The sequence below is a fragment of the Clostridia bacterium genome, assembly GCA_017554615.1.
Taxonomy (GTDB): Bacteria; Bacillota; Clostridia; order UMGS1840; family HGM11507; genus SIG450.
In genome coordinates, this window is the sequence record JAFZHY010000002.1 from 1 (window position 1) to 115,343 (window position 115,343).

General features: G+C 32.6%; 118 protein-coding genes, 1 tRNA gene, 1 other RNA gene, 1 pseudogene, 1 riboswitch and 2 other annotated features (1 of these 124 running past the window's edge). Of the genes and pseudogenes, 27 read left to right on the plus strand and 94 right to left on the minus strand.

Going from position 1 to position 115,343, the window contains the following annotated elements; genetic code table 11:
• The 5 genes from IKZ35_00065 to rsmA form a co-directional block, all read right to left on the minus strand.
• On the minus strand, positions 1-665 hold a 665-nt coding region (locus IKZ35_00065), incomplete at its 3' end, for a metallophosphoesterase (GenBank protein MBR4892360.1).
• A gap of 464 nt (positions 666-1,129) precedes the next feature.
• Positions 1,130-1,570, minus strand: coding sequence for a rhodanese-like domain-containing protein (locus IKZ35_00070; protein MBR4892361.1), 441 nt, complete (start codon positions 1,568-1,570; stop codon positions 1,130-1,132).
• Positions 1,571-1,583: 13 nt separating this feature from the next.
• Positions 1,584-2,630 carry a [FeFe] hydrogenase H-cluster radical SAM maturase HydE gene (hydE, locus tag IKZ35_00075; protein MBR4892362.1) on the minus strand — a complete coding sequence of 349 codons (1,047 nt, stop codon included), beginning with the start codon at positions 2,628-2,630 and terminating at the stop codon, positions 1,584-1,586.
• A 1-nt stretch (position 2,631) separates the two neighbouring features.
• Positions 2,632-3,690 carry a tRNA 2-thiouridine(34) synthase MnmA gene (gene mnmA, locus IKZ35_00080; GenBank protein MBR4892363.1) on the minus strand — a complete coding sequence of 353 codons (1,059 nt, stop codon included), beginning with the start codon at positions 3,688-3,690 and terminating at the stop codon, positions 2,632-2,634.
• Positions 3,691-3,702: 12 nt separating this feature from the next.
• Positions 3,703-4,548, minus strand: a complete 846-nt coding sequence (gene rsmA, locus IKZ35_00085; protein ID MBR4892364.1) for a 16S rRNA (adenine(1518)-N(6)/adenine(1519)-N(6))-dimethyltransferase RsmA — start codon at positions 4,546-4,548, stop codon at positions 3,703-3,705.
• Between the two features lie 177 nt (positions 4,549-4,725).
• Here rsmA and IKZ35_00090 point away from each other — a divergent pair.
• Positions 4,726-4,802: transfer RNA gene (locus IKZ35_00090), tRNA-Met, on the plus strand.
• 245 nt (positions 4,803-5,047) lie between these two features.
• Here IKZ35_00090 and IKZ35_00095 read toward each other — a convergent pair.
• Entirely contained in the window at positions 5,048-5,248 is a 201-nt protein-coding gene (locus IKZ35_00095; GenBank protein ID MBR4892365.1) for a DUF378 domain-containing protein, read from the minus strand.
• Positions 5,249-5,371: 123 nt separating this feature from the next.
• Between IKZ35_00095 and IKZ35_00100 the strand changes: the two genes are divergently transcribed.
• Positions 5,372-6,529 (plus strand): hypothetical protein, encoded by a 1,158-nt coding sequence (locus tag IKZ35_00100; protein ID MBR4892366.1) that lies wholly within the window; start codon positions 5,372-5,374, stop codon positions 6,527-6,529.
• Between the two features lie 48 nt (positions 6,530-6,577).
• Positions 6,578-7,297: a creatininase family protein gene (locus IKZ35_00105; GenBank protein MBR4892367.1), complete on the plus strand. Its 720-nt coding sequence runs from the start codon at positions 6,578-6,580 to the stop codon at positions 7,295-7,297.
• A gap of 466 nt (positions 7,298-7,763) precedes the next feature.
• Here IKZ35_00105 and IKZ35_00110 read toward each other — a convergent pair whose 3' ends face one another.
• From IKZ35_00110 to IKZ35_00280, 35 genes are all read right to left on the minus strand, one after another.
• Positions 7,764-8,489 (minus strand): sialate O-acetylesterase, encoded by a 726-nt coding sequence (locus IKZ35_00110; GenBank protein MBR4892368.1) that lies wholly within the window; start codon positions 8,487-8,489, stop codon positions 7,764-7,766.
• A gap of 115 nt (positions 8,490-8,604) precedes the next feature.
• Positions 8,605-9,609, minus strand: a complete 1,005-nt coding sequence (mglC, locus tag IKZ35_00115; GenBank protein ID MBR4892369.1) for a galactose/methyl galactoside ABC transporter permease MglC — start codon at positions 9,607-9,609, stop codon at positions 8,605-8,607.
• 12 nt (positions 9,610-9,621) lie between these two features.
• On the minus strand, positions 9,622-11,124 hold the full coding sequence (gene mglA, locus IKZ35_00120) for a galactose/methyl galactoside ABC transporter ATP-binding protein MglA (GenBank protein ID MBR4892370.1): 1,503 nt from the start codon (positions 11,122-11,124) through the stop codon (positions 9,622-9,624).
• A 1-nt stretch (position 11,125) separates the two neighbouring features.
• The gene (locus IKZ35_00125; GenBank protein MBR4892371.1) at positions 11,126-12,127 is read right to left on the minus strand and encodes a galactose ABC transporter substrate-binding protein; all 1,002 of its coding nucleotides are present in this window, start codon (positions 12,125-12,127) and stop codon (positions 11,126-11,128) included.
• Between the two features lie 111 nt (positions 12,128-12,238).
• Complete coding sequence (locus tag IKZ35_00130; protein ID MBR4892372.1) at positions 12,239-12,523, minus strand: DUF1292 domain-containing protein; 285 nt, start codon at positions 12,521-12,523, stop codon at positions 12,239-12,241.
• A gap of 12 nt (positions 12,524-12,535) precedes the next feature.
• Entirely contained in the window at positions 12,536-12,943 is a 408-nt protein-coding gene (ruvX, locus tag IKZ35_00135) for a Holliday junction resolvase RuvX (protein MBR4892373.1), read from the minus strand.
• 8 nt (positions 12,944-12,951) lie between these two features.
• The gene (locus IKZ35_00140) at positions 12,952-15,360 is read right to left on the minus strand and encodes a leucine--tRNA ligase (GenBank protein MBR4892374.1); all 2,409 of its coding nucleotides are present in this window, start codon (positions 15,358-15,360) and stop codon (positions 12,952-12,954) included.
• A 15-nt stretch (positions 15,361-15,375) separates the two neighbouring features.
• Positions 15,376-15,732, minus strand: coding sequence for a ribosome silencing factor (rsfS, locus tag IKZ35_00145; protein MBR4892375.1), 357 nt, complete (start codon positions 15,730-15,732; stop codon positions 15,376-15,378).
• Positions 15,733-16,872, minus strand: coding sequence for a nicotinate-nucleotide adenylyltransferase (locus IKZ35_00150; protein ID MBR4892376.1), 1,140 nt, complete (start codon positions 16,870-16,872; stop codon positions 15,733-15,735).
• A 13-nt stretch (positions 16,873-16,885) separates the two neighbouring features.
• Positions 16,886-18,310 (minus strand): N-acetylmuramoyl-L-alanine amidase, encoded by a 1,425-nt coding sequence (locus IKZ35_00155; GenBank protein ID MBR4892377.1) that lies wholly within the window; start codon positions 18,308-18,310, stop codon positions 16,886-16,888.
• A gap of 147 nt (positions 18,311-18,457) precedes the next feature.
• Positions 18,458-19,855 carry an oxaloacetate decarboxylase subunit alpha gene (locus IKZ35_00160; protein ID MBR4892378.1) on the minus strand — a complete coding sequence of 466 codons (1,398 nt, stop codon included), beginning with the start codon at positions 19,853-19,855 and terminating at the stop codon, positions 18,458-18,460.
• Between the two features lie 14 nt (positions 19,856-19,869).
• A complete protein-coding gene (locus IKZ35_00165) occupies positions 19,870-20,976 on the minus strand; it encodes a sodium ion-translocating decarboxylase subunit beta (protein ID MBR4892379.1) in 1,107 nt (368 codons plus the stop codon).
• 111 nt (positions 20,977-21,087) lie between these two features.
• The gene (locus IKZ35_00170) at positions 21,088-21,456 is read right to left on the minus strand and encodes a biotin/lipoyl-binding protein (protein MBR4892380.1); all 369 of its coding nucleotides are present in this window, start codon (positions 21,454-21,456) and stop codon (positions 21,088-21,090) included.
• Between the two features lie 12 nt (positions 21,457-21,468).
• Positions 21,469-21,777: an OadG family protein gene (locus IKZ35_00175; protein MBR4892381.1), complete on the minus strand. Its 309-nt coding sequence runs from the start codon at positions 21,775-21,777 to the stop codon at positions 21,469-21,471.
• Positions 21,778-21,792: 15 nt separating this feature from the next.
• Positions 21,793-23,304: a methylmalonyl-CoA carboxyltransferase gene (locus IKZ35_00180; protein ID MBR4892382.1), complete on the minus strand. Its 1,512-nt coding sequence runs from the start codon at positions 23,302-23,304 to the stop codon at positions 21,793-21,795.
• 106 nt (positions 23,305-23,410) lie between these two features.
• Positions 23,411-24,127, minus strand: coding sequence for an rRNA pseudouridine synthase (locus tag IKZ35_00185; GenBank protein MBR4892383.1), 717 nt, complete (start codon positions 24,125-24,127; stop codon positions 23,411-23,413).
• Complete coding sequence (locus IKZ35_00190; protein MBR4892384.1) at positions 24,121-25,224, minus strand: D-alanyl-D-alanine carboxypeptidase; 1,104 nt, start codon at positions 25,222-25,224, stop codon at positions 24,121-24,123. The genes IKZ35_00185 and IKZ35_00190 overlap by 7 nt, the downstream gene beginning before the upstream one ends.
• A gap of 56 nt (positions 25,225-25,280) precedes the next feature.
• Positions 25,281-25,718 (minus strand): GerW family sporulation protein, encoded by a 438-nt coding sequence (ytfJ, locus tag IKZ35_00195; GenBank protein ID MBR4892385.1) that lies wholly within the window; start codon positions 25,716-25,718, stop codon positions 25,281-25,283.
• Positions 25,719-25,740: 22 nt separating this feature from the next.
• Positions 25,741-26,376, minus strand: a complete 636-nt coding sequence (gene scpB, locus IKZ35_00200) for an SMC-Scp complex subunit ScpB (protein MBR4892386.1) — start codon at positions 26,374-26,376, stop codon at positions 25,741-25,743.
• Positions 26,376-27,107, minus strand: a complete 732-nt coding sequence (locus IKZ35_00205; protein ID MBR4892387.1) for a segregation/condensation protein A — start codon at positions 27,105-27,107, stop codon at positions 26,376-26,378. The genes scpB and IKZ35_00205 overlap by 1 nt, the downstream gene beginning before the upstream one ends.
• 2 nt (positions 27,108-27,109) lie before the next feature.
• The gene (locus tag IKZ35_00210; protein MBR4892388.1) at positions 27,110-27,775 is read right to left on the minus strand and encodes a site-2 protease family protein; all 666 of its coding nucleotides are present in this window, start codon (positions 27,773-27,775) and stop codon (positions 27,110-27,112) included.
• Positions 27,772-28,053: a hypothetical protein gene (locus IKZ35_00215; GenBank protein MBR4892389.1), complete on the minus strand. Its 282-nt coding sequence runs from the start codon at positions 28,051-28,053 to the stop codon at positions 27,772-27,774. The genes IKZ35_00210 and IKZ35_00215 overlap by 4 nt, the downstream gene beginning before the upstream one ends.
• A 1-nt stretch (position 28,054) precedes the next feature.
• Entirely contained in the window at positions 28,055-28,261 is a 207-nt protein-coding gene (locus IKZ35_00220; protein MBR4892390.1) for a DUF1858 domain-containing protein, read from the minus strand.
• 133 nt (positions 28,262-28,394) lie between these two features.
• Positions 28,395-28,670 (minus strand): zinc-ribbon domain containing protein, encoded by a 276-nt coding sequence (locus IKZ35_00225; GenBank protein ID MBR4892391.1) that lies wholly within the window; start codon positions 28,668-28,670, stop codon positions 28,395-28,397.
• A gap of 116 nt (positions 28,671-28,786) precedes the next feature.
• Positions 28,787-29,404 (minus strand): sigma-70 family RNA polymerase sigma factor, encoded by a 618-nt coding sequence (locus IKZ35_00230; protein ID MBR4892392.1) that lies wholly within the window; start codon positions 29,402-29,404, stop codon positions 28,787-28,789.
• Positions 29,405-29,585: 181 nt separating this feature from the next.
• Positions 29,586-30,221, minus strand: coding sequence for a TIGR03936 family radical SAM-associated protein (locus IKZ35_00235; protein ID MBR4892393.1), 636 nt, complete (start codon positions 30,219-30,221; stop codon positions 29,586-29,588).
• Entirely contained in the window at positions 30,205-32,052 is a 1,848-nt protein-coding gene (locus IKZ35_00240; protein ID MBR4892394.1) for a TIGR03960 family B12-binding radical SAM protein, read from the minus strand. The genes IKZ35_00235 and IKZ35_00240 overlap by 17 nt, the downstream gene beginning before the upstream one ends.
• Positions 32,045-32,539, minus strand: a complete 495-nt coding sequence (locus IKZ35_00245) for a QueT transporter family protein (GenBank protein ID MBR4892395.1) — start codon at positions 32,537-32,539, stop codon at positions 32,045-32,047. Before IKZ35_00245 ends, IKZ35_00240 begins: the two co-directional genes overlap by 8 nt.
• Positions 32,540-32,597: 58 nt before the next feature.
• On the minus strand, positions 32,598-33,908 hold the full coding sequence (trmFO, locus tag IKZ35_00250) for a methylenetetrahydrofolate--tRNA-(uracil(54)-C(5))-methyltransferase (FADH(2)-oxidizing) TrmFO (GenBank protein MBR4892396.1): 1,311 nt from the start codon (positions 33,906-33,908) through the stop codon (positions 32,598-32,600).
• Positions 33,895-36,009 (minus strand): type I DNA topoisomerase, encoded by a 2,115-nt coding sequence (gene topA, locus IKZ35_00255; GenBank protein ID MBR4892397.1) that lies wholly within the window; start codon positions 36,007-36,009, stop codon positions 33,895-33,897. Before topA ends, trmFO begins: the two co-directional genes overlap by 14 nt.
• 13 nt (positions 36,010-36,022) lie before the next feature.
• Positions 36,023-37,162: a DNA-processing protein DprA gene (gene dprA / locus IKZ35_00260; protein MBR4892398.1), complete on the minus strand. Its 1,140-nt coding sequence runs from the start codon at positions 37,160-37,162 to the stop codon at positions 36,023-36,025.
• Entirely contained in the window at positions 37,152-37,997 is an 846-nt protein-coding gene (locus IKZ35_00265) for a prolipoprotein diacylglyceryl transferase (GenBank protein MBR4892399.1), read from the minus strand. Before IKZ35_00265 ends, dprA begins: the two co-directional genes overlap by 11 nt.
• A gap of 27 nt (positions 37,998-38,024) precedes the next feature.
• Positions 38,025-39,314 carry an insulinase family protein gene (locus IKZ35_00270; protein MBR4892400.1) on the minus strand — a complete coding sequence of 430 codons (1,290 nt, stop codon included), beginning with the start codon at positions 39,312-39,314 and terminating at the stop codon, positions 38,025-38,027.
• A gap of 10 nt (positions 39,315-39,324) precedes the next feature.
• Complete coding sequence (locus IKZ35_00275; GenBank protein ID MBR4892401.1) at positions 39,325-40,566, minus strand: insulinase family protein; 1,242 nt, start codon at positions 40,564-40,566, stop codon at positions 39,325-39,327.
• Positions 40,544-41,383 (minus strand): phosphatase PAP2 family protein, encoded by an 840-nt coding sequence (locus IKZ35_00280; GenBank protein MBR4892402.1) that lies wholly within the window; start codon positions 41,381-41,383, stop codon positions 40,544-40,546. The genes IKZ35_00275 and IKZ35_00280 overlap by 23 nt, the downstream gene beginning before the upstream one ends.
• Positions 41,384-41,529: 146 nt before the next feature.
• On the opposite strand from IKZ35_00280, the gene IKZ35_00285 reads away from it, so the two are divergent.
• From IKZ35_00285 to IKZ35_00295, 3 genes are read left to right on the plus strand one after another with little or no spacing between them, the layout of a single operon-like run.
• Positions 41,530-43,014, plus strand: a complete 1,485-nt coding sequence (locus IKZ35_00285) for a DUF1846 domain-containing protein (protein MBR4892403.1) — start codon at positions 41,530-41,532, stop codon at positions 43,012-43,014.
• Between the two features lie 10 nt (positions 43,015-43,024).
• Positions 43,025-43,567, plus strand: coding sequence for a phosphodiesterase (gene yfcE, locus IKZ35_00290; GenBank protein MBR4892404.1), 543 nt, complete (start codon positions 43,025-43,027; stop codon positions 43,565-43,567).
• Between the two features lie 9 nt (positions 43,568-43,576).
• On the plus strand, positions 43,577-45,040 hold the full coding sequence (locus IKZ35_00295) for a 4Fe-4S dicluster domain-containing protein (GenBank protein ID MBR4892405.1): 1,464 nt from the start codon (positions 43,577-43,579) through the stop codon (positions 45,038-45,040).
• A 47-nt stretch (positions 45,041-45,087) separates the two neighbouring features.
• Here the strand turns inward: IKZ35_00295 and IKZ35_00300 are convergent, their stop codons facing one another.
• Together IKZ35_00300 and spoIVA are read right to left on the minus strand one after the other, a co-directional pair.
• The gene (locus IKZ35_00300) at positions 45,088-46,617 is read right to left on the minus strand and encodes an alanine:cation symporter family protein (GenBank protein MBR4892406.1); all 1,530 of its coding nucleotides are present in this window, start codon (positions 46,615-46,617) and stop codon (positions 45,088-45,090) included.
• Between the two features lie 124 nt (positions 46,618-46,741).
• Positions 46,742-46,850: riboswitch (glycine riboswitch) on the minus strand.
• Between the two features lie 151 nt (positions 46,851-47,001).
• Complete coding sequence (gene spoIVA / locus IKZ35_00305; GenBank protein ID MBR4892407.1) at positions 47,002-48,480, minus strand: stage IV sporulation protein A; 1,479 nt, start codon at positions 48,478-48,480, stop codon at positions 47,002-47,004.
• A gap of 162 nt (positions 48,481-48,642) precedes the next feature.
• Here spoIVA and IKZ35_00310 point away from each other — a divergent pair, with 162 nt between their 5' ends.
• A complete protein-coding gene (locus IKZ35_00310; protein ID MBR4892408.1) occupies positions 48,643-49,410 on the plus strand; it encodes a glucosamine-6-phosphate deaminase in 768 nt (255 codons plus the stop codon).
• A 112-nt stretch (positions 49,411-49,522) separates the two neighbouring features.
• On the opposite strand, the gene rplT is transcribed toward IKZ35_00310, so the two are convergent.
• The 7 genes from rplT to IKZ35_00345 all read right to left on the minus strand — a co-directional run bounded on the left by rplT (position 49,523) and on the right by IKZ35_00345 (position 56,180).
• Positions 49,523-49,876 (minus strand): 50S ribosomal protein L20, encoded by a 354-nt coding sequence (gene rplT, locus IKZ35_00315; protein ID MBR4892409.1) that lies wholly within the window; start codon positions 49,874-49,876, stop codon positions 49,523-49,525.
• A 29-nt stretch (positions 49,877-49,905) separates the two neighbouring features.
• Positions 49,906-50,103, minus strand: coding sequence for a 50S ribosomal protein L35 (gene rpmI / locus IKZ35_00320; GenBank protein ID MBR4892410.1), 198 nt, complete (start codon positions 50,101-50,103; stop codon positions 49,906-49,908).
• A gap of 50 nt (positions 50,104-50,153) precedes the next feature.
• Positions 50,154-50,666 (minus strand): translation initiation factor IF-3, encoded by a 513-nt coding sequence (gene infC, locus IKZ35_00325; protein ID MBR4892411.1) that lies wholly within the window; start codon positions 50,664-50,666, stop codon positions 50,154-50,156.
• 54 nt (positions 50,667-50,720) lie between these two features.
• Positions 50,721-50,834, minus strand: a sequence feature (ribosomal protein L20 leader region).
• Between the two features lie 46 nt (positions 50,835-50,880).
• A complete protein-coding gene (locus IKZ35_00330; GenBank protein ID MBR4892412.1) occupies positions 50,881-51,384 on the minus strand; it encodes a hypothetical protein in 504 nt (167 codons plus the stop codon).
• Between the two features lie 92 nt (positions 51,385-51,476).
• Positions 51,477-52,583, minus strand: a complete 1,107-nt coding sequence (csaB, locus tag IKZ35_00335) for a polysaccharide pyruvyl transferase CsaB (GenBank protein ID MBR4892413.1) — start codon at positions 52,581-52,583, stop codon at positions 51,477-51,479.
• Between the two features lie 27 nt (positions 52,584-52,610).
• Positions 52,611-54,656, minus strand: coding sequence for a hypothetical protein (locus tag IKZ35_00340; GenBank protein MBR4892414.1), 2,046 nt, complete (start codon positions 54,654-54,656; stop codon positions 52,611-52,613).
• 15 nt (positions 54,657-54,671) lie between these two features.
• Positions 54,672-56,180, minus strand: coding sequence for a hypothetical protein (locus tag IKZ35_00345; protein MBR4892415.1), 1,509 nt, complete (start codon positions 56,178-56,180; stop codon positions 54,672-54,674).
• A gap of 159 nt (positions 56,181-56,339) precedes the next feature.
• Between IKZ35_00345 and IKZ35_00350 the strand changes: the two genes are divergently transcribed.
• Positions 56,340-59,030, plus strand: coding sequence for a phosphodiester glycosidase family protein (locus tag IKZ35_00350; protein MBR4892416.1), 2,691 nt, complete (start codon positions 56,340-56,342; stop codon positions 59,028-59,030).
• A 69-nt stretch (positions 59,031-59,099) separates the two neighbouring features.
• On the opposite strand, the gene IKZ35_00355 is transcribed toward IKZ35_00350, so the two are convergent.
• The 5 genes from IKZ35_00355 to guaB form a co-directional block, all read right to left on the minus strand.
• Positions 59,100-59,825, minus strand: coding sequence for a hypothetical protein (locus IKZ35_00355; GenBank protein MBR4892417.1), 726 nt, complete (start codon positions 59,823-59,825; stop codon positions 59,100-59,102).
• A 215-nt stretch (positions 59,826-60,040) separates the two neighbouring features.
• Complete coding sequence (locus tag IKZ35_00360; GenBank protein ID MBR4892418.1) at positions 60,041-60,832, minus strand: hypothetical protein; 792 nt, start codon at positions 60,830-60,832, stop codon at positions 60,041-60,043.
• A 44-nt stretch (positions 60,833-60,876) separates the two neighbouring features.
• Positions 60,877-61,872: an S-layer homology domain-containing protein gene (locus IKZ35_00365; GenBank protein ID MBR4892419.1), complete on the minus strand. Its 996-nt coding sequence runs from the start codon at positions 61,870-61,872 to the stop codon at positions 60,877-60,879.
• A gap of 157 nt (positions 61,873-62,029) precedes the next feature.
• On the minus strand, positions 62,030-63,040 hold the full coding sequence (gene gap, locus IKZ35_00370; protein MBR4892420.1) for a type I glyceraldehyde-3-phosphate dehydrogenase: 1,011 nt from the start codon (positions 63,038-63,040) through the stop codon (positions 62,030-62,032).
• Between the two features lie 99 nt (positions 63,041-63,139).
• Complete coding sequence (guaB, locus tag IKZ35_00375; GenBank protein ID MBR4892421.1) at positions 63,140-64,600, minus strand: IMP dehydrogenase; 1,461 nt, start codon at positions 64,598-64,600, stop codon at positions 63,140-63,142.
• 113 nt (positions 64,601-64,713) lie between these two features.
• Here guaB and dusB point away from each other — a divergent pair, with 113 nt between their 5' ends.
• A complete protein-coding gene (gene dusB / locus IKZ35_00380; protein MBR4892422.1) occupies positions 64,714-65,682 on the plus strand; it encodes a tRNA dihydrouridine synthase DusB in 969 nt (322 codons plus the stop codon).
• Between the two features lie 144 nt (positions 65,683-65,826).
• Positions 65,827-66,891 carry a SpoIVB peptidase gene (spoIVB, locus tag IKZ35_00385; GenBank protein ID MBR4892423.1) on the plus strand — a complete coding sequence of 355 codons (1,065 nt, stop codon included), beginning with the start codon at positions 65,827-65,829 and terminating at the stop codon, positions 66,889-66,891.
• A 33-nt stretch (positions 66,892-66,924) separates the two neighbouring features.
• Here the strand turns inward: spoIVB and radC are convergent, their stop codons facing one another.
• From radC to IKZ35_00405, 4 genes are all read right to left on the minus strand, one after another.
• A complete protein-coding gene (radC, locus tag IKZ35_00390) occupies positions 66,925-67,605 on the minus strand; it encodes a DNA repair protein RadC (GenBank protein ID MBR4892424.1) in 681 nt (226 codons plus the stop codon).
• A gap of 110 nt (positions 67,606-67,715) precedes the next feature.
• Positions 67,716-67,859, minus strand: coding sequence for a FeoB-associated Cys-rich membrane protein (locus tag IKZ35_00395; GenBank protein ID MBR4892425.1), 144 nt, complete (start codon positions 67,857-67,859; stop codon positions 67,716-67,718).
• A 17-nt stretch (positions 67,860-67,876) separates the two neighbouring features.
• Positions 67,877-69,832, minus strand: a complete 1,956-nt coding sequence (locus IKZ35_00400; protein ID MBR4892426.1) for a ferrous iron transporter B — start codon at positions 69,830-69,832, stop codon at positions 67,877-67,879.
• Positions 69,833-69,890: 58 nt separating this feature from the next.
• A complete protein-coding gene (locus IKZ35_00405) occupies positions 69,891-70,103 on the minus strand; it encodes a ferrous iron transport protein A (GenBank protein MBR4892427.1) in 213 nt (70 codons plus the stop codon).
• A gap of 186 nt (positions 70,104-70,289) precedes the next feature.
• On the opposite strand from IKZ35_00405, the gene IKZ35_00410 reads away from it, so the two are divergent.
• Positions 70,290-70,652 carry a metal-dependent transcriptional regulator gene (locus tag IKZ35_00410; GenBank protein MBR4892428.1) on the plus strand — a complete coding sequence of 121 codons (363 nt, stop codon included), beginning with the start codon at positions 70,290-70,292 and terminating at the stop codon, positions 70,650-70,652.
• 338 nt (positions 70,653-70,990) lie between these two features.
• Here the strand turns inward: IKZ35_00410 and IKZ35_00415 are convergent, their stop codons facing one another.
• The 9 genes and pseudogenes from IKZ35_00415 to IKZ35_00455 all read right to left on the minus strand — a co-directional run bounded on the left by IKZ35_00415 (position 70,991) and on the right by IKZ35_00455 (position 82,306).
• Positions 70,991-71,587: a Fic family protein gene (locus IKZ35_00415; protein ID MBR4892429.1), complete on the minus strand. Its 597-nt coding sequence runs from the start codon at positions 71,585-71,587 to the stop codon at positions 70,991-70,993.
• 200 nt (positions 71,588-71,787) lie between these two features.
• Positions 71,788-71,961 (minus strand): annotated as a pseudogene (locus IKZ35_00420) (DNA-binding protein).
• A 316-nt stretch (positions 71,962-72,277) separates the two neighbouring features.
• Positions 72,278-76,627 (minus strand): leucine-rich repeat protein, encoded by a 4,350-nt coding sequence (locus IKZ35_00425; protein ID MBR4892430.1) that lies wholly within the window; start codon positions 76,625-76,627, stop codon positions 72,278-72,280.
• Between the two features lie 10 nt (positions 76,628-76,637).
• The gene (locus IKZ35_00430; GenBank protein ID MBR4892431.1) at positions 76,638-77,351 is read right to left on the minus strand and encodes a hypothetical protein; all 714 of its coding nucleotides are present in this window, start codon (positions 77,349-77,351) and stop codon (positions 76,638-76,640) included.
• A gap of 385 nt (positions 77,352-77,736) precedes the next feature.
• Positions 77,737-78,717 carry a glutamine-hydrolyzing GMP synthase gene (gene guaA, locus IKZ35_00435; GenBank protein MBR4892432.1) on the minus strand — a complete coding sequence of 327 codons (981 nt, stop codon included), beginning with the start codon at positions 78,715-78,717 and terminating at the stop codon, positions 77,737-77,739.
• A 172-nt stretch (positions 78,718-78,889) separates the two neighbouring features.
• On the minus strand, positions 78,890-79,816 hold the full coding sequence (gene cysK, locus IKZ35_00440; GenBank protein ID MBR4892433.1) for a cysteine synthase A: 927 nt from the start codon (positions 79,814-79,816) through the stop codon (positions 78,890-78,892).
• 118 nt (positions 79,817-79,934) lie between these two features.
• On the minus strand, positions 79,935-80,480 hold the full coding sequence (locus IKZ35_00445; GenBank protein ID MBR4892434.1) for a CDP-alcohol phosphatidyltransferase family protein: 546 nt from the start codon (positions 80,478-80,480) through the stop codon (positions 79,935-79,937).
• Positions 80,481-80,498: 18 nt separating this feature from the next.
• Complete coding sequence (gene pfkA, locus IKZ35_00450; protein MBR4892435.1) at positions 80,499-81,461, minus strand: 6-phosphofructokinase; 963 nt, start codon at positions 81,459-81,461, stop codon at positions 80,499-80,501.
• Between the two features lie 119 nt (positions 81,462-81,580).
• The gene (locus IKZ35_00455; protein ID MBR4892436.1) at positions 81,581-82,306 is read right to left on the minus strand and encodes a YebC/PmpR family DNA-binding transcriptional regulator; all 726 of its coding nucleotides are present in this window, start codon (positions 82,304-82,306) and stop codon (positions 81,581-81,583) included.
• A 195-nt stretch (positions 82,307-82,501) separates the two neighbouring features.
• On the opposite strand from IKZ35_00455, the gene asd reads away from it, so the two are divergent.
• From asd to nagA, 4 genes are all read left to right on the plus strand, one after another.
• Entirely contained in the window at positions 82,502-83,581 is a 1,080-nt protein-coding gene (gene asd, locus IKZ35_00460; GenBank protein MBR4892437.1) for an aspartate-semialdehyde dehydrogenase, read from the plus strand.
• Positions 83,582-83,614: 33 nt separating this feature from the next.
• Positions 83,615-84,505, plus strand: a complete 891-nt coding sequence (locus IKZ35_00465; protein MBR4892438.1) for a 4-hydroxy-tetrahydrodipicolinate synthase — start codon at positions 83,615-83,617, stop codon at positions 84,503-84,505.
• Positions 84,506-84,528: 23 nt separating this feature from the next.
• Positions 84,529-85,287: a 4-hydroxy-tetrahydrodipicolinate reductase gene (locus IKZ35_00470; GenBank protein MBR4892439.1), complete on the plus strand. Its 759-nt coding sequence runs from the start codon at positions 84,529-84,531 to the stop codon at positions 85,285-85,287.
• 165 nt (positions 85,288-85,452) lie between these two features.
• On the plus strand, positions 85,453-86,634 hold the full coding sequence (nagA, locus tag IKZ35_00475) for an N-acetylglucosamine-6-phosphate deacetylase (protein ID MBR4892440.1): 1,182 nt from the start codon (positions 85,453-85,455) through the stop codon (positions 86,632-86,634).
• A 29-nt stretch (positions 86,635-86,663) separates the two neighbouring features.
• On the opposite strand, the gene IKZ35_00480 is transcribed toward nagA, so the two are convergent.
• The 10 genes from IKZ35_00480 to asnS all read right to left on the minus strand — a co-directional run bounded on the left by IKZ35_00480 (position 86,664) and on the right by asnS (position 95,214).
• Positions 86,664-86,978, minus strand: a complete 315-nt coding sequence (locus IKZ35_00480) for a hypothetical protein (protein ID MBR4892441.1) — start codon at positions 86,976-86,978, stop codon at positions 86,664-86,666.
• A 102-nt stretch (positions 86,979-87,080) separates the two neighbouring features.
• Positions 87,081-87,629, minus strand: coding sequence for a 4'-phosphopantetheinyl transferase superfamily protein (locus IKZ35_00485; protein ID MBR4892442.1), 549 nt, complete (start codon positions 87,627-87,629; stop codon positions 87,081-87,083).
• Complete coding sequence (locus IKZ35_00490; protein MBR4892443.1) at positions 87,622-88,680, minus strand: peptidylprolyl isomerase; 1,059 nt, start codon at positions 88,678-88,680, stop codon at positions 87,622-87,624. Before IKZ35_00490 ends, IKZ35_00485 begins: the two co-directional genes overlap by 8 nt.
• A 28-nt stretch (positions 88,681-88,708) precedes the next feature.
• Positions 88,709-89,407: a hypothetical protein gene (locus tag IKZ35_00495; GenBank protein MBR4892444.1), complete on the minus strand. Its 699-nt coding sequence runs from the start codon at positions 89,405-89,407 to the stop codon at positions 88,709-88,711.
• A 14-nt stretch (positions 89,408-89,421) separates the two neighbouring features.
• Positions 89,422-90,174 (minus strand): amidohydrolase, encoded by a 753-nt coding sequence (locus IKZ35_00500; protein MBR4892445.1) that lies wholly within the window; start codon positions 90,172-90,174, stop codon positions 89,422-89,424.
• Positions 90,164-90,862 (minus strand): TVP38/TMEM64 family protein, encoded by a 699-nt coding sequence (locus IKZ35_00505; protein MBR4892446.1) that lies wholly within the window; start codon positions 90,860-90,862, stop codon positions 90,164-90,166. The genes IKZ35_00500 and IKZ35_00505 overlap by 11 nt, the downstream gene beginning before the upstream one ends.
• A gap of 2 nt (positions 90,863-90,864) precedes the next feature.
• Positions 90,865-91,902 (minus strand): hypothetical protein, encoded by a 1,038-nt coding sequence (locus IKZ35_00510; GenBank protein ID MBR4892447.1) that lies wholly within the window; start codon positions 91,900-91,902, stop codon positions 90,865-90,867.
• A gap of 10 nt (positions 91,903-91,912) precedes the next feature.
• Complete coding sequence (deoD, locus tag IKZ35_00515; GenBank protein MBR4892448.1) at positions 91,913-92,623, minus strand: purine-nucleoside phosphorylase; 711 nt, start codon at positions 92,621-92,623, stop codon at positions 91,913-91,915.
• Positions 92,624-92,823: 200 nt separating this feature from the next.
• A complete protein-coding gene (locus IKZ35_00520; protein MBR4892449.1) occupies positions 92,824-93,831 on the minus strand; it encodes an aspartate--ammonia ligase in 1,008 nt (335 codons plus the stop codon).
• A gap of 12 nt (positions 93,832-93,843) precedes the next feature.
• A complete protein-coding gene (gene asnS / locus IKZ35_00525; GenBank protein MBR4892450.1) occupies positions 93,844-95,214 on the minus strand; it encodes an asparagine--tRNA ligase in 1,371 nt (456 codons plus the stop codon).
• A 52-nt stretch (positions 95,215-95,266) separates the two neighbouring features.
• Positions 95,267-95,497: a binding site (T-box leader), on the minus strand.
• A gap of 114 nt (positions 95,498-95,611) precedes the next feature.
• Here asnS and IKZ35_00530 point away from each other — a divergent pair.
• From IKZ35_00530 to hslO, 3 genes are read left to right on the plus strand one after another with little or no spacing between them, the layout of a single operon-like run.
• Entirely contained in the window at positions 95,612-96,289 is a 678-nt protein-coding gene (locus IKZ35_00530) for a uracil-DNA glycosylase (protein ID MBR4892451.1), read from the plus strand.
• 9 nt (positions 96,290-96,298) lie between these two features.
• Positions 96,299-97,048 carry a methyltransferase domain-containing protein gene (locus IKZ35_00535; protein ID MBR4892452.1) on the plus strand — a complete coding sequence of 250 codons (750 nt, stop codon included), beginning with the start codon at positions 96,299-96,301 and terminating at the stop codon, positions 97,046-97,048.
• The gene (gene hslO / locus IKZ35_00540; protein ID MBR4892453.1) at positions 97,038-97,913 is read left to right on the plus strand and encodes an Hsp33 family molecular chaperone HslO; all 876 of its coding nucleotides are present in this window, start codon (positions 97,038-97,040) and stop codon (positions 97,911-97,913) included. Before IKZ35_00535 ends, hslO begins: the two co-directional genes overlap by 11 nt.
• Before the next feature lie 45 nt (positions 97,914-97,958).
• On the opposite strand, the gene IKZ35_00545 is transcribed toward hslO, so the two are convergent.
• The 6 genes from IKZ35_00545 to IKZ35_00570 form a co-directional block, all read right to left on the minus strand.
• Positions 97,959-98,987 (minus strand): Gfo/Idh/MocA family oxidoreductase, encoded by a 1,029-nt coding sequence (locus IKZ35_00545; protein ID MBR4892454.1) that lies wholly within the window; start codon positions 98,985-98,987, stop codon positions 97,959-97,961.
• A gap of 5 nt (positions 98,988-98,992) precedes the next feature.
• The gene (locus tag IKZ35_00550; GenBank protein MBR4892455.1) at positions 98,993-100,282 is read right to left on the minus strand and encodes an L-alanine-DL-glutamate epimerase; all 1,290 of its coding nucleotides are present in this window, start codon (positions 100,280-100,282) and stop codon (positions 98,993-98,995) included.
• A gap of 142 nt (positions 100,283-100,424) precedes the next feature.
• A complete protein-coding gene (locus tag IKZ35_00555; GenBank protein MBR4892456.1) occupies positions 100,425-101,672 on the minus strand; it encodes an HlyC/CorC family transporter in 1,248 nt (415 codons plus the stop codon).
• Between the two features lie 224 nt (positions 101,673-101,896).
• Positions 101,897-102,520 (minus strand): hypothetical protein, encoded by a 624-nt coding sequence (locus IKZ35_00560; GenBank protein ID MBR4892457.1) that lies wholly within the window; start codon positions 102,518-102,520, stop codon positions 101,897-101,899.
• Positions 102,510-103,133 carry a cytidylate kinase-like family protein gene (locus tag IKZ35_00565; protein ID MBR4892458.1) on the minus strand — a complete coding sequence of 208 codons (624 nt, stop codon included), beginning with the start codon at positions 103,131-103,133 and terminating at the stop codon, positions 102,510-102,512. The genes IKZ35_00560 and IKZ35_00565 overlap by 11 nt, the downstream gene beginning before the upstream one ends.
• A 45-nt stretch (positions 103,134-103,178) precedes the next feature.
• Entirely contained in the window at positions 103,179-103,976 is a 798-nt protein-coding gene (locus IKZ35_00570; GenBank protein MBR4892459.1) for a helix-turn-helix transcriptional regulator, read from the minus strand.
• A gap of 155 nt (positions 103,977-104,131) precedes the next feature.
• Between IKZ35_00570 and IKZ35_00575 the strand changes: the two genes are divergently transcribed.
• The gene (locus IKZ35_00575; GenBank protein ID MBR4892460.1) at positions 104,132-105,220 is read left to right on the plus strand and encodes an aminoglycoside phosphotransferase family protein; all 1,089 of its coding nucleotides are present in this window, start codon (positions 104,132-104,134) and stop codon (positions 105,218-105,220) included.
• Positions 105,221-105,330: 110 nt separating this feature from the next.
• On the opposite strand, the gene IKZ35_00580 is transcribed toward IKZ35_00575, so the two are convergent.
• From IKZ35_00580 to tadA, 8 genes are read right to left on the minus strand one after another with little or no spacing between them, the layout of a single operon-like run.
• Positions 105,331-105,864: a SpoIIIAH-like family protein gene (locus tag IKZ35_00580; protein MBR4892461.1), complete on the minus strand. Its 534-nt coding sequence runs from the start codon at positions 105,862-105,864 to the stop codon at positions 105,331-105,333.
• Between the two features lie 6 nt (positions 105,865-105,870).
• Positions 105,871-106,380, minus strand: coding sequence for a hypothetical protein (locus IKZ35_00585; protein MBR4892462.1), 510 nt, complete (start codon positions 106,378-106,380; stop codon positions 105,871-105,873).
• Positions 106,367-106,822, minus strand: a complete 456-nt coding sequence (locus tag IKZ35_00590; protein ID MBR4892463.1) for a stage III sporulation protein AF — start codon at positions 106,820-106,822, stop codon at positions 106,367-106,369. The genes IKZ35_00585 and IKZ35_00590 overlap by 14 nt, the downstream gene beginning before the upstream one ends.
• Before the next feature lies 1 nt (position 106,823).
• Positions 106,824-107,906, minus strand: a complete 1,083-nt coding sequence (locus IKZ35_00595) for a stage III sporulation protein AE (protein MBR4892464.1) — start codon at positions 107,904-107,906, stop codon at positions 106,824-106,826.
• An 18-nt stretch (positions 107,907-107,924) separates the two neighbouring features.
• Complete coding sequence (locus tag IKZ35_00600) at positions 107,925-108,311, minus strand: stage III sporulation protein AD (protein ID MBR4892465.1); 387 nt, start codon at positions 108,309-108,311, stop codon at positions 107,925-107,927.
• A complete protein-coding gene (spoIIIAC, locus tag IKZ35_00605; protein ID MBR4892466.1) occupies positions 108,308-108,502 on the minus strand; it encodes a stage III sporulation protein AC in 195 nt (64 codons plus the stop codon). The genes IKZ35_00600 and spoIIIAC overlap by 4 nt, the downstream gene beginning before the upstream one ends.
• An 11-nt stretch (positions 108,503-108,513) precedes the next feature.
• A complete protein-coding gene (locus IKZ35_00610; GenBank protein ID MBR4892467.1) occupies positions 108,514-109,008 on the minus strand; it encodes a stage III sporulation protein AB in 495 nt (164 codons plus the stop codon).
• Entirely contained in the window at positions 108,998-109,873 is an 876-nt protein-coding gene (gene tadA, locus IKZ35_00615; GenBank protein ID MBR4892468.1) for a Flp pilus assembly complex ATPase component TadA, read from the minus strand. Before tadA ends, IKZ35_00610 begins: the two co-directional genes overlap by 11 nt.
• Positions 109,874-110,076: 203 nt before the next feature.
• Here tadA and rlmH point away from each other — a divergent pair, with 203 nt between their 5' ends.
• The 4 genes from rlmH to IKZ35_00635 are packed head-to-tail and all read left to right on the plus strand — an operon-like array spanning position 110,077 to position 111,657.
• On the plus strand, positions 110,077-110,556 hold the full coding sequence (gene rlmH, locus IKZ35_00620; GenBank protein ID MBR4892469.1) for a 23S rRNA (pseudouridine(1915)-N(3))-methyltransferase RlmH: 480 nt from the start codon (positions 110,077-110,079) through the stop codon (positions 110,554-110,556).
• Between the two features lie 36 nt (positions 110,557-110,592).
• Positions 110,593-110,820: a YlmC/YmxH family sporulation protein gene (locus tag IKZ35_00625; GenBank protein MBR4892470.1), complete on the plus strand. Its 228-nt coding sequence runs from the start codon at positions 110,593-110,595 to the stop codon at positions 110,818-110,820.
• A 14-nt stretch (positions 110,821-110,834) separates the two neighbouring features.
• Positions 110,835-111,479, plus strand: a complete 645-nt coding sequence (locus IKZ35_00630; GenBank protein ID MBR4892471.1) for an HAD hydrolase-like protein — start codon at positions 110,835-110,837, stop codon at positions 111,477-111,479.
• Between the two features lie 4 nt (positions 111,480-111,483).
• Positions 111,484-111,657 carry a DUF951 domain-containing protein gene (locus IKZ35_00635; protein ID MBR4892472.1) on the plus strand — a complete coding sequence of 58 codons (174 nt, stop codon included), beginning with the start codon at positions 111,484-111,486 and terminating at the stop codon, positions 111,655-111,657.
• A 40-nt stretch (positions 111,658-111,697) separates the two neighbouring features.
• On the opposite strand, the gene ssrS is transcribed toward IKZ35_00635, so the two are convergent.
• A non-coding RNA gene (gene ssrS / locus IKZ35_00640) (6S RNA) lies at positions 111,698-111,895 on the minus strand.
• A 4-nt stretch (positions 111,896-111,899) separates the two neighbouring features.
• Positions 111,900-112,964, minus strand: a complete 1,065-nt coding sequence (locus IKZ35_00645) for an S-layer homology domain-containing protein (GenBank protein MBR4892473.1) — start codon at positions 112,962-112,964, stop codon at positions 111,900-111,902.
• A 134-nt stretch (positions 112,965-113,098) separates the two neighbouring features.
• Between IKZ35_00645 and IKZ35_00650 the strand changes: the two genes are divergently transcribed.
• The 4 genes from IKZ35_00650 to IKZ35_00665 all read left to right on the plus strand — a co-directional run.
• Complete coding sequence (locus IKZ35_00650; GenBank protein ID MBR4892474.1) at positions 113,099-113,776, plus strand: DUF421 domain-containing protein; 678 nt, start codon at positions 113,099-113,101, stop codon at positions 113,774-113,776.
• The gene (locus IKZ35_00655; protein ID MBR4892475.1) at positions 113,773-114,153 is read left to right on the plus strand and encodes a DUF4363 family protein; all 381 of its coding nucleotides are present in this window, start codon (positions 113,773-113,775) and stop codon (positions 114,151-114,153) included. The genes IKZ35_00650 and IKZ35_00655 overlap by 4 nt, the downstream gene beginning before the upstream one ends.
• A gap of 63 nt (positions 114,154-114,216) precedes the next feature.
• Positions 114,217-114,465 (plus strand): DUF3343 domain-containing protein, encoded by a 249-nt coding sequence (locus IKZ35_00660; protein ID MBR4892476.1) that lies wholly within the window; start codon positions 114,217-114,219, stop codon positions 114,463-114,465.
• Positions 114,462-115,343, plus strand: partial view of an aminotransferase class V-fold PLP-dependent enzyme gene (locus tag IKZ35_00665; GenBank protein MBR4892477.1) — the 5' portion only. The gene runs 246 nt beyond the window's last position; 882 of the gene's 1,128 nt are visible here — the first part of the coding sequence; the start codon lies at positions 114,462-114,464; the stop codon falls past the right edge of the window. Before IKZ35_00660 ends, IKZ35_00665 begins: the two co-directional genes overlap by 4 nt.

Sequence of the window (115,343 nt, forward strand, 5' to 3'; positions counted from 1 at the left end):
TAAATCTTGTCAAATACCGCAGTAAACTTTTCATCAACTTCAACATCTTTATGGTAATGACCAAAAAACCATTTTTTACATGCCACACTGTTTTTTATCTTTTCCAGAAAATCTGTAAGTTGATTGATTTCATATGTTGGAGCAATTTTATCTTGAACAGATGTCGGGGCAGAATGGGTTATCACATAATCAAATTCAGAATTATTCTTTTTAAGATTTTCTTCTGCAGTACTATACTCTTTTTCGCTTGGCATTTCATCTTTCCACCAGTTTTTGCCTTCGGTTCGGTGCTCTTTGTCGTGCGAACTTGCCCCGCCAAATACGAAGAACTTCTTTCCGTCAATATGATATACTTCGCCTCTGATTAAATGATATATGCCATCATCAACTTTGTGTGCAATACTACCACCAAAATCTACTGTTGGGAGATTATAAAGCATCTCAAAATTTTCGTGATTGCCATCGATAAAAAGTGTCGTGAAATTTTTACTTTTCAACCACTTTATCCAATATTTTTCTTCATTACTACCGTCCCACACGCCACCAAAATCACCACATATTATCACATAATCATTTTTGGTCATTTCTTTTTGCTCTGGAAAACGTTTAGTGGAAAGTTTCTGTATATCGACTGGTATGTGTGTATCTCCTGTAATATATATCATTTTATGTTCCCTCAATGTATAAAAGTATTATTTATATCAGACAATCTTTATTGCAAGATAATTATACTATATAATTACTAATAATTCAAGAATGCAGATATATTTATTATATTTCCTTTTCTAACATTTTTCTAGCACTTTTCTAGCGAAAACCCAAAAAAGCTATTTAAAAGTGGCAATACCAAATCTGCTAGAACAGCAAAGGCTTTGAAGGTTTTTAACCCCTCAAAGCCTTGATTTTATGCGGTTTTTATCGCTTTTTAACTTCTTCTAACTTCCGCTTATTTCGTCTATCTAAAAAGACTGTCTAACAGCTCGAAATCGTTTTGTCCGCAAGGGCACGTGGGTTCGAATCCCACCTTCTCCGCCATGGCAAGGTTTTGTATAGTCAAAACCTTGCTTTTTGTATAACGAAAACCACCTGTATATCAGGTGGTTTGTTGGTTGTTATTATTATAGATATATTACTTTTCTATTTCATACGGCCAGTCGATAATACCACCGAATTCTTTTACATTGGTATAACCAAGCTTTGCAAGGCTTTCGGCTGCAATTTTGCTTCTGCGACCTGATCTGCAATACACAAGAATCTGTACATCCTTGTCGGGGAGCATTTCTTCTGACCTTTCTTCGATTTCGGTATATGGGATAAGAATTGCGCCAGGGATATGACCGTTATCGTATTCATCTTGTTCTCTTACATCAAGAATTATATATTCTTCCCCTGAGGTCATTATATTTTTGGCATTTTGTTGTGTTATTACTTTATACATTGCTTTTTCTCCTTTTTTGGAAACTATAATCGAAGTTGGGCCATCTGCACCTCCGATAATTCCTATACTTGTATCATTTGCACAAGCACAGAGCAATATACAAATACATATAATACATAATAATTTCTTCATATCGTTACCTTTTTTACTCTTTATAGTCTCCTCTTTCAAATGAAATTTCATATCCTATTTTTTTCATTTCATCATTTAAGATTTTAAGGCTTTCGGCTCCTTCTGCGCCTGTTGAAAGTTTACCGTTATAGAGAGTATATTTATCTCTTTTATCATAAGGAGAGAGGTTTGGCATTATAACATTCGCTCCTGCTTTTATTCCCTCTTCTCTGCCATTTGGAGACACTGAATTTAGTGCTGTGGTGGCAGGGATAAGGGCTTTATTACATAAAAGCCTTAAAATTCCTATTATAAAAGTTGTAAGTTTATAACTACCGTTTTCAAAATTTAAAAACGGGGTATCTTTATGGCTGATATACGGGCCGACGCCTATCATATGAGGTTTAAACTCTTTTATAAACATAATATCTTCTGCTATATTTGTAAGAGTCTGATAAGGGGCGCCTACCATAAACCCACAGCCTACCTGATATCCGATTTTTTTAAGGTTATAAAGACATTCGACTCTGTTTTTAATACTCATATTTTCAGGATGAAGTTTTGAGTAATGCTCACTGTTTATACTCTCATGCCTTAAAAGATATCTATTAGCTCCACAGTCAAAAAACTTTTTATAAGAGTCATAAGATTTTTCGCCCATAGAAAGTGTTATTGCGCAATCTGGGTATTTATTTCTTATTTCAGATATAATCTCACAGGTTAAATCATCTGTAAAATATCCGTCTTCCCCACCCTGAAGTACAAAGGTGCGAAAGCCAAGATTATATCCTTTTTCACAACAGATAAGTATTTCTTCTTTTGAGAGCCTGTATCTTTCCAAATTAAGATTGCTTTTTCTTATTCCGCAATAGAAACAGTCATTCTTACAATAGTTTGAATACTCTATAAGACCTCTTATATATATTTTGTTTGAAAAATTATTTAAAGTTACTTCTTTTGATTTATCAAACAAATAATTTCTTACTGATTGGTCATTACTGCTTTTAAGAAGATTAAGACATTCATCAAACGAAATATTTTGTTTTTCATATAAATTATCAATAGTTTTAAAAACAGTCATACTATATTATAGTTCCTCCGCCGACAACGATATCGCCATTATAAAAGACTACTGCCTGACCTTTGGTTATTGCTCTTTGAGGTTTATCAAATTTAACAAGCACATCTCCGTTATCAAGCATAGTAAGTGTTGCCGGTTCTTCTTTTTGTTTATATCTTGTTTTGGCTGTTACTCTTAAGTTATCCTCTGGCTTATCAAAGGGAATAAAGTTAACATCGGTTGCTACCAAGGTATCGCTCATAAGGTCGTCCGAATAGCCTAAGACTACTTTGTTATTTAAAATATCTTTTTCGCATACAAACATAGAAGATTTTAAAGATAAGCCAAGACCTTTTCTCTGGCCTATGGTATAATTTATAATTCCTTTATGCTTACCCAAAACATTCCCTGACTTATCTACAAATTCCCCAGGGACACTTTTTACTCCCAGATATTCTTCAATAAATTCACCGTATTTTCCGTCTTTTATAAAACAGATATCCTGACTGTCAGGCTTATTGGCATTAACAAAATTTAGGGAATTTGCTATTTCTCTTATTTTATCCTTAGTTAAATTACCAAGAGGGAAAAGAATTTTGGATAGTTGTTTCTGAGTTAAGGAATAAAGAACATAACTTTGGTCTTTTGATTCATCCAGACCTTTTTTCAAAAGATATTTATTAAGCGTCTTATCATATTCCACTCTTGCGTAATGGCCTGTAACAACTTTTGAATATCCCTCATTATCTGCCAAGTCAAGAATTTTTTTAAACTTTATATAACGGTTACAATCTACACAGGGGTTAGGAGTTCCACCGTTAACATAGGTTGAAACAAATTTATCTATAACTTTTTTATTAAAATCTTCTGTGAAATTTATAACTTCATAAGGGATATCAAGGACATCACATACTTTTTTAGCATCCAAAATATCCTGATTAGTACAACAGGACGGATTTTCATCTTTAGTTGTATGAAGTTTAAGGGTAACCCCTTTTAACAGATACCCTTCTTCTTTTATTAAATATGCGGCAACGGAACTATCCACGCCACCACTCATTGCAATTACAGCACTTTTCATTATATCACCAAATTAAAATAGTCTATCGGAGATTTTTGCAAATTCTTCAACTGATAATGTTTCTCCTCTTAAGTTACAGTCATATCCCAAATCGGTTATAATCTGTTCAATTTCTGCTTTGCTTTTTTGTGTTATACCACTGTTTGAAATTCCGTTAAGAAATGTTTTTCTTCTTTGGTTAAAAGATGCTTTTATTAGTTTAAACATATTTTTTTCACTTAACGGTGTTACACTCGGAGTATCTAGTATATCAAGTTTTACCACTGCAGAATCTACATTAGGCGCAGGGATAAAACAATCTTTAGGTACATTGGTTACAATACTTGATTTACTGTAATAATCTATAAGACAGGTTATAGCACCGTAGTCTTTACTTCCCGGTTTTGCAACAAGTCGGTCTGCGACTTCTTTTTGCACCATTACAGTAATTGATTTTAAATTAAATCTTCCTTCCAGAAGATATGTTAAAATCGGTGTTGTTATATAATACGGAAGATTTGCAACCAGGATAGTATTATCACTCTTAATGATAGAATTTAAATCAAACTTTAAAACATCTTCGTTAATAAGGTTAAAGTTATCAAATTCCAAAAAGAGTTCATTTAACACAGGAATTAAAGAATTATCTATTTCAACAGATGTAACAGATTTTGCATATTTTAATAAAGACTGAGTAAGACTTCCAAACCCAGGCCCGATTTCAATAACATCGGTATCCTTTGTTATTTTAGAATTATAGATAATACTTTCTACTATACTCTCATCACATAAAAAATTTTGCCCGAAGCCTTTTTTAAATTTAAATCCGTATTTTGCACATATTTTTTTTATAACCGATATATCTGTTAAATTTTCCATATAAATCTCCTGATTTTTATTTAAGCTTAATTTTATTTAATTTATTATACATTAAATTATAAAAAAATTCAATAATATTATATAGGCAGATTATAGATATTTTAAAATAAAAAAGATTTTTTATTAAAACACCTTGACAAACTTAAAATTTTAAGGTATAATCTCATAGAATGATTTGGCGGTGTAGCTCAGTTGGCTAGAGCATACGGTTCATACCCGTACGGTCGGTGGTTCAAGTCCACTCGCCGCTACCAAAACAAAAATCCTGTCGAAAGATAGGATTTTTTGTTTTGTATTATTCATTTTTCACTATTCAATATTCATCATTCATTAAGTTCGAAGGGTATTGATTTCTTCAATAAATACTGCAAAAAAGAACAATAATTGAATGTCATCTAAACGCAGTTTAGATTTCATCGTGAGCATTGCAAACGATTTCATTTTAATAACTTTTCCTTAAAAAAGACTACTGCTTACATATAAACAGTAGTCTTCTTTTTTAATTATCTTTTTCTGAATTTCTAAAAAGTAAAGTAAGCGTCCACAGACCTGCGATACCTACTATGGTAAATATAATACGGCTTAAAAGTGCAAGTTGGCCACCAAAAAGCCATCCTACGATATCGAAGCCAAATATCCCTATACTTCCCCAGTTAAGCGCACCGATTATTACAAGTATCAACGCAATTTTATCAATCATTTTTATAAACTCCTTTTTTATTTTTATTATTATCATATATACTCGTAATATTCATAAATATTGACTTTTTATTTGAATTTTTATATAATTTTATTATAATTTTTTTAAAAGGAGCATCCTTTAATGACTATTAAATTATATGACTTTGACAGTTATTTAACTGAATTTGATGCGCAAGTTTTAGACTGTGAAAAGTGTGGAGAACAATATAAAACAGAACTTGATAAGACTTTATTTTTCCCCGAAGAAGGCGGACAAAGTGCAGACAGGGGCACACTTAACGGTATAGAAATTACCGATGTTAAACTAAAAGACGGTGTTATTTACCACTACTCAAACCATCCTTTTACAAAGGGTGAAATGGTGCATGGAAAGATTGATTTTGATTTTCGTTTCAGGAATATGCAAAACCACAGCGGAGAGCATATAATCTCAGGGATAGCACATAAACTATTTGGGTATGACAATGTTGGATTTCATCTTGGAATTGACAATGTTACAATGGACTTAAGCGGCTACATAGAAGATGAGGATATTAAAAAAATAGAATTGCTTGCGAACAAGGCAGTATATGAAAATCATCCTGTAACTGCATATTATCCACCAGATGATGAACTTAAAAACTTAGAATACAGGGCAAAAGGCGAAATAAAAGAAAATATAAGAATAGTTAAAATCGGTAATCTTGACTTATGTGCTTGTTGTGCTCCGCATGTTAAGAACACAGGAGAGATAGGAATTATAAAGATACTTTCCAAGACAAGATACAAAGGCGGAGTAAGGCTTAATATTCTTTGCGGATATGATGCACTAAATGATTATTATAAAAAACATTATACAAATTCTTTAATATCTTCCCTTTTATCTGTTAAAGAGGATGAAACTTATGACGGTGTTAAAAAACTTCTTGATAACATTACATCTTTAAACATAAAACTTAATGAAAGAACTAAAATTCTTGCAAAACATATTTCAGACTCTGTAAAATTTACAAAAGACAACATTTGCCTATTCTTTGACGGAATGGATAACGACCATTTAAGGCTTATTGCAAACGAGATTAAAGAAAAAACAGAATCTTTTGCGATTATTTTATCAGGCGATGATAACGACTGTTACAGATATATAATAATCTCAAATAAAAAAAGCGCTGAAGAATTTACCAAAAAGGCAAATTTATCACTTTCCGGCAGAGGCGGAGGAAGATTAAATATGGCAACAGGAACATTTAAGGCAACTAAAAAAGAAATTGAAAATTACTTCTTAAATGTTATTGAATAAATAAAAAAACCATAGTATAATTAAGAAAAAAATGCAGGAGAATTTCAAATGATTAGTTATTATAATACAATTAATGATATCAATACTGATACTGTAATAATACCTGTTGGAAGCATTGAGCAACACGGTTCACATCTTCCTACCGGTACAGATTATTTTATTATTAAAAAACTTTCCGAAGAAGTGGCAAAGAAAATTGATGCATATCTTCTTCCACCACTTCCTATAAGCACTTGCTACGAACATTTAGGCACAAAAGGATGCGCACGTATGCGTCCGTCCACTTTTCAGGCTATGCTTACAGACATTATTCTTGATTTAAAAGACCAGGGCTTTAAAAAAGTTATAGTTATGATAGGCCACGGAGGTATATTTATTGCAGGACCTACAATAAGAGAAATAAATGCACTTTATGATGATATTGAGGTAATTAAAGTTGAAGCACTTGTAAACGAAAAAATCAGGGCTGTGTTTGACGGTTCCCCACTAAACGAGATACACGGTGGAGAATCTGAGACATCTTTAATGCTTGCGATTGAAGAAGAAACAGTTAAAAAAGACGAAATGGTAAAGAATGATTTTATACCAGACTGCCCAAGAGAATATCTTAACTATGCTCCTTTGACAAAACTTTCTCCAACAGGCATCTGGGGGCTTCCTTCCCACTCTACAAAAGAAAAGGGCGAAAAACTAATTGAATTAAAAGTAGAAGAAGCATTAAGAATTATAGAAGATGCATTTAAATATACTTCATCCGATAAATGGTAAGAAATTAAAAAACATAATATAAAAACTAAAAATACGCCTGTAAGACTTCCCATAAAGTCGATACCAACATCTAAAATTTTACCTGCGCGTCCCGGAATAAAAAGTTGATGTATTTCATCTGATATTGCATAAATAAGGCAAATAATAAGCGCAGGTATAACTGCATTTTTACTCTCGCAGTAACATTTTAAAAGAAGAAAGACAAGTATCCCGAATATCATATATATTCCAAAATGGGCAAGTTTTCTTATTAAGTTATTTAATTTTTCTGCTATATTTATAATCTCTGTTTCTGCTATCTCGGGGTTATCAGAAAGGTCTATAACATCAATTTTATCAAAGAATATTATAATATTCTTAGTAAACCCAAGACTTGTATCGTTAGATTCTGTTGCCGGTTGATTAGAAAAACAAAATATTGATATTGCCCAGGCAATGCACAAAAACCAGAGAATTATCTTTTTTATCATACTAACTCCTTGTATTTTTCGAAATATCTTAAACCAAACTCTCTTAATGAGTGTGAATCAAAATGAATTTTATCTTCTTTTAAATTAAGATTTTTTGCAGAAACTACTTTGCAGTTATTTAGTTCTTTTTCAATTTCATAAAATGTTTTATTAAGTTCTTTGACTGCTCCCTCGTCTACCCACTCCAAAGATACATCTTCAGAAAGTTCGCCTATTAAAACAGGCAGGTTTTCGTTTCCTAATTCTTTTCTTAAGGTATTTATCATTAAAATAAAGTCTTTTTTATATTTTTGAGGGTCTAAATTAGTGCAGTCGCTTTCCCCCTGATGCCATAAAATTCCACCGATTTGCGATGTTCTTTTTGCAAGGCTGCACATCATAACAGCATGGTCAAAAAGAATTTCACCCGGCATCCACTGTGAGAGTTTTGTACCACCATCTGCACATGGAATAAGTCCACATGAATTTTTATACTCTTTGGTAAAACTATCAGCAAAACTTGCTGCAAGACTTATACCACTATGAAATCTTATTCCCCATATTGCACGGTCAGGGTTTATCGGCTCACTCATTTTCTGCCATCTTCCCATTCTTAACATAAAGCATTTATCGTTATCTATTATATCAACATCTAAAAACTCGCCTCGCCCTGCCATATTGGACTGACCAATCATTAAAAAAGAAATTATTTTATCTTGTGAATTTACTCCGTCTTTTAACACATCATTTACCCTCTCTTTTTATAATATAATATTATTGATATTGTATACATTTTATAGGTTCTTGTCAATTAAATTAAACTAAAAAACCCTGTAAGAGAAGTCTTACAGGGAAAGATTATTTTTTTACAAGATATTTTCTTACATCTATTGAAACCGCAAGAATTATGATTATACCTTTTATAATATACTGATAATATGGGCTAATACCCACGAAATTAAGGCCATAATTTATAAACTGCAAGATTATTGTACCGATTATTACCCCTGGAATAGTTCCTACTCCGCCTGAAAAGGATACTCCTCCTACCACACATGCACTTATTGCATCCAGTTCATAATTTATTCCTGTATTACTGGTGGCAGAACCGACTCTACCCGCTTCTAAAAACCCTGCAATACCGTATAAAACACCTGATATTATAAAGACTGCCATTATATTTTTAAATAGGTTTACGCCTGATACTGCTGCGGCTTCAGGGTTACCACCTATTGCAAACATATTTTTACCTAGAGTTGTTTTATTCCATATAAACCACATTATAACAGCGATAATGGCAAGATAGAATATAAGATACGGAAGTTCAAGATTACCTATTTTAAGATAGCCTGTTACAAATTCTACATATCTTTCGTCAAAATTTGCTATTGGCTGTGCACCAAGGGGCGGACGGTCTATATATATGGCAGAAAGACCATATGCTATAAGTTGTGTACCCAAAGTTACAATAAATGCGTGAAGATGAAGTTTACTCACTCCAAAACCGTTTACTGCGCCAAATATTGCACCTACTCCTACTGCAATAATCAAAGGCAGGATAAGAGGAAGCGCCGGAAGATTAGGATACATTCTTGAAGCATAATTTACAGATTGGAGCAAAGATGCAGAAATTATTGCAGTAAGCCCTAAAATTCTACCTGCAGAAAGGTCTGTACCCTGCAGGACAATAAGACCTGCTACACCTAATGCGAGTATCCCCCTTGTTGACGCCTGACTTAAGATATTGGTTATATTTTTAAAGGAAATGAATGACGGGTCATGTATTATAACTGCTATTATCATTATTCCAAGAACTATATATAACGAATAATCAAGAAGAAGGTCTGTAATTTTTCGTTTCATTCATATCACCTCCTATATATATTTTGAAGCAAGTTTTAATATTTCTTCCTGCGTAATATTTTCATCATTATCAAGTATTCCTGCTACTCTTCCCTCTGACATTACCATTATTCTGTCGCATATGCCTAAAAGTTCAGTCATTTCGGAAGACACCATTATTACTCCTTTGCCTTTTTTTGCAAGGTCTAAAATAAGTTGGTATATTTCATATTTTGCACCTACATCTATTCCCCTTGTCGGCTCGTCAAGCATCAGTATTTCAGGCTCGGTCAGAAGCCATCTTCCCAAAATTACCTTTTGCTGATTACCACCTGAGAGCGTTTTTATATGAGTTTTCTGACCCGGGGTTTTTACCTTCATACTTTCTATTACCCATTTGGTATCATCATTCATTTTTGAGTCGTTTAGGACTCCTATTTTTGAATATCTTTTAAGGTTGGAAATTACTGAATTAAACCTTATACTAAGACCACCAAAAATTCCTGTACTTCTTCTTTCTTCGGTTAAAAGGGCAAATCCGTTTTTTATGGAATGGCGAGGCGTTTTATTATAAATTTCTTTATTATGAAGAAAAATCTTTCCTTCTTTTTTTCGCTTTATTCCAAACAGAGTTTCTAATAGTTCTGTTCTTCCTGAACCTACAAGCCCTGCAACACCAAGAATTTCTCCTTTTTTTAATTTAAAATTTACATTAGTTATTCCCGGAAAATAGTAAGATGTTAAATCTTCTACGCTAAGCACAACTTCTTGGGGGTTATTACTCTTAGGCGGGAAACGATGTGTCATATCCCTTCCCACCATAAGTTTAATAATTTTATCTATATCAAGATTCTCTGCGCGTTCGGTGGTTATCCACTTTCCGTCTCTCATTATGGTTACATCGTCTGAAATTTTAAGAATTTCTTCCATTTTATGCGATATATAAATTATTCCGCAACCTTTTTTCTTTAACTTATCTATTATTTCAAAAAGCCTTTTAACTTCCTCTTCGGTTAAGGATGACGTCGGCTCGTCAAGAACAAATATTTTTGCATTGTACGAATAGGCTTTTGCTATTTCTATCATTTGTCTTTGGGATACAGAAAGTTTATAGATTTTTTCGTCAGGGTTTATATCCATATCAAGTTCGCTAAAAATTTTTTTAGTGTCTTCATACATTTTATTTCGGTTGATTATTCCTGACACGGTTGGAAATCTTCCTAACCACATATTATCCATTACAGTTTGCTTTAAAACCTGATTAAGTTCCTGATGAACCATTGCAACCCCGTTTTCAAGGGCTTGTTTTGAATTTTTAAAATTTACTTTTTCTCCATCAATATATATTTCCCCCTCGTCTTCTCTGTATACACCGAAAAGACATTTCATAAGGGTAGACTTCCCTGCTCCGTTTTCGCCCATAAGTGAGTGGACTGTACCGTGCCTTACATTAAGTTTTGCCCTATCGAGTGCCAAAACTCCCGGAAATCTTTTTGTTATATCTACCATCTGAAGAACAAATTCGCTTTTACTCAAATTATTCACCAACTCCGGTATATGATTTATATGGAATTCTTACAGAAACTCCTGTTTCGTCAAACTGATAATCTGTTCCCTCTGTTATTGGTTTTGAATCTTTCATATTTATTGCGCTTCTGAATAAAATTTTACCCATTGCATCTCCGTCCTGAACTACTGTTCCTGACATATATCCTTTGGATATTAGTTCTTTGGCTGCGTCTGTTGCATCAACACCTACAACAGGAATAAATCTGTTTGGATCTCCTTTATTATAGTTTGCAGCCTGAAGCGCTGATATTGCACCCTGAGCCATTCCGTCGTTATTGGCTATTACAAACTCTATTTTATCGCCGAATTTTGTTATCCATGCTTCCATTGCTCTGTTGGCAAGTTCGGTATCCCAGTTTGCTACCTGAAGACCTAACTCTTCCGTTTTAACACCTAATTCCTGCGCTCTTTTAACTGACCATTCTGTTCTTGCTACTGCTTCAGGATTATCAGGCTCACCTTTAAACATTACATATTGCATTATACCGTCATTATTTTTATCATATTTTTTATCTTTCCAGATATCTGCTACAATTTCGCCCTGAATAACACCTGCATCTTTTGCATTTGTGCCTATAAATCTTGCTTTATCGTATGATTTTAATACATCAAGACTTGGCTCGCGGTTAAAGAAAATTATCGGTATATCGGCATTTTTGGCTTTATTTACTACTGTTTGTGCTGCACCAACATCAACGATATTTACTAATAGAACATCAACGCCTTTTTGAATTAACAAATCTATCTGGTCATTCTGAGTTCCCTGGTCGCCTTTACCGTCATTTAGTAGAAGTTCTGCTCTACCATCTGCGGCATTTATAAGAGAATTTTTAACTGTGGAAATATAGGTATCGTCATATTTATAAATTGCTACCCCTATTTTAGGAAGGTCATCCTCTCCAGCACCACAACCAAAAAGTGTTACAGTCAATATAGTTATTATTAAAACTGATAAAATTTTCTTTTTCATTTTTTTGTTCCTTTCTTTATTAAACTTTTAGTTCTATTTTAATTCTTTACAGAAAATAAAAAAAAATACAACTAAAAAAATTTAGTTGTATTTTTTGTTTTCTAAAAATTATTAATCGTTATCAAATTCTTCTTCGCGTCTTAGAAGTTCGTTAAATGCTTCCTCTTCTTCCTCTTCGGTTTCGATAAATGAGAAGATTTCTTCGCCATCAACTTCGGTAACCTTAAGCATTGTAACATCAAGCGGAATATTCTCGTCATATTCATCCTGAAGAGGTGTAACTGCTGCATAAACGCTTTCGTTATATTCAAACACATCAACTATTTCAAAGTCCTGTGCGTTTTCGTTTTCGTCATACAGGGTAACAACATCTCTTTCTTCATTGTACTGAGTCATTTTAAATACCTCCTATAAACTATCTAAATAACATTGCAGTATAAACACAGCACTTACTGTATCAACCACTTTTTTTCTTTTTTTGCCTCTTACATTGGCTTCGGATAAAACTCTGTGAGCACTCACTGTTGTAAGCCTTTCGTCCCACATAACAGTTTTAATTCCAAATCGTTCTTTTAATTTTTCGGCAAAGTCTTTTGCCATTTCTCCTCTTTCGCCTATGGTGCCATTCATATTTTTAGGAAGACCTATAACCACTGTTTCAACATTATTTTCTTTAATTACAGGCTCTAACTGATTTAAAAGGTCTTCTTTATCTTTATTATAAATTGTTCCATAAGACTGAGCTAAAAATTTAAGTTCATCTGACAGGGCAACGCCTGTTCTTGCGTCGCCCAAGTCAAGCCCCATAACTTTCATAAAAACTCCTATTTAACAACAATATTAACAAGTTTGCCAGGAACTGAAATAACCTTAACAATAGTTTTGCCTTCAATATTAGTTTTAATATTATCAAGTTCTTTTGCTCTTACTTCATACTCTTCTTTCGGCAAATCGGCAGGGATGATAAGTTTATCTCTTGTTTTACCGTTTATCTGCACAACTATTTCTATTTCGTTATCTACTGTTTTTTCTTCGTCATAAACAGGCCATTTTGCCTCATTTAACATTCCGTCAAACCCGTTTAACTCCCACATTTCTTCTGTAACATGAGGTGCAAAAGGATTTATTAAAATAAGAAGTGATTTAAGTTCTTTCTTATTTATTTTGCCAACCTTGTAAACATCGTTTAAGAATGACATTATTGCTGCGATAGCAGTATTGAACTTAAGGTTTTCAATATCCATTGATACTTTTTTAATTGTTTTATGCATTGATTTTTCAAGTTTTTCAGAGTACTCGTCTCCGTCAACCACTGCATTATTTAAGTTCCATACTCTTTCGATAAATCTGGAGCAACCTTTAATACCTGTTGCAGACCATGGTGCTGATTTTTCAAAATCGCCTATAAACATTTCGTATAAACGCATTGTATCTGCACCAAATTCTGATACGATATCGTCAGGGTTTACAACATTACCTCTTGACTTACTCATCTTTTCTCCGTTTTCGCCAAGAATCATACCGTGAGAAGTTCTTTTTGCATATGGCTCTTTTGTAGGAACTACTCCTATATCATATAAGAACTTATGCCAGAATCTTGAGTAAAGAAGATGCAAGGTTGTATGCTCCATACCTCCGTTATACCAGTCAACAGGTGTCCAGTATTCCAATGCTTCTTTTGATGCTAATTCATCTTTATTATCAGGGTCAATATATCTTAAAAAATACCATGATGAACCTGCCCATTGAGGCATAGTATCAGTTTCTCTTTTGGCATCCTTACCACATACAGGACAAGTTGTATTAACAAAACTTTCCATTTTAGAAAGTGGAGAATCTCCTGTATCAGTAGGCTCATATGAATCTACTTCAGGAAGCATAAGAGGAAGTTCTGATTCAGGAACAGGAACATATCCGCAATGCTCACAATGAATTATCGGAATAGGCTCTCCCCAATATCTTTGACGGGAGAATACCCAGTCTCTTAATTTATAGTTTACTTTCTTTGTTCCTATGCCTTCTTTTTCAAGGAATTCTATAATTTTTTCTTTTGCTTCGCTAACTTCAAGACCGTTTAAGAAATCACTGTTACAAAGTTCTCCTGAAGATGTTTCACAATATGCTTCTTTTAAAACATCTTCGCCGCCTTTTACAACTTCTATAATCGGCAAGTCAAATTTCTTTGCAAATTCCCAGTCTCTTGTATCGTGAGCAGGAACTGCCATAATAGCACCTGTTCCATATGTCATAAGAACATAATCGGATACATAGATTGGAATTTCTTTTTTATTAACAGGGTTAATTGCTTTTATACCTTCAATTTTAACACCTGTTTTTTCTTTAACAAGTTCAGTTCTTTCAAAGTCTGATTTTTTATTTGCTTCTTCTTTATATACTACTATATCATCATAGTTTGAAATTACATCTTTATATTCTTCAATAAACGGATGTTCAGGGGATACTACCATATATGTAGCACCAAATAAGGTATCAGGACGGGTAGTATAAACTCTTAGTTTATTCCCCACAGTAGTTTCAAAATCAACTTCTGCACCTGTTGATTTTCCTATCCAGTTTATCTGCTGGGTTTTAACCCTGTCAACATAGTCAACTTCGTCTAAGTCCTGAATAAGTCTTTCTGCATATTCAGTAATCTTTAACATCCACTGGCTTTTAACTTTTCTTACAACTTCGCTCTGGCATCTTTCACAAACACCGTTAACCACTTCTTCATTTGCAAGAACAACTTTACATGAAGTACACCAGTTAACTGCCATTTCCTTTTTATATGCAAGGCCTTTTTCAAAAAGTTTTAAGAAAATCCACTGAGTCCATTTATAATATTCAGGGTCAGTTGTGTTTATTTCCTTTGACCAGTCAAAAGAAAAACCTAAAGATTTAAGTTGTTCTTTAAATCTTTCAACATTATTCTTAGTAACTATTTTAGGATGAATTTTATTCTTTATTGCAAAGTTTTCAGTAGGAAGACCGAATGCATCCCATCCCATAGGATATAAAACATTATATCCTTCAAGTCTTTTCTTTCTTGAAACTATATCAAGAGCAGTATATGACCTTGGATGACCAACATGAAGCCCCTGACCTGACGGATAAGGGAACTCTACCAATGCATAGAATTTTTCTTTTGTATAATCTGTGCTGGTTTTAAAAGTTTGTTTTTCATCCCATATTTTTTGCCATTTCTTTTCTATATCTTTAAAATTATATTCCATTTTGCCTTAATTCTCCTATTCTGTAATAATATCGCTTATATCTATTCTTTCTGCATCCTGCCATAATCTCTCAAGAGAATAAAATGCTCTTGATTCTTTATTGAATATATGGCATACAACATCATTATAGTCAAGAAGCACCCATCCTGCTGTCTGATATCCTTCAATATGAGTAGGGACAATTCCCTCCTCTTTTAATTTGAATTCTATTTCGTCTGCAACTGCTTTAACCTGAAGCTCAGAATTAGCTGTACATATTACGAAATAATCAGTTATTGATGATACACCTTCTATCTTTATAAGGTCGATATCGTGGGCTTTTTTAAGGTCTGCAAGTTCAACAATTTTCTTTGCTTTTTTTAATGCATCCATTTATAAATTCTCCTTAATATAATCTCTTAATTCTAATACATTAGTCTGTACTTTATCTTCGCCAAGATAAGAAACAGTATTTTCAATAGACATAAGTATTGCCTTATCTATATTATTATAAGCCATTTCTCTTAAAATTTCAACACCTTTATACAATCTGTCCGAACTTATTAAATCGGCTATATATATAATCTTACTAAGAAGTGTCATATTTTTGTTTCCCAAGGTGTGAAAACGAATTGCATCAAGTATTTCTCTATCCGATACATTAAATTCCCTTTTAGCAATTATACTGCCTGTAAGAGCGTGAAGTACCTTTGGATAGGACAGTTCATTTTCCATAAGAGGATAGGTGTTAAATTTATTTATTAAATCTAACTGCTCATCTAAATCTATTTTTTTTGCGCAGTCGTGAAGAAGACCTGCATAATATGCCTTTTCGCAGTCTTCGTTATATACTTTTGCTAACTTATACGCCTCAAAAGCCACATTTTTACTGTGGATAAATCTTTTATCGTCAAGTTTTTCTTTTAACTTATTTATTTTATCACAAGGATAAACTGCGTGTTCTGCAATATATGAAAACACACCTGATGGAAGTTTATCTTCTACCTTGATAAAATTTTCAAACGCTTCTCTTATACATGATGAAGAAATATCGATCCCGTAAAAATCTATTACGGATATATTTGCATTATAAGTTTCTTCTAAATTTTTTATAATATTTTTATCAAGTTCATATTCAGGGCGTTTAACAAACACAAAATTTGCATATTTAAATAACTCTTCGGGGTTTTTCCAGCCTGATATTTTATCAATATTATCCGACCCTGCAATAAAATAAAGTTCGTCAAAAGGATATTTTTTTCTAAGATATTCCAATGTTAAATAAAGATAGGAAGTGTCATTTTTATCAATTTCAAAAGTATCCACAAAAAACTGAGGGTAATTTAATAAACTTATATTTAACATATTAAGTTTATCTTCATTTGAAATTGAACTTGATTTTTTATGCGGAGGAATTCCGTTCGGTATAAAAATAACTTTACCAAGCCCTAAATTTTCACAGGCTGTTTTTGCTATTTCAATATGGCCTTTATGAATGGGATTAAAGGTGCCTCCCAATATTCCTATTTTCATAATTAAACTTCCTTTATATATCTAAAACTTCAATAATACCGTTTGCTATTGCTTTTGCTATATCATTTATATATTTATTATCCATAAGTTTTTCCCTGTCTTCTTCATTGGTTATAAAAAGCGACTCGGTTATAACAGCAGGCATAGTAGTATTTTTTACAACATATAAAGATGCATTTTTTCTTGGGCCGAAATCTTTTGCATCGGTTGCTTTTACAAGATGTTTTTGCATAATTTTTGCAAACTCTTCACCCGATATATCATATCCTTCTTTTTTAGTATCATATGCATACATTACCATAGTACCACTTGTTTCTGGGTTTTCAGTAGCGTTATTATGCACACTTACAAATAAGTCGGCATTTTTTTTGTTTGCATACTCACATCTTTCTAATAAGGACAGATACACATCTTTTCCCCTTGTCATATACACATTTATTTTTTCTTCTTTTAAAATTTTATAAACCTTTAAGGCAATTTTTAAATTAACATCTTTTTCTTTTAATATAATTTCGCCATCTACTTCCCCTAACGCTCCAGGGTCAGAACCACCATGGCCAGGGTCTAATACAACGGTAGGATATTTTTTATTATAGACTGGCTCTTTATATATTATTTCTTCATCTTCTATATCTTCTTCATCTTCATCATCGGACGGTTTTTCGCCTTTTTCGTAGAATTTAACTGTAAGTTTATTGTCTTTTACCTTAAAATCATATTCAACCTTTTCATTAAGTTCTGCAACTAAACGGACAACGATAGGATCGTTAGAAAACTGAGCATATCTTAAAGTTTTATAAAAATCGCTATCAATTTCAGGCTCTTTTTTTGTATCTCTTATACAGTTATCTATATCTACTACAAGTCTTAAAGGCTCTGATAAAGAAAAAGAATTAAATGTTATATCTTCATTTTTAAAGGTTAAAGTAATTTCATCATCTTTTACAGATATATCTAAAAGATAATTTTTCTTAACTTCTTCTTTTTCTTCATCTTCTTTATCTTTAAGATAAACTGTTCTTTCCTTATCTGACCAGTCAACTTGAAGACCACTGTTTTCTGCTATAAATCTTAGAGGAACAAAAGTTCTGTCTGAAATAATTTTTGCAACAGTGTCAAGTTTATGCTTTGTTTTATTTACATATGCAATATCGCTGTCAATAGTAAATTTAATAGTATCTTCGCCGTTTATTATAGTAACTACTCTTGTTTTAGCGTTCCACTCGATATCTGCCTCTATGGCTTCAAATATCATTCTTACAGGAACTAAAACCCTGTCATTATGTATTATAGGTGCTACATCAGATTTTATAATTTTATTATTATATTTAACTTTAATGTTATCCTCTGCTCTTACAAAAACAGGAATTATTATTGCAATTATATTTACTAAAAAAAATACAAATAAAATAAGGGCTATAATATTTTTCTTTTTCATAATGCCTCCTTCATTTTCGATAGATATAAGGGTATAAAAACCCATTTACATTATAACCCAAAATACGACAAAGTTCAAATACAAATATATTACAAAATTGTGAATAATTTAATACAAAAAAGATGGTGCATTGCACCATCTTTTTAATTATACTGTATGAATTTTATTTTCGTTATCCATATGAGCAACATCCATTTTATATTTGGCTGCTTTTCTCTGCTCAAAGAATTTAACTGCTACTTTATCAAACAATGCATATGATAAAACGTCTTCATCCTGTTCCATATACTGTTTTGCTTCTTCTCTTAGTTTATCAAGTTCAGGAGCGATTTTATCTGCAGGTCTGCAAGTAATTCTTTCTTCGCCGCCTATAATTTTTTCAATTATTTCAGGCTTGATTTCTACAGGAGTTTTACCGTATTCGCCTTTTACAAGACCTTTTGTTTCATTGGAAATCATTTTATATCTTTCTCCACTGATTACATTTAAAACTGCCTGTGTACCAACTATCTGGCTGGTAGGTGTAACTAAAGGCGGATATCCTAATTCTTCTCTTACTCTTGGAACTTCTTTTAACACTTCATCAAACTTATCTTCTTTACCTGCCTGTTTAAGCTGAGAAACAAGGTTTGATAACATTCCGCCAGGAACCTGATATTTTAGTGTGTTAATATCAACTTTTAATACTTTAGGGTCAAGAAGACCTGATGCTAATGCTTTTTCTCTTAATGCACTGAAGTAATCAGTGATTTCTGATAATTTATCAAGGTCTATTCCTGTGTCATACTCTGTTCCCTGAAGTGTAGCAACTATTGGCTCTGTTGCAGGCTGGCTTGTACCAAGTGCAAATGGAGACATAGCAGTATCAACAACATCTATTCCTGCTTCGATTGCTTTTAAGTAAGTCATAGAAGCAACACCAGATGTATAGTGAGTGTGAAGCTGAAGAGGAATTTTAATTTCTTCTTTCATTGCTTTAACAAGGTCATATGCTGTATAAGGTGTTAAAAGACCTGCCATATCTTTGATACAAATAGAATTTGCACCCATATTTTCAAGTTCTTTACCCATTTTTACAAATGATTCGATATTGTGAACAGGGCTTATTGTATAACATACAGTAGCCTGAACATGACCTTTTTCTTTCTGGTCTGCTTTAATTGCTGTCTGAAGATTTCTAACATCATTTAAAGCATCAAATATTCTTAAGATATCAATACCGTTTGAAATTGATTTTTGCACGAAGTATTCAACAACATCATCTGCATAGTGTCTGTAACCTAAAACGTTCTGACCTCTAAATAACATCTGAAGTTTTGTGTTAGGTGCTTTATCTTTGATTTTTCTAAGTCTTTCCCATGGGTCTTCATTTAAGAATCTTAAGCAGGAGTCAAATGTTGCTCCTCCCCAACATTCTAAAGAGTGATACCCGATTTTATCTAATTTTTCAACTATCGGTAAGATATCATCAGTTGTCATTCTTGTAGCAATCTGAGACTGATGAGCATCTCTTAGGATAGTTTCGGTAATTTTTACTTTACTCATTTTATTTACCTCCATTATTTATACATTGCAAGGAATACACCTGCAGCAACTGCAGAACCGATAACACCTGCAACATTAGGGCCCATAGCGTGCATTAAAAGGAAGTTTTTAGGATTTGCTTCCTGACCAACTTTCTGAGACATACGAGCAGCCATAGGAACAGCAGATACACCTGCAGAACCGATAAGAGGATTGATTTTTCCTCCTGATAATTTACACATAAGTTTACCAAGAAGTAATCCACCTGCTGTACTGATACCGAATGCAACAAGTCCCATTACTATAATTTTAATTGTATTTAAACTTAAGAAATTTTCTGCAACTGCAGTTGCACCAACGCTTACGCCTAAGCAGATTGTTACAATATTCATAAGTTCGTTCTGAGCAGTTTTAGATAATCTTTCAACTACTCCTGATTCTTTCATTAAGTTACCAAGCATAAGCATACCAACAAGTGCTGTAGCATCTGGTAATACAAGTGCAATAACTATTGTTACCAATATAGGGAAGATAATTTTTTCTGTTTTTGATACAGGTCTTAACTGACTCATAACAATTTCTCTTTCCTTTTTGGTTGTAAGCGCTTTCATAATAGGCGGTTGAATAATAGGAATAAGCGCCATATATGAATAAGCAGCAACAGCAATAGCAGACAATAGGTGTGGTGCTAAAGTTTTGGTTACAAAAATCGCAGTAGGACCGTCAGCACCACCGATAATACCGATAGATGATGCTTCTTCTACGGTAAAGCCTAACAGTAATGAGCCAAAGAATGTTACGAAAACACCAAGCTGAGCCGCAGCGCCTAAGAATAAAATCTTAGGATTTGAAATAAGCGGACCAAAGTCTGTCATTGCGCCAACACCCATAAAGATAAGAGGCGGAAATATACCAAACTTAACCCCAAGATACAAATAGTCAAATATTCCACCGCTCTTTATTATCTGAGAGAACGGAACCATTGACGCACCGTTTTCCTGCAACTGGAAAAATTCCGGATGATATACACCTGAATTTGGAATATTTGTAAGAAGCATACCGAATGCAATCGGTAATAAAAGCATAGGTTCAAACTCTTTTACAATAGCAAGATATAAAAGAACGCATGATATAACAATCATAACAGCCTGTTGCCATGTGATAGAGAGTATGCCCATTGTGCTTATAAAGTTTAAAAAACTATCAATAATATTCAAAGCAAAACCTCCCTTATTATTTACTGTTATTTTTTATTAACCGATAACAGCAATAACAGTTCCGGTTTCAACTGTTCCACCAACATTAACATTAACAGATACAACTTTACCTGCGCATGGTGCAGGGATATCATTTTCCATTTTCATTGCTTCTAAAACTGCAATAGCCTGTCCTTCATTTACTGTATCGCCAACTTTAACATTTAATTTTAAGATTGTACCAGGCATTGGAGCTTCAACTTTTGTTCCGTTTGCTGGTGCACTTGCCTGAGGCGCAGCTTTAGGTGCCTGAGGAGCAACTGCTGGTGCAGACTGCATAACAGGTGCAGAAGATACTCCTGCTCCTACTTCTTCTACTGTAACATCATATGATTTTCCGTTAACACTGATTATATAATTTTTCATTTTCTTTTCCTCCTATTTATTCCAATTACTGATTCTTTTAATTGATTTAATCTTAAATTTTGACGCATCACTGTTTGTCATATTACATATTGCCCCAGTAATTACTGCAATAATTTCCAAATCGTCTTCATAAGGGGTTTCGATTACTTCCAAAACTTCTTCTTTCTTAACAGGAGCCTGTGATTTTTCTTTTTTCTTCACAGGTGCTTTATAAAAGATTTTTTCAAAGCCTAAAAGAATTGCCCAAAGAAGAATTAAAACCGAGAAAACGATTGTCATACCAATAACTAAAACAACTACGCCTTCGCCCATTTTATCCATACTTGCCACCTCATATTATAACGGCATATTACCGTGTTTTTTGTCTATAATATCTTCTCTTTTGGTAAGCAGAACATCAAATGCACTTACTAAAACAGGTCTTAAATATTCAGGGTCAACTACATCATCTATATATCCGCGTTTAGCAGCTTCGTATGGAGATGCAACTTCATCTTTATATTTATTCATAATTTCTATTCTGCCTGCTTTAGGGTCGTCATATTTTTTAATTTCGTCTGCATATAACATATTAAGGGCAACTTCCGGAGTTGCTGCTGTGATTACAGCAGTTGGAAGCGCATAAGAAAGGTCAGCGCCCATTTGTTTAGAATTCATATAAAGGTATGCTGCGCCATATGCTTTTCTTAATACTACATTAACTTTTGCTACTGTTGATGATGCAAATGCATAACCAAGTTTAGCAACGTCTTTAATCATACCCCATTTTTCGTCTTCTAAAGATAATTCAAAACCTTCAGAATCAGTAAATGAAAGCACAGGGATATTGAAACTGTCGCATTTTGTGATAAAGTCTGCTGCTTTTTTAGCACCAAGATTATCAATTACTCCGCCCTTTTCGTTAGGCTGGTTTGCAACTACGCCAACGGTAATTCCGCCTAATTTGATAAATCCTGTTACCATATTTTTAGCATAAGTTTCAGACACTTCCATAAAATCAAAGTTATCTGCAACTGATTTTATAATATCTTTTACATCGTATTCTGATTTGTCATCAGAAGGAATAATATTTATAATATCAGGGGTTGCTCTGTTAAAGTCGTCAGATGTATCTGTAATTTCTGCCTGTTCAAAATTATTTGAAGGAAGCAGGCCTAATAGTTTTTTAAGATTTAAAAAGGCATCTTCTTCGCTTTTTGCAACAAATTCGCAAGAACCGTTTGCACCGTTAAATGATGCAGAAGCAAAATCTACATTATCTTCATTGTTAACACCTTTTAAAACTTCCTTGCTTGTGATGTACATTTCAGACTGCTTGTCTACTATAAATGAAAAATCTGAAATTGCAGGAATAAATGTCATACTACCTGCGCATACACCTAAAACAACTGAAATCTGTGGAACAAGACCTGATGCGTCCACTGCTTTTTTCATAACTTCGTTATATGAACAAAGCGCGTCAAGACCGTCATCTAATCTTATACCTCCGCAATCAATAACAGACACGATAGGTGCACCTGTTTTAAGAGCTGCGTCATATACTTTTGCAATTTTTTTACAGTTCATTTCGCTGATGGAACCGTTAAGAACACCAAAGTCCTGAGCGTATGCGTAAACAAGTTTACCCATAACTGTACCGTAACCGGCAATAACACCGTCAGCATAGTTAGTTTCACCTGTCAGAACATTTCTGCTTTTTAAGAATGAATCTGTTTCGATAAATGTACCGTCATCAAATAACATTTCCAATCTTTCTTTTGCGGATTTTTTCCCGCTTACACTTCCGGATGCTGTTTTCTTATTTTCAGCCATTTCACGGAAGAGTTTTAGTTTTTCAAGATTATCCATAATACCCTCCTGATTTTTTTATATTAAGTAAAGATTTAAGCCAAAATTTCAGCCATAAACCCATTTTTACCCATCATTTATATACTACCCTATTTTTACCAGATAATCAATAGTTTTTTTTACATTTTTCGCTAAAAATTCTATCTAATTCTTTTTGGGAAAGTTTCTTCCATTCTCCCCTTTTCAAACTGCCGAGCATAAGGTTTCCTATGCTTATTCGCTTAAGTTTTAAAACTTTATATCCAACCGATTCAAACATTTTTCTTACCTGTCTGTTTTTACCCTGAGATATTGTTATAAGAACTTCCTTTTTCTCTTCATTTATTTCTTCTATAACACTTGCTATTGCAATGTAGTCTTCTATTGTAACACCGTCTAAAAGTTTTTGTTTATCCTCTTTAATTAAATTTTTATTTAAAGTTGCAACATATGTTTTTGTTATTTCAAACTTCGGATGAGTTACTTTATAGGTAAATTCTCCGTCATTAGTTAAAATCAAAAGCCCTTCTGTATCATAATCAAGCCTCCCCACAGGGAAAACTCTTTCTTTAATATTAAGAAGGTCAACCACAGTTTTTCTTCCCCTGTCGTCAGATACGGAAGATAGATATCCTGTCGGCTTATTTATCATTATATATACTTTTTCATCTTCTTTTTTTATAAGTTTCCCGTCAATTTCAACCCTGTCTGTAAGTTCATCAACTTTAACACCAAGTTCGGCAATGACACCATTTACCTTTACCCTTTTATTAAGAATCATCTCTTCTGCCTTTCGCCTTGATGTATATCCACATTCACTTATAAACTTTTGTAGTCTTACCATACCCTAAACACCTTTTTTAAATATTCAATATATGTCGCCTTTTTTGTTCTTTCAATTTCTTTTGAAGCAACAAGGTCGCATTTATATATTTCTTTATTATTTATTTTAACAACTGCTTCCCCTGCTTTATCCCCCGTTTTTATGGGTGCTTTTAATTTATCAAATTTACATTCTACAATATATTCATTCTTACCGTCAATAAGCACTCCGTAAAAATCTTCTTTAAAACGCACATCAACTTTATCTACATATGCATCTTTTACAAATGAGTATCCTGCAATACTGTCTTTTTCTATTATTCTTTCTTTTTTTACCCTTAAGAACCCCTCGTTTAAAAGTTTTTCGTGATCTCTCCAGTCGTCAGGCGCATTAAGAGTAACAACAACAAGTTTTATACCATCTCTTTCTGCCGCTGTAACAAGCGTTCTTCCTGATTTTTTTGTAAACCCTGTTTTAACACCTATACACCCCTCATACTGATTTAACATTCTGTTATGATTTGTTAAAAATCTTTTAAAACCGTTTTCTCCGTTTATGACCTTTGTTTTAGTTTTTACAATTTCAGAAAATTTTTCGCAATTTAGGGCATATGAAGTTATAAGAGCAAGGTCATATGCTGTTACATAATGGTCAGGGTGGTCTAACCCATTGGGGTTTGTAAAATTAGAATTTTTTGCACCGATTTCTTTTGCTTTTTTATTCATTAAAGATGCAAATTTCTCTACATTTCCTTTTATATGTTCAGAAATTGCAACTGCTGCGTCATTCCCCGAATTTAGCATAAGCCCATACACCATATTTTCCAAAGAGAGTTTATCCCCTTTTTTTAAATATATTGATGAGCCTTCCTGACTGCTTGCAAGATATGATGCAGTTACCATATCCGAAAGATTCCCTTCCTCAAGCGCACAAATAGCAGTAAGAATCTTTGTTGTACTTGCAGGTTTCATTCTTACATTTTCATTTTTCGCCATTAAAACTTTATTCAAAGACTGCTCCATAACAACATACGATTTTGCAGAAATTGAATCTGCTCCGTAGCATGTAAAGGTTGCAAATAAAAATATCAAAGTAAAAATAATATTCCTTTTTATCATAAAAATCACCCATTCATATACAGTCTTTTATATGTATATGAATGGGCAAAAGTTAATTATTCCACATCAAATTCTTTATCAAAATCGCTCTGGAATTTAATAGTTTCTTCTTTTTTGTCTTTTTTGATTAGTTCCTTAAATTTTGTTAAAATTTCAGGAATCATATCTACAATTTTATCGGTAGCAGTAGATGCTGATGACATAGAAATCAATCTTACATTTGTTCCGTTAACCACTAAAAATGCAACAGGAGTAATAGAAACCCCTGCGCCGCTGCCTCCGCCGAAATTAGACTGAAGACCGCCTTCTTTAACAACAGGACTGCCAAATTCACTGCCCCCTGCGCAAAAACCGAATGCAACTTTTGATACAGGAATTATAACTGTACCGTCAGGAGTAGTAACAGGTGTTCCTACAATTGTGTTAACATCTACCATTTCTTTAATATTCTGCAATGCTGTACTCATTATTCCCTGAATAGGATGTTCTGCCATTTTAAGCACCTCCGTATGTAAATTATATAAATGACGGATCAGTTACTTCTTCATACTCTCCGTCTTCCATTCTTTTCTCAAGTTCATCAAATGTAACATTATCTTTATTAGGGTCAGTTTCCATTCCAAGTTCGGATAAGTCATCATTAAGATTTGGCATTTCATCTAAAGAAGTCAGACCAAAGCATCTTAAAAATTCGTCTGTTGTACCGTATAAAACAGGTCTGCCCGGTGCATTGAGTCTTCCTCTTTGCTCGATAAGTTCTCTTTCTAAAAGTTTTGCAAGAGAGTGAGAAGAGTCTACCCCTCTTACCTTTTCAATAGCCGCTTTTGTAATAGGCTGATTATATGAAATTATAGAGAGAACTTCTAAAGTCGCAGGAGATAACACCTGCTTTTGTTTATGGGTTACCATTCTTACAACAGCATCAAAATACTCCGAACGGGTTGTAAGCTGATAAGAATTTTCGAGTTTTATAAGTTTTATGCCTCTTCTTTCATAATTGTATTCGTCAAGCATTTTAGGCATAAAGGCTTCTAATTCGTCCATTGGAATTCCAAGAGCCTCTGCAAGTTTATCTGTTGATACAGGGTCTCCCGCAACGAATAAAAGAGCCTCAATAGAGTTATATAACTCTTTATCTTCCATTCCTAACATTATTTTTCTTCCTTTAATGTGATATACATATTATCACCGTATTTTTTAACTGTAATTTTGCTTAGTTTAATAAGTTCCAGCACTCCAAGAAAGGTTACAATTATCTGCGGCCTTGTAGTGCAGGTTGTAATAAAGAGTTCATCAAACTCTACTTTTTTATTTTTTGATAAATGTTTAAGTATTATATCAATTCTGTCTTTAAGATTAACCTCTTCTCTTGCAACAATTCCCACAAAAGATGTTTTAGGCGGCGGAAGTTTTCTCTCTATTCTGTCCACCACATCCTGAAAGGCATTGACAAGGTCAACAAGAGATACATCCAAATCGTCATTATTATATTTAATGCCCTTAACTTTTGCACGGGGTTTAACAAAAGAAAACCTGCCGATATCTTCCCTTTCTTTTAAGAATTCAGAAAGTTCTTTGTATTTCTGATATTCCAAAAGTTTTGCCACAAGTTCTGTACGAGGGTCGATTACCTCACCGTCATCATTTTTTTCAACAGGAAGAAGCATTTTTGATTTAATATATAAAAGTTCACTTGCCATAACAAGAAATTCGCTTGTATAGTCAAGGTCCATCTCTTTCATTTCGTTAACATATTTTATATACTGCTCGGATATTTCCACAATCGGTATATCATAAATGTTAACTTTATTTGCTTTTATTAAAAACAACAGTAAATCAAGAGGCCCTTCAAATTCATGGGTTTTAAAGGTAATCTGTTCCATTTTTATAAAAATACTCCTACTAGTTTCTCAAGGACTGATATAAGATTATTAACGCCCGTATAAACAATTTTATCAAGAACTCCAACATATACCAATATCAAAGAAAAAATCATCATATATCTGTCATAAGAAAGTATTTTAAAATACAGTCTGTCGGGCAGAAACGCATAAAATATCTTTGAACCGTCAAGAGGCGGCAAAGGTATAAGATTAAATATTGCAAGCATTGAATTAACCTGAACCATCTGCCAGGAAAAAAGCACTACATAATAAGCAATATTATAAGTTATATCCGAGTTAAACTCCACATTTACCAATATGCGAACAACACTTAAAAATATAAAGGCAAGAATAACATTGGTGCATGGCCCTGCAAGTGCAGAATAAACCATACCGTGCTTTTCATTTTTAAAGTTTCTTGAATCAATAGGCACACCTTTTGCCCATCCGAAACGGAATACTATAAAAAAGAGTATTGCATAAAGGTCAAAGTGTTTAACGGGGTTAAGAGTGAGTCTTCCGCTGAATTTAGCAGTAGAATCCCCCAATTTATATGCGATATATCCATGAGCAAATTCGTGAAACGATATGGATATAAAAAACGCTACCAATGATAAAATAAGTACAATTATATACTCTAAATTAAGAAGATTTTTAAAATCTATCACGGATCCATCTCCAAAGCTTCTTTAAGCCAGTATTCAGCAAGGTCAAGAGCAACATACAAACTGTCTCTTTCTGCTTTTTTAATTGGCTTGAATTTTAAATTGCCACAGTTCTGATTAAGTTTAATACTAAGACTTAACGGAATTTTAACTCCGTTTTCCTCTTTTTCTGATAAAATTTCAATAATAGAAATATACTTATCGGAAAAATCTCCGTAATAAATCATATTGCCACAACGTGAAAGAGGCTTATCCTTATATGTCAACATTTTTTCTGTCAATTTATTTTGCCCCCTTTTCTAAAAAATCATTTATTTTACTAACCAATAAATCGCAGTCTGCATCGTGAACTTCACATGCTTCTTCGATAGTTTCGCTGGTTGCAGAAGGGCAACCTAAACAATGCATACCGATTTCTAAAAAGAAAGGTGCAAGGTCTGCATCTAATTTTAAAACGTCTGCGATAATTGTATCTTTTGTTATTTTCATTTTATTCACTCCATTTACACATTATTATTTATTATTATACTACAAGTTACATAGTAAATGCAACATTTTTTTAAAACAAAATGAATAATGCCCTGAGGGATAATTCTCCCGCAGGGCTTAAACATATTTTTAATTATTCAGCGCTTTTTTTGCTGAAACATTCGCTGCAGTAAACTGGTCTGTCATCTCTTGGAATGAACGGAACTTTTGCTTCTCCGCCACATTCTGCGCAAACTGCTGTGTGAAGTTCTCTTTTTTCACGGATGCTTGCTTTTCTGGACACTCTGCAATCTTTGCAACGAACAGGTTCATTTTCAAAACCTTTCTCAGCGTAGAACTCCTGTTCTCCTGCTGTAAATACAAATTCGTTTCCGCAATCTTTGCAGATAAGTGTTTTGTCTTGATACATAGTTTTCTCTCCTTAAAAAATAGAAATATTGTTTAGTCCAGCGTCCGGAATCGAACCGTCTCCTCCATTAACCACAGTAAAAAAATACCCGCGAAAAACAGCACTCTGCCAATGAGCTACATGGACATATATTGATTTTTTATAACTTCCATCTTCTTTTTGATTCTCTGAATCGCATTGTCGATAGATTTTACACTTTTACCTGTAATTTCTGAAATCTCTTTATAACTTAAATGCTGATTATATAAAATCAAAATATTAAGTTCAAGTTTACTCAAAGATTCATATAAAAGTTTATTAAGCTGATTAAAAGTTTCATTGTTTATATAAATCTCTTCAGGATTGATTTCTTTTTTATCCTCATAATATTCCATAGAATCTCCGTCGTCATCCTCACAAAATTTAGGAGCATGAAGGGATATGGAAGAATTAAGCGGTATATGTTTCTTCCTTGTAGAAAGTTTAAGAGCAGTCTGCACCTGCCTTTTTATACAAAAAGATGCAAAAGAAGAAAATAAAACCCCTTCGCTAAAATCATAATCTCTTATCGCTTTAAAAAGGCCAATCATACCTTCCTGAACGAGATCATCTTTATCTGCACCTGCAAGGTAATATTTATTGGATAAACTCCTGATATAACTTCTGAACTCATCAAATATTATCTTAAGACAATCATTATCGCCTGACTTTGCACCATTGATTATTTCAGGATTGTTAACACCTTTGTTTTCCACTAAAACACCTACCACTTGTTTATCATACATATTATACATTACAAAGAATATTATGTCAAACATTTTTTATTAAAATTGTCAAAAGCACTAAGAGAATTTCTTTGTTTTTGTGCAAAATATACAAAATATTACAAAAATCTCCATAAAATGACTTTTATGGAGATTTTGATTTTTAATATTTTTAAAAAATTTCACCGTTTTCGGATATAAGATATTCCCTTACAATTCTTACATTTGATATTTTGATATTATCAATATGTTTTTCCATGGCTTTTAAAACAAGTTGCGGGTTAAGATTTTCGCTGCTTCCTGCTTTTAATTTAAGTTTTAATACAATTTTGTCTTCCACTTCATAACTTAAAAACAGAGGCTTTATATCAACTTCTTTTATACCCTTTTTAGTTTTCTTTTCTATTAAAATTTCATCCTGTCTTAAAAAGTTAATTATTTCGTCTTTATCCTTATTGGTATCAATTTTTACAGTATACATAGCAGCACATAAAGTATTAAACTTTAAAGAATCATCAGTTGTTACATCGCATATTTCTATTCCCAAAGGCGAAACTTCTCTAAGATTTTTTAAAACTTCTTTGGTATCATATTCGCCTTCTATAACAATATCGGCACAATCGTTTAAAGTTTCTGTTCCCACTGATGAAGGATGCAAAAAATTAAGAAGAATATGCGGGTTAAACCCCTGAGAATAAGAGGGTGTAAGCATACTTCTCATAAGCATTCTGTTAAAGGTTCTTAACAGGTCAAGATGAGAAATATATTTTGCATCTTTAGTTTTATTAAACTTAATTCTTAGATTCATTTAAGCACTCCTTACACTCACAAAGTTTTGTAACGCCGCACCCTGCACACTTTTGTCTGCAATTAGGGGTTGTTACTGCCTGTTTTGCCTTTTCATTTTCTTTCATTAAAAAGTTTTTGGTAACGCCCACATCTATAAAGTCCCAAGGCAACACTTCGTCATAACTTCTTTCTCTGTGGTTATAGAATGAATAGTCAATATTATTATCCTTAAAGGCTTCCATCCATAAATCATACTTAAAATGTTCATTCCAGCCATCAAGTTTACATCCTTTTTTATATGCATCAATAAGAACCTTAGATAATCTTCTATCCCCTCTTGCAAATACGCCCTCTAAAATTGAAAGGTCAGCATCATGCCAGTTATAGTTAATAAGTTTAGACTTCATTTCGCTTTTTAAGATATCCTGTTTTCTTCTTAGTTCATCCATAGTGTCCTGCGGTGCCCACATAAACGGAGTAAACGGTTTAGGAACAAAAGAGGATGTGCTTACTGTTATTCTTGCACCTTTTGGTCTATTCATTTTATCTATGCTATAATATGTATCCTGAACTTTATATGCAAGGTCTTTTATACCCACAATATCTTCATCTTCTTCATACGGAAGACCAATCATAAAATAAAATTTTACACTGTTCCATCCGTTTTCAAAAATAAGTTTAGATGTTTTTAATACATCCTCTTCGGACACATTTTTATTTATTACATCTCTCATTTTCTGAGTACCTGCTTCAGGTGCAAAAGTCAAAGATGTTTTTCTTACTTTCTGAACTTTATTTGCAAGTGGCAAATTAAAATTATCCACTCTTAATGACGGAAGACAGAAATTGATTTTTCTATCATCTGTATATTCCATCAATTTATCAGTAAGTTCATCAAGTTTAGTATAATCACTTGTACTAAGAGAACATAATGATACTTCGTCGTACCCTGTTGATTTTAAAGAATTTATGGCAATATCCACTAATTTTTCAGGTGTTCTTTCCCTTACAGGTCGATAAATAAAACCTGCCTGACAAAATCTGCAACCTCTTATACAACCCCTGAATATTTCAAGAGTTACTCTGTCATGAACTATCTCTGTATAAGGCACAATTATTTCTTCAGGATGAGGTAACATATCAAAATTTTCAACCACTCTTTTTTCAATTACTGAAGGTACATCAAAAAGAGTTGTTCTTTTATCTATTGTTCCGTCTTCTTTATATGTAACATCATAAAATTTAGGAACATATACTCCCTTTATGTTTGCAACTTTTAATAAAAATTCATCCTTTGATAAATTCTCATTCTTACAATTTCTATATAAATCTATAATCTCCTGCCAAACTTCTTCCCCTTCTCCTACCATAAAGAAGTCTACAATATCTGCTAATGGCTCAGGGTTAACTGCACAAGGCCCACCTGCGCAAATAATCGGATGCTTTTTTCCCCTTTCTGAAGATAAAAAAGGTATGCCTGATAAATCAAGCATTGCAAGAAGATTTGTATAACTCATTTCATACTGCAATGTAAACCCTAACATATCAAATTCATAAAGACTGTCTTTTGATTCCAATGCGTAAAGAGGGATATTGTTTTTTCTCATTACTTCTTCCATATCTGTCCATGGCATAAAACTTCTTTCACACCATACATCAGGTATATTATTAAGAACGTGGTATATACATCTTAAGCCAAGATGAGACATACCAATTTCATATGTATCAGGAAAACAGAATGCAACACGGATATCTACATCATCCTTGTTTTTTACCACACTATTATATTCTCCCCCAACATAACGAGACGGTTTTTCCACTTTGTCAAGATATTTTTCAATATTAATCATTAAGAATTTCTCCTATTTTCTTATGTTTTAATATAAAGTTTATAAAAGGGATACCGAGTATATATGTTACTATCCCTTCCCCTAATGCAACACTTAGCATACATAAAAATATATTTACTGTATTAAATGCAATAAAATGCAGATATCCTCCTACTATAACACCGTTAAACAACACAGGGAACAAAGCAACCAGCCATTTGTTTTTTCTAAAATAATAAGAACAGATTGCTGCAAGAAAAGTTGCCAGTGTTCCAAAGATTACATCAATTATTCCTGCACTGCCTGTAAATGACATTCCTATATAGTTGGATACAAAGCATCCAAGAGTTAAGCCAAAAACAGAATGTTTGGAAAAAGCAGGAAGCACTGTAAGAACTTCTGATACTCTTAACTGAACTATTCCGTAACTTATTGGTGCCAATGTTAAAGTCATAGCACAATAAAGGGCAGCCACAACTGCAGTTTTAGCAAGATTTTTAATATTCATTTTTATTCACTCCTTAGTTTTGTTTATAGACAGGATGGTTTCGAACTGTCTTTAATTTTTATATTAAATTATTTTTAATTTTTTCTTCAATTTCCAAAAGTGCTCTTTTTGAAATTTCAAGATTTTTTTCCTGTTTACCTTTAACACGGTAACCAAGAGGGTTTATAATGCCAAAATTTATATTCATCGGCTGAAATTTCTCTACTGTTTTATTTGATATATAATTTGAAAGTGCACCTATTGCGGTATCAGAAGAAAACTCACTTATTTCTTTACCGTTTAAAAGCCTTGAAAGATATATACCTACTAAAAGACCACTTGCGGCAGATTCGACATATCCTTCAACGCCTGTAATCTGACCTGCAAAATATATTTTATCATTATTTATAAGTTTATAATGATTATCAAGAACTTTCGGCGAATTTATAAAAGTGTTCCTGTGCATTACACCGTATCTTAAAAATTCTGCATTATTAAGCCCAGGAATCATAGAAAATACTCTTTTTTGTTCATAAAACTTAAGATGAGTCTGGAAACCTACAATATTATACATTGTGGCTTCTTTATTATCCTGCCTTAACTGAACAACAGCGTAAGCATCTTTTTCCATGCTTTCACTTCTTAAGCCAACAGGTTTTAAAGGCCCGAATAATAGTGTGTTATACCCTCTTTTTGCCATAGTTTCAACCGGCATACACCCTTCAAAAACAACCTCTTTTTCAAACGCTTTAAGTTCCGCACATTCGGCATTTATAAGTGCTTCATAAAAGGCATCATATTCTTCTTTTGTCATAGGGCAGTTAATATAATCTGCATCCCCTTTATTATAACGGGAGCCTTTAAACGCTTTGGACATATCTATTGAATCATAAGAGACAATAGGTGCTGCGGCATCGTAAAAATAAAGGTCATCGCTTCCTGTAAGTTTTTTGATATTTGAAAAAAGCTTGTCCGATGTTAATGGTCCTGAAGCAATAACTGTATATTCATCTTCATCTATTTCTTCTTTTTCTTTATAGATAACATTGATATTAGGATGTGATTTTATTTTATTGGTTATATACTCTGAAAACTTTTCCCTGTCTACTGCAAGTGCTCCTCCTGCAGGAACCTGATTTATGTAGGCACTCTCTATTACAAGAGAGCCAAGCATTCTCATTTCTTCTTTTAAAAGGCCGACTGCATTACTTAAAACATTGCCTCTTAATGAATTACTGCATACAAGTTCACAAAATTTATCAGAAGAATGAGCCGGAGATTTTTTCTCCGGCTTTTGTTCATATAAATTAACTTTTATATTTTCGTTTGCAAGTCTAAACGCTACTTCGCATCCTGCAAGACCTGCCCCGATAACATTAACTGTTTTCATTTTTTGCATCCTTTTTTGTTTTCTTAGAAAGGGAATTTTCACATTCCTGATTTGAGCAATACAGTTTAGAGCCTCTTCCATAACGCTTTTTAACCATTATATTTCCACACACTTCGCATTTATCGTTTGTCGGCTCATCCCATGTCATAAATGAACATTTAGGGTTATTTTCGCAACCGTAATACTTTTTGCCCTTTTTACTTTTCTTTTCAAGAATTTTGCCTTCACAAACAGGGCATTTAACATCTTTTACTTCGCTTGTTATCGGTTTTGCATTTTTACACTGAGGAAAACCAGGACATGCTAAGAATTTGCCGAATCTTCCAGTTTTTATAACCATTTTTCTTCCGCATTTTTCGCATATCTCATCAGATTCTTCGTCTTGTATTTTAACTTTTTCTATATTCTGCGCTTTATTTAAAGTTTCTTCAAAATCACCGTAGAATTCTTTTATAATTTCAACCCAGTCAACATTACCGTTTTCAATACTGTCAAGTTTTTCTTCCATCCCTGCAGTAAATGAAACATCGACTATATCGGCAAAGTTTTCTTTCATAAGGTTGGTTGTAATTCTTCCAAGTTCAGTAGGTTTAAGGGCTTTACCCTCTTTTACAACATACTCTCTTTGAAGAATTGTGCTTATTGTAGGGGCATAGGTGCTTGGTCTTCCTATACCGTATTCTTCCATTATCTTTATAAGCCCTGCTTCGGTATATCTTGACGGTGGGGCTGTAAAATTCTGCTTATCATTTAATTTTAAAAGTTCAACTTCTTCGCCTTTTGTAAGTTCAGGAAGAATCTGTGAATTTTCTTCATCTGATTCATCATCCGTACCCTCAATATAAAGTTTCATAAACCCGTCAAATATCATTTGAGAGCCTGTTGCTTTAAGGGTTAAATTATCTGCACTAACATCAACCATAGTTGAATTAAACAATGCATTTACCATCTGGGATGCAACAAATCTTTCCCAGATAAGTTTATATAGTTTATACTGGTCATTTGTCAGAGAGTCTTTAACAAACGCCGGTGTAAGAAACACATCTGACGGTCTTATTGCTTCGTGAGCATCCTGAACATTACTGTTTTTTAATTTATATTCATTATATCCTTTAGGTGCGTACTGAGGTCCGAAGTTACTCATTATATAACTTACACACGCTTTTTTTGCTTCGTCTGATATTCTTAGGCTGTCTGTTCTCATATAGGTAATTAAACCTATAAGGCCTTTTCCTTTTATATTTATACCTTCATATAAAGTCTGGGCAACAGACATGGTTTTTTTAGAGGTGAAATTAAGTTTTCTTGATGCTTCCTGCTGAAGTGTACTTGTTACAAACGGAGCAGCAGGTTTTCTTATTTTTTTGGTTTGCTTTATACTGTTTATAACATACTTTGCATTCTTTAAAATTTCAAGAACTGCTTTTGTTTCCTGTTCATTTTTAAGTGTAAGTTTTTTTCCGTCTTTTTTTTCTAATCTTGCTGTGAAAAATTTATTTTTTGATGATTTAAGTTTGGCATTTACTGTCCAGTATTCTTCAGGTTTAAACTTTTCAATTTCTTCTTCCCTGTCGCAGACAATTCTTGTTGCAACCGACTGAACTCTTCCTGCGCTAAGACCTTTTCTTATTTTTTTCCAAAGAAGAGGGCTTAATTTATAACCTACTATTCTGTCTAAAACTCTTCTTGCCTGTTGGGCATCAACTAAATCTTTATCTATTGTACGAGGGTTTAAAACAGCGTCGGTTACCGCATTTTTTGTTATTTCGTTAAATGTTATTCTTAGCATCTTACTATCTTCAAGTCCAAGGATACTTGCAATATGCCAGGATATTGCTTCTCCCTCACGGTCAGGGTCGGTAGCAAGATACACTTTATCTGAAAGTTCTGCTTCTTTTTTCAAGGTTTTAATAAGTTCGCTCTTACCCTTTATGGCTTGATATTTAGGAGTAAAACCTCTTTCTATATCAACGCCCAGAGTTTTCTCAGGCAAATCTCTTAAATGCCCCATAGAAGCAAGAACACTAAAATCTTTACCCAGATATTTTTCAATTGTTTTTGCCTTTGCTGGAGATTCCACAATAACAAGATTTTTTGACAATTTGTACACCTCTTTATATATTTAAGATAAATCTGTTTCCGACAACAGATTTAACTACACCTTTAATTTCTAACATAGTTAGCGCTGAAAGCACATAACTTACGGGAAGTTTTGATTTTTTTGAAATTTCGTCTGCAGTAGTTTCGTATGTTTCCAAAGATAATGCGACCTCTTTTTCAACAGGAGTAAGGTCGGTAAACTTAGAAATAAAATCTTCTTTTTTAAAAGAATTATTATATGTATTTTCACTAAAAGTTTTTATAATATTTATACTTTCAAACATTCCTTTATATTCATCTAAAATGTCTGTTGCATCCAAAGTAAGTATCGCGCCCTCTTTTATAAGTTTATTTGTACCCATACCTTTTACATTATCAGGAGAACTTGGAACTGCAAACACATCTCTGCCTTGTTCCAAGGCAAAGTTAGCAGTAATAAGAGAGCCACTTTTATTACCCGCTTCTACCACTAATGTTCCAAGAGATAAGCCACTTATAATTCTGTTTCTTATTGCAAAATTTGAAGGGTTAGTAACACTTTCGGGCGGATATTCTGAAATAACACATCCGTTATAGAGCATATAATCGTATAAATATTTATTTGATTTAGGAGAAGGCTTATCTATTGAAGAGCCTAAGACAGCAACTGTAGGTTTATCTATACTCATTGCTCCAAGATGCGCATTAGCGTCAATACCAAATGCCATACCACTTATAACAAGAGCGTTATTATACGCAAGTTCGCGTGATATCTTTTTGGCAATGCTTATTCCATATCCTGATGGTTCCCTTGTTCCTACAACTGAAATACACAAAAGATTATCAAAATCAAAAAACATTCCTCTGTGGTATAAAACAACAGGGAAATCACAAATATTTTCAAGCCTTTTAGGATAATTATCCTCGGCATAACAGATTATATTATAACCGTTAGTTTCACATTTTTCAACAATTTTCTTTGCAGGTTCCAAATCTTTATCAAGAAGTTTTATAAAAGAAACCTTATTAAGATACGGTATTTGCTCTAATTCTTTTTCTCCCATACTATATATTATTTCTGCATCGGGAACTTCTTTTATAAGTTTTCTTATACATAAATTATTAGGAGGGGTTTTTAAAGAAAGCCACACCCAATATAAAACATTACTTTTCATTTTTTACCCTTTTTTTATACATTATTATATAGAAAACAACACCGACAATAATTGATATTAGACCAACCAGTTGAGATACTCTTATATTGAAAAAATAAAGACTGTCAGTTCTTAGTCCCTCTATAAACACTCTTCCAAGTCCGTACCATATAATATACAATATAAAAATCTCAGAGTCAAACTTTTTCTTTTTGGAATAATTATGTAAAATAATTATTCCAATTATATTCCATAGAGACTCATATAAAAAGGTTGGATGAACGGGCATTAAAGGGTCAACATCATATCCTTTAAGTTTAAGAGAAGATAGATAACTTATTGTTTCTTCACTAATCATTCCCCACTTTAAAGTAGTGTTACTTCCAAACGCCTCCTGATTAAAAAAGTTTCCCCATCTGCCTGTTGCCTGTCCTATAAGAAGACCGATAACACATATATCAAATATCTTATAAGGCGATATTTTCTTTGATTTTAGATAAATAAAAACTGTAACAACCGAGAAGATTATTGCTCCGTATATTGCAAGTCCTCCATCTCTTAAGGCAAAAATCTTCATTGGATTATTAACATAGTTCTGCCATCTGAATATTACATAATAAAGCCTCGCTCCTATTATGGCAGACGGAATACCCCACAGGAGTATATCAGTAAAAATTTCTTTATCTATTCCCTCTTTGCTGCCCCTTCTTATACAGTATAAATATGCAAGGACTATGCCCAATGTTATTATAACGGCATACCAATATATATCAATTCCTATAATACTTTTGGGAATTGCCACTCTGTTTATATTAAATGATAGACCAAGGCCCGGGAATTTTACAACATTTTCCACAATTTACACTATCCTTTTTTTAATCTTTTATTCCTTAGGTAAAATAATGGATGTAACAAACATATCTTCATTAAACAGTTCGTTAAATCTTTCTATTATATCATCATAGGTAATACTTTCATATACATCTAAAAAGTCAAACAAGTCAACCTTTAAGAAAAAGTTTGAAGCAAAGGCATTACCGATAGATTCAATATTGTTAAATGATTTTATATACTTACCGTACATAAATTTTTTGCATCTTAGAAAATCTGATTTATTAAATCCTTCTTCTTTAATTCTTTTTGCTTCTTTTAATATTTCTTCTCTTACCTTTTTAGGCTCAGGCGATTCTCCCGAAAACTGTACAAAAGAATAATCACGGTTTATGGTTATATCGTCATAGAAGGTTTCATTTATAAGCCCCTCGTCATACATTCTTTTATATAATGGAGAACTATCCCCTGCAAAAAGTTTTACTATAATTGATGTTATAAGATTTTTCTTTGCCAACTCTTTTCCTAATATTATTTTTGAGTTATCCTTATACCCCATAGAAAATATAGGCATTGAAACCTCTAAGTTATCTGTTATTTCCTTTTTATTTATGTTCTCAGGCTCGTTATATTCTTTCTTTATTGCATTAAAGTCCTTTTCTTTTACCGGCACACATTTATCTAAAATGTCAGAAATATTTTCCACATCAAAATCCCCTGCTATAAAAAGCACCATATTCTGCGGATGATAAAAGATATTGTAGCAGTAGTAAAGAAGATCTTTATCTATTTTTGATATGCTTTCTACCGTTCCTGCTATATCTCTTCTTATAGGATGCTCACTGTACATCGCTTTTAGCATATTGAACATAACTCTCCAGTCAGGGTCGTCATCATACATTCTTATTTCCTGACCTATTATTCCCTGCTCTTTTTCTACATTCTCTTTAGTAAAGTAAGGAGAAAAAACATAATTTAATAAATGCTCTAAATTTTCATTAAAAAAGTCGGTTGACTGGAAAAGATACGCTGTATTGTTAAATGACGTAAAAGCGTTTGCATTTGCGCCATACAGGGAAAATTTATCAAAGGCATTTGTTCCGTCAGGCTGTTCAAACATTTTATGCTCAAGAAAATGCGCTATTCCGTCAGGAATTTCAATAAATTCTTTATGCTCATCATCTTTAAAACATACATCATTTGACCCGTATCCTGTTGATAATATAGCATAGTATTTGGAAAAACCCTTTTTAGGAAGTGCCACTACATTAAGCCCTGATTTATGGACTCCCTTATATATTGCTTCATTTAAAAATTCGTTTTTTATTTGTGAGAAAATCATTCTGCTACCTCTATTCGTGTTTAGTTAAATAATAAACTGTGTGAAGTTTAACATTGTTTGCAACATCTGTAATATCCTTTTTTGAAATATTATTTACACGATGTATATATTCGTCTATATCGGTTAAATTTCCGCTGATAAGTCCGTTTAATATATAGTTTTCATAAGAGAACAAACTGTCATTTAACGATTTTAAACTGTTTATTACCGATTTTTTAGATGCTTCTATTTCCTCATCGGATATATTTCCTTTTCTTAAATCGTCAAGCTGGGCTAAAATTTCATCATATGCTTTTTTAAAGTTTTCAAATTCTACTCCTGAATTAACTTTCATTATACCTTTAAAATTATCTATTCTTGAATATGCATAATAGCACAGGCTTAATTTTTCCCTTACATTGTTAAACAGTTTTGAATGTGCTCCGCTTCCATACACACTGTTAAATACTGACAGGGCATATTTATTATTTTCCCCTAAGGTAAAGCCCATACTGATTTTACCCTGATTTACATCAAACCCTTCTTTTTCTTCTCTTACTTCTTCTCTCTCTTCCATAAGATTACATTCAGGATAATCTACATTTTTATCAGGAAGGTCTAAACCTTTGATTCTTTCGGTTATATCAGAAAATGAAGTATTGCCCATAACAAAAATATCAATTCTTGATGAGTCTATTACTTCTTTATATCTTTTATAAAGTTCTGTTGGAGTGATATTTTTTATTTTTTCTATATCTCCGTATTCAAAAACAGAATAGTTATCCCCTTTGCACATAAGTTGTGTGCTTCTTAAGTTTGCGTATTCTTTCTTATCGTTAATAAGACCTTCGATATAGTTTATAAGATTTTTCTTTTCTCTTTTAGTATATTCACTGTTAAAGCCACCGTCTTCGGTTAAAGGGTTAAAGATAACATCAAAAATAAAATCAAATACTTTATCTTTATAATCGTTGTCTTTTATATACGCATCTGATACAAATTCAAAACTAAATCCTATAATATGGTCTTCCCCTTTTTTTCTTATACTGCAGTCAAACATACCTCCATATAACTCTTCAAGAGTGTTTGATATATCGACCATATCTTTATGATTTTTACTGCCCATTTTCATAACATAAGGTAAAAGCGCATTATAAGATGCAGTTTCTTCGCTAAGTTTATTATGAAAATAAAAACTTACGGTAAAAGTTTTGAATTTATCATTTTTTACTTTTACAAGATTGATTCTGTTATTTATTTTTTCTATTATCATTTTCAATAATCCTTTCTGTGATTTTAAAAAGCCAAGGTGCAGGAAGTGTAACCCATAAACCTATTAAAAAATATTTTAAAATATCAGGCGAGAAAATATATATAAGTGCAATTCCTGATATTCCAATTATAAAGTTTATTACTTTATATTTTGTTTTTTGTGGAATTTTATAATCAATGTATTTATTTTCTATTAAAAAACCTGTTAAAACCCCAAAATATATACTTGTAATCTTAAAACTGTCTTCATTTTTAAATACAAACATTCCTATTATTCCTAAAATAAGAAATAAGAATGCAAGATAATATTTTTTACTTTCAATTATCTTATCAATTATATTCCCTAAAACCTTTACAAAAGTTATGCCTAAAATAAAGCCTACACTTACATCCAAAATACTGTGAACTCCAAGATAAACCCTTGAAAAACAAATCATTAAAACAAGAATAAGTGATGGAATAAAAACTTTGGATATACTAAAGTATCTGGCAAATGAAAATAAAAAGGAAGAAGAAATCTGGGAATGGTTACTCGGAAAAGAATATCCGTAGCCATATTCTATATCCTTATTTATTATCTTGGAATTTTTAACATACGGTCTTTCAACCTTAAAAATGTCTTTTATAATAAAATTAAACTGCATTCCGTTTAAGAGAATAAAACCAATTTTTATTCCTTTTTCCTTATTTATACACCAGTAAATAACACACAGGGTAATAACAAGGGGAATATCGGTTATAAGATTTGATATGGTTATAAAAATAAAGTCCCAAAAAGGACTGCTTATACTTTGTAAAAACAAATTAATTTTAAGCATAACACACCACCTTATATTTAATATTACCATAAGTTAACATTTTTTTAAAGTATTTTTTTATTTACAAAAAAATATAAAATAATACTTTAAAATTCTTTTCGTTTATGATATAATCTATAAAGATATACAAAAGGGGTACTTTTATAATGAATAAATCAGGATTTGACAATAACAAGTATTTAAAAACTCAATCTGAACAAATAAGAAAAAGAATTGACCAGTTCGGTGGAAAACTTTACCTTGAATTTGGCGGTAAGATATTTGACGATTATCACGCTTCAAGAGTTTTACCCGGGTTTGAGCCGGACAGTAAAATAAGAATGCTTCAGAAGTTAAAAGATGATGTTGAAATAGTTATAACCATTAATGCTTCTGATATTGAAAAAAACAAAATAAGAAGTGATATTGGCATTGCATATATTGACGATGTTTTAAGGCTTATTGATGTTTTTTCGTCTATGCAGTTATATGTTGGAAGCGTTGTTATCACAAGATATAACGGTCAACCTGCGGCAGACGATTTTATCAGAAAACTAAACATTCTCGGTGTTACCTGTTATAAGCATTATCCTATAGAAGGATATCCGTCCAATGTTGCCCACATTGTAAGCGATGAGGGGCTTGGAAAAAACGATTATATTAAAACTACCCACCCTCTTGTTGTTGTAACTGCTCCCGGCCCCGGAAGCGGTAAAATGGCAACCTGCTTAAGCCAACTGTACCACGACTGTAAGAATGGTATAAAATCAGGATATGCAAAATTTGAAACATTCCCTGTGTGGAATTTGCCTTTAAATCATCCTGTAAACCTTGCATATGAGGCTGCAACTTCAGACCTTAACGATGTTAATATGATTGACCCGTTCCACCTTGAGTCGTACGGAAAAATCGCAGTTAATTATAATAGAGATGTGGAAATATTCCCTGTGCTCAGCACTATTTTTGAAAAAATACAGGGTGAATCTCCATACAAATCGCCTACTGATATGGGCGTTAATATGGCAGGAGACTGCATAATAGATGACGAAGTTTGTAAAACTTCCTCCAAAATGGAAATTATAAGAAGATATTTTACTGCAAAGGTAGATAAAATCAAGGGTAAAAACAATGATAATCAGGTTTCCAAACTTGAACTTCTTATGAACCAGTCAGGAATTACTCCGAAATTCCACCCTGCAGTATCCGTTGCTCTTAAAAAAGCAAAAGAAACAGGTATGCCTGCAGGTGCGATGGTTTTACCTAATGGAAAAATTGTTACAGGAAAAACATCAAACACTTTAGGTGCTGCATCTGCTCTTATTCTTAACGCATTAAAAGAATTGGGAAGTATAGATTCAAGCCTTGAACTTATTTCGTCCTGCGTTCTTGAGCCTATATGCAAATTAAAAACCAATGATTTAAAACATCAAAACCCAAGGCTTCATACTGACGAAATTCTTATAGCGCTTACAGTTTCTGCGCTTACCGACCCTACTGCAAATCTTGCAAAAGAGCAACTTTCAAAACTTAAGGGAAGCGACGCTCATTTCTCGGTTATTATAAGCGAAGAAGACGAAAAAATTCTTAAGCGTTTAGGAATTAACGTAAGTTACGAAGCATTATATGAAAGCAAAGGATTATATCATAAATAGGAGATATAAAATGAAACTTCTTATCGCATCAGATATACACGGATCTTTATATTATTCAAACGAACTTAAAAAGGCAATAGATAATGAAAACCCTGATAAGATAATTCTCTTAGGCGATTTACTCTATCACGGGCCAAGGAATAATCTTCCTTGTGATTATCAGCCAAAAGAGGTTATAAATTTTCTTAACACTTATAAAGAAAAAATCTTGTGTGCAAGAGGTAACTGCGATACAGAAGTTGACCAGATGGTGCTTAATTTTCCCATAATGTCTGACTATCTGGTTTTAATGGTTGATGGAATTTGTTTTTATTTTTCTCACGGTCATAAATATAATATTGATAACCCTCTCCCTCTGTCTGAAGGAGATATATTTATAAGCGGTCATACTCATATTCCAAGTTGTAAAGAGAAAGACGGAGTTTTGTATTTAAATCCCGGAAGTATATCCATTCCAAAGGAAAATACGCCTCACTCATATTTAATATATGAAAACAAAATGTTTACATGGAAGAATATGGACGGCGAAACATATATGAACCAAGAAATTTAGGAGGTAATTATGAATTTTTTTGATACAGATGTTCAGGAACTTAAGTATAATGTGTTAAAAGAAGTGGCAAAATTAGCCTACAATGATGATTTAACGCCCCAGAAGTTACTTGACATTGCTGAAATAATTGTTCCCGACGGGGAAGCAAAAATGCGTTGCTGCATTTATAAAGAAAGAGCAATAGTTAACGAAAGAGTTAAACTTGCTTTAGGTGGAGACAGAACTACAACAAATATGGTTGAAGTATTAAAAATTGCCTGTGATGAATGTCCTATCGACGGAATTCAGATCACTCCGTCTTGCAGAGGATGTATTGCTCACCGTTGTCAGAATGCCTGTCCTAAAGATGCTATAAGAATAGTTGACAGAAAAGCAGTTATAGATAAATCAAAATGTATAGAATGCGGAAAATGCCTTGCTGCATGTCCTTATTCTGCTATTGTAAAAAATGTTCGACCATGCGTAAAAGCATGTGTGCCAAAGGCTATATCTATAAACAAAGAAAACCATAAGGCGATTATAAGCGAAGAAAAATGTATTTCCTGCGGTGCGTGTGTTTACCAGTGTCCGTTTGGTGCTATTGTGGATAAATCATTTATAACAGATGCAATAAAGATTTTAAGAGATTCAGAAAATAACACTAAATATAAAGTTTATGCAGTTATTGCCCCATCTCTTGCAAGTCAGTATTCTTCTATTAACGAAATTACTATGGGTAAGGTTATCTCTGCTATTAAAGAGTTAGGCTTCCACGCTGTTGTAGAGGCGGCACAAGGCGCAGATGTTACTGCTTTTCTTGAAGCAAAGGAACTTTCAGAAAAAGGCTTTTTAACTTCTTCCTGTTGCCCTGCTTTTGTAGGATATATTGAAAAACATTTCCCTAAATTAAAAGAAAATGTTTCACATAATTTATCCCCTATGGCTCAGATTTCAAAAATTATAAAGGAAAATGACCCTGACGCCAAAACTGTATTTATAGGCCCTTGTATTTCCAAAAAAGGCGAAACAAGAAAAGAAAGTGTTGCTCCATATGTTGATTGCACCATCACTTTTGAAGAAATGCAGGCAATGTTTGATGCAAAAAATATTGATATAGCATCACTTAACGAAACATCTCTTGAAACATCTTCTTACTTCGGAAGAATATTTGCACACTGCGGAGGGCTTTCTGAAGCAGTTAATCAGGCTCTTAAAGAGCATGGCATCAAAGAAGAAGATTTCAAATGCGAACCTGTATCATGTAACGGTATCAATGACTGTAAGACAGTACTTTTAAAAGCATCAAAAGGTTTGCTTAAAGAAAACTTTATTGAGGGAATGATTTGTAATGGTGGATGTATAGGCGGTCCTGCTTGTTTATCTCACAGCGCAAAAGATTATAACCTTGTTAAACAATACGGTATGGAAGCAAAAGATAAAACTATTTCTACTTCAATATCTGCTCTTAACAGTAAAGATTTAGATAATATGTAAAATCAAATTAAAAAAGACGGTGTATAAACACCGTCCTTTTTTTACTTTTACATATTTTTTAATTTTTCTTCCTGTTCTTTCTGGATATCAGAAAATGCAGAAATCATAGGCTTAATATCTTTTCCTTTAAATCTTCTGTCGATATAGTTATCGGTAATCTTTTTAACAAGACCTGATAATACTATAACACCTATTAAGTTAGGAACCATCATAAGACCGTTGAATGTGTCTGAAATATCCCATGCTAAAGATGAAGTTAAAAGTGCACCACATAGCATTGTTAAAAGATGAAGAACTTTATAAGCCTTAACAGATTTTGTTCCAAATAAGTATTCCCATGCTTTAGAACCGTAGTGGTCCCAACCTAAAACAGTAGTGAAGGCAAAAAGCAATATTGCAATAGCAATAAATCTTTCTCCCCAGATACCGAAAATTCCTGAAAATGCTTTTGCAACTAAAGTTGCATCTGTTGCACCTTCTGCTACTAATGCACCTGTATTTAAGTCAATAACACCTGATGTTAAAATTACAAGAGCAGTCATAGTACATACTATCATAGTATCTGCAAAAACCTCAAAAATACCCCAGATACCCTGTTTAACAGGTTCTATAACATTGGAATTAGAGTGAACCATAACAGATGAACCTAAACCTGCTTCATTAGAGAATACCCCTCTTTTACAACCGTATGTAACTATATCTTTAACAACAATACCTGTAGCACCACCAAGCGCAGCAGGAACTGTAAATGCATATTTAAATATAGATATAAACGCGGCACCTATATTGGAAATATTAACTAAAATAACAGTAAGTGAACCTAAAATAAAAAGAACGACCATTACAGGCACAACTTTTTCTGCAAAGTTAGCAATTCTTTTTAGTCCTCCAAGAATTATAAGACCTGCAATAATAAATAATACAATACCTATAACAAGATGATACATAGAAATTGTATCATAAAGAATATTTGAAGATAAAGAAGGAATATCAAAAGCAGAAACAATATTAACAACTATTTTGTTAATCTGCCCCATTGAGCCTATACCGAATGATGCAAGGATACAGAATATTGAAAATAAAACAGCAAGAATTTTACCGATTTCTTTGCATCCTTTTTTGCTTCCTAACCCATCCTGAAGAAAATACATTGCTCCGCCTGACCATTCTCCGTCAATATTTTTTCTTCTGTAAAAAATACCTAATACATTTTCAGAATAGTTTGTCATCATCCCAAAAAATGCTGCAACCCACATCCAGAACACAGCCCCTGGACCACCACCAACAATAGCAGCGGCAACCCCTGCGATATTACCTACGCCGATAGTTGCGGCAAGTGCTGTACATAAGGCCTGAAACTGAGAAATTGATTTACCCTTTACATGACCTGAAACGTCTTTTTTAAATAAACTTCCCAATGTTTCTGACATCCAATGACCAATTTTTGTTACCTGAAAAACTTTGGTAACAAGTGTCATCAGTATCCCTGTTGCAAGAAGAAGATATAATCCCTTCCCCCATACAAAACTGTTAATGGAATCATTAAATTCCGTTAAACTACTTAAAAAATTACCCATTTTTTTCTCCTTCTGCTAAGATTAAAGTTAAATTAAACGATAACCCTTCCAGAGTTTATTAAACTACAATAAAAAATGGGGAGTTTACACACAGAAAACTCCCCGTAAAATAAAGCAATTTAATACTTCTTTCTCCGTCCTTTTGCCTGAGAGATTAACTTACAAATGTAAGTTTTGCACCTTCGGCATCCTCTTTTCTTAATTTAAGAATGGACTTCTCCGGAGCGCTATCCGTTTGCAGTCTTTACCATATAAAGCACCTGAGAGCGTTACTCCTTCGGCGGGCTGACCCTTTTCCTGCATCCTTCGCTTAGCACATATATTTTTTTAAAAGTATATCATTAAATTTAGCAGTTGTCAACCTTTAATAAACATTTTAAATTATTAAAGAATTATACAAATAAGCCCACCTGAGCCTTCGTTTATAATCTTCTGCAGAGTTTCCTGCATTTTTACCTGAGCGTCTTCAGGCATTTTAGAAAGTTTATTATGCAGTCCTTCATTAACAAGTTCGTGTAAAGATTTACCAAAAATATTTGACGACCATATAGATTTAGGGTCTGCTTCAAATTCTTTTAAAAGATAATGTACAAGTTCTTCTGATTGTTTTTCTGTTCCTACAATCGGAGAAACCTCTGTTTCAATATCTGCTTTTATCATATGGATTGACGGTGCAGATGCTTTTAATCTTACACCGAATTTATTACCCTGTTTTACAATCTCAGGCTCTTCCAATGTAAGTTCGTCTATTGACGGAGATACTATTCCGTATCCTTTACGGTTAACATCTGCCATTGCATAACTGAATTTGTCATATTCTTTTTTCATTTTTGAAAGTTCGGTTAACACTGTTAATAAATCTTTATCATTCTCAATACTAAGTTCAGTATTTTCGCTTAGTATCTTATAGAATAATTCGTCTTTTAAATCAAGTTTTATAAGTACTGTTCCCTCGCCCAGATTACAGTCTGAAATACCCGTATATTTTACAAAATCATAATTTTTAAGTAAATCTATAATACTTCTTATATCATTGACTTTATAAGCATCCTTTATAACTTCCTTAATTGAACGGCAAATTTCGCTCTTTAGCCAGTTTGTAGGCGCAAGTGAAGATAGCCAGTCAGGAGTGTCAAACCACACTTCTTTAACAGGAAACTCATTAAGAACTGCGCCTATAATATCCAAAAGTTCATTTTTTGTTATATTAAGGCAGTTTATTGCCATTACAGGAACCGAATATTTCCTTGAAAGTTCTTCTTTTAGCATTATACTTTCAGGCGAAGTCGGGTTAACGCAGTTTAAAAGCACAACAAACGGTTTGCCTATTTGTTTAAGTTCGCCGATTACTCTTTCTTCTGCTTCAACATAGTCTTCACGCTCAATTTCTGATACTGACCCGTCAGTTGTTATAACAAGTCCTATGGTTGAATGGTCGCATATAACCTTTTTTGTTCCAAGTTCTGCCGCCTTTATAAAAGGTATAGGCTCAGGATACCACGGTGTATTAACCATTCTTGGCTCTTCATTTTCAATATGACCTAATGCAGAATCAACCACATATCCTACACAGTCAATCATTCTTACATTAAAATTAACATTATCTTGTGTTTTGATTTTAATTGCCTCGTTTGGAATAAATTTAGGCTCGGTGGTCATAATCGTCTTCCCTTTTGCACTCTGAGGAAGTTCGTCCTTTGCCCTTTCCTTTTTAAATTCGTTGGAAATATTAGGTATAACAAGTTGGTCCATAAAGTTTTTTATAAAAGTTGATTTACCTGTTCTTACAGGACCTACAACACCTATGTAAATATCTCCCTGCGTTCTTTTTGCCACATCTTCTAACACATTATACTGTTCCATATATATCCTCCCTAATTTGTAAATTATGTACAGGTTAATATATATATATTAGAAATATTTGTATTTTATTACTTTTTAAAAAAAGCCTTAATTCTCTTATATTTTAGTTTGACAAAACGTGCCATTAGTGGTATCATTGTGTATAGAAAAAAATTTATATTTATGGAGGAAGACAAAATGTTAGCAAAAACAAGTTTTAAAGTAAACACATTCCCTACAAGAAAAGAAATGGGTTTAGCAGCTGCTGAAGACTGTAAAGCAAAAATTATTGCTCTTTTAAAAGAAAAAGAAGAAATCAATATGATTTTTGCTGCTGCTCCATCTCAGAACGAATTTTTAGAAAGTTTATTAGCATGTGAAGAAATTGATTTCACAAGAATCAATGCTTTCCATATGGACGAATATATCGGATTACCTGCAGGTGCTCCTCAGGGATTTGGTCAGTTCTTAAAAGACAGACTTTTTGGAAAAGCACCTTTCAAAACTGTTAACTACTTAAACGGTAACGCAGAAGATCCTCAGGCAGAATGTGAAAGATATTCTAAATTATTAAGAGATAACCCTACTGATATCGTTTGCTTAGGTATCGGTGAAAACGGACACATCGCTTTCAACGACCCTCACGTTGCATTCTTTAATGACCCTGCAATGGTTAAAATCGTTGAACTTGACAATGTTTGCCGTCAGCAGCAGGTTAATGACGGATGCTTCAACTCTATTGACGAAGTTCCTACTCACGCATTAACTCTTACTGTTCCAACTCTTAAAAATGTTGACTGCCACATCTGTATCGTTCCTGCTCCTACAAAAGCAGAAGCAGTTAAAAACACAGTTTACGGTGAAATCACAGAAAAATGCCCTGCATCTATTATGAGATTATCAAAAGATGTTAACATCTATCTTGATGCTGACAGTTCAAGTTTATTATAAGATTATACTAAATCTTACATATTAAAAAAGTTTGGAGAAATCCAAACTTTTTTTGTGCAAAAAAAAGAGTTTATCAGGTATTTTTTACCTAATAAACTCTTTTAAACTTTAATTATAAACTTGCTTTTGCTTTTTCAACTAATTCTGTAAACGCTTTAGCGTCAGAAACAGCGATTTCAGCTAACATTTTTCTGTTAAGAGTAATGTCTGCTTTTTTAAGACCGTTCATAAATCTTGAATAACTGATACCGTTCATTCTTGCAGCGGCATTGATTCTTGCTATCCATAATTTTCTGAAATCTCTCTTCTTCTGTTTTCTTCCGATGTAAGAGTAAACTAATGATTTCATAACAGCCTGGTTGGCAGTTCTATATAGTTTACTTTTAGCACCTCTATAACCTTTAGCTAATTTTAAAATCTTTTTATGTCTTTTTCTGGTGTTCATAGCACCTTTAACTCTAGCCATTGACTTTTACCTCCAATCACTTCTTAATCTTATTTGTAAGGAATTAACTTTTTGATAACTGCTTCATTTGCAGGACATGCATAAGAAATTTTTCTTAAAGCTCTTTTTCTTTTTGTGGTTTTCTTAGTTAAAATGTGTCTTCTGAAAGCACTTGTTTTTTTAACTTTACCGGATTTTGTTAAGCTGAATCTTTTTGCAGCTCCTCTATGAGTTTTAATTTTTCCCATTTTAATTCGCTCCTCTCGGTTTTATAATATATTCTTTTAAAATTTTTAGCTTATGCTTTTGGGCCTAAATAAGCCGCCATATTTCTGCCTTCCATTTTAGGTTGCTTTTCTACAACACAACTATCGGTAGCCCCTTCAATAAATCTTTCCAAAAGTTTCAAGCCAAGTTCAGTATGCGCCATTTCTCTTCCTCTGAATTTAACAGAAACCTTAACTTTATTTCCTGATTTAAGGAATTTAACTGCCTGATTAAGTTTAGTATTAAAATCGTGAGTATCAATAGACATTGAAAGCCTTACTTCTTTAACACTTATAACTTTTTGGTTTTTCTTAGATTCTTTTTCTTTCTTCGCTTGTTCAAATCTGTATTTGCCATAGTCCATAATTCTGCATACAGGCGGTTCTGCCTGTGGGGCAATCATAACCAAGTCAAGATTTTTGCCACTTGCAACTTCTAAGGCTTCTTTTGATGACATAATACCAAGCTGCGAACCATCTGAATCTATAACCCTGATTTCGGCATTTTTAATAGATTCGTTGATTTGTAATTCCTTGCTACTAATAGGAAAGCACCTCCATAAAATTAAAATATCAGCATAATCTGAATTCTTTGTGAATTACACAAAAAATGACGAGCAGAAATATTCCGCTCGTCAAAATAATCAAAGTCATCTAAACCTTAAACACGCATTTGCTTTAAGGTGAGAAGCGGAAAACTTCTTCTTGCTACCAGAAAATGATATCATATATAAATTAAAATGTCAACACTTTTTTTATTTATTTTTTGTTAGGTTTTGATGCGTTGGCAATATGTAGACCTAATACAAGACCTGTAACAACTGTTGCAACAACCTGAACTACTAAATGCACCTGCCATAAAAGACCACATCTTAATACAGGAACTGCGATATACATAATAACACCAATTATGCTTATAACTACAGGAGTAATAGCAGCAATATATGTTTTTCTCTGGAAAATGTATAACGCTAAAGCAAGAATTGCAAGTAAGCACTGAAGATTAGGTAATAAAATAATATTATTCATTAACATATCATAATCAGAAGATAATGATTTAGCAGTATCTAAAACCCCAGGATATGTTTCAGGTAACCATTCATATGAAAATAATGAAAGTGTTTCTTTACCGTCTGCTACAGGATTTACGCTTATTGCATCACCCTCAACAACAAAGAAAGGAAGAAAATGCAATGCAACAACTATCACTATCATAAGTATACCGATTGTATTCCATAATGTAGGTGAAAATTTCTTTAACATAATAAAAAACCTCCCAAATAATCTTTATCATATAGTACCATATAAGGTATAAATTGTCAAGTTATTTAACTTAAAAATAAGCAGTTACACACTTATTTTTTTGTACATTTATTGATTAACTCCATCGCATAGTCAGCATTCTCTTTGGCTAATTTTTTTAAAATTTTATTGGTCTTCTTTATCTCTTCTCTTCTTAATTCCCTTTCGGTAATAACCCTTTGTAAAATCTCTTTTGATTTGTCCAAGTCCATTGTTTCAACATTTATCCAGTCTGGCTGGTTTAGAGAATTCATAAATGCACTTATTTTAGGGTCATATACAAAAGCCATTGCAGGAATACCGAGTGTTGTCGCATATATAAGCGAATGAAGCCTCATCCCTATAACAAATTCCGTTTCGGAAAGCACTGAAAACATTTCAGGAACTGTAAGTTCTCTGTTTATAACATATGCCTTATTTTTCATAAGCGAAATAACCTTTTTTGATATTTCAAGGTCAACAGGATACTGCATAGGAACAAAGAGAGGGCTTATATTATATTCTTCTACCATAAAGTCGCATAACTTTGCAACCTTTTCTTCAAAACCTATAATGGCATTTTTCCATTCCCTTAGTGATATAACGCACAAATTGGTCCCCGACGGAACACCTGCCATATTTGTAAAATATTTTCCTGACAGGGAATTGTCTGCGTCAAGAGTAAAAGCAGGGTCGGCAGTAATAACTATTTTAGGTTTTACTACTTTCATATTTCTTAACTCTTCGTCAGATTTATCATCTCTTAGGGTTATAATATCCACCCTGTTAAGAATAAAAGAGGCAAGTTTCCTGTTTAGTTTTTTATTGATAGGGCCGACTCCGTTTGCATAAAGCATAGTTTTTAATTTGCATTTTTGCGCAAGTAAGATAACCAAAAGATAATAAATCAAAGATTTACTGCTTGTAACATCCTGCAAAAGACTTCCCCCACCGAAAAGAAGCATACCTGATTTTTTCATTTCTTTTCGTATTTTTAAGAAACTGTATCTTGAAATTGATTTTACATCATATACTCTGGCAGTTTCTTCAGGTGTTTTTGATAAAACGGTAACATCTATATCTGGCTTTTTTTCTCTTAAAGTAGTAAGTATAGCATATAGCAATGCTTCGTCACCGCTGTTTTTAAATCCGTGATATCCGGATATAACAACATCTGCCATTTTTTCATCCCCAAATTGTTTTTTAGTTTAGTTCTTTTTAAAATATTTTTTTGAAATAACATCAATTACTTTAAACAGAATAATATTTCCTGTATAAACAAATGCCGAAACAATCATACCAACAAATAAACCGTTTAAAGTACGCTCGACTATAACAAAAAAGTCAGTAAATACATGGCAGAAACTGTTGCTTACAGATGTTATAAGAATTGATGCACCCACAGCCAATGCCCAGTTTATAAATTTTACATTGCAATTTTTTACATAGTACGCAAAAAGAACTAAGCAAGGATAACCAATTAAAAACTCCTTGGTTCTTGGACGGGCATAGAAAATTTCGGTTAAGGTAGACCTCATAAGTTTTTCCATAGAACTTATTGAATTTACATTTCCGCTTCTTATGATATAGTAAACCCCTACTGCACCTAAAACACCTGCAAGGATAACCCAGTACACCTTAATATCTGCGTTAAGAACATTTTTAACATCTTTTATTACAGATGTTTTTTCATTCTTTATAAACATAAAGTAGTAAATAACAGCAGTATAAAGAGTAGGAACGATAAGCGAAAGTTTTATGCCTCTGAATATATCGTTATTTATATAATAGTCTATACCAGATAACATTGTTCCCTGTGCTACTGCTCCGATAAGCATTACACTGTACACAAGCGCTATTGATGAAATTGCAAGAAGCAAGGCTGAAAGTTTATCTTTAAACCTTTTTATAAAACTTAGTGTAAGTGTAGAACAAAATGCAGGAAGAATAACCGAATATGCAGTTGGATATAATGCTAAAATCGGTTCGGGTATAACAGTTAATGTACCCAAAAATGCTACTAATGAAAGCACAAGTGCAACTATGGTTAATTTAAAACTTGCACTACCCAAAATCATATTAAATGCTAAAAGCATAAACATAATCATAATAACTAAGCAGACTGCATAATTAAACGGTTTATTGGCATTATAATCTACCTTTTGGGAAGTTAAGTTTACGCTAAAGCCTATATCCTCAATTTTTTCTTTATAAAGTTTTACAGCCTTTAAGGTATTATCTGCACACTCATTATAAGTTACACCTTCAGGCTCGATAAGTGTAACTGTTACAAATCTGATATTTCTGTCAACAGTTGAATTGACAAACTGCTCAACTCGGAATTTATATTTTGTTTCATCTGCCTGTGTTTCATCATATGTTTCATATGAACGAAGAATTTTATTTGAACCGCCCTTTTTCATTACTTCATCATATACATATGAATATCCGTAAAACTTCTGGTTGGAAAGTTGGTTAACATTTTCTGTAACAACTAATGTTAAATCATTATTATTTATAACATCAGCCATTTTTTTATAGTTTTCTTCGTTATTATATTTTTTGTCCATTGATGTATCTTCTTTTAGGTTAAGATACTTAATATCATATTTTTTTATCAGTTTTTCTATTTCATCAATATATTCTGTTTTAACTGCATTTTTTAATTTATGGATAAGTACAATATTAAAACCTTCATTTTTTAAGGCTGCAATTTTTTCTTCGCTATAACCTATCGGATAATCCCATAACTGCTTTCTTCCGTCAAAGAAGACATATATATCAAGGTTGTCGAAACTGCCGATTTTTTTATATTCATCATCGCCATATCTTAGATGCACCTCATTATTAAATCGTTCCTTAATATTTTCCTTTCCGATAAGAACAACATGGCTGTCATAAGAAATATCAGGAAATTCGCTTTTTATCTTTTCGGCAATTTTAACACTCTGCTCGTCGTATTTATGGCAAAGGACATTATATTTAATACAGGTAAGATCCCCTTTTGATACGAAATAGTTAATGTTATCCTCCATAATTGAAAGAGAATTTACACCCATATTCTTTAAATTTAAAACTGTATCATTTAGTTTAGACTCAGTAAGTTTGGTACTTGCTCCGTCATAGTTAAATGAAATAATAACATTATTGTTTTTCTCCTCGGATGTAACCCTTAATGTTATTCCAGGAATAAGAAGAGCAAACATCACAATAAGTAAAACCCATGGTATAAATTTTATAACAAATTTTTTCATATATAATACCCTTTCTTATATTTTTTTCATAAGTTTTTTAAGTATTCCTGTAATATAAAGCCCCAAAAGATAGATAATTGCACACGCAAAAAGAGGGATTACAAAAGTCAATTTCCCGTGCGTAAAATCAGGAAGAAATATATTAAATACAAAGTATGTTAAGATTGCAAAGCAACCTGATATAAAAATTTTTGATAAATCTACAACTAAATCTTTTTTAAAATAAGGGCCGACCACTTTTTTAATACCGAAGGCAATAACAACTGCGTAGCCTATAAGAAGCAGGGATGTTGTAATAGTTATCCATAAAGAAACAGTTGTAAACCCTGAACCTGTAATAGGTGTATCTAAAGCATAAGTTTTAACAGCGATGTTAAAAATCAAGTTTAAAATTATAATCATTACAGTTCCTATAACTGTATGTTTATATTTACCTGCAAGATACATTATTTTATTAAAGAGTTCCTGAGAAACATATCCTAAAATTCCTAAACTGTAAACAAAAAACACAATGGCAACTGCAACAGTGGAATCCGAAGTAAAGGAACCTCTTTCATATACAAGCCTTATAACATCTGTGCCAAAAAGACCAGCAACCATTATAAAAGGAAGGAAAATAGCAGTCATAATAGTTATAATATATCTTAAAAGTTCATTAACATAATCTATATTTCCCTCTTCGTAATTTTTGGATATTGACGGAAATACAACAGTAGACATAGCCACAACAAACACGCTCGATATTGTTACAAAAAGATTTGAAGCATAATTAAAGGTTGCTGCCATTCCCTCGTAGCCTACTACGAATGCTCTGTCAGTATAAAAACATATCTGGAACATCATATTGGAAATAAATATCCAGAGAATTTCAAAGTTTTTATCTTTCTTTATCTGCGATTTTTCTTTAATTGTAAATAATAAGTATTTTTTCTTATAAAAAGACGGAAGCAAAATAAGAATATGAAGAAACCATCCGATAGTTGTTACGATACCTACATTTAAAATAGAAATGCCAGGAATCATAAGCGCAATGATTATAACAGCATTAAAAGGAAGACTCATTACAGAAGTAATAAAGAACACTCTTTCATTCTGTAAAACTCCTGAAATAACATATGCCACAACAACAAACATCAAAGACGGAATCATAACATATGTAAGTTTAACGGCTAAATTAAGATTTGCACCTGATATTTCAGGTAAAACTATATTTACTATCGTAGGAGCAAAAAGAGCCATTAAAGAACATACAACTACAAGGGATAAAACGGTTTTCCTTAAAAAATCTGCTACATATGCTCTTTCTTTGCCCAGATTTTCACTCTTATTGATGTTTTTTATAACCAGTGTAGAAAGGGCTACACCAATACCTGTGAAAATAAGATTTACCAGACCGAAAATCTGGAAATATATATCTGCTTCTACCCCTGTGCCGAAAGTTTTCGCAAATACCATATCACGATAAAAGCCAAGACCTTTTGCAAGAAGTATACCTGCAACAACCATTATATATGCACTGCTCAATTCGATTCATCTCCTATCTTAAGTATAACTGTCAGCATCAAATAAATCTACCTTTAATTATACACTACAATAAATGGTAAGTCAATTTTTTTGTTGAATCATAAGCCCTTGTGTGTTAAAATAAATTAAAGGCTTAAATTTTTTTACAGGAGGATAAAAATGAAGAAAATTTTACTTTTAATTATATGTTTTTTGCTTGTTTTAAACATTAATATTGCTAACGCTTCTACCATATACAGTTACAAGGAAGTTATACCGATATCAGAGAGTATTACGCTTACAAAAGTTAAGGAATTTCGTTCCGACTTTAGTGTAACCTATTCTTATATAAAAGCCGATCTTACTGACAGTAATACATCACTTAAACTGTTAAAATCAGATGATGGAATTGATAAACTTGAAACAGTTTCAAACCTTGCCGGTACTAAGGAAAATATAGTTGCTGCTCTTAACGCTGACTTTTTTTCTTCCTACTCAGGCAACACTGGTTTTTCCCTTGGGATAGAGGTTGAAGACGAAAAACTGCTTACCTCTCCTATCAACCCTCAAACCATGGCGACAGTTTCTTATATTGATAAAGAGTTAAGTATGTCTTACCTTGATTTTCATATAATGGCAGTTGCTCCTAACTGGCAGTATAATGAAATTCGTCATCTTAACAAGCACACCGATTATTATGGCGATATACTTATGTATACAAAAGAATTTAATAACGGTATGTCCCCTGCTCCCGGTGGAGAAGTTTTAGAAGTTTTAGTAGAAGATGGAATTATTAAAGAATTTAGAAGAAATATGCCATCTGTAGAAATTCCCGAAAACGGTTGCGTTCTTGTTGTTTCAGAAGGTGTAAATATGTTCTTTGCCAACAATTTTAATGTTGGCGACGAAATAAGATTTGATTATTATATTACCCCTGATATTCAAAAAGCCGAAGTTGCTTTCGGTGGGGGTGCAATGCTTGTAAAAGACGGAGAGGTTGTAACAGACTGGTCTCACGTTATAGCAGGGCATAACCCAAGAAGTGCAATAGGGGTTGACAAATCGGGAAAAACCCTTTATCTTGTTGCAGTTGACGGGCGTCAGGGTATAAGTTCGGGGATGAGAATGTCCCATCTTGGCTCCCTTATGAAATCGCTTGGCTGTTATAATGCAGTTAATCTTGACGGTGGAGGCTCTACAAATATGGTTGCATCAACCGTATGGAACAAAGATATTCACACAGTAAACTCCCCTACTGAAAACAGAAAGGTTATAAACGCAATAGGTCTTACTTATGATAAACCAACCTTATCTGCAAGTGAAATTTTGGTTAAGGCTGATAAATATGTTACATTTATTGGTCAGCCTGTTAAAATAGAAACTGCTGTGTATGACAAAAATAAAAGGCCTGTGGATGATAAAGTAACACTGTCTTCCCCATACGGTGAATTTAACTCAAATATTTTTACTCCAGACACTGCAGGAGAAGTAAAAATTACTGCAAAAAGCGGAAAATTAAAAGAAAGCTTATCATTATTTGTAGTAGATAAAATTTCAGGTATAGAAACTGATAGTTATATGAAATTAAAAAAGGGCGAAACAAAAGAAATAAACTTCAATGTTTTTGACGAAGATGGAAATTATGTTAAAATAATAAACTTTGAGCCTTTTAATATAACATCATCTGACAGTAATATAATAACAGTTAACGGAAATAAAATTAATGCTTTAAATAACGGAAATGCTATAATTACCATTTCAAAAGACGGTGCTAAAAGTTATATATCCGTTTCAGTTGGAGAAGACTCTAAAACACACACCGATTATTTTGAAAATTTAAGCGGAAAAGTAAAAACTTATCCAAAAGAAGTTTCGGGAGAATTTGAACTTAGTGATGAATTTAAATATTCGTATAACAAGGCAGGAAAACTTAAGTTTGATTTTACTTTGGAAAATGACGAAGCAAAGGCTGTATATTATAATTTAGATACAAAATATAAATTATCCGATTCATTTAAGGAAATATCACTTATGTTTTACACTAAAGAGCCATTTACCCATGAATTAAGGGCACAGTTCTTTGATGAAAATAATGAACTTAAAATTTTATCCTTTGGAAACAAATATGAAACTAACAAGTGGCAGAAGTTAACATTACAAATACCGTCTTCTTATAAAAACCTTACTTTAGACAGTATATATGTTGTATATCTTCCTGAAGATGAAAAGGATAAGGGAGAAATTTATATTGATGACCTTACTTTAGATGTAGCCACTCCCCTTACCCAATACACACCTTATCAGAATATTTATACAAATGCACAGCAAAACATTTCTTCTTCTGATAAGTTCTATATAGGTGCGATAAACTCTAAGGCAGATTCACTTTTATCTAAATATATAAATAACACAGTATATGATTTTATAGGCAGTAAAGACAAAGGTTATATTATTAAAGATACAAATAGTTTTAAAACTTCTGAATTTGAAAATGGTGTTATTATTAATTTAAACACATCAGGCGGAGGAATAAGAAAAACAGATTCTTCCCAATGGGAAAAGTTAGCAGATGTTTTTAACAAAACCAAAAAACAAAACATTTTTATAGTAGCATCCGATTCTTTATTTGGGACTGACGAATTTGAAAATCAGGTTATTGAAGACTTTTTATCAACATCAGATAAAAATGTATTTGTAATAACAGATTCAGACCATAACAGCATTAAGAATATAAAAGGTGTTTATTATCTTACTTTAGGAAATAAAAACAGCAGTAAACTTAATAAAGAATACCTTGATAACTTAAGTTATATTGAATTTAACTTTGACGGTAAAAACACATCCTTTTCATTTAATAAATACTATAAATAATTTGTCTTTTAATTTAAAATGCACAAAAAAAGCACAGCGCCAAAGGCACTGTGCTTTATTTATATATAATTATTTTACTTCTTTGCTTATATCCATCATTAAGAATAAGAATGAAAGATAAGATAAAACTCTTAATCCACAAGCAATAACAGGAAGAAGCATCATATCTAACCCGTAAAGGCTGATACTAAATACTGCGCTACCTGCTAAAACAGCAGCAACAACTAAAATACCAATAATAAATACTAACGGCATTTTTTCTGAAATTGTGCTACGAGCCATAGATTCAAAACCGATGTTTGTAACATCAATAAACACTTTGAAGAATAACGCTCCGGCAATAGCAACAGCAAGTGATGCTAAAAGAATTATGTAGAACATAAACTGGCTTACACCGTGAACATTTTTAGATAGTACAGGAATACCTACTACTAAGATAACAGCAGCAATAAAGAACATAAAAATACTAACTGCCATACCCATTTTAACTACATTAACGCCTGTATCGTCATCACTGCCTTTGGCTACAGTAAGTTTAACGATTACAAGACCTGCAATTTCAAGAATAAGAGGAATATATAACGCATTTTTGATAATTGCGTAAACAACAGTAGAATTATAGAACTCTTTATTGCCCATAATTGTTGCAATTGAGTCAAGTGCAGTAGATCTGAATGTTACTAAAGACATAACTAAAGAAACTGCTGCTAAAATAATTGATAATATAAACAAAGGACTGTTTACAACATTAGGAATAGACTTAAATTTTTTTTCAACATTATTATTGTTTACCATTTAAAACACCTTTCTGTCTTTAAAATTTTTGTTGAACGGCAACGCCTTATGTACTCTTTACAAATATATTTCATACATTTAAAACATATGAAAAATTGTTATAACACACATACGCAAACTGCCTTATTTTGTTAATATTATACAACATATGATAATTTATGTCAATAGAAAAAAGGGGGAATAAATATCTTTTTTCCCCCTTCTTATATTAGTTGTTAATTAAATATAACCTTAAGCATTTCGCCGTTATTTACTATCTGTTCATTATAAAGGAACAATATATCTGCCGAGCCTATTTCAACATATCTTTCTATAAGCGAACTTGCAACATATCTTAAGTCTATAAGCACAATTTCACTGTAACTTTCAATAAGAAGCGGTGCAAGAGTGCAACTGTAAGAATCGTTAAATATTATAAGTCTTTTTCCTTCATTGTTATTCTCATTTTTTATTATACTTATAGGCGAAGGCCCTGAAAGGAATAAATCATACGGAGATTTTGATGAAAGTTTATCTAAATTATAAACTTTATCATATGCATCTCCCATAATATTTGTAACCTTGGCATTATCGGTAAAAGAGTTTGTTAAGTAATAAATTTCTTCTCCCGAAATATCATAAACTTTATCCTTATGCTGACCTATGAAATTATCCACCTTATTATAAGTATTTTTGGATATGTCAATATTAAAACCAAGGTTTTCCCCTAATCTTTTTATAAGTTTATCCGTTTTATCCTGCTTAAAATGAGGGTCGGTAACATAATAGTCTGTAAGAGTAAGAGTGTCAAAAATATCAATATATGTTGCACTCTTAATATTCTCATTTAGAATTTTATGCATTAAATCATAGTCAAAAGGGTTTTTAAGTTCATCATTTATAAAATAACTTTTACTTGGAATTACTGAATAAAAAACTCTGTTATTGCTATAATCTGATGCCATATATTCAATTTTTTTCGCAGTTGTTTCAACGCCTGATGTGCGGATAGAGTCAATATAATCCATATAATATCCTTTATGAGATATTATATCATGCTCATCAGGCTCTATTAGTTTTTTCTTTCTACTTGGGTGTTTTTAAAACTTTCTTCAAATTCTTTTGGTGCAATCTGGTCGATTATTAAAAGAATGATGTTACCTTTATTTAAAACTATAACTTCATCTCTTTCAACGCCTACACATATCCATTTTCTTGGGTCTACTTTTTCTTTTATTTCTGCCATTGTTTTTTGAACATCTGTGCCCTCTTTTACTTTTACAAGGCAGATAGAGTGAGCAATACTTCCCATCATAGGTTCACTTGCTATTGCTTCTTCAAATTCCATATTTTCAATACCAAGATAATATGCACTTGTTTCGCTTGTTATATCCATTATCATTGTATTAGGAAGAGGTTGTTTTACTCCGTCATAAATTCTGTTCATTATACCTTGTAAAGAATAAGGGTCTTTAACTATACCAAAACCGTCTAAAATTTTAATACATTCTGCTCTTGTAATATTATTTAAAGGTTTTATTGTGTTATCTTCATAACCTGTAACACAACCGGATTCAACAAGACCTGCAACATATTCTTTTGCGTAATCCGCTATATCCTGATAGTCATTAAAACCTTTTATAGCATCGTCATTTTCAGAGTAGTAATAAAATGCTCTTCCTGCCATTGTCATAACTTCCTGTCTTGTAATAAGACTGTCAGGGTTAAATTTATCACTTGGTGCTATAACTGAAAGCGCATGAAGTTTTTTAACATTTTCAAAGAACCAATCGTTTTCATTAACATCGGTATATGGAAATTCAGGATATTCTGCAACATTTATATCAATTACTGATGCTAAAACTGTTGCAAATTCTGCTCTTGTCATATTATTTGACGGTTTAAAACTTCCGTCGGTGTAACCTTTGATTTTACCCGCTTCTATCCATTTTTCAATAATACTTTGCGCCCAATGGCCCGAAATATCACTTGCAGCATATGTAGACATACCCGCAAACATTGATAAGATAAGGGTTATTGCCAATAATAATGATAGTTTTCTTTTCATAGTTTGTCTCCTTAAATGTATTTATTTTTTTACTATATACTAATTAGACTTAAAATGCCGATTAAAAGTTCCCACAATATTATTTTTATACATAAAAATCAGTGTTCTTTGACAAACACTGATTTTTATTTTATGCATTAAGTTTAATTTAAGTTAATTATTTGTTGTCTACGCTGTATGCATATGCGATAAGGTCAACAACTTTGTTTGAGTAACCCCATTCATTGTCATACCAAGAAACTAATTTAACAAAATTGTCTGTTAAAGCGATACCTGCTTTTACATCAAAGATAGATGTGTGAGCATCGTGGATAAAGTCGCTTGAAACAACCTGATCTTCTGTGTAAGAAAGAATACCTTTTAATTCACCGTCAGCAGCTTCTTTGATAGCAGCAACGATTTCATCATAAGTAGCAGATTTTTCAAGTCTGCAAGTTAAGTCAACAACAGAAACGTCAGCTGTTGGAACTCTGAAAGCCATACCTGTTAATTTACCGTTAAGTTCAGGGATAACTTTACCAACTGCTTTAGCAGCACCTGTTGAAGAAGGAATGATATTGAAAGCAGCACCTCTACCGCCTCTCCAGTCTTTCTTAGAAGGACCGTCAACAGTTTTCTGTGTAGCTGTTGTAGCGTGAACAGTTGTCATTAAACCTTCGATTAGACCGAATTTATCGTTAACAACTTTTGCTAAAGGAGCTAAACAGTTAGTTGTACAAGAAGCATTAGAAATAACTGTCATAGAAGAATCATACTTATCATTGTTAACACCCATAACAAACATTGGAGCGTCTGCTGATGGAGCAGTGATAACAACTTTTTTAGCACCTGCTTTGATGTGAGCAGAAGCTTTATCTGTTGTAGTGAATACACCTGTTGCTTCAGCAACGAAATCTACACCACATGTTCCCCAAGGAATTTCTTCAGGATTCATAGATGCGAATACGCTGATTTCTTTACCGTTAACAACTAATTTGTCGCCTTTGATTGAAACTTCACCATTGAAACGACCATGAACAGTATCATATTTTAACATATATACCATATAGTCTAAATCGATAAATGGATCGTTGATAGCAACTACATCTACTTTCTGGTTTTCCATAGCCGCTCTGAAAACTAAACGACCAATTCTACCAAAACCGTTAATACCTACTTTTGCGCTCATAATTTTGAACCTCCGTTTATATAAATAATTTTTTTACCAAAATATATTTTACTATATTTCTTTTTATAATGCAATAGTTTTTTTAATTATCACTTAGTATTAGTCAATACTTATAGAATAGTTTGGTGCTTCTTTTGTAATGGAAATATCGTGAGGGTGGCTTTCTTTAAGACCTGCCCCTGTAATCTTAACGAATTTTCCGTTTTCTTTTAATGCTTCTATATCAGCAGTTCCGCAGTAACCCATACCTGATCTTAAACCACCCATAAGTTGATAGATAGTTTCGCTGAGCATTCCTTTATAAGGAACTCTTCCTTCAACGCCTTCAGGAACGAACTTCTTGCTGTTCTGCTGGAAGTATCTGTCTTTACTGCCGGCAGCCATTGCTGATAATGAACCCATACCTCTGTATACTTTAAACTGTCTTCCCTGGAATATTTCTGTCTGACCAGGACTTTCTTCACAACCTGCAAACAGGCTTCCTATCATAACAACATCTGCACCTGCAGCGATTGCTTTAGGAATATCGCCTGAGAATTTAATACCACCGTCAGCAATAACTTTAACGCCTGTGCCTTTTGCAGCCTCTGCTACATCCATAATTGCTGTAAGCTGAGGAACACCAATACCTGCAACAACACGGGTTGTACAAATTGAACCAGGACCGATACCAACCTTAATTGCATCTGCCCCTGCTTTTATTAAATCTATTGCAGCTTCTTTTGTTGCAATATTACCTGCAATAAGCTGAAGTTCAGGGAACTTTTCCTTAACTTTTTTAATTGTGTTCATAATATTTGCAGAGTGTCCGTGAGCAGAGTCTAAAACTACAACGTCAACCCCTGCTTTATATAATGCTTCAGTTCTTTCCAATACGTCATTTGTAACGCCGATTGCAGCACCTACTAAAAGTCTGCCTTTTTCGTCTCTTGCAGAGTTAGGATACTGAACTGCTTTTTCTATATCTTTAATTGTGATAAGACCTTTAAGATAACCTTCACTGTCAACAATAGGAAGTTTTTCAACTTTGTAAGATGCAAGAATTTCTTTTGCTCTTTCTAAAGTTGTGCCTTCAGGTGCAGTAATAATGTTTTCGCTTGTCATAAACTCTTTAATCGGTTTTGAATAGTCAGTAACAAATCTTAAATCTCTGTTTGTTAAAATACCAACTAACTTACCGTCAACAGTAATAGGCACACCTGAAATTTTATATTTACCCATTAAATTGTCAGCATCTTTAATAGTATGTTCAGGAGATAGGAAAAACGGGTCTGTAATAACACCGTGTTCAGACCTTTTAACCTTATCAACCTCATGAGCCTGGTCCTCTATCGGCATATTCTTATGAATTATACCTATACCTCCCTCTCTTGCAATAGCGATTGCAAGGCGTGATTCGGTAACTGTATCCATAGCAGCGCTCATAAGAGGAATGTTAAGTTTTATTTTTTTAGTTAAATATGTTGATAAGTCTACCTGATTAGGTAAAACATCGCTTTTCTGAGGCGAAAGCAATACGTCATCAAAAGTTAGACATTCTCTGATTTCATACTTTGACATTTTTTAGTCCTCCGTTTTTTTACACTTTCTTCTTAGTATAATAAAAATGACAAAATTAGTCAAGTACATTGATTATTTTTTTATAATAAGATATAATATATATGGTGATTTTAATGAAATTTGTTAATTTTGACATAAAAAACAGGATATTTTTAGCTCCAATGGCAGGAATTACCGACCTTTCGGTAAGAACTGTTGCAAGGGACTGGGGGGCTTCTTTTTGCTATTCTGAAATGATTAGTGCAAAAGGTCTTTATTTTAAGGATAAAAAAACCAAAGAACTTCTCCTTACAAATGATTACGATTCTCCCTTAGCAGTCCAGATATTCGGAAACGACCCTTACATTATGAGCGAGGGAGTTAAAGTAATTGCCGATATGGGCTTTAAAATGATAGATATAAATGCAGGTTGCCCTGCCCCTAAAATCGTAAATAACAACGAGGGATCTGCACTTATGAAAAACCCGAAACTGCTTGGGGAAATTGTAGAAGCCTGTGTTAAGGCATCAGATTTACCTGTTTCGGTTAAAATAAGAACAGGGTTTACCTCTTCGACCATCAATGCAGTAGAATGTGCTAAAATCATTGAGGATGCAGGGGCAAAAGCAATAGCGGTTCACGGTAAAACAAGGGAGCAGTTTTATTCAGGAGATGCCGATTACTCAGTTATAAGAAATGTTAAAGAAAATGTTAAAATTCCCGTTATAGGAAACGGAGAAGTGCATACTCCAAAAGACTGCGAAAAACTGTTTAAAGAAAGTTTATGCGATTTTGTTTTAATTGGCAGAGGAATGCTTGGAAACCCATTTATTTTTTCACAGATTAACGACTATTTTGAAAAAGGAAGTTACATTAAAGATTATGGCATAAATACCAAAATGGACACTTTAATCAAACAAACAGAACTTACCGTTAAATACAAAGGAGAGCACCGTGCAATTTTGGAGGCAAGAAAGCACATAGCGTGGTATTTAAAAGGCGTTAAAAATTCCAAAACTTTCAGGCTTATGGCAAACACGGTAAATTCTATAGAAGATGTTTACAATCTTGTTAAAAAGGTAAAAGAAACTTATACACTTTAATTTTATAATTACAAATTTTGATATTTTTTAAAAACCCTTATATATTCACAAAGTAATTTAATAGAAGAATAGCAAATTTAATTTAAGGTAAATTTAATAACATCAGATAAAATTCATACTTTCATAAGAAAGGATAATGAAATTATGAAAAAAAGAAAGTTGTTATTATTCTTTACCTTATTTTCTTTTTTATTTATATTTTTTTCATCATATAAATTTAATGAAAAAAATTATGAAAACTTAAATTATAATCTTGTAAAAACCAACAGTCCTAAAAATGAAGAAATTTTTGTTTATCCGTCAGGTGAAAGTTGCGGAATTAAAATTCTTTCAGACGGAATTTTAGTAATATCGGTTACGGACATAAACGATATTCCCTCACCTAGCAAAAAAGCAGGAATAATGCCTGGCGATTTTGTTAAAAAAATAAACGGAGTTCCTCTTAAAGATGCAGATGATTTTATAAAAACGGTTAAAGAAACAAATGGCGAATTTACACTTGAATATGAAAGAAATTCTGTTGTAAAAAGTTGCACAATAAAGCCTGTTAAAATAAACGGAGAAAATATTTTGGGTATGTGGGTAAGAGACAGTATTGCAGGGATAGGAACTCTTACTTTTTACTCTAAAGACAAATCTTATTTTGCAGCGCTTGGACATTCTATTGCCGATTTAGATACTGGAGAAACAATGCCTGTAAAAAACGGAGAACTGGTATATTCAAAGATTATATCCTGTAAAAAAGGAGAAGCAGGAAACCCCGGAGGGCTTTCAGGAATATTTTTAGATGACAGCAAGGTTATAGGAAATATTTACGATAACTCCGATTTTGGCTTATACGGAAAAACTGCAAATTGCGATTTTCTTCCCCCGCAGGACCTTATTCCGATAGGATATAAAAGTGAGGTTCATACAGGAGAGGCAGAAATTATATCTACCATTGATGGAAATAACCCTGAAAGGTTTAAAATTGAGATAGTAAAAATCAACAAGCAGAATAACCCTGATGTAAAGGGAATGTTGATTAAAGTTACTGACAAAAAATTACTCGAAAAAACAGGTGGAATAATTCAGGGAATGAGCGGCAGCCCCATTATACAAAACGGAAAGTTAATTGGCGCTGTTACCCATGTGTTAGTTAACGACCCCACAAGAGGTTACGGGATATTTATTGAGAATATGTTAGCGAAAGCGGAGAAAATCAAATAAAATTAAAAAACCCTTGAATTTTTCAAGGGTTTTTTATAATAGATTAAGTTTTGCAAAACTATTATATTCATTATCTGAAACAATAATATGGTCGAAAAGTTCCACTCCCACTACATTTAAAGAATCTTTTATTTCTCTTGTTATGGATATATCTTCTGTGGATGGAATTGTTGTGCCGCCAGGATGATTATGGGCAATTATTACTTTAACTGCATTATTTCTTATTGCCATTCTTGCTATATGCCTTGGATAAACAACAATTTCATCAGATGCACCCTCTGATACTTTCTCGCAACTTATAACCTTATTCTGCGAATTTAAGCATATAACAAAGAAAGATTCGTAAATTCTTGCATAAAACAGGTTAAGGCAATATTCCCCTGCTTCATTTGTGGAATTTATATAACTTTTCTTAAAGATTCTATCTGATTCATATTTTCTTTTAACCTGCGAAAACATATTAAGATAAACTGCTGTCCCCTTACCTATTCCGTCAATAGTGATAAGTTCTTTTGCAGGTGCTTCAAACACACCTGAAAGATTACCGAATTTATTTAACAGTTTATGAGCAAGTTCGTTAGTATCTTTTCTCGGAATGGCATAAAACAGAATAAGTTCTAAAACTTCGTGGTCTCTAAGACCGTCAATTCCCTCGTTTAAATATCTGTCTCTTAACCTTTCACGATGCTTATCATGTACATTTTCTTTCTTCATAAAAAAATCTTACCTTTTTGTTTTCTTTATTTAATTGTAGCATAAAATTTAAAAATCTTCAAGATTAAACTTACCCTGCTAATAAAATATTAACAGGGTAAGATAAATTCTTATAAACATTTTTCTTCTTTATTACAGGTTTTACTGTACGGACAGCCTATACATTTGGCACCGTTTTTCTTTGATTTATAAATATAATATAATGCCAGACCTATAATACATATTAAAATTAAAAATACTAAAATTTCTTTCATTAAAAATCAAACTTTCTTTATATTTTCTTTGGCTTTACAATAAAATATGTGATAACTAAAATCATAGCCGAAACTAATATAAGCCCCGGTATAAAAGCAGTTCCGAGTGAACCTGTTTCAAGTAATGTTCCCACCTGATATACTAAAAAGGCAACTATGTATCCTACCGAAAACTGAAAACCAATTCCCCCTAGTAACCATTTAGCACTCTTCATTTCTGAATTCATAGCGCCGATAGCAGCAAAGCAAGGAGGAGTAAACAGGTTAAACATAAGCGCCGCAAGGGCTGCTGCCTTAGTTAGAGCAAATATACCTGCAACCTCTGTTGACCCGCTTGTTAAAATAAGTTGGTCGGTATCTATAAAGTTTGTTACACCGTAGCATACTGCCAGTGTTCCAACCACATTTTCCTTTGCAATAAAGCCTGTGATTGCGGCTGCTGCCATTTGCCATACTCCAAAGCCCAAAGGAATAAGAAGAAATGCAAAAGGTGTTGCTAAAGACGCTAAAATGGATGTATGTGCCATTCCCTCTTCAACTATTTCAAAATTCCAGTTAAATGTCTGCATAATGTGAACTAATGTGTTACACACAAGAATAATAGTTCCTGCTTTTACTATGTACGACCAGCCACGAGAACACATAGATAAAAATGCTCTTTTTATACTTGGCATTTTATATTCAGGAAGTTCCATAATAAAGAATGACCTTTTGGAACTGTTACCTGTTATTTTATTTATAATAAGTGCGCCTATAAAGATAATAACAATTCCTGCAAAATACATAAGTGTTCCAACCCATGATGCATCGTTAAAGAACACCCCTGCAAACAAGGCGATAACAGGCAGTTTTGCTCCGCATGGCATAAAAGGCGCAAGCATTGCAGTCGCTCTTCTTTCCCTCTCGTTACGAATTGTTCTACACGCCATAACCCCAGGGATAGCACATCCTGTTCCTATAACAAAAGGAATAACTGATTTACCTGATAAGCCAACTTTTTTAAATATAGGGTCTAACACTACTGATACTCTTGCCATATAACCGCAGTCTTCCAATAGTGCAATCATAAAATACATTACCATAACCAATGGTAAAAAGCCTATAACTGCTCCTACACCACCGATTATACCTTCAACAGTTATCGAATATAAAAGAGGATTTATTCCGTCAAGATTTGCTCCTACCCACTCTTTAAAACTTTCTATAAAACCTACTAAAATATCTGCAATCATTGGCCCTAATGATGACTGAGAAATATCAAACACCAAAAACATAATAACTGCAAAAATAGGAATTCCAAGCCATCTGTTAGTTAGCACTCTGTCAATTTTATCCTGAGCATTTTTCTGATTTGTAAATACTTTTCTTTTTTCTACTGATTTTACTATTCTATTTACAAAATCAAACCTTCTTTTATCCCATTTAACAACCTCTTCTTTGTCGGTTAAATCAACATCATAAGTAAATGGTGCAACCTGTTTTTTCCCTGCCATTTTAACTGCATATTTTATTACCTCATAAAGCCCCTCAGAAGAGGTGGACACAGTTTCAACAACAGGGCATCCTAATTTAGAAGACAGTTTTTCTATATCTATTTTAGTTTCCTTTTTTTCGTTTATATCAGTTTTATTAAGCGCCACAACAACAGGAATTGAAAGTTCTAAAAGTTGGGTTGTGAAAAATAAACTTCTGCTTAAATTTGTACTGTCTACTATATTTATAATAACATCTATATTTTCATTCTTTATATATGAACTTGTAATACTTTCCTCAGATGTAAATGGAGACATTGAATATGCTCCAGGAAGGTCAACTATAACTACTTCTTTATCACAAAATTCTTTTTTAAGTAAACTTTCTTTTTGCTCAACCGTAACCCCTGCCCAGTTGCCCACTTTTTCGTTTCTGCCTGTCAAAGCATTATACATTGTGGTTTTACCACTGTTGGGATTTCCTGCCAATGCTATTTTCATTTTCTTCCTCCTTTATCAGTTAGCCTCTGCTAACTGTGCCCCAAAAAATTTAACCCTACTATATAATTATGGCTTGTGCCAACTCATTATCAATATTATATCTTGCATCTTTGATTGATACCGTGCATCCCCCTTTTAATTTAGAGATAACAGTAATAGGTTCGCCACTGTAACACCCCAAAGAAAACAAAAATGAGTCCATCTCTTCATCAAAAGTTACTATATCTTTTATAATATATTCTTTGCCCTCTATGGCATCTTTTAGATTCATATAAATCACCGAAACTTTCAATAATATTCGCGAGTTAGCCTCTGCTAACTGCTTCCCGAAAAAAGAATTAGCCATTGCTAACTTCTATATATTACCATATATTTTTTTTCCTGTCAATGACTTTTTGCATTTTTCTTGAAATTTAATTTATGGTATGATATATTACATATAAAGGGAGGGAGAAATATGCAATTACAAGAATCTGCTGAAATGTATTTAGAAACAATATATCTATTATCAAAGAAAAAAAATATTGTAAGAAGTATTGATGTGGCAGAATATATGAATTATTCCAAACCAAGCGTAAGCAGAGCCATAGGGCTTTTAAAAAATGGTGGATATATACTTATGGATAAAGACGGTTCTCTCACTCTTACCGAAAAAGGAAATGAAACTGCAAATAAAATTTTTGAAAGGCATACAATACTTTCAAAACTTCTTATTAAAATCGGAGTTTTACCTGATGTGGCAACAAAAGAAGCATGTAAAATAGAGCATGTTATAAGCGATGACACTTTGAAGAAAATAAAAGAATTTTTAGAAAAATAGTATAGTGCAGTAGTACTCGAACACCATATGGTTTTAAAATATAAATTATGCTTCATATTGCAGAAATCTCTTCAGATATACGAAAGTATTATCCTTGATATTTCTTTATCTGAAACAAAATTTCTTGTTTTAAAACTCTTCAACCTTAAACACAGGAAAATTTTCAAGATTTTTAATGCGAAGGACGAAGTCAGGCTGACGCCTTACGAGGACGACAAATTAAAAAGATTGGAATTTAACAAGTTTAAGGCATATTGTGTTAGAGTACTACTGCACTAAATGGCTTGAACAAAATTGTTCAAGCCATTTGTCGTTTTTAATTAAAATCAGAATTAAAACTAATTTACACATTTTTGAAGTGTTCTTATCAACACCTTATAGTTATCAACTGACAATATTGATGCTTCCAAGAGTTCTTCTTTATCTGCATTTCCCCAATTCAGGTCATATCCCAAACGTTTTGCCATAAGGCGGATAAATTCTCGAATGGCACGACCATTGCCTTCTCTAAAAGGGTGGATAATGTTGAGTTCCACCATTACATATGCCAAATTATCAAAAACCTTTTCTTCGTCAATTTCCTTAAGCATATTTTTCTCTTTTATTTTAGAAAACACCTTATCAAGTTCTCTATCAATCAAATTCGGCGGATAAATCATAGTATCCGCTTTACTTATTTGCTCTTGTCTGATTTTTCCGGCAAACGAATACATATCTTCAAAAATAAACTTGTGTATATTCATAAGATGTGCTTTTGAAAAATTCCCCTTAATTGGATTTTTCAAAAGTTCCATTTGCTTAATAAGTGTAATTTCTTCTTCAGCAGTTTTGAGAAGTTCGTTATCTCTTATATTTAATTTATTTCTCAATACATTACTATTGGGATAACAATAGATAGATTGTGTAGTTGTATAAACATCATATTTTGAAAACATTTTTACACCCTCTCTCTATATTTAAGTTTCAATTCTTCGATTACATCAATATATCTTACTTTACCACTGTCAATTCTTTTGAGATTTTCAATGCTTTCCTCACTAACCGTCATACTTTCAACAGCAAAAGTTCCTTTTAGATTTTTTAAATTACTTTCAAAATCTTTAGATGCCATATCTACTTTGTTTCTCCAATCTTTGTATTTACCTGATTTAATTCTCGCATCTTTGGGTTTCTTCACATCTTTTGGTAAAAGCCAAACACCTGCAATTTTCTTTGCCCCAGCAATTCTTCCCTCGTTACACAAAACAGTAATTCTTCTTACAGAAATTCCCCAAGCAGAACTTGCTTCTTTTATTGTTAGTATATCCATTTTAACACCTCATTTACAATATTATATACCACAAATAGAACGATGTCAATACAATCAATATTTTATGATAGATTTGATTACAATATTTTTTCAATATATAACGATAATATATGTAATACAAAAAAGCAGACAGTCAAAACAACTGTCTGCAAAAATTAAAATTTATTTAATTGTTATTATTCCCACTCTAACTTGACTTGCATTTCTATGGTGTTATAGGGTACTTTTGTCGTTATTTCAAGCCCTTTTTTGTTACCATTTCCCTATATTCCCACCATTCCACAAGGAAAGTGTTGTCAAAAGTGTTGTCAGAAAATTATTGGATATTTTCAACCCCGCATATAGGTTTTAAGTTTGTTATATCATCCCAAATCATAACCTTTGCTTTTGTATAAGTCTTAGTCGTTGTAAAAGGAACTATTTCGCCTGTATATACTGCACTCTGCGTTTCAACAAATTGTTCTCCGTTGTATAATGCAAGAATTACATTTTTACCATTTTCAACATTGATTGGTGTAATGGTAAATGATTTCTTATCTTCTGATACTTCTGTTTTTGTTCCTTCAAATTTGATAACTTCAATGGTGTAAACACTATTGGTCATATCAGTTACATTTTCTCTGTTTAAGGTGATTGTGGTTACCGTATCATTAAGGTCAAAATCTTTAGGACGACCAGATACCCAAACGCTACTTCCGTTAGGTCTTAAAACTCCACCGCCAGAGAATGTAGGAGTTAAAGAAATTGAAGTTGCATTTTCTTTAACATAGACTGTATATTTTCTGACATCAGGATTAAACTCGGTCAAAACAACACCCCTACCAAAATCAAGGCTGTTGATTTTAGCATAAGCAATTACATTTACTGTCTTTGTTGCAAAAACTTCACTTCCGTCTTTTGCTGTTGCAGTAATAATAACTGTTCCGTTCTTAACAGGGATTACTGTTCCGTCTTGTGTGATAGTTGCAATAGTTTCATCATCCACAGACCATACGACTGACTTATCTGTTGTGTAGTCAGGAGAAACAACAGCATTAAACTGTTCTGTTGCATCAATTTCATCTTTTCCAATGATTTCAATGCTTTCTGCTAATTTTGGAAGAATTGTAAGTGTGTGATTTTTAATGTCTGTAATACCAAAGGTATCATCACCTATAAGCATTACATTTTCTATTGAAATCTCACACGCTCCAAGAGTTGCATCTGTATTAACATCAAATTCAATTTCAAAAGGAATGTAGTTTGTGTTTATTTTAGCAAAATTACCTTCATAGTCAAAAACACAGGTAATATCTGCATATTTATAGTCACCAACTACTTTTTCAGAATCTTTGTTAGCTTCTTTAAAATCAATACCTTTAATGTTCTTAAAGTTTAAATATTTAGGATATTTAACAGTTGCAATAAAATATGTTGCATTCTTATCTGTTGCAAAAATAGCCTTTTGAGTGATTGTATCACCAGGCATTGCAGAAACTGTACCTTGCATCTCAACTTTATTTAAATGCGTTGCTTCAAAGTAAGGAAACACAGTTAAATTTCCAGCAATATTATATACCTTTAAACTTTCACCTTTTTCGTTGGTTATTTGTTGACCTTTTCCATCTTTTTGAGTGAAGTAACCTATAAAATTATAGCCATTCTTATTTTGTACCGCAATATTGTAATTATCATTATATGTTACTGTTATTGTATTTGAAAGACCATCAGCAGTAATTGTATAGTTATTATACCTATAAACCGCTGTAAAGGTTATATCATCTGTTAATGTTATTCCCTCTGTAAAATTTTCCCAGTAATCAAACAAATAATATTCTGTTTTATCAGATATTTCAGGTGCTATTATTTGTGTGCCATAGTCAACCTTTTCTTCCTTTAAAACGCTTCCATCTTCATCAAGGAATTTATAAGTATATTGGTTTGTTATTATTTCATAATTTACATTGAAGGTTGCATCATCTGTTACTTGCATACCATCAGTATAACCATTCCAACCAAGAAATGTATATGTATATTGTTGAGTATTGGCTTTTGGAGTATATTCTGGAAGTACTATTGTTGTACCATAATCAACTGTTTCTTCCTTTATAACAACTCCATTTTCATCAACAAACTTGTATGTATATTGATTTATTGTTGCAGTATATGTTGCAGTAAATACCATTTCTTGATTTGTTTGTGTGACTCCTTCAGTATAGCCTTCCCATCCTACAAATGTATATGTATATTGCGGCGTTGCCTCTTTTTGTGGAGGGATAGGAGCTGTAATAATCTCCCCATAATTAACAGTAGATTCTTTTATAACATTACTATTTTCATCAACAAACTTATGTGTATATTGGTTAATATCATATACGATGTAAAGTTTAGTATTATTCGTTATAAGTGTAGCAAAATCAAATTCTTCCGTTAATTCAGAATCCGTGTATACTTTCGTAGAATAACCTGTTTTATTGGGCACACACGAAGATTCAAAAACAGAATTATAATTACACCTGTTAGAAAGTTTTATGCCATCATCAAAAAACAAATCTACATATTTAAAACAAATTATAGTAGCATCTCTTAACGGAGTATTATTAACATCAATATATACTTCTCCCCATTCTTCTGGAGAGCCGTTGAAATAAACAGTGGAGAGTTTTGTGCAACTGCCAAATGCCCCCATACTAATCGAAGTAACTTTTAGTGGCAATACTACACTTTCTAAGTTGCTACAACCACTAAAGATATAATAATCTATTCCTTGAACATTTCGCGGTATTGTTATATCTGTCAAATTGCTACAACCCGAAAATGCACCTATATCAATAGTTGTTAAATTTTCTGGTAAAGATACATTAGAAAGTGATTTGCATCCACTAAAAGCATAATAGCCTATAGTTTTTACACTTTTAGGAATATTTATATTTGTTAAATTAGTACAGCCTTTAAAAACCTCATAGCCAATTTCGGTTATACCTTCTGGTATAACTATACTCCTCAAGCTAGTACACCCCGAAAAAGCATTTTGTCCGATACTTCTTACACTACTAGGAAGAATCACACTTGTGATACTGTTACAATTAGCAAACATTTTGTTCCCTATACTTGTAACGGTATTGGGAATCTCTATTTCAGTTGCCACATTACCATCTATATAAAGATTGTTAGCCACAAAATTTTCATCACATTTTTTTATATCAATCCATGTTTCAATGTCTGCAATGTATAGATTTTCAACTTTACTATTGTAAAAAGCATTAGTTCCTATGGTTGTTATACTATCTGGCATAACCAATTTGCTAATATTTTTCCAATTATATAAAACATAATCTTTTATTGCAGTAGTACCTTCTGGAAATATTATTTCTTTGCCTTCTTCTACATAGATTTCTTCTGCATATGACATTGGGTTTGATAAAGTATTTCCAAAACTTATATTTAACCACGACTCTGTGTTTTTAATATAAACATTTTTAAGTCCACCACATTCACCAAAGGCATTTAAATTGATAGATGTTACACTTTCAGGAATAGTCACATCCGTCACTCCGCTTCCCCATAAAAATGCCTGAGGTAAATTTGTTACAGAATCACCAATTATTACGTGAAAACCATTGTCCGAACCAGCTCCAATAAATGGAGTATTGCTGTATCTACGATTGCCATAAATGTTAGTGAAATAATCATAGTCAACGCTACAACTAATTGCATTATAATACATAGTTTGTAATGCACAATTGTTAAAAGCATTTCTATAAATATATGTTACGCCTTGAGGTATATTAACTTCGGTCAATGAGATACAATCTTTAAATGCATTTTCACCAATTGTTGTGATGTTATCAGGAAGTAATATCTTTGTTATTGTAGCGCAGTTAGCAAATGAATTTGCTCCAATTTTTGTTACCGCAACTCCATTGATTGAATCGGGTATGATAACGTGGGTATCGGCACCGATGTATTTGGTGATTGTTCCGTTAGAAAACTCAAAATCATCTTCTGACGAACTTCCAAAAAACTTTGTTACAGTATTGGAAACACCTTCTTTTTTTCCACCAATAACATTTAATCTAAACCAGTATTTTACATTACTTTCAAGAGTATTAACTGTAGCTTTTGTTGTTACTGATGTTAATGGTTCTACTGTGGTCGCAGTATTCCAAATTGCACCATCAGTAGAGTATTCCAAAGTAACAGTCGTTGCATCTGTTGGTGCTGTGAAAGTAAAATCAATTCCAGTTCTAGTTACTGTAGCAGAAAAATCAGTTATTGGACCTTTTTCTATAATTGCTTCTATATTCGTTACTCTGAATCCATACTTTTGAACACTGTTATCAGAAGTTAACTTAATTTTTACAATATTTCCAGGAATGGTTATTGTTTGATTCGCGAGCGTTGTTCCATCATATTTACCTATTTGATTATCATTTCCATCAAATATGTAAATAAAATCATACCTTGTTTCTGTTTCGGTATCACTTGAAAAGGTAATTTCCAAGCTGTCTGCATCCGTCGGATGAGTATATATCCAAGTCGTATCCATATTGTTGGTATAATTGTGTGCAGATTGAAGTTCTGAAACTGTTGATACATTTAATGTTGCTGCAGATGCACTAATTGTACCAAAAACAATAATACTTATTGTAATTACTAGTAATGTTAATAAAAATCTTTTTTTCATTTTCTTCCCCCTAAAATTTCTCATCAGCATAATCTTCTGAATTGTACGCTATTGTATAGTTTTCCTTTAAATCTTCAAACATTCCATATATAGCTATTGCGAGTTTGTCAAATTGATATCTATATAAAACCGTCTTGTCTGCTTTTCTTTCCTTTATCCTAATTTGTTTACAAGCGTCAATTAGTTGAGTACATATATCCATTTCTCTTTTACGTTCGTCTTGAGTAATAAAGTCTTGATATTCACTAATTATCCCAAATACTTTTATAGTTTCTTCTTTAATGGATTTCACATCTTCCAAAAAGGCTTCTTGACCATCGCTATATTTTTCGGTGTAATATTCTGAAAATAAAATTTCACACCATTGCACAAATGTTTTTCTTTCTTCCTCCTCATCGCATTTTTCAACGACTTGATTGATACTAACAAGTACATCACTAGCAAGCCACTCGCATTTTTGTTTTAAAAGCATTTTACTACTTTCAACATACTTTTTCCAGTTTTCTCTTTGGCTACTTTGCATAGAACGTTCTATCAAAAACGAAACCAATACACCAGGTAACATTCCAAAAGCCATTATTTCAATAATTGTTTTTATACAATCTGGAATCTTATTTTCAATTTTAATACATCCATCAATAGTAATATGTGTAATGATAAACAATATAGATATTCCAAACAAAATAACATACAACAGATTATGGCTTATATGTTTCTTCTTCAAGCTAAAACTCCCTCTCATAAAAAATGCATCACCCATATTTCAGAGTGATGCACCAAAAACGCACACATCTCTGAATGATAGGTTGCTAGACACTAATCAATATACTTCCCAGAAAGCATTTTCAGAGTAGTACGCTTTTAACATAGCGTACACTTTCTGGAAAATAATATACTAACCCCAGTATATTGATTTTACAGTATCTAGCATAAATATTATAACACACAATTCCTAAAAAGTCAATTAAACGACCAATTTAACTGAAAAATTACACTTACCAAAAAAGTGATGTCAAAGTGTTGTCAAAATCAATTTTAAAACGGTCTTCAAAAATGTCAAAAGTGGCTTGAACACTATGGTTTCAAGCCACTTGTTATTTTTTATGAAATTATTCCCACTCTATTGTTCCTATTGGTTTTGGAGTAAGGTCTAAGCATACTCTGTTAATACCGTCTACTTCATTTGTGATACGGTCAGTAATTTTATGAAGAATATTATAAGGTATTTCTTCGATAGTTGCGCTCATGGCATCAACAGTATTCACTGCACGGATAATTGCAGCCCATCCTTCGTATCTTTTATCATTCTTAACGCCTACGCTTTTAAAATCAGGAACAGCGATAAAATACTGCCATACTTTTTTATTAAGACCGCATTTATCAAACTCTTCTCTTAAGATTGCATCTGCTTCTCTTAGGGCATGAAGTCTGTCGCGAGTGATTGCGCCAAGGCAACGAACGCCAAGACCAGGACCTGGGAATGGCTGTCTGTCAACCATTTCATCAGGAAGACCTAATGCTCTTCCCACTTCTCTTACTTCGTCTTTATATAAAAGTTTAACAGGCTCAACAAGGTCTAACTTCATATCTTCAGGAAGACCACCAACGTTATGATGCGCTTTTACTCCGTCACTTTCTAAAATATCAGGATAAATTGTACCCTGTGCAAGGAAATCAACATCGGTTAGTTTTCTTGCTTCTTCTTCAAACACAACTATAAATTCAGCACCGATAATTTTTCTTTTCTTTTCAGGCTCTGAAACTCCTGCAAGTTTATCTAAGAAACGGTCTGTTGCATCTATATAAATAAGATTTGCATCAAGTTTATTTTTAAATACTTCTATAACCTGTTCGCTTTCGCCTTTTCTCATAAGACCATGGTTAACATGAACGCAAACAAGTTGTTTGCCTATTGCTTTAATAAGAAGTGCTGCAACAACGGAGGAATCTACGCCACCGGACAGTGCAAGAAGAACCTTTTTATCTTTAACCTGTTCTCTTACTGCTTTAACCTGTTCATCAATAAATTTATCTGCTAATTCTTTTGTAGTAATACGTGCCATTGTATCCGGTCTTTTGTTTGAGTCCATAAATATCCTCCTAAATTTTTACATTTTTCTTTCTTTTAATTTTAACACATTGTTTTTTCATTTTCAAGTATTTATATAAACAAAAGAATAATATTATAATTTACTTTTTTGTGTGCAAAAATACTAAAACAAAAAAATTCTGCCCAAAAAATTACTTTCAGGCAGAAAATTACTATTCAAATAAAGGTGTGGAAAAATATCTTTCTGCAGTATCAGGAAGTACTGTTACAACAGTTTTTCCTTTTCCAAGTTTTTTTGCAAGTTTTATAGCGGCGGCAACATTTGTTCCACTGGAAATTCCACACATTATGCCTTCTTTACTTGCTAAATCTTTTGCAGTGTTAATTGCTTCGTCATCTTTTACGATGCAGATATCATCATAAATATCCTGATTAAGAATTTTTGGAATAATGCCATCCCCTATTCCCATCTGGATATGAGTGCCTATTGAGCCACCTGATAAAATCGCTGCATCTTCAGGCTCTACTGCCCAGATTGTAATATCAGGATTATATTTTTTTAAAGTTTCGCCAATCCCTGTGATAGTTCCACCTGTGCCGATTCCTGAACAGAAACCGTGAATTGGTTTATTAACCTGATTTATTATTTCCATACCTGTTTGTTCCCTTTGTATATCAGGGTTTGCAGGGTTTTCAAACTGCTGAGGAACAAAAACATCAGGGTTTTCGTCTTTCATTTTAAGAGCAAGATTCAAACATTCTTCAATACAAAGACCGATATTTCCTGCATCGTGAACAAGGATAACTTCTGCTCCATAATGTTTCACAAGTTTTCTTCTTTCTTCACTTACTGAATCGGGCATAATAATTATAGTTTTATATCCTTTTACAGCACCCACTAATGCAAGACCTATTCCCTGATTTCCACTTGTAGGCTCAACTATAATTGAATCTTTATTTAAAAGCCCCTGTTCTTCGGCTTTTTTAATCATATTAAAGGCAGTTCTTGTTTTGATAGAGCCACCAACATTAAGCCCCTCAAATTTAACTAAAATTTCAGCACTGTCTTCCTCTGTCATATTTGAAAGTTTTACTATCGGGGTGTTTCCCAATGCTTCTAAAATATTATTATAAACCATTTATTTTAACCTTTCCAAACAAAATCTATATCTACATCATTATATACATATTTCCAATAAAAGTCAATTAAAAAAGTTTCTGCCTTTAAAGCAGAAACTCTTGTTAAATATATAACTATTATTGTTTATGAGACTTCATATAAACTTCTTTATATGAGATTATGTAACTTACAAATGCAAGAATGGACATTATCACAAATGTAAGACACAAAATATTTTTCATAACAAAGCCTATATTGTTAAATATCATAATTGTAAGAAATACCAAGAAATACACAACACTTGCAAGTTTACCGAATATATTGGCTTTTACCACTATATTACTTTTTCTTAAAAGTTTTGCTGCTCCAAAAATCATAACCAATTCTTTAAGTATTAAGAATATGGGCACCCACACAAGAGATGCTTCCTTTACCGACATACAGATTGCAACGGTTATCTGCATAAGTTTATCTGCAAAAGGGTCCATAAGTTTACCGAAATCGCTTTCTATTTTAAACTTTCTTGCAAGAAAACCATCCAGAACATCACTTGCTCCGGCTATTAAAAAAGTTATTACACAGTAAAGATTTTTATGGTCTATATCAGACGAAAAAAGATATATAAACACAAAAACCAGCATTACTCTGAATATCGTGATATAATTGGGAATATTTCTAAGCATTTTTAACACCATATAATATTAATATGTGATATCTGCAAAAACTTTAAATAATTCATTATCCATTTGTTTTTTCATAGATAACGCTTCGCTGATATCATAATCTACCAACTTACTGTCTTTATATGCAACTACTCTGTTACCCTGATTGTTAAGAAGAAGTTCAACTGCTCTAACACCCATACGGCTTGCCATTACTCTGTCATACACAGTTGGAGAACCACCTCTCTGAAGATGACCAAGTATTGCAACACGGGTTTCAATTTCTGTAAGTGTTTCTACCTGAAGAGCAATTTTTTCAGTATTTCCCACACCTTCTGCAACGATAACAACGAAGTGAGATTTACCTTTTTTAAGTGATTCGTTGATATAAGAAACAATATCTTCTTTTACATCATAATCTTTTTCAGGAACAAGAACTGCTTCTGCACCGTTTGCAATAGCAAGTTCTAATGCTATATAACCTGCTCTTCTTCCCATTACTTCAACAACGGAACATCTGTTATGAGATGAACATGTATCTTTAAGTTTATCTATACACTCACAAGCAGTATTACAAGCAGTATCAAAACCTATTGTATAATCTGTGCAGGAGATATCATTATCTATTGTACCAGGAATACCAACAGTTGGCATACCTGCATCACTAAGGTCTTTAGCACCTCTGAAAGAACCGTCTCCACCGATTACAACTATACCTTCAATTCCGTTTGCTCTTGCATTTTCAACTGCTTTTTTAACGCCCTCTTTAGAATTGAATTCTGAACTTCTTGCAGTTTTTAAAATAGTTCCGCCTTTATTTAAGCAGTCAGAAACTGAACGGTAGCCCATATCTATCATTTTATTTTTCATAAGGCCTTTATAGCCCTCTAATATACCAACAACTTCCATACCATTATGAAGTGCACAACGAACAACTGCACGGATAGCAGCATTCATACCAGGTGCATCTCCCCCACTGGTTAAAACAGCAATTTTTTTCATAACTTCCACCCTTTCAAAACCTTATCACCATTCTTTTTATTCATAAAAAACAGTATAATGTTATTCTTTATAAAAATCAATATTTTATTATTTTTTTAACAAAAATTTAATATTTGTAATTATTCTTCCCAGTTATGATAAATATTCTGAACATCATCGTTGTCTTCAAGATGTTCGATAAGTTTTTCCATCATAAGAAGGTCTTTCTCATCAGTTAAAGAAACGTATGTCTGAGGAACTAATGTAACCTCTGCTTTTAAAAATTCAAAGCCTTTATTTTCAAGTTCTTCACGCACTGATGAAAAATCTTCAGGCTGAGTAATAATTTCAAAAACTTCGTCTTCTTCGTTAAAATCTGATGCTCCTGCTTCCATAGCAGCATCCATAAGTTCTTCTTCGGATACCGAATCATTCTTTTCAACAATTAAAACCCCTAATTTATCAAACATAAAGGATACACAACCGTTTGTGCCAAGGTTTCCGCCGAATTTATCGAAATAATGTCTTACATCTGCTGCAGTACGGTTTCTGTTATCAGTAAGCGCTTCTACTATAACTGCGACACCTTTAGGCCCGTAACCTTCATATACGATATCTTCATAGTTATCAGTATCCTGACTGCCTGCTGCTTTTTCAATACATCTTTTAACATTATCGTTAGGCATATTGTTTGCTCTGGCTTTTGCAATTATATCTTTAAGTTTACCGTTAACTGACGGGTCAGGCCCACCTGCTTTAACAGCAACTGCAATTTCTCTGCCTAATTTTGTATAGATTTTTGCTTTCTGAGCATCTGTTTTTTCTTTTTTGTGTTTAATATTTGACCACTTTGAATGTCCGGACATATTTTTTCCTCCATTATATTTACATAACTTATTTTACTAAAAATTATACATATGTTGGTATTGTAACATAGGTAACAATAAATTTTCAAGTTTTTTATTTAAATTCGGCATTTTTTATAAATTGACATTTGAATAATATGGTGGTATTATATAAATTGATAGCATATGCATATATTGTAATGGAGGAAATAAAATATGAAAACTTTTAATGTAGGTATAGTTGGTGCAACCGGAATGGTTGGTCAGAGATTTATAACTTTGCTTGAGAACCATCCTTGGTTTAATCTTAAAGTTCTTGCCGCTTCTTCCCGTTCTGCAGGAAAAACTTATGAAGAAGCAGTTGGCAACCGTTGGGTTATGAAAACACCGATACCTGAAGATATAAAGAAAATTGTTGTTTTAGATGCTACTTTAGATATTGAAAAAATTGCATCGCAAGTAGACTTTGTGTTCTGTGCTGTTGATATGAAGAAAGACGAAATCAAGGCATTGGAAGAAAAATATGCAAAAGCAGAATGCCCTGTTATTTCCAATAACTCTGCACACAGACATACTCCTGACGTTCCTATGATTGTTCCTGAAATCAATGCAGACCATGCAAAGATTATTGAAGCCCAGAAAAAACGTTTAGGAACAAAGAGAGGTTTTATTGCAGTTAAATCAAACTGTTCACTTCAGAGTTACGTTCCTGCTCTTCACCCACTTATGAAGTTCGGAATTAAAAACGTTCTTGCATGTACATATCAGGCAATTTCAGGCGCAGGAAAAACATTTGAAACTTGGCCTGAAATGGTGGATAATGTTATTCCGTACATTGGTGGAGAAGAAGAAAAGAGCGAAATTGAACCACTTAAAATCTGGGGTAAAATTGAGGGAGACAAAATCGTCCCTGCAACAAGCCCTGCTATTACAACTCAGTGTATAAGAGTTCCTGTCAGCGACGGGCATCTTGCTGCTGTGTTTGTATCTTTTGAAAACAAGCCATCTATTGATGAAATAAAAGAAATATGGAAGAACTACAAAGGAACTGCTCAGGAATTAGAACTTCCTTTAGCACCTAAAAACTTCCTTAACTACTTTGAAGAAGACAACCGTCCTCAAACTAAACTTGAAAGAAACTTAGAAGGCGGAATGGCTGTTTCTATGGGTAGACTCAGAGAAGACTCTCAATATGACTACAAATTTGTTTGTATATCCCATAACACATTAAGAGGTGCTGCAGGTGGTGCAGTTCTTATGGCTGAACTTCTTGCAAAACTTGGTTATATGGACTAATTTATAATTTTAAAATCCTAAGGGGGAATTGAAATGAAAAAAACTGTATTTACAGGTTCAGGTGTTGCAATTATTACCCCGTTTAATGAAAACGGAATAGATTTTGAAAGTTTTGGAAAGTTAGTTGACTTTCATTTGGAAAACAGCACCGATGCCATTATAGTATGCGGTACTACCGGCGAAGCAGCAACAATGCCTGATAATGAGCATTTATCTGCTATTGAATTTGTTGTAAAAAGAGTTAATAAAAGAATTCCTGTTATTGCAGGAACAGGAAGTAACGATACTGTTCACGGAGTTAAACTCAGCAAAGAGGCCGAAAGACTTGGCGCTGACGCTCTTTTAGTTGTTACTCCTTACTATAACAAGGCTAACAAACAGGGGCTTGTAAATCATTTTAAAATGATTGCTGATTCTGTTCAGATTCCTGTTATTTTATATAATGTTCCATCCCGTACAGGTATGAACATTGCTCTTGATGTTTTAGAAGAATTAAAAGATATTGATAATATTGTGGGTATTAAAGAAGCAAGTGGAAATATGTCTTATGTTATGGAACTTGCTGCAAAATTCGCAGACAGATTTGATATCTATTCAGGAAATGATGATATTATTGTTCCTGTTATGTCTGTTGGCGGAAAAGGAGTTATCTCTGTTCTTGCCAATGTGCTTCCTAAAGAAACTCACGATATTTGTCAGTTATATCTTGACGGTAAATGTGAAGAAAGCAGAAAACTTCAACTTAAACTTTTAGATTTAATCAACTCACTGTTTTGTGAAGTTAACCCAATTCCTGTAAAAACTGCTATTAACTTAATGGGACTAAACGGAGGAATTTTAAGAATGCCTCTTTACGAAATGGCTCCTAACAACAAGGAAAGACTTATAAAAGACTTAAAAGCAACAGGAGTTAAACTGCAATAACTAAATTCAAAGGACTGATACAAATGATAAATATAATGCTTAGCGGTTGCAATGGGAAAATGGGCAGGGTTATATCCTCTCTTGTTGAAGCTGATGAAAATTCAAAAATAATATGCGGAGTTGATTTAAACACCGAGTCATATTCTGACTTTCCTGTTGTAAACTCCCCTTTTGATTTTAATGATAAGGCAGATGTTATAATTGATTTTTCTCATCCTTCTGCAATAGAAAAAAATATAAACTACGCTAAAGAAACAGGCACACCTATTATTGTGGCTACCACAGGGCTTTCAAAAGAGCAGGTTGCATTTGTAAAAGAGGCATCTTCAAAAGTTGCAGTATTTTACTCTGCAAATATGTCTATTGGCGTTAACCTTATTATTGACCTTGCAAAAAAAGCAGCAAGATTATTATCTGATAAATTTGATATAGAAATTATTGAAAAACATCATAACCAGAAAATTGATGCTCCAAGCGGAACTGCTCTTGCTATTGCTGATGCAATAAATGACGAACTTGATAATTCTTACGAATATGTTTATGACAGACACAGCGTCAGAATGAAGAGAACAAAAAAAGAAATCGGTATTCACGCTGTAAGAGGTGGCACTATCGTTGGAGAGCACGATGTTTTGTTTGCAGGTAATAACGAAGTTGTTACACTATCACATCTTGCAACAAGCAAAGAGATTTTTGCAGAGGGTGCAATTAAAGCAGCCAAGTATCTTGCTGGAAAACCTGCAGGTTTCTACAATATGGATTCAATGATAAAAGAACTTTAATATAAAAATACAAGAGTTTTTCTGCTCTTGTATTTTTTTATGTTTTATTATATAATGATTGTAACTTTTGATAAGTTGCAATCAACGATATAAATTACTTAATGGAATTTGCGATATATTTTTTGATTAACGCAACGAGAAATTAAAAAAGAGGGTTTTAAAAAAATGAAAACTTCAATTTATAACGGAAAGATAATTACTCCTGACAGAATTATTGAAAATGGATATATACTGATTGAAGACGGTATTATCACAGATATTGGCACAAATTTTGATGAAACTGTTTTTTGCGGGAAAAAAATTGATGCTAAGGGAAATTATATTTCTCCCGGCTTTATTGATATACACGTTCATGGTGGTGGCGGCGGAGATTTTATGGACGGAACAGAAGAAGCATTTATAACTGCGCTTTCATCACATGCAAAGCATGGCACAACCTTGATGCTTCCTACTACCGATTCTGCGCCTGACGAAGAATTGTACCGTGTGTTTGATGTGTATCACTCAGTAAAAAACAAGAAATACAAAGGTGCAAAAATGTTTGGTCTTCATTTAGAGGGGCCTTATCTTAGTTTAAATCAGGTTGGCGCAATGAACCCTGATTTAATTAAACTTCCTGTTTATGAAAATTACAGCGCTATATTTAAAAGAGCAAACGGAGCAATAAAAAGATGGACTGCTGCTCCTGAACTTAAAGGGTCTGATGCTTTTGGTGCATTTTTAAGCGAGAATGGAATTATAGGCTCTATCGGTCATTCAGACGCTTATTTTAGCGATGTTATAAAAGCGTATGAAAACGGTTTTGAACTGCTTACACATTTTTATTCTGCTATGCCTACTGTAAGAAGAATTGACGGTTACAGATATCCTGGAATAATAGAGGCAGGATATCTTATCCCTAGAATGAAAGTTGAACTTATTGCTGACGGTTGCCATCTTCCTAAAGAATTATTGCAACTTGTATATAATGTAAAGGGTGTTGAAAATATTATTCTTGTTACCGATTCTATGAGGGCATCTGATATGCCTGAGGGCGAGATTATTATAGGAAGCATAGAAAGAGGAAGAATTGCTCTTCACGAAGACGGGGTTTGTAAACTTACTGACCGTTCTGCTTTTGCAGGAAGTGCTTGTACTGCTGACAGGCTTATAAGAACAATGGTTAATCTTGCCGAAGTGCCTTTATGCAAGGCTGTTACAATGTTAACCAAAAACCCTGCAAAACTTCTTTCGGAAAGTAAAAAAGGCTCTATTGCCATTTCAAAAGATGCTGACATTTTAATATTTGACAAGGACATCAATATTAAAATGACAATGATTGGCGGAGAAGTAATATATAATGCTTAAAAAAAAGGCTGTTTTAAAAAAACAGCCTTTTATTTTCCTGATTTATTTAATAAAAATACTCCGTATGCTATAAATGCTGACGGTATAATAAGTTTTATAACAATATCATAGCCGACAATTCCCTGCTCTTTTAGAAGAAGAAAAACACCTATTGCAAGGAAAATAGCATTACCGACTTTGTTCCTGTCTGTGAAAAGACCCACAAGGCAAGGAAGAATAATAACAAGAGTCCACCAACCTGCAAAAAACAAATTAAAATTTATCAGCCCTACTGCATTTGCTCCTGAAAGCAAACCTAAGATAAGAAATATAAAGCCCCACAAAATATTTTTTGTATTTCTCATAATTTCCACCTCTTTATACCTTTTCTTTTATTCTATATTATGTTATCTAAAATGTCAACAAAATAACTTGCGATTAAAATTTCTAAAGATTAAAACATATTTTTAATACACAATATGATATACATATTCATCACATATATATTTTTCTCTTTTAATATTTTCATCAAAATAGTCTGCACTTTTTAAGTTTTTTATACCTGTACCAAGATATTTAAAATACGCTTCCTTAAAAGTCCATATTTCAAGAAGACGGATATTTTTTTCCTTACTGTCTATCCCATTTAAGACATATTCTTCTTCTTTTTTATTACACACTTTTTTTATTATATTTAAATTTACATCCCGTATTACTTCAATATCAGCACCGACATATGTATCATTTACTGCCACCAACACATAATTTTTGGAATGAGATATAGAAAACTCGCCTTTTTTATTTGTAAGATAAGGCTTTTTTAGGTTGGAAATATCAATGACAGAATCTTCTCCATAATGCCTTTTTACAAGCATCTCCCCTGCTACTGTCTGTTTTTTATTTTCATCAAATTTAAGACGGGAAACTTTGTCCCGTCTTAAAGTGCTCATATTATTAAAATAGTGTGTATAATCTGTTAAAGTTAAATCTTTAATATCATAAATATATTTATTCATTTATAATAATTTCCTTAACAACTATATCTTTAGTTGGCTTGTCCATTTCATCTGTTTTAGTATTACAGATTTCATCTAAAACTTCTAATCCTTTTGTTATCTCACCGAATGCTGCATAGTTACCGTCAAGCAATGGAGCGTCCTGATGGCAGATAAAGAACTGGTTTGCTCCTAAATTATAGTCATAAGGTCTTGCAAGAGAGATAGTTCCTCTTTTATGAGGAATAATATTAAACGCTCCGTTCATTACAAATTCGCCAGGAATTGCGTCGCTTACTTTTTCTTCTCCTGATACATTAAGTCCTCCACCCTGAGCAACAAAATCTTTTATTACTCTGTGGAATAATGTATTACTGTAAAATCCTGATTTTGCAAGGTTAATAAAGTTATTTGCAGTTACAGGTGCAAGTTCAGGATATACTTTAAATTCCATACTTTTTCCGTTAGTTAAAACGATTTTGCCTGACACACCTTTTAATGTGCCTTCTGCAAACTGTTTATATGAATCATATAACTCTAAAAGACACTCGCCATACAGATAACATTCTTTAGCAATACCTGTATTTTGCTCTATATCCCCTAATTCATATGTAATTTCAACTGTTTTTGTTTCTCCTATCCATTCAACTTCTGCGCCTAAAAGTTCTGCAACTGCTCTTACAGGCACTAAAGTTCTGTCATTTACTATTGTAGGAGGAACATCCATATGATAGCATTTTGAAAGTGCTATACCGTCTAATAAAAATGCACAGGATGTATCAAGCCACATATTAACAAGTTGATTTTTTCTGTAAATATCAATACCTTTTGTTGCTTCATTCCAGTTTACATCAAAGTTTAATTTTTCGCTTATAGCACGGATAGGAAGCATTGTTCTGTCTCCCACATAAGCACCGTTTGCATCATACACCGGAATAGACTGTGCAGGAACATCGCTAACTAATTTTTCTTTGTTAATGATAATGGTTATTCCGTTATCGGAAGGTTCGGCATAAACCATACCTGATAAAACAAATGATGCTGCTAATAATAGTAATAAAATTCTTTTCATATTCTTTCTCCTAACTGTTATATTAATTTTAATCTTCTTCTGTATAGATTAAATAGGAAGATTCATAGGCAAATATCGGAGCCATAGACCCGAACCTTGCTTTTTTATCCATTCCTTCTTCTCTTAAATATGTCATTGCAAAAATTCTGTCTTTAAACCCACTGGTATCAAATGTGAGTTTTTTTGCATTCATAACTTCTTCTTTTATTCTTACAAGTTCATTAAAACCTATTGTGCAAAGGAGAATTTCTAAATCAGGGTTATTTTTAATAAACTCTTTTAATTCGTCCATAGGAACAGGATTTGGATGAATAAGGTAAGAAACTCTTTCATCCTCTAAATGAACATTTATAAAAAGAGGAAGATTATTTTTTCTAAGTAGTTTTACAAGGTCTTTAACACAGTCATCATTTATACTATAACCGTGATAACCGGGCATAATTCTTACACCGCATATTTTAAGTTCCTCTATTGCTCTTTTAACTGTATTTATACAAATATCAAGGGTAGGATTAATTGTAAGCACCTGCTTATATCCGCTTCCCTTTATTTCATTATAAAGTTCAAGTTCTGATTCGTAAGGGTCATTATAAAATATAGATTCTATTTTAGATATGTATCCGTATTCTACGCCTGTATTTTTGTGCATTCTTAAAATGTCTGAAAACTTATTGTTTCTGGTTTTATGAAAAGGCCAGTTTCCAATAAAGCAATTATAATCTATCATACATCCACTCCCCCTTACAGTCTAAAACTTGTATCAAGAATTTTTAGAGCATTCTTATAGAAAATTAAGTCTTTTTCGTGATCGCTTATATTAGCGTGAAGAACTTTTCCTACATTGTTAAGATAAGGGCCTACCATATCAGTACCAAAGAGTATTCTTTCGCTGCCGATATTTTCAACTGTATAGTCAACATAATCAGAATGAAACATTGTGCAGGAAAGATCAACCCATACATTTTTACAGTCTCTTATCATAGGAATTCCGTTATACGGATTACCCCCAAGATGCGCCATAATAATTTTAAGTTCAGGAAATCTTTTTGCAAGTTCTCTTACATTTTTCCCTACTGATTCCTTGCCTGTCTGGTTTCTGCTTTTATGGAAACTGTGAATAAGCATAGGAACACCGTACTCAATAGTTTTCTCAGCAATTTTATCCATTTTATGAGAATCACAGTACTCGGATATCCAGATTTTTACTCCTTCAAAGCCTTGTTCTTCTATCCCTTTTTTAAGCACTTCAACTGAATTTTCGTGTTCAGGGCTTATGTATACAAAGCCGCCTATTTTATCAGGATGAGCCTTTTTAAAATCATAAACAAGACTATTAGCCTCATCAACCTGTTCTATTGTAGGAAATATTGCTAAAAGATTTGAAATATAAACTTTAGTTATATCATATTTTTCTATTGCCTTTAGAAGCAAAGATTCGCTTACTTTATGGTTTCCGCCAGGCAGACAACCATGGGCATGAATATCAATTACCATTTTTCCCCTCCTTGTTTTTGTCTGTAATTTTATAATATAAAAATATTCCCAATACACAAAGTATTAAAGTTATACCAAAAACTACAACCGCTTTTATATAGTTTTTATCTCCTAAAAGGTCTCCCCCCATTGCAGAGGTTATAACTGACGGAAGACGAGCAATAAGGCTCATTATTATCCACATTGAAAGTTTCATATCGGTAAGACCTGCATAATAACATAAAAGGTCTTTCGGTGTGCCGGGAATCATAAAAATTATAAAATAAATTATTGTTCTTTTTTTATTGGTTTTAAGAAAAGAAAGAGAATTTATTTTCTCCTCTGTAAAAAACAGTTTTACTATTTTCATCCCGTATTTTCTTACAGTTAAAAATACTATTATACTGCCTAAAGTGATTGCGAAAACTGAAAGAAGAGTTCCCTCTATGGCGCCGAAAGCATACCCTGCGGCAAGTTCAAACGGTTCGCCAGGAATAATCGCTATAATAACCTGCAGAACAATTAAAGAAACAAAAATAAGCCTTGCAAAAAAACCAAGTTCGCTTACCCGGTCTCTCACAGTTTGAGGTTCTAATATAACTGTTATAATTCTTGTTCTGTAAATATAAAGTATTAGTGCAGATATAAAAGCAAATAATACCATTCCGATAATTACAGCAATTCTTTTTCTTCTTATAGTTTTCTCCATTTTTAACCTAAGAACTCAGACCTGTCAAGTTTGAATTCTCCGCCTTCCATAACTAAATGGTATGAATATCTCATTTTTCTTGTGCTTCCTATACCGTTTGTAAAGCCAAGCTGGGTTGCCACTTCGTCAGATATACAATTTAACACTTTTACGGTTATTTCCACCTGCACTGTATATCCTGTGGAAGTTTTTATCGTATTTGTTATCTTACAATCTTCTAAAGATGTGGAAAGTTCATACCCTGAGTATGCATCTTTATTATTTTTTGCATCATCTCTAAATCTGTTAAGTTCTACTATGTACCTTTCGGTAAGATACGGATAATGCTCATTTCCTTCAAATTCGGTATATACTATATTATTTTGTACTTCTGATATAATATATGCAAAACGCTCTGCTTTTTCTTCGTCAGTAAGTGCGATATTATTTAATCTTTCTTCATATTTGTCAAACGCTAAAAGATAACCGTCTTCTTCTATAATCTCATAGTCATATACACGGAATTCTCTCTTATTATACTGAACTTTAAGCCCATATTTTATAAGCGCGCTGCTGTTTACGCCTTCAGTAAAACCTAAGATTTTGGCTACCTCAGGGTTTTTACAATTTGTAAGTTTTACTCTGGCTACGCATACAACATACGCATCGTCATTCTTTTTTATAACCTGTTTAATATCAGTATTTACAAGTTCTGTTGTAAGTTCATATTTTTTATAAAGATCGTCTGTGAATTTAATATATTTATCAAGTTCTTCTTCGTGTTTGTCAAGATAGTTTTTAGAATATATTACTTTAACATATTCAGAACTTTTATCATCGGTATAATCTTTGTTATATAAAGTTGCCATAAATTTATTCGCAAAATCTTTTGCATCTTTTATAACCATATCTTCATCGCATTTTTTAATTTTTCCGCCTGATACTTTAGAGTATCTAAAGTCTGTTTCAAATGAATCAATATTATCAAGTGTTATTTTATCGGCACATCCACTAAATGACAAAGTTATAAGTATAAAAAAGATAAGTAATAATTTTTTCATTTTTTCACCTCTATAGTTTTATTCCGGTTTCAAGTGCAAGGCTTATCATATTTTTAAAACCTGTCTGCCTGTCTTCTACACTTAACCCTTCGCCTGTTAATATATTATCTGAAACAGTTGTCATACAAAGTGCCTTCTTCCCTGCTCTTGCTGCATTCATATAAAGTGCTGCCGCTTCCATTTCAACTGCTAAAACATCCATCTTATTCCACACAAGGTCGTTCTCTTTATCGTCAGTATAAAAAGTATCCGAAGTTAAAATGTTTCCCACTAAAACATCAAGATTTAATTCTTTCGCAGTGTTATATGCACTATAAAGAATTGAAAAGTCGCATATTGCTGAATAGTCGCCAGGGAGTTTATATTGCTTTGCATATCCCGAGTTTGTTGATGCTCCCATAGCAAGAAGAATTTTATTTAAAGGAAGTTTTTTTGAAATACTTCCTGAACTTCCTGCTCTTATAATATTTTCTACATTATAAAAATTAAAAAGTTCGTAGGAATAAATACCCATTGAGCCTACTCCCATACCACTTCCTAAAACGGTAATCTCTACGCCTTTATAAAGGCCTGTATACCCTAACATATTACGGATGTCGTTTATAATCTTATAATCTTTAAGATAATTTTCTGCTATAAATTTTGCTCTTAAAGGGTCCCCCGGCATTATAACCGTTTTTGCTATTTCCCCAGTGTTTGCTCGTATATGAGGTGTGCTCATAATTTACCTCCTGTATTTAAGATAAATTTATAATTTATTAAGCATAATGACTGTTGTTTTTAAACATCCTTGTCCTATTATATTATTATAATAAATTTTAACCATATTGTCAATTTCAAATATAGGAAAAGATAGTTTGAAATTTTGATAAAAAAAAGGAAAATCATATTTTTAAGATTTTCCCTTTTTTACATAGTTGTTTATAAAAGATATATATTATTTTCTTTACATTCTTCTATCATATCCAAAGGCCATACGGAAGAATGAACTTCTCCTATATGTGCTTTTCCAAGAAGCAACATACAAAGTCTTGACTGACCTATTCCCCCACCGATAGTAAGAGGATAAGTATTATTTAAAATATTTTTATGGTAGTCAAAAGCGCTTCTTTCTTCACAGTTTCTTTCCTTTAACTGATATTTTAATCTGTCAGCATCAACTCTTATTCCCATAGAGGAAATTTCAAGTGCACTGTCTAAAACATCATTATAAATCATTATATCTCCGTTTAATGTCCAGTCGTCATAATCCGGTGCTCTTCCGTCATGCATCTGGCCGTTTGAAAGTTTTTCGCCTATCTGCATAATAAAGGCAGTTCTATGCTCTTTAACATACGCATTTTCTCTTTCTTTTGCTGAAAGATCAGGATACATATCATAAAGCTCCTGAGTAGTAACAAAACTTACTTGGGGCGAAATTTCGGTATCTATATTAGGGTATTCTTCTTTTACAATATTTAGTGTATATATTAAAACTTCGATAATTTTATTTACTGTGTCTTTTAAATACTCAAGGGTTCTTTCCTCTTTTTTTATAACCTTTTCCCAGTCCCACTGGTCAACGAAAACGGAATGGATATTATCCATATCGTCATCTCTTCTTAAGGCATTCATATCGGTATATATACCTTCTCCTACAACGTATCCGAAACGATACAGCGCTCTTCTTTTCCATTTGGCAAGAGACTGAACAACCTCAATCTGACCTTCCATTTCTTTTAAATCAAAAGAAACTTTTCTTTCAACTCCGTTAAGGTCGTCATTAATACCACTGTCGCTTCTTACAATAATAGGCGCAGTAACCCTGTCTAAATTAAGAACTTTGGAAAGTTTTACCTGAAATGTGTCTTTTATAAGTTTTATTGCTCTCTGGGTTTCTTTAACCGAGAGTTTAGATTTGTACCCTTTCGGGAAAATCATACTGGACATAAAGTTTCTCCTTTATCTGATATTGCCTGTTGTACGAGGATATAGAATAACATCTCTTATATTGCTTATTCCTGTAACATACATAATCATTCTTTCAAAGCCTAAGCCAAAACCACTGTGAGGAACAGAACCGTATTTTCTTAAATCAAGGTAATCACAATAATCATCCATATTCATATTTCTTACCTTCATTGCTTCAACTAACTTGTCATAGTCTGCTTCTCTTTCACTGCAGCCTATAATTTCGCCAACACCAGGAACTAAAAGGTCAGTTGCGGCAACAGTTTTTCCGTCTGCATTCTGTTTCATATAGAAAGATTTGATTTCTTTAGGATAGTTGGTGATAAACACAGGTTTATTATATACTTCTTCTGTGATATATCTTTCATGCTCTGTCTGCAAATCGCATCCCCAGTATACAGGATATTGGAATTCTTTATCTGCTTTTTCTAATATTTCTATTGCTTTAGTATAATCTAAAACTTCAAAATTATTGTTTATAAGATTATTTAATTTTTCTTTTAAACCTTTTTCAAAATGCGCTTCAAAGAAATCTATTTCTTCAGGGCATTTTTTCATAATTTCCGATACGATATACTTAATCATATCTTCTGCTATTTCAATTATATCACTAAGTTCGGCAAATGCTACTTCAGGCTCAACATGCCAGAACTCTGCAACATGACGAGGAGTGTTACTGTTTTCTGCTCTGAAAGACGGACCAAAAGTATAAATTTTGCCATATGCCATTGCGGCAACTTCGCCCTCTAACTGACCTGAAACGCTAAGACCTGCTTTTTTACCGAAGAAATCTTCGCTGTAATATTCTTCTGCTGTTTTATAAGTATGGTTAAAAGGATGAGTTGTAACCTGGAATACTTCCCCTGCCCCTTCACAGTCGCTTCCTGTTAAAATAGGGGTGTGAACATAAATATAGTTTCTATTTTGGAAATACTCATGGATAATATTAGCCATAACAGAACGAATTCTGAACACAGCATTAAAAGTATTGGCACGAACTCTTATATGAGGCATTGTTCTTAAAAATTCAAGTGTATGTCTTTTTTTCTGAAGAGGATAGTCTGACGGACAGTCCCCTAAAACTGTAATCTCTTTAACATTTATTTCAAATAATGACTGCCTTGCTTCAACAACTTCGCCTTTAACACAAAGGGATGCTCCAAGGTGGAACGCTCTTTCATCAACGGTTATAGCCGCTTTATCGATAACAAGTTGCAGATGCTTTAAAGTTGTACCGTCATTAAGTTCGATAAAAGCCATATTTTTAGAGTCTCTTGCAGTTCTTACCCAACCACAAACAGTAACTTCCTTGCCTAAGTAATCTTTGTTTGAAATAATTTCTTTAATATCTGAATGCTTCATAATTATATCTCCTTTTTTTATAAACTAAAAAAGCGCATTTACCTGCCCTAAATTATAGGACGAGTAATATGCACCCGCGGTACCACCTATATTACCGTTTTAAACAAAACGGTCTCTCTTAACTGTTTACGCACAGTTTACACGGCGCACCTACTGATTTTAAAAAAACGTTCAGATTGCGGCTCGAAAGTGTTATTCATATAATCTCAACTGCCTGTTTTCCACTGCCACAGGCTCACTGGAAGCGAACTATTATATTACTTCTCTTTGTCATCGCCTTTACATTAGTATTATACTCTTTTTATATAATTTGTCAATGGTTTATACTTTAAAATTATTTACATTTTATATAAAAAATAGTATAATAAGTTTTAAAGATAAAAAAAGGGGTGTTAAAATGGTAAATATAGGCAACGACTGGGACGAATTACTTTATGATGAATTTAAAAAAGATTATTACTTAAAAATCCGTGAATTTTTAAAAAAAGAATACAGCCTAAAAACTATATATCCTGATATGTATGATATATTTAACGCCCTTAAATACACATCATATAAAGACTGCAAGGCTGTTATTTTAGGGCAGGACCCATATCACGGTGAAGGTCAGGCTCACGGTTTGTCTTTTTCTGTTAAGCCGAACATTAAAATTCCACCCTCTTTGGTTAACATATATAAAGAATTAAAAAGTGATATTGACGGTTTTTACATACCGAATAACGGATATCTTACCAAGTGGGCAAAACAGGGCGTTTTACTGCTAAACGCATCTCTTACAGTAGTTAAAGACAATGCAAATTCACACTCAAAAATCGGCTGGAGTATATTTACTGATAATATAATAAAACTTTTAAACGAAAGAGAAACTCCACTTGTATTTATCCTGTGGGGAAATAATGCAAGGCAGAAAAAAGCATTTATCACAAATAAAAATCATCTTGTTTTAGAGGCGGCTCATCCAAGCCCGTTATCTGCATATAACGGTTTTTTCGGTTGCAGACATTTTTCAAAAACAAACGAGTTTCTTATAAAGAACAATATATCGCCTGTTGACTGGCAGATAGAAAATATATGAGGTTAAAATATGTACACAAACTTTGCCTTGGGGTATCATAATATTATGAAAGATACTACCCAGAATGATTTTTTAAAATATTATAAAAAGATTTTTGAAAAGTTTAATATATCCCCATCTTTAATACTTGATTTAGGATGCGGCACGGGAGATATTACATATCTTTTTGCAAAAGACGGATACGATATGATTGGAATAGATATATCCTTTGATATGCTAAATATTGCAAAGGAAAAAAACAATCACGAAAAAATACTTTACTTAAATCAGGATATGAGAGAGTTTGAACTTTTTGGTACAGTTGATGTTATATACTCTGCTCTTGACTGTGTTAACTACATTACCGACAAAAGAGATTTAAAAAAGGTTTTTAAACTTTGTAAAAATTATTTAAACCCTAACGGAATTTTTATATTTGATATAAATACAGGGTATAAATATAAAAATATTTTAGACAAAAATACTTTTATTTATGATACAGATAATACATATCTTGTATGGCAGAGTGAATATTTAAAAAAGGAAAAAATATGTACTTTCTTTCTTGATATGTTTTATAAATATGATGATACTTACAAGCGTTTTTACGAAGAACAGGAACAAAGAGAATACTCGGTAGAAGAACTTATAAAAATTGCAAAGGACTCAGGCTTTGAAATTCTTGGAATTTATGATAACCTGTCTTTTAAAAAATACAATGAAAAAAGCGAAAAGATATTTTTTGTGTTAAAGAAAGGAAATAATAAAAGTGAAAGATAAAATTTTAAAAATTCTCTCTAAAGATAAAGAAATAAGAGTGTTTTTAGCAAAAACAACTCATATGACAGAGTGTGCAAAAACACTTCACTCCCTTTCTAAAACTGCTACTGCAACTTTAGGAAGACTGCTTACAGCAAATGCCCTTATGGCTTCAGATTTAAAAGGAGAAAATAATACAGTATCTCTACAGATAAGAAGCGAAGGACCTATTGGAAACATTCTTACTTACGCAAATTCAAAATGCGAAGTCAAAGGATATGTATCTAACCCAGATGTTGACCTGCCGATAAGAAAAGATGGTAAAATCGATGTCGGGGGTGCTGTTGGTTTAAACGGGTCTTTAACTGTTGTAAAAGATATAGGAGGGAAAGAGCCATATACAGGCACTATTGAACTTGTAAGCGGAGAAATTGCTCAGGACTTAACCTATTATTTTGCAAAGAGTGAGCAAATTCCTACTGCTATTGCTCTTGGAGTTTTAGTTGATAAGGATAACAGATGCGTTTTATCTTCAGGGGGGCTTATGATTCAACTTCTTCCTGATGCAAGTGAAGAAACTATTTTAAGACTGGAAGAAATTTTAAACAGTAATTTTTCTATTTCCAAACTCCTTTGCGAAGAAGATTATATTGAAAAAACCTTAAAACTTATTTTTCCTGATGAAGATTATGAAATTTTAGAAGAAATATATCCTGTATTAAGATGCGATTGCTCAAAAGAAAGATTTTTAAGAGGTATTATTTCTTTAGGAAAAGAAGAACTTGAAAAACTGATTAACGAAGAAGAAAAAATTGTTGCCAACTGCCATTTTTGCAACACTTCCTATGAATACTTATCAGAAGAATTAAAACCATTTATAAAGTAGATAAAAAAAGAGATGTAAAATTTATGAATTTTACATCTCTATTTTTTAGTATAACAGTATTTTCTTACCAGTTTTACTTGATTCATATGCCGCAAGTATAATATCAACAGGCTTCTTACCTTCATAAACATTAACCATAGGCTCACGGTTTTCCTTAATCGCATCGATTAAGTCTTTAATCTGACGCCTGTGGTTTTCATTATCAAACCCTGCAGGGTTTCTGTAACTGTTGGTATTACCCTGTGGAATCTGGTCTTCACTAAGTTCTTTACCATCAACATCCCAACGGATAATAACATCTTCTTTAATAACGATAGTACCTCTTGTACCACTGATTTCAATAACTCTCGGATAGCCAGGCTCAACAGATGTTGTACACTGAATTGTACCTATTGCACCACTTGCATATTCAACAATAACATTGGCAGTATCTTCAACCTCGATATCTCTTGTTAAAGTTTTGCATACGCCTGAAACGGATACAACAGGGCCAACAAGATACTGAAGCACGTCAACACCGTGAATACCCTGATTCATAAGTGCTCCGCCACCGTCCATTTCCCATGTCCCTCTCCAGCCGGCAGAAGCATAGTATTCGGGAGAACGGTAATATTTCATATAAACATCACCAACAACAATTCTTCCAAGTTCTCCGTTTCTTATGGCTTCTCTTGCTCTCTGGATAGATTTTGTAAATCTTAACTGGGATATAACTGCACCTTTGACTTTATTCTTTTCAACTGCGTCTATCATATCGATAACCTGCTTTTTAGTTATCGCCATAGGTTTTTCAACTATAAAGTGTTTACCTGCATTTGCCGCCTGAATGGCAAGTTTTGAATGAAGACCGCTCGGTGTGCATATACACACTATATCAATTTCATCTAAGCTTAGCATTTCTTCTAAAGTTTCAAACGCTTTACAATTTCTTTCATTTGCAAATCTTTTGGCAGATTCAAAATTTAAATCAAATGCGCCGACTATTTTTGCATCCTCTATTTTTTCAATGGAATCTGCATGCCATTTTGAAATAACGCCACAACCGATTATACCAAAACCAAATATTTTGTTCACTTTAATTACCTCACAAATTCACTGTAATATTCTGAGTCTCTGAACATTCCACCACTTATTTTGTAAAAATCTTCATCTAAGTTGATTATACCGTTCTCAGGCTCAATATAATTTGCTTTGCCATACATTGGATGATATGTAAGCATTTTATCCCAATGCACGTAATTCTGCATACCGTTGGCTTCAATTATTCCAACTTTTATGCCAGGGAATTTTTCTATTCTTGCAGCAACATTTTTGTTAAATTCTATCATTACAGGGTTAACTGTTAAATCTGCACAGAAGCAAGGGATATTTCTCTTATGCGCTTCTTTTAAAATTCTTATAGATTCAGACATTGTTTTTGCGATAGGTTTTAGTGCAATAGCCTTATAGCCTAATTCAATTCTTTCTATTGCATCTTCTAAAGAGTGAGCAGATTCGTCTGCTGCAATTCTTACATTCAAGTCAGATACATCAACTTTATATTCTTCAGGGAATGGCTCTTCTATAATTGCTATTCTTTCTAAAGCACCGATTTCTTCAGCATAGTCTATAAATTCTTTTAATCTTTCTTTACTGTCATATCTTCCGTTAGCATCAAAGTAATACGGAATATAGCCTGATTCTGTATGTTCAGTTCTTATATCTTTAACAGCATTATGGATTTCATAAAGTCTCTTTTTATCCCATTCAACCATTTTTTCATAAGAGCCGCTTCCGTCAGGGTTACATCCTATTTTAACCTTTAAGAAGAAAAATCCGTCATTAACTAATTTTAAAACATCGTCTATTGACATATTATATGTAACAAGAGGGATATTGCAAAGTTTTTCTGCTTTGTTTAAAAGAGGAGTTTTATATTCGTCAGAGACTAATGATAAAAAGTCTTCAGTTTTATTAACTTTACCGTACATCTGCCAAAGTGCATTGTCAACAGGAACAAGTGCATTAAGTGCAAATGTTTTTCTTAAGTCAGGTCTTTTTGTAACCTTTTTTCCATATTCATAAACATCATCAAATATAGAATCTAAGGCATCCATAGGGTCTTTATATGTATTACCTTTTAAAAGGCTTAGTGCATACTGAGTTATATCATACATATACTGATTTCCAACATCAGGCGGATTGGCTTCAAATACTCTCGCATCAGACCATAACACGCTCTGAACTCCAAGACCTACTCCAAAGCAGTCGTCGTTTTCCACCTTGGCAACAACTGTCCAGATTTGTTTTACATATCCACCTTTAAAACCAAAAGGTGCGTTCAAAGGGTCTTTAATAAGATTAAATTTTGTGTCTTTAATATAAAGCATAACAGCCACTCCTTTTTTACAATATTTATAATATTGTATCATAATTTATAAAAAATGTATTTAGTCATTTTTGCCCTTTTTTTGCATAAACTTGATATAGCATAAAAGTTAAGGGGTGGATAACTTACCACCCCATATATAATTATTCTTCAGTTTCTTCTTCTTTTATTCTTACCACTTTTATAAGTGCTACACGGTGAGAATCTGTTTCCAGAACGGAAACCTTAAGTGTTTTAAACTCAAAATTATCGCCTTCTTCAGGAATTTTCCCAAGACATTCCATAACCCATCCACCGACAGATATACTTTCTGATTCGGCTTCAATGTCAAAGAAATCACAGAAATCTTCAAAGTTAACGAGCCCTTCCACCTTGTATGTATCAACATCAATTTCGTGGAAGTTTTCAACTACTTCGTCATGTTCGTCCCATATTTCTCCGACAAGTTCTTCTAAAATATCCTCCATAGTAACAATACCAAGTGTTCCGCCATACTCGTCGATTACAACTGCTATATGAGATTTATTGGTTTGAAGAATTTTTAACAGGTCGTTAATTTTTTCGCCCTTTTGAATAAATAAAGGTTTTGTCATAAGATTTTTAACATCTTTTTTGGTTATACCGTTTTCTGAGTAAAAATCTTTTAAGTGAATTATACCTACTATATCGTCAATATTTTCATTATATACCAAAAGCCTTGAAAACTGAGTTTCTTTAAACTTTCTTGCAATTTCAACCTTATCGTCTTCTAAAGATACTGCTTCCAAGTCTACCCTGTGGGTTAAAATATCTTCTGCGCAAAGGTCTTTAAATTCAATAGCATTACGGATAAGTTCACTGTCATCATCATCAAGTGAACCCTCCTGCTGAACTTCCTCTACAAGCATAATAAGTTCTTCGGAAGACATTCCAGCATTTTCTTCCACCTTAAATATTTTTGAAATAAGTTTTTTCCACTGCGAAAAAATATAATTTACAGGTGTTAAAATTATTATTAAAAAGTTAATAAACGGTGCTGCAAACATTGCAAACTTTTCAGGAGAATCTTTTGCCAGACTTTTAGGCGAGATTTCCCCGAAAATAAGAACAAGCAATGTGATGACCACGGTTGCTATCAATGCTCCGTAAAAAGGGTTAAGTGCTATAAAATATACAGTAGCAACAGATGAAACACCGATATTGACAATATTGTTGCCTATAAGAATGGTGGATATCAAACTGTCATACTTTTCTGAAAGTTTAAGTGTAAGCCCTGCTCTTTTATCCCCTTTTTCTGCCATTGATTTAAGCCTTGTTTTATTAACAGAAGTAAAGGCAGTTTCAGTTGCAGAAAAAAACGCAGACATTAAAATTAAAAAGCCTATAATTACTATATACGTCGAATCGCTCATTTTTATTTTTTCTCCTATTAGTTAAGTTAAATTATTTTTACACGCAAAAAAGCACGCCTATATATAAATCTATATAGGTATGCTATGCCATTTATAGTAACAAATAATAAAACAACAATTCAGTATTAGTGTTAGTATCGCACTCGTCTGAATCCATTTTTATTATCCTCGCTTCCTCATTTATTTTAGGTTATTGTATCATACAACTAAAAAAATGTCAAACACTATTTCTCAATGGCCATTTTGCCGAAACATTCAGGGTGATGAAAATCAGGTTTTTCACTTATTATTGGAAATGCTGAAACAAAGTGCGGGTTAACTCCTGATTCCTTACATTTCTGGAAATTGCCCATTATATAATCGCCTATTTTTTCTGCATTTTCTGCTCTTTCTAAAACGAATGAATAAGGGATATAAAGTTTTAATAAAAACCCTTTTTCCTCTATTTTACTTTCTATTTTAAAAATAGACTTATCTATTTCGGGAAGACGGCTTCTTAAAGGAGACCTTCCTGTTCCATAGCCTACAAGTATTGTTCCTTTTGCGTTTATTTCAAAATTAAAATAACCGTCGCTGTTTACAGGGTCAGGATTAAAGAAAAACTCCACGCAACTGTCTTTATAAACAGGCCCGTTTACTTCATCACATTCCATAATAAGATTTTCTTCATCTGTCTTAAATTTTACAAAAAAGCCTTCATCCCCTGCAAGAACTTTTACAAAAGTTTCAGGACAGTATGTAAAATCTGACCAGTTAGCACTATCTATTTTTATAGTTTCTGCCTTTTCCCATTCATTTGAGTTTAAAGTTATATCTTTAAGATTTGTTTTTCTTATATTATATTCCATAGTTTAACTCCATTATGTAATTATATATTGAATTAACCGTTTTATCTATTCCGACAGAAGAGTTTATACATAACATATAGTTATTTACATCCCCCCATCTTTTGTTTGCGAAAAACTCGTAATAACTGCTTCTTGACTTATCTATTTTTTTAATCATTTCCAGTGCTTCTTTTTCGCTGATATTATATTTTTGGGATATTCTTTTTGCTCTGTCTTCTTTATTTCCGTATATAAATATCGTAACAAGTTTTTCGTTTTCTTTTAAAATATCATCAGCACATCTTCCTATAAACACAGAAGCATTTTCTTCGCTTATTTTTTTAATAGCCTCTGCCTGATGGGAAAACATTTTATCGTTAGACAGAGCATTGTCAATATTTACTGGAACAGAATATGTCGGAAACCCATATGCAACCGTAGAGTAAAGAAAACTGTTAATCGGTTTTTCATCGGCATTTTCAAAAAACTTTTCGCAAATTCCACTGTCTGTTGATGCTCTTTTTATAATTTCTTTATCATAACATTTTATGCCTAATTTATCAGCAAGTTTAATTCCTATTTCTCTGCCGCCGCTACCGAATTGACGGCCTATGGTGATTACAAGATTACTCATATAACCAACTCCTTTTACTCATTATATAATATGATATTTGTTTAGTCAAGGTTGAGATGTCATTTCTCTTATATACTGTGTGGGAGACACTCCTGTAAAGTTTTTAAACTGCCTTGAAAAATAATGAATACTGTCATACCCTAAAGCATTTGAAATCTGAGTTACATTAAATTCGCCATCACAAAGCATAGTTTTTGCTTTTTCAATTTTTAAATAATTAAAATACTTCATTACCCCCATACCTGTATATTCTTTAAAAAGATTTTTAAGACCAGTGGAAGAAAGCCCAACTATTTTAACAATTTCTAAAAACCTTAACTCCTTATCTATATTTTCTTTTAAGTAATCTATAACCGTATTAATTATAACATCATTACTCTTACTGCTTTTTCTTACCCTTTCTATCCTAAGATTATCTCTTAAAATGCCAAGGAAAAACAGTTCAAACATCGACTTTATCATAAGAGGCGAAATCTCACTGTTTAAAGATAGACTGCAGCGCGAAAACTCATCAATTATTTCTTTTAATATTATTTTTTGCTTTCCCTTTATAACAAATCTTTTTTGCAAAATTCTATCTGTATATTTTCCGTTTAACTTAACAAAAAGTATTTTATAGGAAGAAAGAAACGGAGAGTCTATGCTAAACTCTTTTTTATACCCTGTTATAAAAATTTCGTCCTTTGAGAGCCATTCGTTTTTCTGCCCGAATTTAATCTGGATATCATTTTCCTCAGAGTATATTATCTTTATATATGAATTATACTCATTTATTACACTATCTTTATTTTCCATTTTAACTGATATTAAATTTTTAAAATCTATAACTTTCTTATCCGGCATATTGTTCACCTCGTTTTTATTATAACACGCCTTGTCTTTTTGTGCAAGTTTTTTGGCTTTTTTTCTAAATAAAAATATTTTTTTGGTGTTATAATTAATAGGAATTCCAAAATATTAATATTAAGTAGTAATATAAATTAAAGAGGATTGATTATATGCTAAAATGCAAAGAAATTATTAAAAGTTTTTGCATGGAAGAAGAAATCATAAATGTTGAGAATTTTGGCACAGGTCATGTGAATGATACATATCGTATTACCTGCCCTAAGAACAAATACATACTTCAAAGAATAAATCACAAGATTTTCAAAAACCCTTATCACGTTATGGATAATATAATAAATATCTGTAACCATCTTAAAGAAAAGGTTACCTATTTAGGTGGTAATACCGAAAGGGAAGTTTTAAATTTTATTCCTACCGTTGACGGAAAGTATGTTGCAGAGTATGAAGGTAATTATTACAGAATGTACATTTTCCTTGACGATGCTATGACTTATCAGTCCATCGAAGACCCTATCCATTTTTACAATGCGGGAAAAGCTTTTGGTAAATTCCAGAATATGCTTTCAGACTTTGATGCTGACAAACTTTATGAAACCATAGCAAACTTCCACGATACAAAAGACAGACTTAACAATCTTATGATTGCATTTAACAATAATAAAGACGGAAGAAAAGATATTGTTAAGGACGAAATCGATTTTATATTAAAAAGAGAAGATAAATGTTCAATTATTATTGACTTATTAAATGAGAGAAAGATTCCTTTAAGAGTTACACATAATGACACTAAATTAAACAATGTTTTAATCGATTCCAAAACAGGCGAAGCAATGTGTGTTATAGACCTTGATACTGTTATGCCGTCATCTTTATTATGTGATTTCGGCGATGCTATAAGGTTCGGCGCAAGTACAGGCGATGAAGATGAAAAAGATTTATCAAAGGTTAATCTTGATATCAATCTTTTTGAGAAATTCTCTCAGGGCTTTTTAACAGAACTTAAAGATTCCATAACTTTAGATGAGGTTAATCACCTTGCAATATCTGCCCAGATTCTTACCTTAGAATGCGGAATAAGATTTTTAACAGATTATCTTGAAGGAGATGTTTACTTTAAAACTTCAAGAGAAGGTCAAAATCTTGACAGAGCAAGAACTCAGTTTAAATTAGTTGCCGATATGGAAAAGCACGAAGAAGAAATGAACAATATTATTAAAAACATATATAATAATTTATAAAAATTAAAGGCGATGTTTAATATATTAAACATCGCCTTTTCTTTGTGAATAGGTAAAAATGTTTGGAATATATATTTAAAAGTTCCAGACCTTTTTAACATTCCCTATTTCTACTTTATTTCATTTATAGTTATATTGTCTGCACTACATCCTGTTTCATTCATCACAGTATCTTTTATTTTTGCAATATCTTCACTTTGAAGACCGTCTTTTAACACAGAAACAGTTACTCTGTTATCACTTAAATACACACTTACTTTAGGGAAACCTTTATTCATAAGTATATTTTCAATGTTTCCCTCTTTTTCTATATTCTTTGCTATTTTAACCATTTCTTCCTGAGCCATTCTTTTAGCCTCTGAATCTGCGTTCTCATTATCGGAAATTTCTTTAATCATCGCCACTGCTTCGCTTCTTGTTTTATCTTTATTTGTTTTTGTCATATTAAAGAACTCTTCTTTAGACTCTTCGGTAGCACTTACAAAATGTGCTTCACCATAGTTTATATCCTCAGGTGTTTTAACTTCGCTGTTAACAGGCAATTCTTCTTTTATATTATTTGAAGAAAAATTTATGTAACCTGCAACTACTACCAAAAGTGCCATTGCTACTGTAACTATCTGCTTCTTTTTTATAACCATCATTTTAATCTAACTCCTATCATTTATTACAACCTGAATTTTATGAATATCAACACCTAACGCTTTAGATGTTATAGAATATATAATATCTTCCATTCCCTTCACTTTACAGTCGGCAACTATTGACACCCCCTTAATAACCGGACTAATTTCTCTTTTTAGTATCGGCTCTTCATTCCCGTTAGTTTTTTTCACAACAATCTGGCGCTGAGTCTTTAAATTGGAATCGTCTCTGTCTTCTTGCTCGTTACGGTAATATTCTTTTACTCCGTTATCTAAAAAAGAGATCATTACCCTGCACTTACTGACACCGTCGACAGATGTTATGATCTTTTCCAGCCTTTTTTCCTCCGATTCTCTTAAAGAACTTTCAAGATTTATTGTGTCGGCTTTATTATTACTTTTATTATCAGGTAAACTTATTAAAATAAGACCTATTATAAAAATTATAACAAGCACTACTATCTTTTTATTCTTAGTATATTTATTAAACATTTCTTTTATGTTAAAAATCTCCATTATTATCTTCCTCTTGGTATGTTATATCAATTAAATTAAAATCAATTCCAAAATTATTTAAAAGTATTTCTTCTGCCTTTTTTAAATCTTTTCTATCCTTTAATTTAATATTTATTTTCTTTATGACTAAATTTTTGTCATATCTTATATCAAGCCTTATTACCTCTATATTCTCATTTAATAGAGTATTTTTGATATTATTTTTAAACGTGTCCATTATGTTTTCTTCTGATTTTGTTATTACATCCTGTGCAATACTTTCGGCTTTTTTAATTAAATCATCATCAATTCCTTTATACTCAAGTGAAAATACCCCTTCAATAATTATTAAAAACGCAAAAATGCCTACTACCGACTTTACATATTTTTTAAATTTACTGCCGGATAAAAACATCTCGACAACTACCGTAATAAGGCTCATTCCAACCAGTATTTTAAACATTTTATCCTCCAAGAAGAATGGCAAGAGATATTATAAATAAAAATGCAACGCTTATAACCACTGCGCCTATCATATTTATTGTTATAGCAGAATTATCAAGAACTTTGGCAATCCTCTGGGCACCTACCGTCTGACTTACTGCTGAGAGAATATAAAACATTAAACTTATAAGAAAAATCTTTACCAAAGGAATAAAGGCAACTATAACTATACCTGCAATTCCTGATAAGCCTGTTGCATTTTTTATAAGAATTATGGATGTGCCTACCGATTCTGCCCCCTCCGATATTGCACCGCCTACAACAGGAATAAAGTTGGCAACTGCAAACTTAGTTCCCTTAAGTGCTACGGTATCAAAAGAATGGGAAAGTATATTATTGGCAGAAAGTATGGCAGTAAAAAGCGTTATAAGAAAAATTAAAGACCATTTTATAGTTTTTGCAATTAAAGATGATATCCTCTTAAAATTATCCTTATTTGTGATATTATCGGTTACATTAAGGGAGAAATTAAGCATTATAAGTGGAAATAATGCCTTTGTAATTATAAGTAATATAAACTGGGATAAGAAGATAACGGTAGGATGCATATTGGTATAGGATATAAATCTTCCCAGTGTAATCATCATAGAATACATAACAGGAACAATAACCTCACTCATAATAGTTATACTGTCTATCGTTTCTTTACCCAAAGTTACTGCATCTAAAAAGGTATGCATTATTACTCCCGAGATTGCAAGATATGAAGCGATATTTGCCATATCACAAACTCCGTCATCCTTTAAATTAAGGTTGGGAATCATACCCATTAAAAGAATGGGAATAACTAAAATTACTAAAGTTTTACCAACTCTTGCCGCTTCTTCTAAAATAATATCCGCAATAATTTTTACTATGTTTTTCGCACTTGGGATTTCATTTTTTTCTAAAATTTCATTTTTAAAGTCCGAAACAGAAAACCCGCTTATATCTATATTTTTAAGTTCGTCATCTATTATACTGTTTACATCTTCCATTGAATACGAAAAAGAACTAAAGATGAGAAGAATAAACAAAACAATAAGAAATATTTTCTTTAGCATATTTCCTCCGAAGGCTTTTTAAAATATGGAAACAATAAGTTCTGATAGAGAATTTATTACAGGCAGGGTTATTATAAAAATTATAATCTTTCCTGCAAGTTCCACCTTTTTACCCATAGCCGATTCGTTTGCATCGTAAAAAAGTGCTGATGTATATTCGCTTAAATATGCAATACCGATAATTTTTAAGATGGTTACAATATAATCAGGATTTATCCCTGACTTTTCCATAATACTGTTTATATTATCAAACACCAGAGTAAAAAAATCGGACAGGAAAATCAGTATTATAACCGATGCTCCCACATTTATTGCCAGAGCGTATTCAGGGTGCTGTTTTTTAATAATACTGCTTAGAAAAACAGATATAACACCAACCATTATAACTTTTATAAGTATGTTCATAGTCCAAAAACATTCTTTATAGTATCAAATAAATTTGCAATAATATCAACCAACATATATAAGACCACCACAAGCCCTGCAAGAGTTGTAAGCATTGCCTGGTCTTCTCTTCCCGAACGCACAAGAAGTTGGTTAAGCACAGCAACTATTATTCCTATTGCTGCTATTTTAAATATTAAATCTACCTCCATTTTACCCTCCGTTATACAAAAATAATTACTGCGATAATAAAAAAGCACATTGTAAGAGTACACTTTGATTTCTGATTTTTCTCTTTGTTTTCCTTTGCTTCTTTTATAAGTAACAAAAGATTTTCTTTCTGGCAGTTAAGATTATTTATTTCGTTTAAGTTATGTGTACTGCCGATGCTTTTAAAAAAAGACAGGATAATTTCTTTATCCTTTTTTAAAAGATAGGGGTCATCTATTTTAAGTTCATCATCTAAAAGCTCGTCTGAATAAAAAGAGTCAAGTTTTAAATAAAATTTTTTTATGTATCCGTTACTTTCAGATACAAGATGGCTTATTATTTCTTTAACAGGCATTTTTAAAAAACTTATTTTATTTACAGAATATAAAAAGTCCAAATAGAAAATTTCAAGAACTTCTACCCTTTTATCAAATCTCTTTTTTACCTCTAAAGTTGCACCTAACCCGCAAAAGAGAATAATAAGGCTTCCTAAAATTTTAAAGTTCATAAAAATCGCCCCCTCTTATTTTAAATAATCGTAATTTAAAATTTTTATCAAGGAATACTATATTTTTAAAAACACCTTTAAATTCACCTATATCTTCCATACTGTTTCCGTGAATGGTTGCAATTACATTAACTCCCCTTTTTGACGCATCCAAAATATTTAAAAAATCTTTTGGACCACCTATTTCATCGCACACTACTACATCGGGGCTAAGACCTCTTATGGCATGGGAAAACCCGTCTTTTTTTAAATATCCTGACAATACAAAAGTTCTTTCCCCCACATCATTAGCATTACTGCCCATAAACGATGCGGCTATTTCATCCCTTTCATCAATAAGCACAACTTTTATTCCTTTTGTTTTGGAAATAAGCCTTGTTAAATCTCTTAAAAGGGTTGTTTTGCCGCATTTCGGGGGAGAAACTATAAGCGTGTTTTCCACTCTTTCATTAAATAATTTTAAAAAAACTTCTTCCCCTGCTCCCATTATTTCATTGGCACATCGTATATTTAAAAAACTTATATTTTTTATATTTATAATGCCGTCTTTACCGTATACTGCTTCTCCTGAAATTCCTATTCTGTGCCCTCCGAAAACTGTTATATACCCCTGCTTTATTTTTTCATCGAATGCATAGAAAGAAGAGTCTGTGGCTTTTTTTAATATAAAATTTATATCAGAAGAAGTTGCCCGTATAACTTCTCCTTTATAATAAAGACAATATTCTTTATTTTTTGAATATACAAACACTCTTGAGTCTGATTTTATTCTTATTTCTTCAATTATTACATCGCCGATATTTATTATGCCTTCTTTTATATTATCGGGTAAAATGCACAGAAGACTTTTTGTTCCTTTGTTCACTTAAAATCACCTGTTTAAAATATACGATGTGTTGTCCAACTTTAGAACAATTTTTGCATTTTTTAAAATTGTGTGTTATAATGATTTTGTCAAAGAGAAAAAAGCGATATAAATTCCTAACGGAATTTGCGATATGTACTCTGTATGCGATATATCCTGACGGATGCGATATGTTGCCAGTGCAACGAGAAGAGAGGAACAATATGCTTAAAATAAAAATAATATCAGTTGGAAAAGTTAAAAATAAAGACCTAAAAAAAGTTATAGAAGAATATGAAAAAAGGTTATCTAAATACTTAAAGTTGGAAATAATTGAGATAAATGATGTATTCGTATGCGAAAAACCCTCCCAGGCTGAAATTGATATGGTATTAAAAAAAGAGGCAAATGAAATTTTTAAAAAAATTGACTCAAAATCTTATATAGTATCTATGTGCATTGAGGGTAAAAAGTTAAAATCGGAAGATTTGGCAGTTTGTTTATCGGATATAACTCATAAATATTCAGAGATTACTTTTATCATAGGAAGTTCTCACGGTATAAGCGATGAGATTAAAAAAATAAGCAATTTAAAACTTTCCATGTCGGATATGACATTTCCTCACAATATTGCAAAACTTATGCTTACCGAACAAATATACAGGGCATTTAAAATTCTTTCAAATGAATCGTATCATAAATAAAAATATCTCTTTATATAATTATAAAGAGGTGATTTGATGGATACTTTCTTAGATTTGCAGAAAAAAGAGGTTATAAATGCTATTGACGGAACAAGATTAGGGTTTGTAAGCAATATTGATATTGACATTGAAAAAGGAATTGTTACCGCTATACGAATCCCCTCTTCTTCTAAAGTTTTTAATCTGTTCGGAAAAACGGAAGACCATATTATAAATTGGGACAGAATTAAAAAAATCGGCGATGACATTATACTTATAGACTAAAAGGAGAAATACGAATGAAAAAGGAAAATCTGTTTTTTGATTTAGACGGAACAATTATAGATTCTTCACAGGGAATTTTTAATTCTATAAAATATGTTGTAGACTCATATAATCTTAAAATGCCTGATAATAAAACTTTAAGTTCCTTTATAGGCCCTCCTCTTCACGATTCTTTTAAAAGAGTTTTTAATGTGGACTTTAAAACAAGTGATATGTATGTTTCAAAATACAGAGAATATTACAGTGAAAAAGGGCTTTTTGAATTTTCTCTTTATGATGGTCTTTTGGATGTATTTAAACTATTAGAAAAAAAATATACTCTTTTTATTACCACTTCAAAACCTACTCATTATGCTAAACTGATTTTAGATAAGGCTGATGCTTTAAAATATTTTAAAGATGTTTCAGGAAGTTTTATGGGTAAGCCTGACAGTTCGAAAGAAGAAGTTGTAAACAATGTTATTTGTAAATACTCTTTAGATAAAAACTTATGTGCATTAATAGGCGATACGCGTTTTGACGGTGAGGGTGCAAAAATATCAGGGGTTGACTTTTTCGGTGTAAGTTACGGGTTTGGAAGAGAAGAAGAATTAAAAGAATATAAGCCTGTTAAAATTTTTAAAACCACTAAGGAAATTTCAGATTATTTTTTGGGGTGAAAATATGGATATTAAGATAAACGATATTATTACACTAAGAAAAAAACACCCTTGCGGATGCGATAAATTTATTGTAAAAAGAACAGGAATGGATATTGGTATATCCTGCACAAAGTGCGGACACTATACATTAGTTCCCAAAAACAAACTTATAAAAAATATAAAGAGTATTAATTAAAGGCTATGTGAAAATCACATAGCCTTTTAAAATTTTAAAAAATATACCCACTTGTGCCGTTACAATCTTTATAATAACCTGCTCTCGCAGGTGGGTACTCGCCCGACGACATTACTGTTTCCCCTACAGCCATCTGCAAAAGCAGACAGGGGGCATACAAACCGAAGTCGGAGACAAAATTCCCTTATTATTATCAACGGTTAATATAACAGATTGATGACGGACACAGCAGGTATTTACTTCTATTTTTTAAGAAGCATAAGCTGATGGATAATTTTTGCCGCTTCTGCTCTTGTTGTAGTTAATTTTGGCTCAAACTTATTATTACCCATTCCGTGAATAATATCCGCTTCCTGAAGTTCTTTTATTGCCCAAACGGAATAATATGAGCAGGAAGAATTATCTATAAAGTCAGTAGAATACTTTATGTCAGGAAGATTTATATCTGCTCTAAGAGAAGCTCTATATGCTATTGCACACATATCTTCTCTTGTTATATACACTCCATCTTCAAAAACATCTTCGTCATAAATGCCCTGAATAAGTGCATAAAACTCTGCAGCAGCAAGGTAAGAATAATACCACTTCCCTAACCCTTTTTGCCCGAACTCATTATCATACATAGTGTTTGTTGTTAAAAGCGCCTCAACTACCATTTTTAAAAATTCTTCTCTTGTAATAGGTTTATCAGGCTCGTATGTTTTTTCATAAACACCGTTTACAACACCTTTTTCATATAGATATACTATGCTTTCTACTGCCCACGGATGAGTTGATATATCGTCAAACGGAAGTGGAGGTATTTCTATAACAGGTTCTTCCGGAGGTATAATCTCCTCTTCTATAAAAATATCATCCATATCCTCTTCAATATCGTCTTCGTCATCCGAAGAATCATCATATATAAGTTTATCATGAAAGATAATCGTTTTAAAATTATACATACAATCCGGAACTTTTCTATAATTTAGCATATATAATATTTCTTCCTGATATTCTAAATCAAATGCGACAAGCACAGAAATATGTGTCTCTTTCTGCAAAGCCTGTAAAAACACGGTAATAAAATATTCGTCAAGGTCCTGAGCATATATACTTTCCTGGAAACTGTTAACAACATTATCTATTGTGTCTACAAATGATTTAACATATTCATCTTCTACACCTAAACGCGCCATTCTTAAAATAAAATCGTCTTCACTGGCACACATTAATTCATAAGCGGTCATTTCATCTGACAAAACAGATAAAGGAAATAAGGAAATTAAAATTGATGTTAAAAGAATAAATGTAATAAATCTTTTCATTTTCCCCCTCCTTTTAAAATGTATAAAAATATAATTTTTATGTTTCTTTAATTATACAACATATTTTAAGAAAAATAAATAAATTTTTTTACTTTTTATAATAATATTATAAAACATTTTTATAAGGTGAATTTATGATACTTGTTGTAAGAACTTTTATATTATACTTCACGGTAATTTTTTCGTTACGCTTTATGGGGAAAAAACAAATCGGTCAGTTAGAACCATCTGAACTTACCGTTGCCATTATGATTTCTGAACTTGCTGCCGCGCCACTATCTGAAACCGATGTTCCTCTTTTACACGGAATTATTCCTGTTTTAATTCTTGCAGTGATAGAAATACTTACCTCATCTCTTATTATAAAAAGCCTTTTTATAAGAAAAGCCATTACGGGAAAACCCGTTATAATAGTTGAAAAAGGAAGACTCATTGAAGAAAACTTAAGAAAAACAAGGTTTACAACAGATGATTTAATGGAGGAAATGAGATTAAGGGAAATAACTGACATTTCAGATATAGATTATGCAATTTTGGAAACCTGCGGACAGGTAAGTTTTATTATAAAAAAAGAAAAAACGCCTGTTACTTACAGCGATTTAAAAATTACTCCATCCGATGATTCTCTTACCTTTTCGGTTATAAATAAGGGGCATTTAAACAAAGAAAATCTGCAGGTTATAAAAAGAGACGAAAAATGGCTTTATAAAAAATTAAAAGAAAAAGGTTATAATGATTATAATAATATTTTACTTCTTACTGCAAACCACAATGGGATAAAATTTATTCAAAAATGGGGGAAAAAGGAATGAAGATGGGAATTTTAGCAGCAATATTATTAGTTATAATAATTATTTTTCTCATTTGGTTTTCCTGGTATTTTTCCTCATCATTTGAAGAAATAAGCACTTTAGTTAAGGAACTTGATAATCTTATTCTTCAAGAAAATTATAAGGATGCATATACTAAGTTTTCTTATCTTAAAACAAAATGGAGGGAAAAAAGAAAAATATTAGGCTATCTTATTATAAAAAACGAGCTTGACATTTTAGAAGAATATTTAGATGAAATAGAATGTTATTTTAAAGACGGATCGTTTGATGAGTATATCTTATCCAGCAATAAATTCTTACTGAACTTAAAAAGATTAGAGGGCAAAAATAAGGTAAGTTTTGAAACTATTTTTTAGAAGAACATATAATGTAGTATAAACTATGTGATAAAATATCACATTTTTGAAAAGAGGATTAAAATGAAGTATTATATAGCAGTATTTTCTTCTATTACTTTTGCTAACAGAATAAAAAAGAAACTTGAAAATTCTCCGGGTTATATTACTCTTATGCATACACCTATGCAACTTAGCGAAAAAGGTTGCTCTTATTCTTTAAGATTTAAAGAGGATAAATTGAACAGCGTTATTGAAACTGCAAAAATGATGAATATAAAAATTGTTAGTATATATACCGAAGATAATAATAAGTATATTAAAATTCAATGATTTATCTTGATAACGCGGCAACTACCAATAAAAAACCGTGTGCAGTCTTAAAAGCTGTTATATCCGAACTTAAAAATAGCGCTAACCCCGGTAGGTCATCCCACTTTCTAGGTGTAAAATCACTTGATAAAATTTTAAAAACAAGGGAAATTCTTGCCCGTCTTTTTAAACTTTCACACCCTGAAAATTTCATTTTAACCCCTAATGCCACTTACGGTCTTAATTTTGTGATAAAAGGTTATTTAAAACCATACGACCATTGTATAACAACTTCTATGGAGCATAATTCGGTAATACGCCCTCTTAACTCTATAAAAAACCTTGATATAACTTTTGTAAGGGGAGATAAATTCGGTTTTATTTCTCCGGATAGTATAGTAGAGCACATTAAAGAGAACACAAAACTAATAATTATCAATCACGCTTCAAATGTCAATGGTATTATTCAGGATGTTGAAACAATCGCAAAGAAAGTTGCACCTTTTAATATCCCCATTTTAATAGATGCTTCGCAGACCGCAGGTATTTTAGACACAGACTGGAGCCTATTTTCTTTTATTGCTTTTCCAGGGCATAAAAGTCTTTACGGTCCTCAGGGAACAGGCGCAGTTTATATAAAGCCTGGAATGGAACTTGAAACCATAATAGAGGGCGGAACAGGAAGCAACTCACAACTTACAACCAACCCCTTAGAACTTCCTGACCGTTTTGAAAGTGGAACTTTAAATACTCCAGGGTTTTGCGGGTTATATGAAGGCGTAAACTTTATTTTAAATGAGGGAACCGATGCCATTTTAAAATATGAGCATTATCTTTGCTATAATCTTCTTTGCAATCTTTATAATATGGAGAATATAACAGTATATTCCCCTTTTGAT

What these genes read in the sequence shown, in the direction of transcription:
- IKZ35_00070 (MBR4892361.1), bottom strand. Translation starts at nt 1,570, where the DNA reads ATGAAGAAATTATTATGTATTATATGTATTTGTATATTGCTCTGTGCT.
- hydE (MBR4892362.1), bottom strand. Translation starts at nt 2,630, where the DNA reads ATGACTGTTTTTAAAACTATTGATAATTTATATGAAAAACAAAATATT.
- mnmA (MBR4892363.1), bottom strand. Translation starts at nt 3,690, where the DNA reads ATGAAAAGTGCTGTAATTGCAATGAGTGGTGGCGTGGATAGTTCCGTT.
- rsmA (MBR4892364.1), bottom strand. Translation starts at nt 4,548, where the DNA reads ATGGAAAATTTAACAGATATATCGGTTATAAAAAAAATATGTGCAAAA.
- IKZ35_00095 (MBR4892365.1), bottom strand. Translation starts at nt 5,248, where the DNA reads ATGATTGATAAAATTGCGTTGATACTTGTAATAATCGGTGCGCTTAAC.
- IKZ35_00100 (MBR4892366.1), top strand. Translation starts at nt 5,372, where the DNA reads ATGACTATTAAATTATATGACTTTGACAGTTATTTAACTGAATTTGAT.
- IKZ35_00105 (MBR4892367.1), top strand. Translation starts at nt 6,578, where the DNA reads ATGATTAGTTATTATAATACAATTAATGATATCAATACTGATACTGTA.
- mglC (MBR4892369.1), bottom strand. Translation starts at nt 9,609, where the DNA reads ATGAAACGAAAAATTACAGACCTTCTTCTTGATTATTCGTTATATATA.
- IKZ35_00125 (MBR4892371.1), bottom strand. Translation starts at nt 12,127, where the DNA reads ATGAAAAAGAAAATTTTATCAGTTTTAATAATAACTATATTGACTGTA.
- IKZ35_00130 (MBR4892372.1), bottom strand. Translation starts at nt 12,523, where the DNA reads ATGACTCAGTACAATGAAGAAAGAGATGTTGTTACCCTGTATGACGAA.
- ruvX (MBR4892373.1), bottom strand. Translation starts at nt 12,943, where the DNA reads ATGAAAGTTATGGGGCTTGACTTGGGCGACGCAAGAACAGGCGTTGCC.
- IKZ35_00140 (MBR4892374.1), bottom strand. Translation starts at nt 15,360, where the DNA reads ATGGAATATAATTTTAAAGATATAGAAAAGAAATGGCAAAAAATATGG.
- rsfS (MBR4892375.1), bottom strand. Translation starts at nt 15,732, where the DNA reads ATGGATGCATTAAAAAAAGCAAAGAAAATTGTTGAACTTGCAGACCTT.
- IKZ35_00150 (MBR4892376.1), bottom strand. Translation starts at nt 16,872, where the DNA reads ATGAAAATAGGAATATTGGGAGGCACCTTTAATCCCATTCATAAAGGC.
- IKZ35_00155 (MBR4892377.1), bottom strand. Translation starts at nt 18,310, where the DNA reads ATGAAAAAGAAAAATATTATAGCCCTTATTTTATTTGTATTTTTTTTA.
- IKZ35_00160 (MBR4892378.1), bottom strand. Translation starts at nt 19,855, where the DNA reads ATGAGTAAAGTAAAAATTACCGAAACTATCCTAAGAGATGCTCATCAG.
- IKZ35_00165 (MBR4892379.1), bottom strand. Translation starts at nt 20,976, where the DNA reads ATGATTGTTATATCATGCGTTCTTTTATATCTTGCTATTGTAAAAGAG.
- IKZ35_00170 (MBR4892380.1), bottom strand. Translation starts at nt 21,456, where the DNA reads ATGAAAAATTATATAATCAGTGTTAACGGAAAATCATATGATGTTACA.
- IKZ35_00175 (MBR4892381.1), bottom strand. Translation starts at nt 21,777, where the DNA reads ATGGATAAAATGGGCGAAGGCGTAGTTGTTTTAGTTATTGGTATGACA.
- IKZ35_00180 (MBR4892382.1), bottom strand. Translation starts at nt 23,304, where the DNA reads ATGGATAATCTTGAAAAACTAAAACTCTTCCGTGAAATGGCTGAAAAT.
- IKZ35_00185 (MBR4892383.1), bottom strand. Translation starts at nt 24,127, where the DNA reads ATGGTAAGACTACAAAAGTTTATAAGTGAATGTGGATATACATCAAGG.
- IKZ35_00190 (MBR4892384.1), bottom strand. Translation starts at nt 25,224, where the DNA reads ATGATAAAAAGGAATATTATTTTTACTTTGATATTTTTATTTGCAACC.
- ytfJ (MBR4892385.1), bottom strand. Translation starts at nt 25,718, where the DNA reads ATGGCAGAACATCCTATTCAGGGAATAATGAGTACAGCATTGCAGAAT.
- scpB (MBR4892386.1), bottom strand. Translation starts at nt 26,376, where the DNA reads ATGTTAGGAATGGAAGATAAAGAGTTATATAACTCTATTGAGGCTCTT.
- IKZ35_00205 (MBR4892387.1), bottom strand. Translation starts at nt 27,107, where the DNA reads ATGGAACAGATTACCTTTAAAACCCATGAATTTGAAGGGCCTCTTGAT.
- IKZ35_00220 (MBR4892390.1), bottom strand. Translation starts at nt 28,261, where the DNA reads ATGAAAATAACAAAAGATACAATTATCGCAGACGTTTTAAAATTAGAT.
- IKZ35_00225 (MBR4892391.1), bottom strand. Translation starts at nt 28,670, where the DNA reads ATGTATCAAGACAAAACACTTATCTGCAAAGATTGCGGAAACGAATTT.
- IKZ35_00235 (MBR4892393.1), bottom strand. Translation starts at nt 30,221, where the DNA reads ATGAATCTAAGAATTAAGTTTAATAAAACTAAAGATGCAAAATATATT.
- IKZ35_00240 (MBR4892394.1), bottom strand. Translation starts at nt 32,052, where the DNA reads ATGATTAATATTGAAAAATATCTTGACAAAGTGGAAAAACCGTCTCGT.
- IKZ35_00245 (MBR4892395.1), bottom strand. Translation starts at nt 32,539, where the DNA reads ATGAATATTAAAAATCTTGCTAAAACTGCAGTTGTGGCTGCCCTTTAT.
- trmFO (MBR4892396.1), bottom strand. Translation starts at nt 33,908, where the DNA reads ATGAAAACAGTTAATGTTATCGGGGCAGGTCTTGCAGGATGCGAAGTA.
- dprA (MBR4892398.1), bottom strand. Translation starts at nt 37,162, where the DNA reads ATGAAAAGTAATGTTTTATATTGGGTGTGGCTTTCTTTAAAAACCCCT.
- IKZ35_00270 (MBR4892400.1), bottom strand. Translation starts at nt 39,314, where the DNA reads ATGATTTTCTCACAAATAAAAAACGAATTTTTAAATGAAGCAATATAT.
- IKZ35_00275 (MBR4892401.1), bottom strand. Translation starts at nt 40,566, where the DNA reads ATGATAATAGAAAAAATAAATAACAGAATCAATCTTGTAAAAGTAAAA.
- IKZ35_00280 (MBR4892402.1), bottom strand. Translation starts at nt 41,383, where the DNA reads ATGCTTAAAATTAATTTGTTTTTACAAAGTATAAGCAGTCCTTTTTGG.
- IKZ35_00285 (MBR4892403.1), top strand. Translation starts at nt 41,530, where the DNA reads ATGAATAAATCAGGATTTGACAATAACAAGTATTTAAAAACTCAATCT.
- yfcE (MBR4892404.1), top strand. Translation starts at nt 43,025, where the DNA reads ATGAAACTTCTTATCGCATCAGATATACACGGATCTTTATATTATTCA.
- IKZ35_00295 (MBR4892405.1), top strand. Translation starts at nt 43,577, where the DNA reads ATGAATTTTTTTGATACAGATGTTCAGGAACTTAAGTATAATGTGTTA.
- IKZ35_00300 (MBR4892406.1), bottom strand. Translation starts at nt 46,617, where the DNA reads ATGGGTAATTTTTTAAGTAGTTTAACGGAATTTAATGATTCCATTAAC.
- spoIVA (MBR4892407.1), bottom strand. Translation starts at nt 48,480, where the DNA reads ATGGAACAGTATAATGTGTTAGAAGATGTGGCAAAAAGAACGCAGGGA.
- IKZ35_00310 (MBR4892408.1), top strand. Translation starts at nt 48,643, where the DNA reads ATGGAGGAAGACAAAATGTTAGCAAAAACAAGTTTTAAAGTAAACACA.
- rplT (MBR4892409.1), bottom strand. Translation starts at nt 49,876, where the DNA reads ATGGCTAGAGTTAAAGGTGCTATGAACACCAGAAAAAGACATAAAAAG.
- rpmI (MBR4892410.1), bottom strand. Translation starts at nt 50,103, where the DNA reads ATGGGAAAAATTAAAACTCATAGAGGAGCTGCAAAAAGATTCAGCTTA.
- IKZ35_00330 (MBR4892412.1), bottom strand. Translation starts at nt 51,384, where the DNA reads ATGTTAAAGAAATTTTCACCTACATTATGGAATACAATCGGTATACTT.
- csaB (MBR4892413.1), bottom strand. Translation starts at nt 52,583, where the DNA reads ATGGCAGATGTTGTTATATCCGGATATCACGGATTTAAAAACAGCGGT.
- IKZ35_00340 (MBR4892414.1), bottom strand. Translation starts at nt 54,656, where the DNA reads ATGAAAAAATTTGTTATAAAATTTATACCATGGGTTTTACTTATTGTG.
- IKZ35_00350 (MBR4892416.1), top strand. Translation starts at nt 56,340, where the DNA reads ATGAAGAAAATTTTACTTTTAATTATATGTTTTTTGCTTGTTTTAAAC.
- IKZ35_00355 (MBR4892417.1), bottom strand. Translation starts at nt 59,825, where the DNA reads ATGGTAAACAATAATAATGTTGAAAAAAAATTTAAGTCTATTCCTAAT.
- IKZ35_00360 (MBR4892418.1), bottom strand. Translation starts at nt 60,832, where the DNA reads ATGGATTATATTGACTCTATCCGCACATCAGGCGTTGAAACAACTGCG.
- IKZ35_00365 (MBR4892419.1), bottom strand. Translation starts at nt 61,872, where the DNA reads ATGAAAAGAAAACTATCATTATTATTGGCAATAACCCTTATCTTATCA.
- gap (MBR4892420.1), bottom strand. Translation starts at nt 63,040, where the DNA reads ATGAGCGCAAAAGTAGGTATTAACGGTTTTGGTAGAATTGGTCGTTTA.
- guaB (MBR4892421.1), bottom strand. Translation starts at nt 64,600, where the DNA reads ATGTCAAAGTATGAAATCAGAGAATGTCTAACTTTTGATGACGTATTG.
- dusB (MBR4892422.1), top strand. Translation starts at nt 64,714, where the DNA reads ATGAAATTTGTTAATTTTGACATAAAAAACAGGATATTTTTAGCTCCA.
- spoIVB (MBR4892423.1), top strand. Translation starts at nt 65,827, where the DNA reads ATGAAAAAAAGAAAGTTGTTATTATTCTTTACCTTATTTTCTTTTTTA.
- radC (MBR4892424.1), bottom strand. Translation starts at nt 67,605, where the DNA reads ATGAAGAAAGAAAATGTACATGATAAGCATCGTGAAAGGTTAAGAGAC.
- IKZ35_00395 (MBR4892425.1), bottom strand. Translation starts at nt 67,859, where the DNA reads ATGAAAGAAATTTTAGTATTTTTAATTTTAATATGTATTATAGGTCTG.
- IKZ35_00400 (MBR4892426.1), bottom strand. Translation starts at nt 69,832, where the DNA reads ATGAAAATAGCATTGGCAGGAAATCCCAACAGTGGTAAAACCACAATG.
- IKZ35_00405 (MBR4892427.1), bottom strand. Translation starts at nt 70,103, where the DNA reads ATGAATCTAAAAGATGCCATAGAGGGCAAAGAATATATTATAAAAGAT.
- IKZ35_00410 (MBR4892428.1), top strand. Translation starts at nt 70,290, where the DNA reads ATGCAATTACAAGAATCTGCTGAAATGTATTTAGAAACAATATATCTA.
- IKZ35_00415 (MBR4892429.1), bottom strand. Translation starts at nt 71,587, where the DNA reads ATGTTTTCAAAATATGATGTTTATACAACTACACAATCTATCTATTGT.
- IKZ35_00425 (MBR4892430.1), bottom strand. Translation starts at nt 76,627, where the DNA reads ATGAAAAAAAGATTTTTATTAACATTACTAGTAATTACAATAAGTATT.
- guaA (MBR4892432.1), bottom strand. Translation starts at nt 78,717, where the DNA reads ATGGACTCAAACAAAAGACCGGATACAATGGCACGTATTACTACAAAA.
- cysK (MBR4892433.1), bottom strand. Translation starts at nt 79,816, where the DNA reads ATGGTTTATAATAATATTTTAGAAGCATTGGGAAACACCCCGATAGTA.
- IKZ35_00445 (MBR4892434.1), bottom strand. Translation starts at nt 80,480, where the DNA reads ATGCTTAGAAATATTCCCAATTATATCACGATATTCAGAGTAATGCTG.
- pfkA (MBR4892435.1), bottom strand. Translation starts at nt 81,461, where the DNA reads ATGAAAAAAATTGCTGTTTTAACCAGTGGGGGAGATGCACCTGGTATG.
- IKZ35_00455 (MBR4892436.1), bottom strand. Translation starts at nt 82,306, where the DNA reads ATGTCCGGACATTCAAAGTGGTCAAATATTAAACACAAAAAAGAAAAA.
- asd (MBR4892437.1), top strand. Translation starts at nt 82,502, where the DNA reads ATGAAAACTTTTAATGTAGGTATAGTTGGTGCAACCGGAATGGTTGGT.
- IKZ35_00465 (MBR4892438.1), top strand. Translation starts at nt 83,615, where the DNA reads ATGAAAAAAACTGTATTTACAGGTTCAGGTGTTGCAATTATTACCCCG.
- IKZ35_00470 (MBR4892439.1), top strand. Translation starts at nt 84,529, where the DNA reads ATGATAAATATAATGCTTAGCGGTTGCAATGGGAAAATGGGCAGGGTT.
- nagA (MBR4892440.1), top strand. Translation starts at nt 85,453, where the DNA reads ATGAAAACTTCAATTTATAACGGAAAGATAATTACTCCTGACAGAATT.
- IKZ35_00480 (MBR4892441.1), bottom strand. Translation starts at nt 86,978, where the DNA reads ATGAGAAATACAAAAAATATTTTGTGGGGCTTTATATTTCTTATCTTA.
- IKZ35_00485 (MBR4892442.1), bottom strand. Translation starts at nt 87,629, where the DNA reads ATGAATAAATATATTTATGATATTAAAGATTTAACTTTAACAGATTAT.
- IKZ35_00490 (MBR4892443.1), bottom strand. Translation starts at nt 88,680, where the DNA reads ATGAAAAGAATTTTATTACTATTATTAGCAGCATCATTTGTTTTATCA.
- IKZ35_00495 (MBR4892444.1), bottom strand. Translation starts at nt 89,407, where the DNA reads ATGATAGATTATAATTGCTTTATTGGAAACTGGCCTTTTCATAAAACC.
- IKZ35_00500 (MBR4892445.1), bottom strand. Translation starts at nt 90,174, where the DNA reads ATGGTAATTGATATTCATGCCCATGGTTGTCTGCCTGGCGGAAACCAT.
- IKZ35_00505 (MBR4892446.1), bottom strand. Translation starts at nt 90,862, where the DNA reads ATGGAGAAAACTATAAGAAGAAAAAGAATTGCTGTAATTATCGGAATG.
- IKZ35_00510 (MBR4892447.1), bottom strand. Translation starts at nt 91,902, where the DNA reads ATGAAAAAATTATTACTTATCTTTTTTATACTTATAACTTTGTCATTT.
- deoD (MBR4892448.1), bottom strand. Translation starts at nt 92,623, where the DNA reads ATGAGCACACCTCATATACGAGCAAACACTGGGGAAATAGCAAAAACG.
- IKZ35_00520 (MBR4892449.1), bottom strand. Translation starts at nt 93,831, where the DNA reads ATGTCCAGTATGATTTTCCCGAAAGGGTACAAATCTAAACTCTCGGTT.
- asnS (MBR4892450.1), bottom strand. Translation starts at nt 95,214, where the DNA reads ATGAAGCATTCAGATATTAAAGAAATTATTTCAAACAAAGATTACTTA.
- IKZ35_00530 (MBR4892451.1), top strand. Translation starts at nt 95,612, where the DNA reads ATGGTAAATATAGGCAACGACTGGGACGAATTACTTTATGATGAATTT.
- IKZ35_00535 (MBR4892452.1), top strand. Translation starts at nt 96,299, where the DNA reads ATGTACACAAACTTTGCCTTGGGGTATCATAATATTATGAAAGATACT.
- IKZ35_00550 (MBR4892455.1), bottom strand. Translation starts at nt 100,282, where the DNA reads ATGCTTTATATTAAAGACACAAAATTTAATCTTATTAAAGACCCTTTG.
- IKZ35_00555 (MBR4892456.1), bottom strand. Translation starts at nt 101,672, where the DNA reads ATGAGCGATTCGACGTATATAGTAATTATAGGCTTTTTAATTTTAATG.
- IKZ35_00560 (MBR4892457.1), bottom strand. Translation starts at nt 102,520, where the DNA reads ATGGAATATAATATAAGAAAAACAAATCTTAAAGATATAACTTTAAAC.
- IKZ35_00565 (MBR4892458.1), bottom strand. Translation starts at nt 103,133, where the DNA reads ATGAGTAATCTTGTAATCACCATAGGCCGTCAATTCGGTAGCGGCGGC.
- IKZ35_00570 (MBR4892459.1), bottom strand. Translation starts at nt 103,976, where the DNA reads ATGCCGGATAAGAAAGTTATAGATTTTAAAAATTTAATATCAGTTAAA.
- IKZ35_00575 (MBR4892460.1), top strand. Translation starts at nt 104,132, where the DNA reads ATGCTAAAATGCAAAGAAATTATTAAAAGTTTTTGCATGGAAGAAGAA.
- IKZ35_00580 (MBR4892461.1), bottom strand. Translation starts at nt 105,864, where the DNA reads ATGATGGTTATAAAAAAGAAGCAGATAGTTACAGTAGCAATGGCACTT.
- IKZ35_00585 (MBR4892462.1), bottom strand. Translation starts at nt 106,380, where the DNA reads ATGGAGATTTTTAACATAAAAGAAATGTTTAATAAATATACTAAGAAT.
- IKZ35_00590 (MBR4892463.1), bottom strand. Translation starts at nt 106,822, where the DNA reads ATGTTTAAAATACTGGTTGGAATGAGCCTTATTACGGTAGTTGTCGAG.
- IKZ35_00595 (MBR4892464.1), bottom strand. Translation starts at nt 107,906, where the DNA reads ATGCTAAAGAAAATATTTCTTATTGTTTTGTTTATTCTTCTCATCTTT.
- IKZ35_00600 (MBR4892465.1), bottom strand. Translation starts at nt 108,311, where the DNA reads ATGAACATACTTATAAAAGTTATAATGGTTGGTGTTATATCTGTTTTT.
- spoIIIAC (MBR4892466.1), bottom strand. Translation starts at nt 108,502, where the DNA reads ATGGAGGTAGATTTAATATTTAAAATAGCAGCAATAGGAATAATAGTT.
- IKZ35_00610 (MBR4892467.1), bottom strand. Translation starts at nt 109,008, where the DNA reads ATGAACTTTAAAATTTTAGGAAGCCTTATTATTCTCTTTTGCGGGTTA.
- rlmH (MBR4892469.1), top strand. Translation starts at nt 110,077, where the DNA reads ATGCTTAAAATAAAAATAATATCAGTTGGAAAAGTTAAAAATAAAGAC.
- IKZ35_00625 (MBR4892470.1), top strand. Translation starts at nt 110,593, where the DNA reads ATGGATACTTTCTTAGATTTGCAGAAAAAAGAGGTTATAAATGCTATT.
- IKZ35_00630 (MBR4892471.1), top strand. Translation starts at nt 110,835, where the DNA reads ATGAAAAAGGAAAATCTGTTTTTTGATTTAGACGGAACAATTATAGAT.
- IKZ35_00635 (MBR4892472.1), top strand. Translation starts at nt 111,484, where the DNA reads ATGGATATTAAGATAAACGATATTATTACACTAAGAAAAAAACACCCT.
- IKZ35_00645 (MBR4892473.1), bottom strand. Translation starts at nt 112,964, where the DNA reads ATGAAAAGATTTATTACATTTATTCTTTTAACATCAATTTTAATTTCC.
- IKZ35_00650 (MBR4892474.1), top strand. Translation starts at nt 113,099, where the DNA reads ATGATACTTGTTGTAAGAACTTTTATATTATACTTCACGGTAATTTTT.
- IKZ35_00655 (MBR4892475.1), top strand. Translation starts at nt 113,773, where the DNA reads ATGAAGATGGGAATTTTAGCAGCAATATTATTAGTTATAATAATTATT.
- IKZ35_00660 (MBR4892476.1), top strand. Translation starts at nt 114,217, where the DNA reads ATGAAGTATTATATAGCAGTATTTTCTTCTATTACTTTTGCTAACAGA.